A 111,367-nucleotide genomic window follows, 5' to 3' on the forward strand; every position below is an offset into this window, starting at 1 on the left:
CGCCCGCCGCGTCGGGCTCCTCGTCACCGGACGGCTCGGGAACGGCCCGTTCGTCCGGCTCTGCGTCGGAAGGGCCCCGATGATCGCCGTTCTCGCCCTGCTCGCCGGTGTGCTGCTGGGCATCGTGTTCCATCCGGCGGTGCCGCCGGAGTTGGTGCCGTACCTTCCGATCGCCGTGGTGGCGGCGCTCGACGCCGTGTTCGGCGGGGTCCGGGCCAAGCTGGACGGCATCTTCGACGACAAGCAGTTCGTCGTGTCGTTCATCTCGAACGTGCTGGTGTCGGCCCTGATCGTGTACGTGGGTGATCAACTGGGCGTGGGTGGTCAGCTGTCCACCGGTGTCGTGGTGGTGCTCGGCGTGCGCATCTTCGGTAATGTCGCGGCGATCCGACGGCACCTCTTCCGGGCATAGGAATTCGATGACTGACCGTGACGAATTCGGTGAACGCCCGGGCGTTCCGGCTGCCGGCATGCCTGTGGCGGGGCGTAAGCCCGCGGCCGGCCGGTCGCCGCAGCCGTCTGCTCCCGCCGACGCCGAGCAGCCCTCCGAGTCGTTCGCCGAGCAACCCTTCGAGTCGCTCGCCGGGTCGCCCTCCGAGTCACTCGCCGGGTCGCCCTCCGAGTCGCCTTCCGCGTCGTCGGCAGGATTCCCCTCGGGCGGGGCGGAACTCTCGGCGGATGAGCCGGACGAGCCGACGGTGCCGTTGGCCAGGCCGGGGCTGGCGCGAGACCCGAGGCCGCTCATTCCGCCCGCGGCCTCCCCGCCGAGGCCGGTGGAGGACGAGCCTACGGTGCCGTTGACGACCTCGGGTCTGCTCTCGGATGCTTCTTCGCCTGCTGTGCCTTCGCCTGCGGCGGCTCTTTCCGCCGGGCGTCCGCTTGAGTCGTCGCCGGTCTCCACCGGCGAGTCCTCGGTGTCCGCGGTGGACTCTGCGGACGCCGGGGCGAACTTTCCGGACTCCGGGGTGAGTTCTCCGGACTCCGCGATGGACCCCCGGGGCCCCGGGCTGAACTCTGCGGACTCCGGAGTGGACCCTCTGGGGTCCGAAGCGGACTCCCCGCTCTCCGCGGCCGGGTCCCCGCTCTCCGCGGTCGGCTCTCCGGCCGCCCGGGAGAGGTCTTCGGTCGAGGCTGCGGACGCCGCCGGGGCGCCACGGACGGGTGACCTGAGTGACGGCGACGGCGAGACATCCGCCACGTCACCCGATCCGTCGATTTCTGACACGCCCGAGGCCGTCGCCGACAAAGGTGATCTTGATCGCCCGGCGCGACGGCGGCCCGCGCCGGCCGGAACGCTGATCTGGGTGCTGCTGGCGCTGCTGGGGTTCACGCTTGTCGTCCAGGTGCGCAGCAACGACGCCGATCAGGGGCTGAGCACCGCCCGGCAGGAGGACCTGGTGCGCATCCTCAGCGATCTGGAGGCTCAGGACAGCCGGCTGCTGGCCGAGATCCAGGCGATGGAGCGCACGCGCGGGCAGTTGAGCTCGGGTGTCGAGGGCCGGGAGGCGGCGCTGGCCGAGGCGAGCAAGCGCAACGCTGAGCTGGGGCTGCTGGCCGGCACGGTTCCCGGGCGTGGTCCGGGGCTGGAGATCGCGCTCGTCGGGGTGAAGGCCTCGGACGTGCTGAACGCCGTGCAGGAGCTGCGCGGTGCGGGCGGCGAGGTGATGCAGCTCAACGGCGCGAACAATGCGGCGGTACGGATCGTGGCGTCCAGTTATTTCGTCGATGCCGCTGATGGGGGCATCATTGCCGACGGCAAGCGGCTGTCCGGACCGTTCCGTCTCCTGGTGATCGGTTCGCCGGAGACGATGAGCACGGCGCTGCAGATCCCGGGCGGGGTGGTGGCGTCGGTGAAGAACGACGGCGGTAGCGTGACCATGGACTCGCGTTCCCTGGTCGAAGTGACCGAGGTGCGCAAGGCAGCAGCCTTGCAATACGCGCGTCCAGTTTCGTGATCTACGGAGGAAGCGTTGATTCCTGAGGACCTGCGGTACACCGCGGAGCACGAGTGGGTCGCCGGTGACGGCAGTGGCCCTGTGCGGGTGGGCATCACCCATTTCGCGCAGGACGCTCTGGGCGACATCGTCTTCGTCGACCTGCCCGAGGAGGGCACGGTCGTGCAGGCGGGCGACTCGCTGGGTGAGATCGAGTCGACGAAGAGCGTCTCGGAGATCTACGCGCCGATCGCCGGCACGGTGGTGGCCAAGAACGCCACGTTGACGGACACGCCGGAAATCATCAACGGCGAGCCGTATGCGGCGGGTTGGCTGGTGGAGATCACGCCGGCGGATCCGGCGTCTCTCGATTCCCTGCTGGACGCGGCGGCCTACCGGGCGATCACCGAGAGCTGATCCGGTGTGCGGGAAACCGTGCCGGAAGTGAATGGAAGACAATCGGTCTCCGCGAGTCCGGTTGCTCAGCGATATTGGCGCTGACTAGGCTCGCGGAGCACACCGAGAACTGTTATCCCTTTGAAACCGATAGTCGTGCGTCGGGCCGAATCTGGCCTCGGCGGGGTCAGAGCACAGCTGGCCTCGTCGGGAGGCGGCGACCAACTGATCCGTGAGGTGGTCCGATGACGCGCCCAGACGACGAGTTCCCCCCACTCGACGTCACGTCCACGCTGAACCTTGGCGCCCTTGACGAGGTGCTCGAGGGACCCGAGACCGACGTGGTGCCGAGCCGGATGTCCGGTTCGCTGCCGCCCGGTATGGCATTGCTGGTCGTGCGTCGTGGTCCGAACGCGGGTGCCCGCTTCCTGCTCGATCACGATGTGACGACCAGTGGCCGGCACCCGGACAGTGACATCTTCCTTGACGACGTGACGGTGTCGCGCCGCCACGCCGAGTTCCACCGGGACGGCGGCATCTTCACCGTCCGGGACGTCGGCTCCCTCAACGGTACGTATGTGAACCGGGAAAGGGTCGAAGCCGCGACGCTCAGCAACGGCGACGAGGTCCAGATCGGTAAGTTCCGTCTGGTGTTCATCGCCGGCCCGCGCCCTGAGGGTGAGGGCGGCCGGGGGTGAACGCGTCGGGGGCGGCCGCGCGTGACCCGGGGCCTTCGCGCCCGCAGAGCGGGCAGGGCGGGCGTGAGGGTGCGCTGATGAGCATCGGGGAGGTGCTTGCCCATCTACGCGCCGAATTCCCCGACACCACGATTTCGAAGTTGCGGTTCCTGGAGGCGGAGGGTCTGGTCGACCCGCAACGCACCGCCTCCGGGTACCGCAAGTATTCGTGGAACGACGTGGCGCGGTTGCGTTTCGTGTTGACCGCGCAGCGTGACCAGTACCTGCCCTTGCGGGTGATCCGGGAGCAGCTGGACCGGATGGAGCAGGAGCCGGTGGTTCCGCAGCGTCCGACGCTGGTGGCGGTGGGGACGCCGCGTGCCGCCGAGTCGGCGGACACCCGGATCCCCAAGGCCGACATGCTGGAACGCACCGGTGTGGACGAGGCGCTGTTGGCCGAGCTGGAACAGATCGGTCTGGTGGTGGCGCGCCCGCCGGGGTGGTACGACGCCGATGCGGTGATCATCGTGGAGGCGGTGGTGGGCCTGACCCAGTACGGGTTGGAGGTCCGTCATCTGCGCGCGTTCCGCAACGCCGCGGATCGCGAGGTGGGGCTGTTCACACAGCTGCTGGCGCCGTTGGCGCGTCAGCAGGATCCGGCGGCGCGGGCCCGTGCCGCCGACACGGCTCGTGACCTGCAGGCGTTGTCGCAGCGTCTGCATGCGGCGCTGGTGCGCTCGGGCCTGCGCGGCGAATTGGGGCGCTGACACCGGTTCGGCCTACCCTGTGCGGGGTATCTCGCGCGGGTCGGATTCCGGTGCTGTGCGTGTACCGTGCAGGTTAGGGGCGGCCGTGTGACGACGGGCGACAAATCAACGACACGGAGGCGGCGGTGCGCGAGCTGAGCGTGGTCGGGGTCCGGGTGGAGCTGCCCAGCAACCAGCCCATCGTGTTGCTGCGGGAGGTCGACGGCGACCGGTACCTTCCGATCTGGATCGGCGCGGTGGAGGCGACCGCCATCGCGTACGAGCAGCAGGGGGTCAAGCCGGCCCGGCCGCTGACCCATGATCTTCTCCGGGACATCCTCGCGGCGCTGCAGGCGCCGCTGAAGGCGGTGGAGATCACCGAGCTGAAGGACAACGTCTTCTACGCGGATCTGCTGATCGGTGACGATCTGCGGGTCTCGGCGCGGCCGAGTGACTCGATCGCGCTGGCGTTGCGGGTGGGTGCGCCGATCCGGTGTGCCGATCAGGTGCTCACCGAGGCGGGCATCGTGATCCCGGACGAGCAGGAGGACGAGGTGGAGAAGTTCCGTGAATTCCTCGACCAGGTGCGTCCGGAGGATTTCGCGGGTTGACATCGACTTCTGTCGTCGGGCGGGCGCTAGCCCGCTCGCGGCGTGTCGTGCCGTTACCTCCATGTTTCGGTCGTGACTGAGATATACGCTCGTGACGTCCAGGTGAACCGGCACACCGCCTAGATTTCGATCATGGGCAGGGGGAGGTATTCGCGTGCACGAGCAGCCTCTTGAAGGCCCACTCGTCGGCGAGGACGGCTCGGTCGGGTACCGCGGGGTGACGGCGTGTCAGGCCGTAGGCATCAGTTACCGCCAGCTCGACTACTGGGCCCGGACCACGTTGGTGGTGCCGAGTGTCCGGGATGCGTCGGGGTCCGGCACTCAGCGTCTGTATTCCTTCCGCGACCTGGTGGTTCTCAAGGTCGTGAAGCGTCTGCTGGACGCGGGGGTGTCGTTGCAGAACATCCGCCGGGCGATCGAGACGTTGCGGTCGCGCGGGGTCGACGATCTGGCGGAGATCACTCTGATCTCGGACGGGACGACGGTGTACGAGTGCCGGTCCCCGGAGGAGGTCGTGGATCTGTTGCAGGGCGGTCAGGGCGTGTTCGGCATCGCGATCGGCGGCGCCTTCAAGGAGATCCAAGGTTCGTTGTCGCACCTGCCGGCTGAGCCGGCCGCGTCGCCGCAGCCGGTCGGGGTGGACACCCCCGCCGAGCCGGCCGCCGGCGACGAGTTGGCGGCCCGCCGGGCCCGCCGCCGCGCCGGCTGAGGACGCGCCGCATTCCGTAAGCACGTGTCGGAGCATCGGGTGACGTCCGGGTGGCCGGGGACGGCGCCGCCGGGCCGACAGGGGAACTGCCGGCCCGCCGGGCGGTCGTGGGTCAGTCGCGATCCTTGTCCAGGAACTGCAGGGCGGCGGCGGGGAACAGCGGGGACAGGAACGCGTTGTAGTGCGTCGTCCCGGGCAGGATCGCCAGGGCGTGACCGCCCTTCGGACGGCCCGAGCCGTCCCAGCCGCCGTCGCGCAGACCGCCGTCGAGGAGGCTGAAGACCTCGACGAAGTGCGACGGCGGGCACAGGTCGGCGTCGGCGGCGACGATCAGGGTCGGCGTCTGCAGGGCGCGGATCTCGTCGGTGTAGTCGTAGTCCTCGGCCATCGCCACACCGATCTTCTCGAGCAGGCGGGGGAAGTCCTCCGGCCGCGGCGCGACGCGCTGGTACAGCTCGTACATCGGCGTCTGCTTCATGAACTCCGCCGCTTCCGGTCCGACCTGGCCCTGCTGTTCGAGGATCTCCGGGTACGCGGCGCTGCGGCGGATCCCGGCCGACAGGGCGACCAGCCGGCCCACCTTCTCCGGGTGGTGGAACGCCACCTGAAGGGCGACGCCCCCGCCGAGGGAGTAGCCGACCAGGTCGGGACGGTCCAGACCGAGGTGGTCGATGAGGGCGGCGATGTCGTCGCCCATCGAGCGGATGTGCAGCGGCCGGTCGATGTCGGCGGTACGCCCCTGCGCCTGCAGGTCGGGCAGGATGACCTGGTGCCCGGCGGTGAAGGCGGGCAGGACCGGGGCGAACATCTCGCCCGATCCGAGCCCGCCGTGCAGCAGCACCAGGGGCCGGCCGGTGCCGTGGATCTCGTAGTACAGGTTGATCCCGTTGACGTCGGCGTAGGGCATGGGAGCTCCTCGGTTCTCACGGCTTGTCGTTCGGTACCGGGTATGACCGGCCGGGCGCGGGAAACTCATCGCCGCCCCGGAAAGTCTGTCGTTCCGGGAGCGGATTTTCTGTCATACGGTTGCGCTAGCTTCGTCGGCGTGGATGTGGCTGCTGGCGAGTTGGAGGCCTTCCGGCCGGAGCTGACCGGATACTGCTATCGCATGCTCGGTTCCGCGTTCGAGGCGGAGGACGCGGTGCAGGACACCATGGTGCGTGCCTGGCGGGGCCTGGACCGGTTCGAGGGGCGCTCCGCGGTGCGTTCCTGGCTCTACCGGATCGCCACGAACGTGTGCCTGGATATGCTGGCCGGCGCGCAGCGGCGGGTCCGCCCGATGGATCTGGGGCCGGCCGGTTCCGGTGCGGCCACCCATCCGGGTGAGCCGGGGCCGGAGGCGATCTGGGTGGGTCCGGTGCCGGACACCCGGGTGGCCCGTGCCGGGGGTGATCCGGCCGAGGTGGTGGCCGGCCGCGAGACGATCCGGCTGGCGTTCGTCGCCGCCCTGCAACATCTGCCACCGCGGCAGCGGGCGGTGCTGATCCTGCGGGAGGTGCTGGCGTTCTCCGCGCAGGAGACGGCCGTGCTGCTCGGTGCCACCGTCGCCGGGGTCAACAGTGCGCTGCAGCGGGCCCGGGCGACTCTGGCAGCGGCGGCTGACACCGGGGCCGGCGGTGTCAGCGGTGTCACCAGGGCCACCGGCGTGACCGGCGTCGGCGGGGCTACCGGCAGGATTGGTGTCGGCGGGTCCGTCGGGGTCACCGGCGGCGGGGCTGGCGGGGCCACCGGCGGCGGGGCCACTGGGGCCACCAGGGCCGCTGGCGTTGGCGGCGATGGCGTTGGTGGCGATGGCGGTGTCAGCGGCGTTTCCGGCGGATCCCGGGGCGGGCCCAGCCGCCGTGACCGGCTGGAAGCCGCGGCGGCCGGTGATCCGCTCGACGACGAGCAGAAACGCCTGCTCGAGCGTTATGTGACGGCGTTCGAGGCCTACGACCTGCCGGCACTGACGGCTCTGCTGCACGAGGACGCGACGCTGTCGATGCCGCCGCTGCCGTTGTGGTTGCGCGGTCCCGCCGACATCGCCACCTGGATGTCCGGCACGGGCAGCGGCTGCCGCGGTTCGCGTCTGCTGCCGGTGTGGGCCAACGGACAGCCGGCCTTCGGACAGTTCCGGCCCGGCCCGGACGGTACCGGGTACGTGCCGTGGGCGCTGATCGTGCTGGACGTGTCAGGGGACCGGATCGCCGGGGTCGCCAACTTCCTGGACACCGGCCGGTTGTTCCCCCTGTTCGGCCTGCCGCCGCGGCTCTGAACACCCGCTCAGAACTGTCGTGCGTGACTTCGGCGGCCCTTCACGGGCCGGTCTGCCCGTCGGCGACCCACGACGGGCAGAAACTGCAGTTACGAGCTCAGGACCCCGGCGACTAGCCGGGCCACGACCTCGTAGGCACGATCGGCGTCGACCGGGTCGAAGTCGGGGCCGTCCACCGGGATCGGGGTGCCACGGCGCAGCGCGGTCAGCGGCGCAGTCGGCGGGCGGGCCGGCGGGTCGGCCGGCGAAATGGTGGGTGGGCCGGCCTGCGGAACCGTGAGTGGGCCGGCCGGCGGAGCGGTAGGTGGGCTGGATGGCGGAACCGTGAGTGGGCCGGCCGGCGGAACGGTAGGCGGGCCGGATGGCGGAATGGTGAGTGGGTCGGTGAGCAGCGGCATCAGACGGTCGGCGGCGGTCGTGGTGGAGGAGGCGAACAGGCGGGCGGCCACCGCCAGCAGCGTGCGGGTGGGCTGCCGCAGGTGCCGGTGCAGGCCGCTGTCGACGAACAGCGGGTTGTACAGGACGTACCGGATGCGGCTGGTCGGGTCGCGGCGGGTGAAACCGGCGCCGAGCAGGTCGTTCATCCGGGTGCCCTGCAGGACCGCGCGCATCATCCGGTACTCGCGGGTGAGTTGCAGGTCGTCCCAGTGGATGACGCCGCCCTTGATGCCGCCGGTCCCGGTCAGGCTGAGGATCATCGGATGGTCCGCGCGGTTCAGGGCGGGGCGCAGGCCCTCGGCGAGCAGGTACCGGGCCAGCACCATGATGGCGAAGGACCGTTCGAAACCTTCGGCGGTCTCCACACGCTGCGGGCTGAACGCCCCGGCGGACAGGACCAGGGTGTCGATCCGGTCGGGGAGTCGCCGGATCAGGGCGTCGGTGGCGGCGACCGAGGTGAGATCGGCGTCGGCGCTGCCGAGGGCGATCACCCGATCACCGCGTTGTCTCAGGCGGGCGGCGAGGGCGCCGCCGATGCCGCGGGTCCCACCCGCGATGACCACTGTGCGCATACTGCGATGGTGGACAACGCGACGGTGGTGGCGAAAGAAGGCACATTGATGTCCCCGGTGATCGCGCTGCCGGTCACGCCCGCCGACCGGCAACGCTGCCCGGCGACGGACGTGCTGGCCCGGGTCGGGGAGAAGTGGACGATCCTGCTGCTGGCGATCCTGCGGGACGGGCCGCGCGGATTCAACGAACTGGACCGGCTGGTGCAGGGCATCAGTCGGCGCATGCTCACGCGTACCCTCAGAAGCCTGGAATCTGATGGTCTGATCAGCCGCCGGCAGGTCGATCAGCGGGTGGAATATGCCCTGACCGGTCTGGGTCGCTCCCTGTTGCCGCTGGTCGTGGCGGTGGGGGAGTGGGCCGTGGCGCACGCCTCCGAGATCGACCAGGCCCGCGCGGCAGCCGGTCAGCGGTGAACACAAAGCCGGTCAGCGGTGAACACAAAGCCGGTCAGCGGTGAACACAAAGCCGGTCAGCGGTGAGCCCAGAGCCGGTCAGCGGTGAACACAAAGCCGGTCAGCGGTGAACACAAAGCCGGTCAGCGGTGAGCCCAGAGCCGGTCAGCGGTGAACACAAAGCCGGTCGGCGGTGAGCCGAAGCCGGTCAGCGGTGAGCCGGAGCCGGTCAGCGGTGATTGGTGGGGCCGCAGACGAGGTGCCCGTCGCGGTCGAAGGCGTAGACCCAGGCACCTTTGGTCGTGTCGCGGTCGTCCTTCCACCTGACGAACAGTTCACCGGGCCGCCCGTGTGTGGCGGCGCTCCATGGTGCGGCCTCGTCCGGGCCGAGTTCGCGAACGCCGGACAGCCGGTGCCGCCGCACGTTGCGATCCCGCGATCGGGTCGTCCGGTATGCCCGGTTCAGATGCTCGAACTGTGGTCGATCCGCGCTCATGCACCCCACCCCCGTGCCGAGAAGTGTCCTCAGCCACCATCCAAGAGCGCCACGTCAAGTCCTCGATCCGTCAGCCGGCCAGGGCTGTTCCCAGAAGCGGCGGTAGGGGGCCAGCCACGCGTCGATCTCGGCGAGAGGGGCGGGGTTCAGTTCGTACCACCGGCGTTGGGCCTCGGGCCGGACCCGGACCAAGCCCGCCTCGCGCAGGGCCCGCAGGTGTTTGGACGTGCCGGGCTGGCTGAGGCCGAGCTCGGCGGTCAGCTCGCCGACCAGGCGCGGCCGGTCCAGGAGCAGGTCGAGGATGCGGCGGCGGGTGGGGTCGGCGAGCATGTCGAAGGTGGTGGACTGCACCCACCGCAAAATACCGGTACAGCTATATAACCGCAACGGCATTTATGCCCACCGCGGCGGGTACGTCCTCCGGGTGCACCGGCCGGCACAGGTGATAGCCCTGCCCGAGATCGCAGCCCAGCGCCCGGACCGCCTGCCGCTGGAACTCGGTCTCGATGCCCTCGACGACGGTCCGCAGCCGCAACGTGCGGGCCAGGTCCACGACCGCCCGGACCACCGCCAGGTCCTCACGGGTCGGCTCGGCGCGGCTCAGGAACGCCCGGTCGATCTTCAACTCGTCGACCGGCAGCCGCCGCAGGTACGACAACGACGAGTACCCGGTGCCGAAGTCGTCCACCGACACCCCGACCCCGAGCGCCTTGAGATCACTGAGGCAGGCGATCGCCGCCCGCGGGTCACTCATCAGCACCGACTCGGTCAGCTCCAGGATGACCGCCGAGGCGGGCAGACCGCGGCGGGCCAGGATCCGCTCCACGTCCTCGGCGAACACCGGGTCGGTCAGCTGCCGGCCGGACACGTTGACGTTGAGGGTCAGCTCGGGCATCGTGGCCCGCCAGCGGACCGCCTGCTCCCCGGCGGTGTCCAGCACCCACCGGCCGATGTCGCGGATCAGCCCGTTCTCCTCGGCCATCGGCACGAAGTCGCCCGGGGACACGTACCCGCGCTGGGAGCTCTGCCAGCGCACCAGGGCCTCCACCCCGGTGGCCTCGCCGGTGGCCAGCGCGAACAACGGCTGATACTGCAGGCGGAACTCGCCGAGTTCGACGGCCCGCTGCAGGTCGCCGTCGAGGGTGAGCCGGGCCAGCGCCTCGGTGTGCATGTGCGGCGCGTACACCACCACCTGCCCGGCCCCGGCCTGCTTCGCCCGGTCCATCGCGATGTCGGCGCTGCCGAGCAGGTCGCCGGCGGACGTCCCGGAAGAGGCCGTGGCCACCCCGATCCCGGCGCCGACGAACACGTCGTGCCCACGGACCGGGAACGGCTGCCGGATCGCGTCGACGATCCGGTACGCCACCGGCAGCGCCTCGTCCGTGGTGGCGTCCGGCAACAGCACCGCGAACTCGTCCGAGCCGAGCCGGGCCGCCGTTGCGTCCGACGGCAGGCAACCGCGGATCCGGGCGGCGACCAGGCCGAGCAGCTCGTCGCCGGCCGGATGCCCGAGACTGTCGTTGACCGCCTTGAACCGGTCCAGGTCGACGAAGAGCACACTGACCGGGCCGTCCGCGCGTAACCGCTGGTCGAGCGTCGCCAGGAACGCCGCCCGGGTGGGCAGGCCGGTCAGCGCGTCGTGGCGTTGCCGTCCGCCGCCGGTCAGGGTGCGGCTGTGCAGGGCCAGGACGAGGCTCTGCGCCATCGCCTGCAGCAGCTGCCGTTCCCGGGAAGCGAACGGTTCCGCGGCCCGCGCCACCAGCAGCGTGACCGGGCCGAACCGGGCGGACGCCAGATGCAGCTCCCGCCCGTCCAGGTGCAGCAGCGGCCGGTCACCGGCCGCGGCCAGGGCGGCGCCGAGTGCCTCGCTCCCCGCGTCGGAGGAGAAGCTGCCCGCGCCGGAGGAGAAGCCACCCGCGCCGGAGGAGAAGCTGCCTGCGCCGGCGGCGACCAGGCCGTTCCGCAGTACCGCCCCGAGCTCGCCCGCCAGTGTCTCCGCCGCCTGTTCCGCGGCGACGGTGAACGCGGCCTGCTCGCCGGCCTGCTCGCAGACCGCGGCGAAGAACGCGGTGAGCCGGCGCGCCGACCAGTCGCTCACGGAGGGGTCACCCGGAGTTCGACGGCACGTTCCCGGACACCGCCGGACTGTTCGGGTGCCCGGTGTCCGATCGGGGAGCTCATACCGCTGCGAATCGGCAGCCGGATCCAGGAGCTGAGGCGCACAGCAGATCCGGCCCACCCGGCGTTCTCCTCGTGGCGCCCTCGACACCCACGGCCTGGTCGAGCACGCCCAGACCCGGGCGGCGGGCATCCGCCGCCGCCGGCGTCTCTTCGCGGGTACGGCCACCGCACTCGCCCTGGTTGCCGCCGGTGTCACCGTTCCGCTGGCACTCGGTGAGCAGAACCGCACCGGACTACCGCCGGCCGCGACCCCGGTGTACCGCACCCCATCGCAGTTCACCCTGGAGATCGCCGCCGGCTCCGGGTTCCGGATCATGAACCGGGAGAGCCAGCGCGGCGTCGAGTCCGCCATGGTCCGCAACAGCGCGATGGTGGCCGCGGCCCGCCCGGAGAACGTGCCCGGCTACGCCGGAGCCGACGTCTTCGACCCCGGTGCCTTCGACCCGGCTGCCCTGCAGCGCGGCGAGAAGATCACCGTCGGGGGCCGCCCGGCGTTCTTCACCACCGGCCTGACCCTGCCCGACGGCATCAACGGCAACATGATCGGCGGCGCCACCACCGGCGTCGGCTGGCAGACCGACCAGAACGCGTGGGTGGTCGTCGCCGGCGACCCCGAGGACACCCGTGAGCAACTGCTCCAGGTGGCCGAGGGGGTCCGCCTGCACGCTCCCGAGCAGGCCCGTGCCCCGTTCCGGTTCACCGGCCTGCCCGCCGGCCAGGAGCTGACCTTCCTGTCCCTGACCGGCGTGCACGTCCAGATCGGGTTCGGTGAGGGCGGCGTCCCGTCGGTGGCCGGTCTCCCGCGTCAGCTGCCGCTGTCGGCTCACGTGTATCCGACGTCGAACCCGGACTGGTCCGCCATCAGCCACGACCTGGGCGAACCGACCGTGATCGGCGACTTCGCCACGTGGTACCCGCCCCGCCCCAACGGCACCTACGGCGGCACCGACACCGGCGCCGACATGATCGTCCGAACGGGCGGGTGCGTCCTGGAACTGCACACCGACAACCGCATGCAGATCACCCGGCAGGACCTGACCGCCGTGGTCGAACACACCACGATCGGCGACTGCACCGACCCGGCCGGCTGGCTGCCCCCGATCGGCTGAGTCAGCCCCGCTGACTCCACAGGACCTGGCCGGACCGGTCGCGGACGGTCACCGCGGGCGGGCCGGCCAGGTCGATCTCCACGTCCAGGTGGTCGTCGCCGTCGCGGGAACGGGTGCGGTAGACGTAGCGGGTGTTGGTCAGCTCGCGGCTCTCGGTGGTCGCGGTGGTCAGCCACGGGTGGCGCCGGCGCAATCCGATCAGCTCCTGGTGCGCCCGGTGCACGTCCTTGCCCCAGTCGGCCAGGCCGGCGGGCTGTTCGGGGAACTCCGGGCGTACCGCGTCGTCGCCGCCGATCCGGTCCTCCTTGACGCCGGTGAAGCCCTGCTCGTCGCCGGCGTACACCGACGGGATCCCGCCGACGGTCATCACCACCGCGCAGGCGGCCACCGCCCCGTCGGCCCCGGCCAGGCTGGCGATCCGGGTGACGTCGTGGTTGCCGGCGAAGGTGTTCGGCACGAAGGTTTCCAGGAAGCCGTTGTGCCGGGTCAGCGCCCAGTCCAGTTCGAACAGGTTGCGGTCCCGCAGGCTGGACCAGAGGGCCTTCCACAGCTCGTACTGGGTGACGGAGTCGACGCCGGATGCCGCCACGAACCCCGGGTAGTCGCCGTGGATGACCTCGCCGAGGAACCACGCGTCGGGGTGCTTCTCCCGAACGCGGGGCAGGACCCGGGACCAGAAGGCCGGATCGACCGAGTACGCCGCGTCCAGCCGCCACCCGTCGATCCCGCGGTCCAGCCAGTGTTCCAGGACCGCGGCGGTGTAGTCCACGGCCTGCGCGGACCGGTGGTCGAGCCGGGCCAGGCCGGGGTGCCCCTCGAAGAGCCGCGGCGTGCGGGCCGCCCAGTCGATGTCGAACAGGCCGGCGGCCGGGCTGTCCGGGCCGTCGCGCAGCGCCCGCAGCAGCTCGGGGTGGTCGCTGCCGACGTGACTGAAGACGCCGTCGAGCACGATCCGCAGCCCCCGTGCCCGGCAGGCCGCCACCAGGTCGTCGAAGTCGCCGTCGTCGCCGAGCCGCGGGTCGATCCGGAACTGGTCGAGGCTGTCGTATCCGTGGGTGGCGGCGGCGAAGACCGGTCCGAGCAGCAGCCCGGAGGCGCCCAGCTCGATGGCGTAGTCCAGCCAGGGCAGCAGACGGCGCAGCCGGGGTGCGGGGGACGGGCCGGGGTCGCGGATCGGCGCGCCGGTGAAGCCGAGCGGATAGACGTGCCACCAGATGGCGTGGTCGACCCAGGACATGGCGCCTCCTATTGAACCGGATTCACTAACATTAGTGAGGCTAGTTCAATAGGCGCTAGGATGCCACCGTGGCACGTACCGACCGGCAGCCCCGCCAGCGACTCGACCCGGACGAACGGCGGGCCGCGATCCTCACCGCGGCCGCCGTCGAGTTCGCACGCCAGGCGTACCCCCAAGTCAAGATCTCCACGATCGCGGCGCAAGCCGGCGCCTCCGACGCTCTGGTGTACCGCTACTTCGCCGGCAAGGACGACCTCTACGCGGAGGTCGTCCGCCGCGCCCTGCGGGAACTGCTCGAACGCCAGGACGCGGCCCTCGCCGCGCTGCCCGCCGGGGTGCCGGTGCGAGACCGGGTCCGCGCGATGGTGATCGTCCACCTGGACCACGTCGCCGAACAGCCGGCGTCCTGGGCGTTGCCGCTCAACCACCCGTCCGTCGTCGACGGTGTCCGTGCCGAGGCCCGCCGCGACCAGGTGGAGCACCTGCGGAGCCTGCTCGCGCCGAACGAGCAGCTGCGGCACGCGTACGCGCTGTGGGGCTGGTTCGGTCTCCTGGATGCCGCCTGCCTGCACTGGGCCGGCCGGGGCTGCCCACCGGACGACCGCTGGTCCCTGATCGACGCCGCACTGGGCGCGCTGGAAGGTGCCCTCGGCGACTGGGCGGCCTGAATTCATGTCCGATCTCGGACCGATCGCGCAGTTGATGTCCCAGTTGTGAGGAAATGATCCTGCGGCGCCCACTCGTGCCAAGCGGGCGCCGCCTCCGGATCGCTCAGAGAACGGTGCAGGCCGTCCCGTTCACGGTGAAGGCCGTCGGCGCCGGGTTGCCGCCGGTCCAGCTGCCGAGGAAACCGGCCGTCGCCGAGCCGCCGCCCGCGACCGCCCCGTTCCACGACGTGTTGGTGACGGTCACCGCCGTCCCGGACTGCGCCACCGTGCCGTTCCAGAGCTGGGTGACGGTCTGCCCGCCGGTGAACGCCCATGTCAGGGTCCAGCCGGTCCAGGCCGTGGTCCCGGTGTTCGCGACCTTCACCTCACCCTGGAACCCGCCGGTCCAGCTGCCGGTGACCCGGTAGGTGACGGCACATCCCGAGGTGCCCGGAGGTGTCTGTTCGATCTTGGACGGGTCCACCACGCCCCAGTATGCCGACTTGGCCTGGAGCACCGTGTCGAACAGCAGCGGCGCGTCCTTGCGGGTCACCGGGAACGTGTCCAGCCAGGTGTTGTCGTCGGCCAGTCCCCACAGCGTCACCGAGGTGATCTCCCCGGCGAACTCGCGGAACAGCGCGAACATGTCCCGGTACACGTACGCCTGCTGCAGCAGCCGATCGGCCGGCGGCGCCGGGAACGACTCGCCGCTGCCGGTGTAGATGCTCACGTCCATCTCGGTGATCTGCTGCTCCACGCCCAGCGGCACGAACTTCTGCAGCATCGCCCGGGTGTCGGCCACCGACGGCCAGCTCACGTTGATGTGCATCTGGTGCCCGACGCAGTCGACCGGCACACCCTCCGTGCGCAGCTGCGACACCAGGGCGAACAGGGCGTCCCGTTTGGCCGCGACGTTCGTGTTGTAGTCGTTGATGCACAGCGTCGCGGCCGGCAGCACCTCCCGGGCCACCCGGAACGCCGTCCGGATGTAGTCCAGACCGGTCACCGTGAACCAGGTGCTGCGGCGCATCCCGTCCGCCTGGCTCTCGTCGATCACCTCGTTGACCACGTCCCACACGCCGATGTCGTCGCCGTAGTGGCCGGCCACGTTGCGGATGTGGTTCTCCAGCCGGCCGAGCAGGAGTTCCTTGTCCTCGGCGGTGGCCGTCATCGGCTGGCCGTCGGCGCCGAGGAACACCCAGGCCGGTGTCTGGTTGTGCCAGACCAGGGTGTGCCCGCGGACGGCGGTGCCGTGCGCCTTCGCCCAGGCGATCAGCGGGTCGGCCTGCGTGTAGGTGAAGGTGTTCTCGCTGGGTTCGGTGGCGTCCCACTTCAGCGCGTTGCCCGGTGTGACGCTGGCGAAGTGCTTGGCGAGCAGCTGACCGTGTTCGGTCACCGTCTCGGCCCCGGTGATCGCCGCCCCGACCGGGAACTCGGTGACCACGTCCTTGACGCTGGGGATGCCGGTCTGGATCGGCAGCGCCGGCACGTAACTGGCGGTCACGTCGTCGATGAAGAACGCGCCGGTCGTCGACGCGGTCTCCACGTAGATCCGCAGGAACTCGACGTCGGTGGCCAGGGTGTAGCGCCCGGTCAGGTTCGTCCAGCCGCCGGAGGTGACCGCGGTGTTGCCGGCCACCTGGTCGTAGGCGGCGACGCCACCGGTGCGGCGTTCCACGCTGAGCCGCGCGTTGTCCGAGCCGGACGCCGTCCGTACCCACACCGAGATCGTGTAGGCGGTGCCCTTCACGAACGTGTCCAGCACGTCGAACGAGGGTCCCTGCCAGGTCGCGGTGCGCCCGCTGACCGACAGGCTGCCGGTCCCGCCGTGCGCGACGGTGGTGCTGGGCGCCAGCGTCTCGGCCGAGCGTCCCGCCCAGCCCTGGACGGTGCCGTCCTCGAAGTCACTGGTCAGGACGGTGATCGGGGTGGGGTCGGCGACCGCGCTCGCGGCCGCCGTGACGGCGGTGAGAGGAGCCGCGACCAGCAGGGTGGTCACGGCCAGCCGCGCGAGTGCGCGCATGTGCCGGCTCCTTCTTCTCCGGGGGTACGCCGGAAGCCTCTCCGGGGACACAGGAAATTCATCGACAGTCATCGTTGCATGGGAGCGCTCCCGTTACAACGGCGTGAACGGCGCGTTTCCGCGGCGCTGACGGACTGCCGGGGAAATGCGGATGCCCCGCCCGGCCGTGATCACTAGGTTGACGCGCATGCGACCACTCGACGAGAAGGAGATCCGCGACTCCTTCATCAACTGCACCAAGGGCGAGGCGACCCGGATCAGGCTCCCGGCCGGTTTCGCCACCGGCGAGACCCCCTGGGACGACCTGGACTTCCTCGGCTGGACCGACCCGGCAGCGCCACTGCGCGCGCTGCTGGTCGTGCCGGGCGCGGACGGTCCCACCGGCCTCGTGCTGCGCCGCCCGGAGAGCACGAAGACCAGTGCCCTGCGATCCAGCATGTGCCAGGTCTGCCTGACCGAGCACGCCGCGTCCGGGGTGGCGCTGTTCGTGGCGCCGCTCGCCGGCCCGTCCGGCCGCAAGGGCAACACCGTCGGTCAGTACCTCTGCGCCGACCTGGCCTGCTCGCTCTACCTGCGGGGCAAGCGCAAGCCGCGGATGCGCCTGGTCCGCCGCGAGGAGACCCTCACCCTGCCGGAACGCATCGACCGGTCCCTGCGCAACCTGTCCGCCTTCACCGACCGCGTGTCGGCCGGCTGACCATGCGGGAGGAGACCCGCCGATGACCGGCACACCGAGTGACCACACAAGACGAAGCCCCGCCCACCGCAGACGCGGAAGGCGGGGCTTCTCCGTCGGGGACGGCCGCGCCGCGGCCGGGGCGGGGCCGCCGGTCACGCGTACCGGTGAGAGAGCGTGACCGGCAGTCCCGCCCCGACCATGACGGGTCAGGGACCGGTGACCCCGGTGGCGACGCACGCCTCGCCGTCCGGGCCGGAGCCGATCTTCGTGGGCTCCTCGCCGGTGTCGTTGCCCTCGAACAGGTCGCACAGGCTGATGTCGTCGCCGACCAGGGTGACGCCGTCGATGGTCAGCTTGTCGCCGAGGTTGACGTTGATACCGGCCAGGGTGTTGCCGGGGGCGGTGGCGACGATGTTCTCGATGCTGACCGTGCGGGCCGCCTGGGTGGAGCAGTTGCCGCAGGACCGGTAGAGCTTGCCGAAGTCGGAGACCTCGAAGTTGCGGATCGTCACCGAGCCGCCGGCACCCCGGTTGTCCTGGAACACCTTGTCGGAGGCGGAGGCCGCGCTGCCGCCGTCGATGACGACCGTCGCGTCCTCGCCGCGGAACGTGGCCGCGTCCTCGCCGACGTCCTCCCAGTGCACGTTGGTCAGGGTGCAGCTGCCCGCGCAGTGCACGCCGTCGGCGGCCGGGCTGCCCAGGATCACGTTGCTCAGGGTGGCGCCGTCGGCGAGTTCGAAGAGCGCGTCCTGGCCCTCGGCCTGACCGCCGTCGCCGAGGTCACCGCCGCCGATGAAACGCTTGTTCGCGCCGTCGAACACACCGGAGACCTCGATGCTCGCGGTCACGACCTGTTCGCCGGTGGCCGGGGGTACCTCGGCCGCGGACGAGAAGTTGGTGAAGGCCACCGCCGCGCCCACACCGACCACGGCGACCGCCGCGACGATCAGTCTTCCTCTGGCGCGCTTGAATCCGGACATCACTGGGCCTTCCGGTCGAGGGGGGCTTGCTCCGTCGAGGAATGACACGGACAGAAGACCGACTCCGGTTCACCTAAAGTGGCGACCATGACGGCGACGAGGTTCCGCGAACTGCACGAGTCCGGCACGTTTCTGCTGCCCAACGCCTGGGACACGGGGTCCGCGAAAATTCTGGAAAGTCTGGGATTCGCCGCGATCGCCACGACCTCGTCCGGTTTCGCCGCCACCCTCGGCAAACGGGACCAGGCGGTGACCCGCGACGAACTGGTGGCGCACGTGGCGCTGATGACCGCCGCGGTGTCGATCCCGGTCAGCGTGGACGCCGAGCGGGGTTACGCCGAGACCCCGGAGGGCGTCGCCGAGACGGCCGGCCTGCTGGCGGAGGCGGGCGCCGCGGGGCTCTCCATCGAGGACTACGACCCGGTGGGCGCCCGGATCGACGAGCTGCCCCGGGCGGTCGAGCGGGTGGCCGCGGCCGCCGGACGGGGGCTGGTGCTGACCGCCCGCGCCGAGAACCACCTCTACGGCATCGACGATCTCGACGACACGATCGCGCGGCTGGTCGCGTTCCGCCAGGCGGGCGCGGACGTCCTCTACGCCCCGGGACTGAGCGAACCGGCCGACATCACCCGGGTCGTCGAGGCGGTCGGGGCGCCGGTGAACGTGCTGACCGTGCCGGGCGCGCCGAGCGTCCCGGAACTGGCGGCGCTGGGGGTGCGGCGGGTCTCCACCGGCGGTGCGCTGGCCTGGGCGGCCTACGGCGCGCTGCGCGACGCCGCCCGCGAACTGCAGGTCACCGGCACCACGGGCTTCCGCAAGGGCGCGCTGTCCGCGACGGAGATCAGCGCCGCCTTCGGCGATCGACCTGTGACGGGTACGCCGTGAAGCAGTCCCGTCGGCCCCGGTCGCGTCAGGCCCCGGACCGGCTGACGATGCCACCTCCACAGCGGATGGCAGGAGTCGTGCGCAACTGCCGCCGCCGGGGGCGGGGAGACCCCCGGCGGCGCGATCTCAGCCCAGCAGGGCGGTCTCGCGCATCGACCGGCGGTACGCGGCACGCTCCGGGATCCGCGGCTGCTGCACGGTGATCGTCTTCTCGACGTGGATGGCGTGCCACAGGCAGAACATGGCCACCGTCCAGACCTTGCGGGACCGGTCGGCGACGCCGGCGCGGTGCTCGGCGAGCAGGCCGCGGGCGTACCCCAGGTCGAGCAGGTGACCGGTCTGCGAGGTGGCGAGCAGGTGGTCCACCCAGTCACCGATCATGCCCTTGAGCCAGACCCGGGTCGGGGTCGGGAAGCCCAGCTTCTTGGCCTCGCGGACCGACTCGGGGACGATGCCGCGCATCGCCTCCCGCAGCGCGTGCTTGGTGGCGATGCTGCCGGAGGGCAACTTCATCTCGGTGGGCAGGCCCGCGGCGGCCGCGTAGACCTGCTGGTCGAGGAAGGGCACCCGCAGTTCGATGCTGTGCGCCATCGACATCCGGTCGGCCTTGCACAGGATGTCGCCGGGCAGCCAGGTGTGCAGGTCGACGTACTGCATCGAGGCGACGTCGTCGACGTCCGCGGTCTCGGCGTACAGGTGCGCGGTGATGTCGGTGTGCGGCTGCGCCGTGTAGCGCATCAGCCGCGACTTCTCCTCCGGGTCGAAGATCCGGGCGTTGCCGTAGTAGCGCTGCTCGATCGGGGTGGTGCCGCGCTCCAGGAACGACCGTCCCCGGACCCCCTCGGGCAGCACCTCGGCCAGCTTGTGCAGGCTGCGCTTCATGCCCGGCGGCAGCTTCTCGACACCGGCCAGCGACAGCGGCTCGCGGTAGATGGTGTACCCGCCGAACAACTCGTCCGAGCCCTCACCGGAGAGCACCACGGTGACGTGCTGCGACGCGGTGCGGGCCAGGAAGTAGAGCGGGATCAGCGACGGGTCGGCGATCGGGTCGTCGAGCAGCTGGGTGATGCGCGGCAGCGCGTCCAGCACGTCCTCGTCGCTGACCACGGTCGGGGTCAGCCGGATGCCGAGCTGGTCGGCGGTGTGCTGGGCGATGTCGATCTCGGAGTAGCCCTGGGCGGCGAACCCGGCGGTGAAGGCGTGCAGGTCCGGCTTCTCCCGGGCGGCCAGCGCGGCGATCGCCGACGAGTCGACACCACTGGACAGGAAGGTGCCGACCGGCACGTCCGCGTGCAGGTGCTTCTTGACGCTCGCGGTCAGCGCATCCCGGATGGCGGCCTGGGCCATCTCCGGCTCCAGGCGCAGCGGCCGCAGCGACGGGCGGAACCAGCGGTGCTCGCGGACGCCACCGCCGGCGGTCCAGATCAGACGGTGACCCGGGGGCAGCCGGCGGATGTGCCGGTGCAGGGTCAGCGGGTCCGGCACGAACTGGAAGGTCAGGTAGTGGGCGACGGCGTCGGTGTTCAGCGCCGCACCGGCCGGCGCGGCGAACGCGTCGAGGCACTTGCGCTCGCTGGACAGGAACAGGCCGTCGGCGGTCTCCAGCACGTACAGCGGCTTGATGCCGAACGCGTCCCGGGCGGCGTGCAGGGTCCCGGTGCGGTGGTCGAACGCGACGAACGCGAACATGCCCCGCATCCGCGGCAGGGCCGCCTCACCCCAGTAGTGGAAGGCCGCGGCCAGCACCTCGCTGTCGCCCTCGGTGGCGAACACCGCGCCGTGCTCGCGGATCAGGTCGGCCCGCAGCTCCCGGTAGTTGTAGATCTCCCCGTTGAAGACCACGGTCCAGCGATCGGCGTACCGCAGCGGCTGCACCGAGTGGTCACGGTCGATGATCGCGAGGCGCTTGAAACCGAACGCGTACCCGTCGCCGTACTCGATCTGGGTGTCGTCCGGTCCACGATGGTGGATGCTCTCCAGCGCGGCGGCGAACGCCGCCTGCGTCTCGGCGTCCGGAGGTCCGGCGACGGACCGGCTGCTGACGAACACGCTCAGGCCGCACATGTTGGCCTCCTCTGGTCCTGCGGGGGTGGGTGAAGCGGACCGAACATAGGCACCGGGTTGTGAAGAACCTGTGCGGAAGCTTGGGGGATTGCTGTGCGGCACGAATCGGGGACCGGATCTTCACGGGTTCCTGACATTTCTTGGTCGACTGGACCCGGTCGGCAAGAATGCGAAACGTGACCGCCCGCATCCTTGTCGCCGATGACGACCCCAAGCACGCCCAGCTGATCCGTCTCTACCTCGAACGCGAGGGCCACCAGGTTCTCACCGTGAGTGACGGCAGGGCGGCTCTGGAGCAGGCCCGGGCCCGCCGGCCGGACCTGCTGGTGCTGGACTGGATGATGCCGATCGTCGACGGCCTGGACGTCTGCCGGATCCTGCGCGCCGAGTCCGACGCCGCGCTCGCCCAGGTGGCGATCCTGCTGGTGACCGCCCGCTCGGCGGAGAACGACATGCTGCTCGGCCTGGACATCGGGGCCGACGACTACCTGAGCAAACCGGTCAGCCCGCGGGAGCTCACCGCCCGGGTCCGCGCCCTGCTGCGCCGGGCCCGCAGCGGCAGCACGGAGACCTCGGAGATCCTGCGGGTCGGCGAACTCGAGGTGGATCCCCCGCGGTTCGAGGTCCGGGTGAACGGCGAGCCGGTGCCGCTGACCGCCAAGGAGTTCGGCATCCTGGAACTGCTGGCCCGCGAGCCGGGACGGGTCTTCACCCGCGGCCAGATCATCGACAAGACGTTCGGCTTCGAGAACGACGTCTCGGAACGGACCGTCGACGCGCACGTGGTCAACCTGCGCCGCAAGATCGAGCGCAACCCGGCCGATCCGCGTTACGTGCAGACCGTGTACGGGAGGGGATACCGGATGGCCGAGCAGTGAGCTTCCGGCTCCGGATCTTCCTGCTGGTCCTGGTGGTGGCGACCACCGCGATCGGCGCCACCGCCTGGCTGACGCTGAGTCTGACGTCACGCGAGGTGACCCGGGTCGATCAGGCGCGCGAACGGCACGAGGCGGAGATCCTGAACGGGATCCGCGACTTCGGCACCCGCAACGGCCGCTGGAACGGCCTGGACACGGTGGTCGCCGGGCTCTCCGCCCGGACCGGCCTGCACATCCGGGTGGTCGCCGAGGACAGCGAGGTGCTCGCCGACTCGGACAACCTGGAGAAGCGCGCCGCCGGCCCGGTGCAGCTGCTGCCCCGCAGGGTCGACCCGGCGCCGGCGCTCGACGGGTGGATCTGGGAGGACGCGATCACCCGCTCGCAGGCGGCGCTGCAGCGGATCCTGGACAACCCGCGGCCCACCACGAAGCCCACATCCAAGGAGGCGCAGCGCAAGACGCAACTCGCGGCGATGCCGTCGCTGCCGAAGGACCTGTTCGCGGCCGCGCCCCGGACCGGGGAGTTCACCGACCCGGGAGCCCGCGCCCTGTTCCAGGCGGCGCAGTACAAGGCGGCCCTGGTCGCGATCCGGTGCGCGCAGGACAACGGCCTCACCGGGGACGCCGCGCTGGGGCTGGACGTTCCGCCGTACCTCAGCGACACGCAGCGCGGCGACGCCGGCCCGTGCCTGGCCCGGGCCTCCTCCAGCGTGCGCGCCGACCGGGCGTTCCTGCGCACCGCGTGGCTGCAGGTGGCCGGCTGCACGTTCGGCGCGGTCGCCTACGGCGAATGCCTGAACAGCGGCTTCAGCCAGGCCACCGCGGCCACCTCGGCGGTCCCCGTGGAGATCTACTTCGGGTCGCGGCAGGAGACCGACTTCACCGACCTGGGACGCCCGGCCGTGCTCGGCGCGATCGGCCTGGTCGCGGTCGCCTTCCTGGGCACCGCGTGGATAGCCCGCCGGGTCAGTCAGCCGCTGCGGGTGCTCACCCAGGCCTCGCTGCAACTCGCCGCGGGACGCCTGGAAGTGCGGGTGCCGGCCCGCGGCGACGGCGACGTGGCGAGGCTCTCCGCGTCGTTCAACGCGATGGCCGAAGCACTGCAACGCAGCGAGGAACGCCAGCAGCGGCTGATCGCCGACGTCGCCCACGAGTTGCGGACACCGCTGTCGAACCTGCGCGGCTACCTCGAGGGCCTGGCCGACGGGGTGATCGAGCCGAGTCCCGAGCTGTTCGCCTCCCTGCACGAGGAGACCCTGCTGCAGCGCCGGATCCTCGACGACCTGCAGGTGCTGGCCCAGGCCGAGGCCGGTGACCTGGGCTACTCGCCGGAACTGCTGGACCTGTCCGACATGGTGGCGACCACGGCCACCGCGCACGGGGCGGTCGCCGACACCGCCGGGATCCGCCTGACCGTCCATGCCCCCGAGCCGGTCGAGGTCTACGCCGACCCGGGACGGCTGCGGCAGGTGTTCAGCAACCTGCTCAGCAACGCCATCCGGTACACCGACGCGGGTGGCCAGGTGGAGATGACGGTCCACCGGGAAGGCCCGGACGCGGTGGTGACGGTCCGCGACACCGGCGTCGGCATGACCGGCGACGAACTGGCCCGGGCCTTCGACCGGTTCTGGCGTGCCGACCCGGCCCGGCAGCGGGCCACCGGCGGTTCCGGGCTGGGCCTGACCATCGCCCGCCGGATCATCGCCGACCAGGGCGGCACCCTGGACGCGGTGAGCACCCCGGGAGTGGGCACCACGTTCACCGCCCGCCTCCCGACGATCACGAAATTGCCGGAACAGGCGCGGTGAGGGTCATCGCCGACGGCGATCGTCACGTACTCTTCCGTGCGCCCCGACGATGAGGAAGTCGCGAATGCTCCGCAGCAAACTGTTCGTCCCGATCGCCGCCGTGGTGGCCGTCCTCGCCGTGGCCGGCGCACTCATCCTGGCCGGTGTCCTGCCCCCGCTCACCGCCGAGGGCCGCCAGCAGTGGCGGCTGACGAACGCCCTCGACGACCTGGCCGAGACGTCCCCGGCGTTCGCCGTCGCCGTGCTCGACAAGGCGAACGACCGGGAGTTCTCCTACCACGGCTCGGACGGGTTCGACACCGCCAGCGCGGTGAAGGTGGCCGTGCTGGCATGCGTGCTGCTGCACGCCCAGGACGACGACCGGACCCTGACCGACGAGGAACGCACCCGCGCCGACCGCATGATCAAAGCCAGCGACAACGAGGCCACCACGGCCCTCTTCGCGAGCGTCGGCGGCGCCGCCGGTCTCACCGCGTGCGACGAGCGGCTCGGCATGGAGGAGACCACCGTCGACGACGAGTGGGGCCTGACCACCACCACCGCCGACGACCAGGCCCGCCTGCTCGGCACCCTGGTGAACGACCAGAGCGAACTGACCGTCGAACGCCGGCAGTACCTCTTCGACCTGATGTCCGCGGTCAACGCCGACCAGGTCTGGGGTGTGCCGTCCGCAGCCCGCGACGGCGAACAGGCCCCGGTCAAGAACGGCTGGGACACCCGCGCCGACGACGGCGACCGCTGGGTGGTCAACACCCTGGGCCGGCTGGTCTCCGCGGACCGCACCACCAACGTCTCCGTGGTGGTGCTGTCACACGGCAACACGTCCAAGGAGGACGGCATCGCGCTCGTCGAGAAGATCGTCGCCGCGACGCGTACCCACCTGGAGTATTGAGGATCTACTGCGGGCCGACCGCCGTCACCTTCACGGCGGCGGTCCCGGCCTCGTCCGAGGCCTCCAGGTCGACGGTGGCCTCGATGCCCCAGTCGTGGTCACCCTCCGGGTCCTCGAAGACCTGACGGACCGTCCACACCGCCGGGCCCTGCTCGATGTGCAGGAACGCCGGACCGCGCGCCGCCGGGCCGGTGCCCAGCGAGTCGTACTCCTCGAAGTACTCGGTGATCGCCGCCTGCCAGCGTTCGGCGGTCCAGCCGTTCTCGGCGTCCAGCTCGGCGAGCAGATCCCAGCGGCGCAACGCGGCCAGCTCCACCCGGCGGAACATCGCGTTACGCACCAGCACCCGGAAGGCGCGGGTGTTACGGGTGACCGCGGGCGGCTTGTCGTCGATGCGGACCTCGACCTCCTCGCCGGTCGGATTCTGCAGCCGCGACCACTCGTCGAGCAGGCTGGAGTCGACCTGCCGGACCAGCTCACCGAGCCACTCGACCAGGTCGGTGAGCTCCTCGGTCCGGGCATCCTCCGGCACCGTCTGGCGCAGCGCCCGGTACGCGTCCGCGAGGTACCGCAGCACCAGTCCCTCCGACCGGGACAGGCCGTAGAACGACACGTACTCGGTGAAGGTCATCGCCCGCTCGTACATGTCGCGGACCACGGACTTCGGCTTGATCTCGTAGTCGGCGACCCACGGGTGCCCGCCCTGATACGTCTCGTACGCCGCCTCGAGCAGCTCCCGCAACGGCTGCGGCCAGGTCACGTCCTCGAGGAGCTGCATGCGTTCCTCGTATTCGATGCCCTCGGCCTTCATGGCGTTGACGGCCTCGCCCCGCGCCTTCTTACGCTGCTCGGAGACGATCTGCCGGGGATCCTCCAGCGTCGACTCGATCACCGAGACGACGTCCAGCGGGTACTCCGGAGACTCCTTGTCGAGCAGCTCCAGGCAGGCCAGCGCGAACGGCGACAGCGCCTGGTTGAGGGCGAAGTCCAGCTGCAGGTCGTCGACCAGCTTGTAGACGCCCTCGTCGGTGCGCTCGATGACACCACCGGCGATCAGGGCCCGCGCGATGGCGATGGCCCGCCGGATGTGCCGGCGCTGCGCGGGACGCTCCTCGTGGTTGTCGGTCAGCAGGTGCCGCATCGCCGCGAACGGGTCGGTGCCCCGGTTCATCACGTTCAGCAGCATCGCGTGCGACACCTGGAACGACGACGTCAACGGTTCCGGCTCGGCGTCCACCAGCCGGTCGAAGGTCGGCCGGCCCCAGCCGATGGTGCCCTCCGGCGGCTTCTTGCGGACCACCTTGCGGCGCTTCTTCGGGTCGTCACCGGCCTTCGCCAGGGCCCGCTCGTTGTCGATCACATGCTCGGGCGCCTGCACGATGACGGTGCCGATGGTGTCGTACCCGGCCCGGCCGGCCCGCCCGGCGATCTGGTGGAACTCGCGCGCCTTGAGCAGCCGGGTCTTCACCCCGTCGTACTTGGACAGGCCGGTGAACAGCACGGTGCGGATCGGCACGTTGATGCCGACGCCGAGGGTGTCCGTGCCGCAGATGACCTTCAGGAGGCCGGCCTGCGCCAGGGTCTCCACCAGCCGGCGGTACTTCGGCAGCATGCCCGCGTGGTGCACACCGATGCCGTGCCGGACCAGGCGCGAGAGCGTACGCCCGAAACCGGCCGTGAACCGGAAGTTGCCGATCGCCGCGGCGATCTTCTCCTTCTCCTCGCGCGTGCACATGTTGATGCTCATCAGCGACTGCGCGCGTTCCAGGGCGGCCGCCTGGGTGAAGTGCACGATGTAGACCGGGGACTGCCGGGTGGAGAGGAGTTCCTCGATGGTCTCGTGCAGCGGCGTCATCGCGTACTCGAAAAGGAGCGGAACCGGACGCTCGGCGTTGGCGACCACCGCGGTCTGCCGCCCGGTACGCCGGGAGAGGTCGTCGACGAACCGCGTGGTGTCGCCGAGGGTGGCCGACATCAGCAGGAACTGCGCCTGCGGCAGCTCGATCAGCGGCACCTGCCACGCCCAGCCCCGGTCCGGCTCGGCGTAGAAGTGGAACTCGTCCATGACCACCTGGCCGACGTCGGCGTCGGCGCCCTCGCGCAGCGCCAGGTTGGCCAGGATCTCCGCGGTGCAGCAGATGATCGGGGCGTCCGCGTTGACGCTGGCGTCACCGGTCAGCATGCCGACGTTCTTGGCCCCGAAGACCGCGCAGAGGGCGAAGAACTTCTCGCTGACCAGTGCCTTGATCGGCGCGGTGTAGAAGGTGGTGCGGTCGCCGGCCAGGGCGGCGAAGTGCGCGCCGACGGCGACCAGGCTCTTGCCCGAGCCGGTCGGGGTGTTGAGGATGACGTTCGCGCCGGTCGCGATCTCGATCAGCGCCTCCTCCTGATGCGGATAGAGCGTGATGCCCTGTTCCGTGACCCAGGTCTGGAAGGCGTCGAAGACGGCGTCGGGTTCAGCCGTGCCGGGAATGCGATCGGTCAGCGTCATGATCCCCCCAGTCTCGCAGCTCGCGCTTCGCCGAGCCCAGCAGGGGCACCGCTTGTGGCGTGTGAGGTTTAAGGTCTCTGGCGTGGGTGTTCCCGTGCCGGCGCCGATCTCCGACGGCGACCGCGAGAGAGTGGCCGAGCTGCTGCAGCACGCCTGCGGCGACGGCAGACTCACTCTTGAGGAGTTCAGTGTCCGCGTCGGCGACGTCTGGGCCGCCTCGACCGAGGTGGAGCTGGCGAAGGCCACCGAGGGCCTCGCCGCGACACCGGTGGTGACCTCGGCGCGCACGGTCGACTCGGTGGTCACCGTGTTCGGCGAGCGCAGACGGGTCGGCCGGTGGCGGCTGCGGTCGCAGCGCCTGAACACCTGGACGGTGTTCGGCTCGACAAAACTCGACCTGCGCAGCATGACGACCGGTGAACCGGTCGTGGAGATCGCCGGCGCGTGCGTCTTCGGCGAACTCAAGGTGTTCGTCCCGGAGGGTGTCGAGGTCGAGGTGAGCGGTGCGAGCGCGTTCAGCTCGGAACAGATCAGGCTGGCGGCGGTGCCACGGGTGCCCGGCACACCGGTGATCCGGATGCACGTGCATGCCTGGTTCTGTGCGGTCGAGGTGTTCTCCCTGCCGCCGAACGCGCCTCTGCCGGACTGACGCCTGGCCCCTGTTCACCCCGCCGCCTCCCCGACGGGATGAACCGGGATCTGTCAGGGACGTCTGGGGTCAGAGTTGCGCCTCGGCGGCCGTTGGCCGCCTCCACTCACCGGCCGTTGGCCGCCTCCACGATCTGCACTATCTGGTCCAGTGCCACCGACGGGTTGCCGTTGCTCTGCCGGGCGAGTTCCGCCACGTACTTGAGCACCTGTCGGCATCCTTCGCAGGCCTCGGCGGTGTTCTCCTCGGACGCCGGAGCCTTCTCCGCTATCCGCAGCAGGGCCGTCAGGTCGGCGATGGTGGTGCGCAGCCGGTCCGGATTGAGACCGCCGACGACGATCGGCTGCACGTTCGGGTCGTCGGGCTCGTCGGCAGCCCGCAACACCCCCATCCGGAACGCGATCGCGACCGCATGTGCCTGGTCACGCGCGCCCAGCTGTTGATAGAGGGTCTTCAGCCGGGACTTGACGGTGTTCGGAGAGATGTAGAGGCGGGCCGCCATCTCTCGTGCGGTCTCCCCGGCGGCAAGAGACTCGATCGTCTCCTGCAGGTGTGGGGCCAGAACTGGCCGGATCGCAACGGCACCAGTCTGGCTTCGATGCGTATGCACTGACATGAGTGGGAATGTAGATCTTTCCTTTTTGGACGGCTTCGCCCGCGATCAGTTCGCGACAGAGGATTGGCCCATTCCCATGCCTCAATCCTGCCAGAGTGTCGCCGCCGGTCACGCCCGGGGAGCATGACCGGCGGCGATTGTCGTTTCTGACGCGCTCAGGCTTTCCTCACACCCGCACCAGGGTGGCGATCTCTTCCCACGCCCGCATCACGGTGGCGATCTTTCCTCACGCCCGCATCACGGTGGCGATCTTTCCTCACGCCCGCATCACGGTGGCGATCTTTCCTCACGCCCGCATCACGGTGGCGATCGGGATGCCCGCCGCCCGGATGGCTGGAATGATGCCACCCAGCACGCCGGCGATCAGACCGGCGACGATCCCGGCCACGCCCGCGTCCACCGGGAACTCCACCCCCCGCAGGAGTGGCTCGGACGGCCCGAGAACCGTCACCACCGCCTTGAGGGCCGCGGCACTCACCCCGATCGCGATCGCCGACGTCAACAAGCCGGTGATCAACGTTTCGGCGAGCACGATCCCGGCCAGCAGACTCCGGGGCGTACCGACCGCCCGGCGCAGCGCGAACTCCTCGACCCGCTCACCGACCGTGGCCAGGCCGACGTTGAGGATGCCGGCCACACCGATCAGCAGCACCAGGCCGGCCATCGACAGGAACACCAGCCGCATCAGCTGGAGCTGCTCGGCCATGTCCTCCCGATTCTTGATCTCATCGACGTACGCGTCCTGGCCGATCGCCTTGAGCTTGCTGGTCAGCACCTGCTCGACCGGCGTGGTCCCGGCCAGCAGCACCTGCAGCTCACCGCTGTTCGGATCGGACAGCGAGGCGGTGCCCAGCCAGGTGCTCAGCTCGTCGAGACGCACGTACGCCGTCGGCATGTAGCCGCCGTCGTCGACCACGCCGACGAACTGCGGGGTGAGGTTGGCCGACGCCCCCTTGATCCGCATCTCGGCGGGCACCCGGTACTGCTCGAACGCCTCCGCGGCGTACTTGTTGAGAACCAGACGGGGCGCCATCATCGGCACCGTGGTGAAGTCCAGCCACTCGCCGCTGCTCTGCCGGTACGGCCGGAACTTCCGGACGTCCCCGGTCAGCGCCACCACCTGCATCTCGATGGCCTGCCCCTTGGGGCCGCCGGTGGTGATCTCGGTGCAGTTCCCCTGGTCGTCGCACTCCATCGGGACGCCCCAGTCCTCGCCGATCGGGCCGCCACCCTCGTTGACCGGCCGCACCCCGGGCTCGCCGACGATCGCCCGCATGTTGAGCATGGCCACCGCGTCCGGGCGTCCGGTCACCGCGTCGAGCACGATCCGGGTCGACCGCTCCCCGGCCGGGACGCTCAGCTGCTTGGTGCCGTCCAGGCCCATCTGCAGCTCGATGTCGCCCATCGTGGCCTTCTCGGCGATGCTCGCCCCGGCCTGCACGATCACCACGGCCAGCACACCCAGGAACAGGCTGATCATGGAGAGCAGGGTGCGGGTCTTACGGGCCCGGATGCCCTGCAACCCGATGATCAGCGCGGAGCGTCCCCGCCCGGACAGCCGGATCACGCGTTCACCCGCTCGGTCAGCACGCCCTTGTCGAGATGGGCGATCCGGCCCATCCGGCCGGCGTGCGCCAGGTCGTGGGTGACCAGGATCAGACTGCACCCGCGGGTCGTCGCCGCCAGCAGCGCGTCGATCACCAGGGTGCCGGTCTCGGTGTCCAGCGCGCCGGTCGGCTCGTCGGCCAGCAGGATCTGCGGCTCGCGGACCAGCGCCCGGGCGATCGCCACCCGCTGCTGCTCACCACCGGACATCCGGGACGGCCGGTTCTTGGCCAGGTGCGCGATCTCGACCTGCTCCAGGGCCTGCATGACCCGGGCCCGGCGTTCCCGGCGAGGCAGCCAGCCCTGCCCGTTGACCAGCGCCATCGCCACGTTCTGCGCCGCGGTCAGATGCTTGAGCAGGAAGAACCGCTGGAACACGAAGCCGTAGTGCGAACTGCGCAGTTTCGCCGCCTTGCCCTCCGGCAGCCGGCTGATGTCCCGCCCGGCCAGCGCGTAACTGCCCTGGTCGGCCCGGTCGAACAGGCCCAGCACGCTGAGCAGCGTGCTCTTGCCGGAACCGGACCGGCCCACGATGGCCAGGCTCTCCCCGGCATGCACCCGCAGGTCGACACCGTCCAGGATGGTCCGTGGCTCCTTCTGCCCCTTGAGCACCTTGGTGATGCCCTGAAGCTCGATGATCGGGCTGGTCACCCGGTGCCCTCCTGCGTCTCCGCCTCCGGGGCGGGCAGGTTCGGTCCCGGCACGGCGATGGTCTCGGTGCCGGTCAGACCCTTCTTGATCTCGACGACCTTGCCGTCGGACATGCCCAGGACGACATCCACCGTCTTACGGGTCCGCTCCTCGCCGACCACGACGTCGACCTTGCCCTTGCCCTGCGAGCCCGCGACCGCCTCGACCGGCAGCACCATCGCCTTCTCCACCGTGCCGGTGACCACGTCCAGGGTCACGTCGGTGCCGTTGATCATCTTGATCTTCTTCGGCGCCTTGCAGACCAGCTGCATGCCGGTCGCCTCCGAACCGCTGCCGGCGGCGGACTCACTCTCGGGCTCCTCCACCGGGGGAGCCGCGGAAGCGCCACCGGCCGGCTTCGTCGCGGTCGCCGTCGGCTCCGGCGCCGGGATGCTGCCGGCCGGCATGGCCGCGATCGACCCGATCGCCGTACACGAGAACGGACCCGGACCGTCCTTGATCTGCGCCTTGACCGACTCGATGGCACCGGAGATCCGGTAGGCCTGCGCACTGTCGATGGTCGCCACGATCCCGTAACCGACGTGCCGCGCCGACACCACCGGCATGCCCTCGGTCACCGTCGACTTCTCCGCCATCAGGCGCCCGGCCATGATCGACCCCTTCGGGATCGACACCCGGTGCTGCGCCCCGCCCTTCCACACCGTCGCCACCCACACCGGCTGGGTGGCCGCGGTGGTCTGCGGCGCCCGCTGCATCCACCGCAACTCGCCGTCGTGCGGCGCCCCGATGCCGAACACCGGATCGATGGTCACCTTGCCGGACAGGCTGATCTGGTTCGTCAGGTCCTGCCGGGTGGGAGTCACCGTGGTCAACACCGTGCCACGCGCCTCCAGCCCCGGCGTCTGCGCTTCCTCGGCGGTCGAAGTGCACCCGGCCAGCATCACCACCGAGGCGGCTACCGCGCCCACACCGTGCCTGCGTCTGCCCACCCGTTCCCCACTTCCGATCGTCGGATGCCGATCGGGCGGAGATCACCCTGTGATCAAACTGTGGATCGGCGCGGGAGACGGTACCGGAGACCCGCAACCACACGGCGCAGTGCTTCGGTCACCCCTTTCTGGTTGTACGGGGGAAAGCACTCCTATCTTCGACCCACACCGTCGGGCAGGAACTGGCGCAGCAACGACACCAGATCACCCGGCACAACCGGCTTGTCCAGGTATTCCACCGCCCCGGAGTCGAACGCCGACATGATGTCGTCCCGCGTCGCCTTACCACTCATCATGATCACCGGGACTCCGGCGGTGGCCGCATCCGCCTGAATCCGCGAACACAGACTCACCCCGTCCAACTCCGGCATCACCATGTCCAGGACCACCAGATCGGGGCGTACCTCCCCGAGCACCTCCAGAGCATCCCGCCCGTCCTCGGCGGTGATCGTCCGGTACCCGGCCTTACGCAGGAAGAAAGCGATCAGATCACGGGTGCCCGGGTCGTCGTCGGCGATCAGGACGGTGGGGGCGGCGGCCATCGGTCGGCTCCTGACAATCGTGCGGCGGGGGTCGTCGCCACTGATCGGCCCGCCCGCTGCGCCGTCCAGCGGAACCGAGGTTGCGGATGGGGAGCGCAAATCCGTGGCTCTGTGGCTCTGTGGCTTCGTCGTTCCGTGGCTCAGTGGCTCAGTGGCTCCGTCGTTTCGTCGTTCCGTTGCTTCGTCGTTCCGTTGCTTCGTTGCTTCGTTGCTTCGTTGCTTCGTTGCTTCGGAACCGGGGGCGCGGATGGGAGCGAAAATCCGTCGCCACTCCGGGAGGGCGCGGCTACGGTGGCGGCATGCAATACCTGTTCTTCCTCTGAGAGCGACTCCGCACCCCAGCGCCGGAGTCCGCTCACCCCTGCCCGAATCCGTCCGGGACCGTCACGGTCCGGGCCGTGAGGCGGGGCCGTTCCGCAGAGGAAGAACCCCATGCCCAGCACCACCGATCTGCCCGGCATCACCCTGCCCGCCCGTGCCGCCGACGGCCTCTCTGCCCGTGCCGATGCTGGTGGTCTGCCCGCCCGTGCCGATGCCGGTGGCCTGCCCGCCGGTGCCGCCGCCCAGCTCATCGCCGTCGGCCTGGGCGTCACCCGGGGCGGCACTCTCGTCCTGGACGGCGTGGACCTGACCGTCACACCCGGCGCCCGCTGGGGCGTGGTGGGCGAGAACGGCCGCGGCAAGACCACCCTCCTGCACCTGCTGGCCGGTCTGCTGACCCCCGACGCCGGAACCGTACGCCGCGTAGGAACCCTGGGCCTGGCCCTCCAAGAGCTGAGGTTCCCGCCCGCCGCCACGGTCGACGACGTCATCGCCGTGGAGTTGGCGGGCGCCCGTGCAGCCCTGCAGTCTCTGGAGGAAGCCGCCCAGGCGTTGGCCTCGGCCGCCGATCCCGCATCGGCTCCGGCGTCTACTGCCGTTCCTGATGCCGGTTTGTCGTCTTCCGCCGGTTTATCGTCTTCCGCAGACTTGTCGTCTTCCGCAGACTTGTCGTCTTCCGCCGGCTTGCCATCTTTCGCAGGCTTGTCGTCTTCCACGCGGGCCGTTGCTCTCGGAGCGGCCGAGGACCAATATGCCGATGCCCTGGCCGCCGCTGAAATTCTGGAGGCCTGGGACGCCGAACGTCGCGTGGACCAAGCCCTGGAACACCTCGGCGCGGTCACCGACCGGTCCCGCCCGCTGAACACGCTCTCGGTGGGCCAGCGCCATCGGGTACGCCTAGCGAGCCTGCTCGGCGCCCACCACGACTTCCTGCTGCTGGACGAGCCGACGAACCACCTGGACGCAGAGGCGCTGGACTTCCTCACCGCCCGCCTGCGGTCCCACCCCGGCGGCTTGGTGCTGGTGAGTCACGACCGGGCGCTGCTGACCGACGTGACCACCGGCATCCTCGACCTGGATCCGGCGATAGACGGCCGCCCGGCAACTCACGGCGGCGGCTACCAGGCTTTCCGGGTGGCACGGGAGGCCGCCCTCCGGAGGTGGGAACAGGAGTACGCCACCCAGCAGACAGTCCGCTCCCGCCTGGAACGTGACCTGTCCGAAGCCCAGAGCCGCCTGGTGTCCGGGTGGCGCCCGGACAAGGGCGTCGACAAACATCGGCGGGCGACCCGCGCCCCCGGCTCAGTCCGCGCCGTCCACCGCCGCCAGGAAGACCTGAACCGGCACGCCGTGACAGCCCCCGAGCCACCCGCCCGCTTCACGATGCCCGACCTGCCATCGGCGCCGCCCGGCCTGACCCTGGTGCAGGCCTCGGAGGTTGTGATCGCTGGCCGCCTGCATGACCCGGTGACCCTCACCGTCGAGCCGGGTGCCCGTCTTCTGATAACCGGGGCGAACGGCGCCGGCAAGTCGACGCTGCTAGCCGCGCTGGCCGGCCTCATCGAACCCACCACCGGCCGGGTGACGCACGCTCCCGGCATCCGGGTGGCCCACCTGCCTCAGGAGACCCGACCATCCCAGGAAGCCCCAGACCCCGCCCATCGCGACGCCGCCGAGGCGAGGCCTGCCCGTCCGTTGCCAAGTGGGCTTCAGATGCCGGACGGTCAACACGTGCCGGACGGTCAACACATGCCGGGCAGGCGAAACGTAGCGGGCAGTCAACACGTCCCGACCGCACCGGGTGGTCGACACGTGCTCGGTGGCCAACGTGTGCCGAGCGGTCAACATGTGCCTGGTGGCCAACACGAGCGCGACGGTCAATATGAGCCCGATGGTCAGCGCGAGCCCGAAGGTCAGCACGAGCCCGAAGGTCAGCACGAGCCCGAAGGTCAGCACGAGCCCGAAGGTCAGCACGAGCCCGAGGGTCAGCACGAGCCTGATGGTCAACATGTGTCGAGCGGGCACCGGGTGGTGACTGGGGAGCAGTTGTCGACCGGGCAGCGGAGGCGGCTGGCACTCGCCGAGGTTCTCGCTACCGAGCCGCACGTGATCCTGCTCGACGAGCCGACCAACCACCTGTCGATCACGATGGTCGACGGATTGACGCGGGCGCTGCGGGAGACATCGGCGGCGGTGGTCATCGCCACCCACGACCGCCAGGTGCGCCGAGACTTGGCCGACTGGCCGGTGCTGGAACTCTCCAGCCCGCCCGAAACTTGAGTTGACCACATGTTGATTCCTGTCAAGATGAGCCGGATTCGGCACTCATGTTGACGAGATGAACATGTTGACTGGACCGCGCGCGGAGCCTGCACACCGTTGAAACTGCGAAACCACACAAGGCGGTAGTGCGGACGACGGGACCTCGTCTGTACTGCACAAGGCGCTTGCCTGTGCTGAACAAGGCGGTGGTGCGGACGACGGGACCTCGTCCGCACCACCTGTTCAGGGGGACTTACTTCTTGTGGGTGGAGGCCTTCTCGCCGGCGCCCGCCTCTTCGGCGGCACCGTTCTCGTCGGCGTTCTCGTCCTCGGCGCCGGCCGCGTCCTCGGCGCCCTGGTCGGCGCCTTCCTCGGCGGCACCGTTGTCGGCACCCTCCTCGGCGTCGCCCAGACCGGCGACGGCCTTCGCGTCGGCGAGGGTCAGGCAGGCCTGCAGGAACTCGGCCTGAGCGGCGGTGACGGCCTCGGCGGCGGCAGCGGCGTCGTCGGCGCCGGCCTCGTCCTCAGCAGCGCCTTCCTCGGCGCCGGCCTCGTCGGCACCCTCTTCGGCAGCGCCCTCTTCGGCGGCGCCTTCCTCGGCGGCACCTTCCTCGGCGGCGCCCTCTTCAGCGGCGCCCTCCTCGGCGGCCTCCTCCTTCTCCTTCTTCTTGCCCTTCAGGATCTTGGCGTACTTCTTGGCCTTCGCCTTGGCGTCCTGCTCGGCGGCGCCGGGGTGCTCGGCTGCCTCCTCCGCTTCCTCGGCGGCGTCCTCTCCGGCTGCCGCCGCCACGTCTGCGGCGAACGTGTCACAGGCCAGTTCCAGGGCGGCCGCGGACTCCACAGCCACCTCGGCCGGGTCCTGCGCGCCGGCCTCTTCGACCGGGGCGAGCTCTTCGCCGTCACAGACCACAGCACCGGCGTTGATCTGCAGCGCTTCGCACTGCGAGACGTCGAACTGCTGACCGTCGACGTTGATCAGGTCGACTGCCTTGGCCTCCGTGCTTGCGGAAGCCAGCTGGACGCCCGTCAGGCCCGCTGCGGCAAGAACTCCGGCCACCACTACCGCGCCCAGAGTCTTGCGCCGGTTGCTGAGGTTGGCGGGGTTCCGTCGGTACGTGCGCGACCTCATGATCACTCCTCGTCGTTGGACGTCGATGTCACCGGTTGCGGGCCAGTACGGGAGCAGGCGTGCGAAGGGTTCAAACCGAATCCGCGCCGAGACCCGCCGTGAGCCTCTTTTTGACCGAGAAAAGCCAGGTCAGAGGGGTGTGAGGAGAATTCCGAAAAAGTACCCCGATGGGGGTACGGCCACAGTCGGCGAACCGCCGGCGATTACGAATCGTGACGGCGGGCGGGTGGCAGCGGCTCGGGCCTCAGCGGACGGGGTGGTGGCGGATCGGGCGTCGACGGACCGGGTGGTGACGATCAGGCGGCGACGGACGAGGCGGCGACGGACTCGACATGTTTCGTCATCAGGGTCCGCGTGGTGACTTCAGCCGCCCATCCCGCCCGTAATCACCACACCGCCATGGGTGTGGTGACTTGGGGCGTCCAGCGCGCCCGTATTCACCACACCGCCATGGGTGTGGTGACTTGGGGCGTCCAGCGCGCCCGTATTCACCACACCGCCACGGGTGTGATGACTTCAGGCGTCCAGCGCGCCCGAAATCACCACGCGGACGGGCTTCGTGCCCTGACCGCAAAACGTGTCTAGGCGGCGACGGACCAGGCGGAGACGGACCAGGCGGCGACGGGCCAGGCGGCGACGGTGGGCTGGATCGGCACCGCGCGGCCGGACCGAACGGGCTCGTATCGACCGGCATGCGCGGAGAATGCCGACGGTGAACGGTGATTCGGTCGTTCAAGCGGACCGGACGGGGCCAGAATGAGGATCAGGTCCGGACCGATCATTCCGCCTCGGAGGCAGGCGTCGGCAGAGCGACTTGTCGATTAATGACGAAATTTCCGGCATTTCGGCGAGAGAGCGAGCCTGCGATGGACCAAGGGGGCGGAGAACGGGAACTGATGGTCCAGTTGACCATCACTCATCGCGCCGGGAACTGGAGACAGAGGGGAGATATGAAGGAATCGCAGCCTCGAATGAGCCGGCCGCGAAATTCGCCCGATGAGAGGGCCGAAATCGACGGTGATGGCGTTCGGGGGCGAGAAAATCATTGACGCACCACCGATCGGAGAACGCGATAGTTAATCGTCGGCGGCAAATCGTCCCGGAACGGGACCATACTGTGCCTCATGCCGGATTCGGGGCGCTTTTGCGCGTACCCCCGAAAGGGCGGGATGAACCGCCCGGCGCCGCCCAGAGACTGTAGAGGTGTGACTGATCGAGCGCGGCGCGATGCGCTGCTGGTGGTGCGGGCTCAACTCGGTGACCGGCGGGCGCTGGCCGAGCTGGTCAGCCACTGGCATGACCCGATATGGCGATATATCCGGCGAATGCTGGACCGTCCCGGTGCCGCCGACGACGTGGCGCAGGAGGCGTGGGCGGCGGCGCTGCGAGCGCTTCCCCGGTTGCGGGACCCTGACCGTTTCGCGCCGTGGCTGATGACGATCGCCCGCCGGGCCGTTCTTGATCAGCTTCGGGAGCGCTATCGGCCGGAGCCGGGCGGCGAGGCTACCGTGCACCACTCCGACGAGGCGGACGAGGCTCTCGACCGGGCGATCGTCGCCGACGGGCTGGCCGGTCTGCCGCCCGTCGAACGGGAGGTCCTGATCCTCTACTACCTGCACGACCTGTCCGCGGAGGACTGCGCCCAGATTCTCGGCGTACCCCGGGGGACCGTGAAATCGCGGCTGTTCCGGGCCCGCCGCATGCTGCGCGCCCACCTGATCGAAAGGGGTCTGACCCATGAGTGACCGTCCGGGCTTCACCCCCGATCGGCTGCTGCGCGGCACCTCGCTGCCGAACCGTCTGGCGCACGTCCTGGCCGGTCTCGGCGGCCTCGCCATGGCCTCGATGATCACCCTGCTGTGGGCGACCGAACCGGCTCCGCTGCCGGCCCGTACCCGCCTGGCCTTCGCCGCCATGATCGCTATCGGTCTGGCCTGGGTCGTCGTCGGGTCCTGGGCGCTGCGGCGGCGTCCGCTGTTCGCCGTCGACCGGGTGATCGCCGGCTGGCTGGCGACGATCTGCTGCGCCGCCCTGACCGCGGGGAGTGTCCTGCTGGGCGTGTCCCGGCACAGCCTGCCCGCCGTCCTCGCCGCGGTCCTGGGCCTGGTGATGACGGCGGCCGCGCTCACCCTGCTGGTCCGCGCCCGCTCTCGTCGTGATCAGTTGCGACGCGATCTGCGCCGGCGGTCCGCAGAACACCCCGGGTGAGCCAGGTGGCGACGAGCGCGACCAGGCACAACACTGCCAGGCTGACGAACCCGGCCCGGAACGATCCGGTGGCGTCCTTGACCGCCCCGAGCGCGTAGACGAACGCGAAGCTCCCCAGGTTGGCGCAGAAGTTGCCGAACCCGCTGATCAGGCCGGCGCTGCGGGTCCCCAGCACGTCGATGGGCAGGGCGAACAGTGGACCGAAATAGATCTGCACGAAGATCGAGATGAGGGCGACCACGGCCAGCACCGCCGGCATCCCCGGCGCCCAGGTGAGCATCGCGAGTCCGGCGGCCAGGGCGGTGAGCGCCGTCCCGATGATCAGCAACGGTCGGCCGAGCCGGTCCGAGAGGTATCCGCCGAGGAAGTTCGCGGGGGCGGTCACCGCCGCGCCGAGGGCGGTGACCATGCCGGCCGTCGCGAGGGTCTGCCCCCGGTCGACCACCAGGTACGTCGGCAGCCAGAACGTGAACCCCTGCACCACGGCGAGCCGGGCGAACTGGATCAGGCCGGTCAGCCACATGACCGGGTGACGGAGCAGCCCCGGCAGTTCGGTGATCCGCTGCTGTCCCGGGCTGCGGGGGTCGGCGCCGGAGGTCCGCCGGTACAGCGCCAGGGCCAGCAGTCCGGCCGCCGCGAACGCGACGAACAGGAACCGCCAGCCGAGCGGCTCGACCAGGAACGGGCCGACCGAGCTGAGCAGCACGTTCGACGAGAAGCCGCCGACCACGTAGAGCCCCATCGCGGTGGCACGCCGGTCGGTCGGGAACTGGTGGGTCATCAGCAGCATGCCGGGGGCGAAGATCAGGGCGCGGAACACGCCGGCGACCGCCTGGTTGACCAGGAGCAGGGTGAACGAGTCGAGCACGGTGAACTGGGCGGCGAGCAGGTTGGTGCCGAGCAGCCCGATCAGGAAGATCCGGCGCGGGGTGAACCGGTCGGCCAGGTAGCCGGACGGGATCTGCATGAGCGCATACGCCAGGTTGCCGCTCGCGGCGAGCATCCCGGCCTGGGCGAAGGTCAGCCCGAGGTCGGCGCGGATCAGCGGCAGGAACAGCGCGATGCCGCCGAGCAGGAGGCCCTGGGTGCTCTGGCAGATCACGAGCAGGGCGATGACGAATCGGCGGTTCACTCTTCGGGACCTTACGGTCCCATCGATGGGGTGCTAGAGTAACCCCATTGGGGTTACATGTGGAGGTGAACCGTGGTGCCGAAGATCAACGTCTATCTGCCCGACGAACTCGCCGAGGCCGTCAAGGAGACGGGTGTGCCCGTCTCGGCGATCTGCCAGCGCGCTCTGGAACAAGCGGTCCGCCGGGTCGTCGCCGTTCGGGAGACCGCGCTCGGCGACCTCACCCCGGACGACCTGGCCGAGCGCTTCCCCAACCTGACACCCCGCACCCGCGCGGTGCTGGCGGCCGCGATCGACGCCGGCGCGGGTGGTCCGGTGAACACGGGGCACCTTCTCACCGCGATGATCAACGGCGGGGACAACCTGGGCGTCCGGGTGCTGCACGCGATCGACATCGACCCGGCCGCGGTGCTCGCCGACCTCGGGCGCCGCACCGACACCGAGACCGGCCAGTCCGCGCGGTTCAGTGTCCCGGCGAGCGGCGCGCTGGAACTCGCCGTCACCGAGGCGACCGCCTTCGGGCACAACTACGTCGGGTGCGAGCACCTGCTGCTCGGCCTGGTCACCGAGCCGGACGGGGTCGCCGGTCAGGTGCTGCGCGGCCGGGGCGCCGAGCCGCGGCTGACCCGGCGGGCCACCACGGCGGCGCTCTCCGGCTACGTGCACCTGCGAGCCCAGGGCGGCGGCGAACCGGCCGGCATGCAGGCCTTCACCGAGGCGTTGCAGCAGCAACTCCGGCCGATCATCGAGCGCATCGAGCGCCTCGAACAGCGGTGACCGTCCTGCGCCGGCTGGCCGTGCCGGCAGTGGTGGCGGTTCTGGTCTTCCTGCCGTTACTGCTGGGGTGAGAGGGTGAGCCATGCGAATCCGGGGCTTCGGCCTGCCCGACGGGGAATCGATCGACCTCTACGCCGACGGTGACCGCTGGACCAGCGACCCGGTTCCGGGCGCCGACGTGGTCGCCGAGGGGTGGATCCTCCCCGGCCTGGTCGACGCACACACCCACCCGGGGGCGGCGGCGCCCGGCGCTCCGCTCGACGACGAGATCCTCCGCGACGACCTGCGCGCCCATCTCCGCTCCGGTGTCGCGGTGATCCGGTCGCCCGGGCTGGCCGGCGATCCGCCGGACTGGTTCGGGCACAGCGACGACAGCCCACGGGCCAGCCACGCCGGCCCGTGGATCGCCCAGCACGACCAGTTCTTCGACGGCTGGGGGCGCAGGCCCGGACTCGACGACCTGCCCGCGGTCGCCGCCGAGCAGGCGTCCCGGACCGGCTGGGCGAAAGTGGTCGCCGACTGGAAGTTCGGTGATCCGGTCATCCCGCTCGAGGTGCTACGGGAGGCGGTGACCCGGGTGCACGCGGCCGGCGGCCGTCTCGCCGTGCACTCCCAGCATCCGGAGGGCGGCCGGGTCGCCGTCGAGGCCGGCGTCGACTCCCTCGAACACGGCATGGGCCTCGACCCCGAGCTGCTGTCCCGGATGGCCGTGCAGGGCACCGCGCTGACCCCCACCCTGTCGGTGATCAGCCGTTCGCTGGCCGAGGGCGGGCGCGCCGACTGGTACGTCGCGGGCGCGAGCGCCCACCCGGCGCTGACCGCGGCCGCCGTCGAGGCCGGCGTGACCGTGCTGGCCGGCACCGACTCCCGGCCACACGGCCGGATCGGCGACGAGATCCGCGCGATGGTCACCGCCGGGGTGCCCGTGCACGACGCGCTCGGCGCCGCCTCCTGGACGGCCCGCACCTACCTGGGGCTCGGCGGCCTCAACGACGGGGCGCCGGCCGATGCGGTGGTCTACGGCGCCGACCCGCGCCACGATCTGAGCGTGCTCGACGAGCCGCTGGCCGTGATCGTGCGGGGTCGCCTGATTCATCTCGGTCAGAGATGAAAACCCGTCAGTGGGTACGCCCGAAGCTGGCCGCCATGATCTCCGCTGCCTCACGGGTCACCGCCGCCGACTCCAGCACCGCCTGCCCGGTGAGGACGACGACCTGATCATCGTGGTGGGGGATCACCCAGTGCCCCTGCCACCACTGCCGATCCTCGTGCCGGTACCCGAGCTCGACCACGCTGATTCCGTGCTCGTGATCGCGGCGCTGCAGCACCGTCTGCCCGGGGGCGACGAGCGCCTGCGGATCCGCCAGCCTGTCCCGCTCCACCGGACCCTGCGGGAAGATCATCGAGTCGGCCGGCCCCCGCAGGTAGAACGGTGTCCCGTCATCCGTCTCGGCCGGCGACTCCAGCGTGAAACTGGCCGGCCACCGGAGCCGGAACACCGAGGTCTCCACCATCCAGAACGGGGTCTGCGGGCCGTCCGCCACGTCGACCACGTCACCGCCGTCCACGTTCCCGCCGGGTTCGATCACCACCTGCCGGGGGCCGCCGGGCGTGAACCGGGTGACCCGCACGGCGTTGGACGCGTCCGGGACGCGCTCGAACGCGAACGGCCAGTGCGGGATCAGCGCCAGCCCGTACCCGCCCAGCCGCGCGAGCACATGTCCACCGGGCATTCCGCGCGTCCTCTCACCGTGTCCTCATGATCGCTCCGGGCGTACCCGGACGGGTCCGGTTCCGGTCTTTGAGACCCTCTCCGGCCTTGATGATCAGCTGCGGGCGCCGCGGTCGAGGTAGCTCTCGGTGCGGTTGCGTCAGCCGCGACCGGTGCCGGCACGGTCGCTGAGGACGGCTCGGGCCACCTCGTCGGGAGCCACGCCGGCCTCGGCGATCACCAGGCCGTCGGCGGACCAGATCGCGGAGCGGCCCGACGTGCGGTCGAACCCGCCACCGGTTCCTCCGGCGAACGCCGCCGTGGCGACCCACACGCCGTGGTCGGCGGCCACCCGGCGGGCACGGTCACCGTGCACCTCCGACTCGTGATCGGCGTGCACCACACCGGCGACGTAGCCGTCGATACCGAGCGCGGCGGTCAGCGCCGCGTGCTCCGGGATGCCGGTGTCGCGGCAGACCGCCAGGCCCAGCCGCCAGCCGTCGACCTCGATCACGCCGGGCACGCCAGGCGCGAACCGTTCGGCCTCCGTGCCATGCAGAAACACTTTGGTGTACGCGACGCGAGCCCCACCACCGTCCACGGCCAGCACCCCGATCCCCGGTCCGCCGGCGGGCACCTCGCCCGAAGCTCGGCTGTGCTGGTCGTGCTGGTCGTGCTGGTCGTGCTGGTCGTGCTGGTCGTGCCGGCTTTGTTGGGTCTGCCGGGTTTGTGATCCGGTGGCGGGCGCGTCCCGAGGTCCGTTGCCGGGGCCGGGGACCGGCGCGCCGACCAGGGCCAGGGAACCGGTGTCCGCGCAGGCCTCGATGATCGGTTGCAGCCGGGGATCGTCCGGCGCGATCAGCTCGGCGTCGAGTTCGTAACCGGTCAGCGACATCTCCGGAAAGACCACCACCCGGGCCCGCGCGGCCCGGACCGCCTCGGCGTGCGCGACCGCGTTCCCGGCCACGTCGTGGGCCACACAGCGCGGCTGCGCCACCGCGATGCTCAGATCTTCCCGCACTCGTCCTCCTAGCCAAGACAGCCGCCTTACGATATCCGCCGCCCCCGGTCCGCCCCGGTCCGCCCGCGTGCTGCCGGGCCCGCGCCGGGGCTGCGCTCTGCGTCGGGGTTGCGCTCTGTATCGGGGTTGTGTCCTGCGTCGGGGTTGCGCTCTGCGTCGTCGGGGTTGTGCTCTGCGTCGGGGCTGTGTTCTGCATCGTGTCCGCGCTGGGACCCTTCGGTCATGCAGACGGGCGTGCGGCCCTCCCCTGAGACGGTTGTGTCGTTCTCGGTCAGGCGGTGAGGGCTACCGTCGCGCCGAGGCCCAGCAGGGTCACGCCGGTGGCGGCGCGCAGCAGGCGCTGGGCGGCGGGGCTGGTCGCGCGGGCCCGTCCCCGGTCCAGCACGACGACGTAGAGGCAGAACCACGTTCCCGAGACAGCTGCCCAGATCGCGCCCAGGGCGATCGAGGAGAGCACGACCGGGCCGTCGGCGGTCACGAACTGGGGGATCAGCGACACCGCCACCACCCCGGCCTTCGGGTTGCCGAGGCTCGCCGCGACCCCCACCACGAAGCTGCGCCATCCCTGCCGGCTCGCGGTGGCCTCCGCGGCGACGTTGCGGTGGCCCGGCCGAGCCGTGGGTGCCTCTGCTCCGAGGTTGTGGCGTGCGTGCGGGCTTGCCGGGGCGGGGAGCGGGTCGTTCAGCGTTGCGGTGCCGGGCGCCGGGTCGTTCAGGGTCGCGGTGCCGGGCGCCGGGTCGTTCAGGGTCGCGGTGCCGGGCGCCGGGTCGTCCAGTGTCGCGGGGGAGGGGAGCGGATCGTTCAGCGTCAGCAGGGACTGGATGCCGAGCAGGATCAGCACGGCGGCGCCGGCCAGCCTGATCGCCAGGTAGGCGTGCGGGTTGGCGAGAAGCAGCGCGGAGACGCCGGCTGCGGCGGCCACCGCCCAGATCAGGATGCCGGTGCTGGCGCCGGCTACCGCGAGCAGTCCGGCGCGGCGGCCGCCGAGGACGGTCTGCCGGGTGACGGCGAGGTTGTTGGCGCCGGGCAGGACGGCGAGCAGCGTGATGGTGGCGACGAACGCCGCCAGGTGGGTGGGCATGTGCCGAGCGTGCTGCCTGCCCGGGTATTCAGGGAAGTCACCGATCTTGCGATGAGACTTAAGATTTGTTGATGGCGGACGACCCGGGGCAGTTGCGACTGTTGGCGCTGATCCGGCGGCACGGTTCGCTCGCGGGGGCGGCCGATGAGCTCGGTGTGACCGGGGCGGCGGTGTCCGGTCAGGTGGCGCGCGCCGAACGGGACTGGGGGACGGCGCTGGTGGTTCGCGGCCCGCGGGGTGCGCGACTGACCGAACCCGGTCAGGTGCTCGCCGACGCGGGCGAGGTGATCGTGGCGCAGACCCGTCGCGCCCGGGAACGGGTGACGGCGATGCTCGGCCCGCTGTCGCGGCGTCTGCGGATCGGTGCCTTCCCGACGGCGGCCCAGCATCTGCTGCCGCCCGCGTTGACGGCGCTGCGGCATCTGCGGCCGGACGCCGAGCTGACGATCACCGAGATCGTCTCCGAGCAGGGTCCGGAACTCGTGGACGCCGGAACCCTGGACGTGGCGGTCGTCTCCGGTTACGCGGGACGGCCGGTGGTGGCGCCGGGGGTACGGGTCACGCCGGTGCTGGTGGATCCGATGGTCCTCTGTCTGCCGGACGACCACCGGCTGGCCGGGCGTCGCCACCGCATCAGCCTCGGCGATCTGGCGGGTGACCCGTGGATCGTGATCGTCGCCGGTCACGCGGCGCGGCAACAGCTGGACCGGGCCGCGGCGGAGGCGGGGTTCCGGCCGGCGGTCCAGTTCGAGACCGAGAACTACAACGTCGCGCAGGCGCTGGTGGCCACCGGCATCGGCGTGACCATGCTGTCCCGTCTGACCGTCGCGTCGACGCCGGGCGTGGTGCACCGCGACCTGGCGAGCCCCCGCCTGGACCGTCAGGTCTACGCCCTCTCGTCGACCGGTGTCCCGTCCGCTGATGTCCCGCTGGCCGATCACTTCGTCGCTCTACTGACCCAGGTGGGGGCCGACCTGACCGAAAACTGGATCGCCACGCCGCTGCGATGACGACGGCGGTGGCGACGACGGCGGTGGCGACGACGGCGGTGGCGACGACGACGGCGGTGGCGATGACGACGGCGGAGGCGGTGGCGGTGGCGGAGGCCGGCCCACCACGGACTTCAGCAGGACTGCCGGGGGCGGGTCAGAGCACCGGGCTGGGCTGACGGGCGGCCGGGGGCAGCAGCGCCGGATCGCCCTCCGGCCACGCCGCGGGTTCCGGGCCGAGCGCCGTGAGCTGCTCGATCTGCAGGCGGCACCACGGGGAGAACGCCGAGTCCGGCGCGTTCGCCTCGCGGCGGAAGTCGTCCCAGGCCAGCCACCGGAAGTCGTCCACCTCGTCGGGGTGCGGGGCCGGGTCACCCACCGCGACGGCGGAGAAGACCGGGCACATCTCGTTCTCCACGACACCGTCGAGTTCGGCCCGGTAGCGGAAGGCCGGCAGGACCAGACGGAGTTCGTCGAGTTCGAGGCCGAGCTCGAAACCGGCCCGTCGCCGGACCGCGTCGGTCAGCGGCTCGCCCTGGGCCGGATGCCCGCAGACACTGTTGGTCCAGATGCCCGGCCAGGTCTTCTTGGAAAGGGCGCGCCGACTTGCGAGAAAGCGTCCGGAACGGTCGAAGACATAGCACGAGAATGCGAGGTGCAGGGGCGTTGAATCGGTGTGAACCGTGCTCTTGTCCTGCAGGCCCGTGGCCGTTCCTGAATCGTCGAGAAGAATGACATGTTCCACGGTTCGTCCCATTTTCGGACTCGTAGGAAAAGGGGGCCACTCTGCCCTGCGGTAACGCTGACCTCCACGCACATTAACCCAGACCGGCGCCGTTCCGCCAGACGTGGATCATCTGCTTCCAGGCGGCTACGGTCACTGTGCACTGTCCGAAGTTGAGCCGGTGTGGACATCCCGTCCTCATCGGTGGAGCAGGGTGGAGACACGTTGAGTATCCGTCCAAGTTGATCATGTACTGTCCGTGCAATGCGAGAACGACTCGTGACTTGCCGTGAGCCCATCTCGATAACTCTGCGCGCTTCAAGAGTATGTCAAATCAGGGCATAAGGCAGGTAAACCTACTACTAGCAGCCACAATCTGGCGGCTAAAGCGTCCACTGTGATCGATGTCTCACTCGACAACCCGTCATGATCAACTCACTATGAGTCATGTCGCAACGAGGCGAGTGTTTACGATCATCGATGGTTGCGGGGGCAGAGCTGGACGGCCGGGCGATCCCCGGCCGCCGGGGAAGCAGGGGTCGTCATGCAGGATCCGTCTGTCTTGGATCATCTGGGCGGTCAGCTCAGCCGTCTCTGTGAGGTCGTCGGAACGGACGACACAACGCCGGTCGAACTGCTTGCGGGAGTGCTCGGCAAGCACGGTTCGAGACCGTTGTCACAACCACCGGCCTGGGCGTCGGACGTCGCCGACGACCATTCTCCGGTCGAGTTCTCGATAGCCTGGAACGAGTCGGAGCCGCCCGCTCTGCGCATTCTCGCGGAGGCGCTCGGACCGGTCCCGTCGGTGTCGGCGAACATGGCCGCCACCTACGATTTTCTGCGCGCCAACGGCGTTTCCACCAGTCGCCTGGACGCGGTCCGGGACCTGTTCGACGTGGCCGCCCCGGAGGGCGACTTCGCGATCTGGCTCTCCCTGGTGTTCCGCAACGGGCGGCGCCCCGAGTTCAAGGTCTACTTCAATCCCGAGGTGCTCGGACGGGGGGAGTCCGGAGCGCTGGCGGGGGAGGCGTTCGAGCGACTGGGCCTCGGTACGGCGTACCAGAAGATGGTTGATCGCGCGGTCCGGCCGGGGGAGCTCGGTGGCCTGGACCGGCTCAGCTTCTTCGCCCTCGACCTGCACGACGCCCCGCATGCGCGGGTGAAGCTCTACGTCTCGCATCACGATGCCACCGCCGCGGACGTCGCGCGTGCCGCCGGCGTCGTGGACGGTGTGGACCCGGCCGAGGTGGCCGACTTCTGCCGGCTGGCAGGCGGGGAAAAACCTAAGAAAATCAAAAAAGGCGATAAAGGCGAGAAAAAGGGAAAGAAGCGCGGCAAGACCTACACCGGCCGCCCCCTGATCAGCAGCTTCACCCTGACCGGCGCCTCCGACGAACCCGCAGGCTACAGCGTCTACGTCCCGATCCGCAGCTACGTCGGCGACGACCGCGAAGCCCGCCGCCGCGTCGTCCCGCTGCTCGACCGGTACCGCTTCGACCCGGACTTCCTGGACCGGGGGATCGCCGCCGTGACCCGCCGGCCACTGGACTCAGGCGTCGGCCTGCTCGCCCACGTCTCGCTGCGGCTCGGCCCGCCGCGGCCGGGAATGACCGTCTACCTGTCGTCGGAGGCCTACCGGGTCGATCCGCCCCGTCCGTTACCGATCAGCGTCATCTGAAAGCAGAGGAATCCCCCCATGAGCAGAATCCCGCCGCCCTACCGGATCAAGGTGGTCGAGCCGGTCCCGTTCCTCTCCGCGCCGGAGAGGCGGGCGGCCCTGGACGCCGCCGGCTACAACCCGTTCAACCTGCGGGCCGACCAGATCACCGTGGACTTCCTCAGTGACTCGGGCACCGGCGCCACCTCGACCGCGCAGGAGGCCGCCGCCGCCCTGGGCGACGAGTCGTACGCGGGCGCGCGCTCGTGGTTCCGGTTCCGCGACGAGGCCGCCGAGCTGACCGGGTACGACCATCTGCTGCCGGTGCATCAGGGCCGGGCCGCCGAGCGGATCCTCTTCACCAACCTGCTCAAGCCCGGCCAGATCTGTGTCAGCAACACCCACTTCGACACCACGCACGCGAACGTGGAGATCGTCGGCGCCGAGGCGGTGGACCTGCCCTGCCCGGAGGCCGCCGACCTGGACAGCCACGAGCCGTTCAAGGGCAACATCGACCTGGCCGCCCTGGAGGCGCTGCTCGCCGGCCCGGACGGCGAGCGGGTCGGCCTGGTGCTGCTGACGATCACCAACAACGGGCTGGGCGCGCAGCCGGTCTCGATGGCGAACCTGACCGCCGCACGGGACCTCGCGCACCGGTTCGGCAAGCCGTTCTTCCTGGACGCCGCCCGGTTCGCCGAGAACGCGTGGCTGGTCAAGCAGCGGGAGCCCGGCTACGCCGACCGTACCCCGAAGGAGATCGCCACCGCGGCGTTCCAGCTGGCCGACGGCTGCCTGATCAGTCTGAAGAAGGACGGGCTGACCGCGATCGGCGGACTGATCGGTCTGAAGGACCCCGAGCTGTTCGGCCGCTGCGAGGCGCTGCTGATCGCGACCGAGGGCTTCTCCACGTACGGTGGCCTCGCCGGTCATGACCTCGAGCGGCTGGCGGTCGGCCTGCGCGAGGTGGTGGACCCGTCCTACCTGGCGGCGCGGGCCGAGCAGACCGCCCGGTTCGCCCGGATGGTCAACGACGCCGGGGTGGCGACGATCCAGCCGGCCGGCATCCACGCGCTGTACCTGAACGCCGGCCGCCTGCTGCCGCACCTGACCCCGGCCGAGTTCCCCGGCCACTCGCTGGGCTGCCAGATGTTCCTGGACGGCGGGATCCGCTCGGCCGAGCTGGGTTCGCTCTATCTCGGCACCCTCGACGAGGAGCACCGGCTGGTGAGCCCGGCGCCGTTCGAGCTGGTCCGGCTGGCGATCCCGCGCCGGGTCTACACCGAGGAGCATTTCGCGTACGTGGCCGAGGTGCTCGGGGACATCGCCAAGGACCCCGAGCGGATCCGCGGTTACCGCATCGTCTCGGCGCCGCCGCTCCTGCGTCATTTCAAGGTGCGGCTGGCGCCTCGGTAGAAGCCGTTGTGACGAAAACGGTCAGGCCGGCACGCGCAGGCGGTTCATCGCGTGCCGGACCAGCGCGATCAGCGCCAGTTTGCTGGACTCCCGGTCCCGCGCGTCACACCAGACGAGCGGGACCTGCGGGTCCAGCTCCAGCGCACCGCGGATCTCCTCCTCGGTGTACGCGCACTGCCCGTTGAACTGGTTGACCGCCGTCACGAACGGGATGCCCCGCCGCTCGAAGTAGTCGACCGCCGCGAAGCTGGTGTCCAGCCGTCGCGTGTCCACCAGCACGATCGCCCCGACCGCGCCCTGCGCGAGTTCGTCCCACATGAACCAGAAACGGTCCTGTCCGGGCGTACCGAAGAGGTAGAGGACCACGTCCGGGCTGATGGTGATGCGCCCGAAGTCCAGCGCCACCGTGGTGTGGGTCTTGTCCTCCACGTGCGTGGTGTCGTCCACGCCGAGGCTCGCTTCGGTGAGCAGCTCCTCCGTGGTCAGCGGCGCGATCTCGCTGACCGAGCTCACCAGGGTCGTCTTGCCGGTGCCGAAGCCCCCGGCGACGACTATCTTGACCGATGTCCGATCCACCGTCTCCTCGTTCCTACAACCGTTCCAGGCCCGCGAGCAGCGCATCGAGGACGGACATGTCGATGACCTTCTGCTGCGCCGGGGATCCGATGCCGAGATAGCCCTGCTCCAGCAGCACGTCGACCATCACCTTGACGATGGTGAGCGGGATGCGCAGGTAGGCGCCGATCTCCGCGATGGAGATCCAGTTGCCGCACTGGTTCAGGATCTGCACGTACTCGGGCTCCAGGCGGTTGGCGTCCACCTGGAGCGCGATGACCTGGGTGGCGAGGTCGAGTTTGGAGTCCCGGGGGCTGGTGCGGCCGTTGACCAGGATGTAAAGCGGCACGAACCGGCCGGCCTCCGACTCGTCGTCGCCGTCCCAGCGATCAGGCATGGCCGCTGCCGTCAGGCGCCGTCCGGGCCTCGGTCCCCAGGTAATCGCCGATGCGGGTGACGAGCCGGCTCACCTCGTACGCCACCATGCCCATGTCCACGTCCTGGTCGCAGAGGACCGCCAGGCGCGCGTTCTGCCCGGCGGCCGCGATGAACAGGGTGTGCTCCTGGAACTCGATCACCACCTGCTGCACCGGCCCGCTGGCGAACCGGCGGCCGGTGCCCGCGGCGACGCTGTACATCGAGGAGGCGCCGGCGGCGAGGATCTCCGCGAGGTCCTGCGCCATCGACGAGGACTTCTGGACGATCAGGCCGTCGGTGGAGAGCACGACGACGGAGACGACGTTCGGGACGTCGACGAGGTCGTCCAGCATCCAGGGCAGATCGGGTTGGGGGGTCGAGAGGGTCACGCGTTCCTGCCTTGCTCAGCGTCGGGTTCTGTTTCGTCGCGGTCGGCCGTCTGACCGTCGGCCCAGCCACGTTGGTAGCGCGAGAACCGGTTGCGGATCTCCTCCGGGGACCGTTTGGCGGCCGGAGGCGCGGCCGTCTCGGGAGCGGGGGGAGCGTCCTCGAGCAGTTCTGGCGCGAGGTGCTGCTGCGGTTTGCGGTGCGGCAGCGGCGGCTTGGTGCCGCTTTCGGACCCTGCCGGGGCCGGCTTCTTGGTCACGCTGGGTGCCGCCGGCGCCGGCGTGGGTGCGTCTTTCGGGGGTACGGACGTGACGGCGCTCTTGCCGTTCGATGCGATCACGGGCCCGCCTGCGTCGTCGATCTTCGGGAAGGCCCGGGTCTCGGCCTCGAGGATGCCCACCGTGGTGCGCCCGATGGAGGGGGCGGGGGCGACGGGGATCGGGGTCGCGACCGGCACGGCGGCACCGATGTCGACCGACTCCGGGGTGCCGCCGTTGCCGTCGCCGTCGGTCCGGTCCGAGACGGCCCGGTCGGTGGCGGTCCGGTCGGTGACGAGCAGACGGTCCGGCAGCAGCACGATCGCGAGCAGGCCGCCGTACGCCGAGCGCCGCAGGCTGACCTGCACGCCCTCCCGTTTGGCCAGCTCGGCGACCACGTAGAGGCCGACCTGCGAGCCGTCCTTGAGTTCGGTGACGTCCGGGGTGGGCGCGGTGGCGAGCAGCGTGTTGGCCCGGTCGACGGCGTCCGCGTTCATGCCGACGCCGGCGTCCTCGATCTCGATGGCCACGCCGTGCTTGACCTTGTTGGAGGTGACCCACACGGTGGTGCCGGGCGGCGAGAACGCGAGGGCGTTGTCGAGCAGCTCGGCCATCAGGTGGATGACCTCGGCGACCGCGTACCCGACCAGTTCCACGTCGGCCGCGCCGCGCAGGTTGATCCGCTGGTAGTTGTGCGCCTCGGCGAACGAGGCCAGCAGCACGCGGCGCAGCGGCACCGGCTTGTTGAACCGGCGGCCGATCTGCCCACCGGCGAGGATGACCAGGTTCTCCAGGAAGCGCCGGGTCTGGTTGAGCTGGTGGTGGATGTCGAAGAGGTGGACGAGCATCTTCTCGTCACCCATCTGCGACTGCAGGTCCTCGATCACCTTCAGGCCGCGCTGCAGCGGGCGCTGCGGGCGCCGGGCGACGCCCATCAGCATCGCGGTGCCGGCCGCGCGGGCCTTGGCCTCGTCGACGGCGGCCGCGGTGGCGGCCAGCAGCGACCGGTTGATCACCTCGGCGACCTGGCCGATCTCGTCGCCGCCGTAGTCCTTGCGGGCGAACTCGGCCTCCAGGCTCACCGGCTCGCGGCGGCGCAGCCGGTCCATGACGGCCGGCAGGCGCTGGTCGATCAGTTCGCCGGCGTCCTCGCCCAGTTTGGCCAGGCGGGTGGAGAGTGCCCGGTCGACCAGGACGCTGGACTGGCGGACCGCCCAGAGGATGGCGATGCCGGCGACGGTCAGCGCGATGAGACTGCCGAAGAGCGCGGTGAGCAGCTGGTTGTTGCCGGTCTTCAGGGTCTGGGCGGACACCTGGTCGGCCTCGTCGATGGTGATGTCGACGAACTTCTGCGAGACGGTGCTGGTCAGGGTGGCCCAGTCGTCGCGGTCGGCGGTGATGGTGGGCGGGATCCGCTTGCCCCACGGGCCGGCGGTGATGATCGTGTTCTCGGCGGCGATCAGCTCCTGCCAGACCGGGCCGCCCCGCAGCGCCTCGAGGTCGGCGAGGACCGCCGGTTCGAGTTGCTCGTCGATGTTGTCGAGCTGGTAGTGGTACGCCCCGACCAGGCTGACGAACTCCAGGTACTGCGGGCGGCCGAACTTGCCGGAGGCGAACGCGGCGTCCATCGCCGAACCGGCCCGCGACATCAGGTCGGAGACCTTGAAGATCTCGGTCGAGGTGATGCCGCCCTGGGTGGCCTCGGAACCCGGCACGATGCGCGCCTGGGTGTCGAACAGCACGGTCGCCGAGTCCAGCAGGCCGTTGTAGAAGTCGTACGTCTTCGCGCCGGTGGTCGACTCGGAGTCGATCGCGCTGCGGATGTCGGGCAGCTGGTCGAGGTAGCCGACCAGTTGCTCCCACGGCTCGCGGACCGAGGCCGGGGCGGAGCCGAGCGAGTCGTCGGCGACCTCGCGCAGTTCGGCGAGCTCCTTGTCGGTCTCCCGGCGCTGGTCGAGCAGCGAGCTCATGTCGCGCGACGGGCGGGCCAGGTGCGAGATGCTCAGCCGGCGTTCCTGCTGGATCGAGGAGAGCGCGGAGACCGCGGGGATGGACACCTCGCGGACCGAGTTGGCCACGGTCCGGTTGTAGATGCCGTCGTAGATCAGGTATCCGGAGGCGGCGAACCAGATCACCATGGCCACGACACTGGGAACCAGGACGAGGCGCACGACGCGGCGCTTGATCGACTGTTGCTTCCGGGTGCGCCGCAGGGTTGCGGTGGATGACGCGTCCGTGGTGGTATCGGGGCGTTCGCTCGCGCGGCCGGCCGGTATCGGAGCCAACATTCGTCCCATCGGGGCTGAGGATCAGTAAGGCGGCGGGGGTCGGTCAGGGCAGCAGGGGTCACGCGGTTGTCCGACCGCGACCCGAGGTGCGTGCCAAACCCTAGCGCCGCGCCTTGATCCGCACCAGCGAGGGTGGGTCCTCGTTGATCGATGGGTGAACCGTCCTCACTGGTCAGCGGCATATCGGGCATATGGAAATTCCTCATGTGTCCTGCGGCATGCGACTTTTCATGATCCACAAAGGATCGACCCGTGCCGCCACTGAGGACAGGCGCCGGAAGTTTCGGTCACCGCGGTGCCGATTGACGGGGATCGACGGCCGACTATATGTTGCGGGGGCACTCGCGTAACCTCCCCGAAACTTTCGGAGGCGTCCCCATGCGAAGGCTGCCCGCGTCCGCCACTGCCCACCCCCGGTCATGAGACGCCGCACGGTTCTCGCGTCGTCCGGAGCGGCTGCCTCCGCCGTGCTGATCGGTCGGGGTCTGTCCGGGAGCTCCCGCTGGGTCCACACCTGGACCGCGATGCCGCAACTCACCGAACCCGACAACCTGCCGCCCGCGCCCTTCACCGGCCCCGGCTCGGTGCTGGCCGACACCACCCTGCGGCAGACGCTGCGGATCACCGCCGGCGGCCGCCGGCTGCGGGTCCGGCTCTCCAACACCTTCGGCGGCGCCGACCTGCCGATCACCGCGGCCGCGGTGGCCCGCCCCGCTGGCGGGGCGATCGGTGTCGCCGGCATCCGGCCGGGCACCTCGTGCCCACTGCTGTTCGGCGGGAACCCGGCCGTGACGATCCCGCCCGGCGCGCAGATCGTCTCCGACCCGGTGGACGTCGCGGTGGCGGCCGGCGCCGCCCTGACCGTCAGCGTCTACCTGGCCGACGGACAGCAGGGCCTCGCCCTGACCTCGCATCCCGGGTCACGCACCACGTCCTGGCTGATCGCCGGGGACCACCACACCGCGGTCAACCCGGTCGGCGCGACAGCGGTCGACCACTGGTACCTGATCAGCGGCGTGGAGGTGCAGGCCGGCGCACCCGGCCTGGCGCTGCTCGGCGACTCGCTGACCGACGGCCGCGGGTCCACCACCAACGGCCACGACCGGTGGCCGGACCAGCTGTTCGACCGGCTGCGCGACACCGGGATCGCGGTGCTCAACCAGGCCGCCGGCGGCAACCGGGTGCTGCGCGACGGCCTCGGGCCCTCGGCGCTGGCCCGCCTGGACCGCGACGTCCTCGCGGTCAGCGGCGTCCGCTGGATGCTGGTCTTCACCGGCGTCAACGACATCGGCACGGCACCCGCCGACGAGCCGTCCCAACGGCAGGTGGTGCCGGACCTGCTCGGCGCGTACCGGCAGATGGTCGTCCGCGGGCACGCGAGTGACATCGCGGTCTACGGCGCGACGCTCACCCCGTTCGGCGGCAACATCTACGACGACCCCGGCCGCCTGCGGGAACGGTCCCGGCAGGCGGTCAACACGGCGATCCGGGGCGGGATCTTCGACGCCGCGGTCGACTTCGACGCGGCGGTGCGCGACCCGGGCACACCGGACCGGCTCGCGGCGCGGTTCGACGCCGGCGATCACCTTCATCTCAACCCCGCGGGGTACGCGACGCTGGCCGCCACCGTGCCCCGCCGGTTGCTGCAGGTCTAGCCACGTTTCGTCATCAGTGTCCGCGTGGTGACTTCAACCGCCGGGTGTGGTGATTTGGGGCGTCGAGCGCGCCCGTATTCGTCACGCCGTGATGGGTGTGGTGATTTGGGGCGTCGAGCGCGCCCGTATTCGTCACGCCGTGATGGGTGTGGTGATTTGGGGCGTCGAGCGCGCCCGTATTCGTCACGCCGTCATGGGTGTGGTGATTTGGGGCGTCCAGCGCGCCCGAAATCACCACGCGGATGGGTTTCTCGCCCTGACCACGACACGGGTCTAGGCCGCGACAGGCGTGCTGTCCCCGGTGGTGATCCGGGGGACCAGCCGGATCAGGACCACCATGGCGATCAGCTCCACCAGGGTCTGGGTGACCACCGCCAGCGCCGCGATGCGCAGCTCCGGCGGCAGGGCCAGCGCCAGCGGCAGCACGACGAGCGAGTTGCGGGTCGCGGCCGAGAACATCACCGCCCGGGTGGCGGGGACGTCCAGCCGGGCCACCCGCGCGGCCACCCGGCCGGCCAGGACCGCGGCACCGGTGAACACCGCGTACAACGGCACCACCCGCAGCAGGACGGTGGCCTCGGCGCCGACCGCGGCGATCTGCGAGCCGACCACCACGGCCAGGGTGAGCATCATCAGCGGCACCATCGCGGCGGCCATCGCCTGCTCGACCCGCCGCGCCCGCCGGGCCTGCACGATCGCGGCGGCGGCCAGCGGCAGCACGATCAGGACCAGGAACGCCTCGGTGAACGGTCCCGGCTCGACCGCGGCCAGCGCGTCCTGTCCGGCGAACAGAACCAGGTAGACCGGCAGCAGCAGGGTCTGCACCGCCATCAGCAGCGGCGTCGCGGCGAGCAGCCGGGCCCGGGCGCCGCCGGCCAGGCCGGTGAACACGATCACGTAGTCGATGCACGGGGTCAGCAGGACCAGCAGCACCCCCAGCATCAGAGCGCGGTCGTCGGCGACGAACCGGGACAGCCCGGCCGCGAGCAGCGGGACGGCCAGGAAGTTCACGCCCAGTACCGTGCCGAGGAACCGCACGTCGCGCACCGACCGGCCGATCTCGGCCAGCGGCACCCCCAGGAACGTGGCGAACAGCAGCAACGCCAGCACCGGGGTGACCGCGTGGCCGAGAGCCGGGGCGGCCTGCGGGACGACGAGACCGGCGACCGCGCCGGCGGCGATGGCGACCAGATAGAGGGGGATCTGTCGCCGTTCCACACCTACTCCTCGATGGCGTCGTTGGCGGCCGACTGTGCCCGCCGCAGACCCTCCTCGACGCCCAACTGCCCCAGGAAGACCTGCTCCAGTACGCTACCCGCCGCGGTTGTGCCGGCCCCGGCCCGAGGACCCACCGGAGCGGGGAACGTGGTGCCCCGGGCCGCGTCCAGGAACGGCCGCAGATCGACACCCTGCTTCTTCCAGTACGCGGTGAACGCCGGCTCGGCCGCGGTGACGCCGGGGAACGCGTACCCGCCCTCGGCGATCGGCCGGACGCCTTCCGCGGAGCCCAGCCACCGCAGCACCTGGCCGGTGGCGTCCCGGTTGCGGGTTGCGGCCGACGCCGCCGCGGCGACACCGTGCACCACGCTGACCCGCCCGGCCGGCCCGGCGAGCATCGGCGCGATCCCCCACGGGAACGACGCGCCCTCGTGGATGGCCCGCAGGTGGTAGGGGCCGGACTGGAACAGCGCGAGCCGGCCCTGGGTGAACAGTTGCAGCGTCTTGTCGCCGTTGGTGGTGGTGTCCGCGGCGGGCGGCGCGACGTGCTCCTCGCCGATCAGGTCGACCAGGTACCGGACCGCCTCGACGGTCTTCGGCCGGTCGGCGAAGACGAACGCGTCACCGTCCTGCCAGGCGCCGCCGTTGGAACCGACGAAGTCCCAGAGCACGCCCTGGTTGTCCAGTGAGGCGTTGAAGCCGTACACGTTGCCGGTGGTCAGCGCGCGGGCCGCGGGCAGGAAGGTGTCTCCGGTGCCGGCCGGGTTCCAGGTCAGGTCCGCCGGGTCGACGCCGGCCTTCGCGACCAGGTCCTTGTTGTAGTACAGGGCGATCGTGTCCCACAGTTGCGGGACGCCCCACAGCTTTCCGCCGCGGGTGTACAGGTCGACGACCGAGGGCGTCCAGCCGGCCCGCTGCGGATCCTCGATCGGGAGCAGCGCCCCGTTGTCGGCGTACAGGCCGAAGTTGCTGGTGTTGGTCCAGAGGACGTCCGGGGCGGTTCCCGAACCGATGTCGGTGGCGAGTTTCGTCCAGTAGTCCGCCCACGGCACCACCTCGACGGTCACCGTGATCCCCGGATTCTGCTTCGTGAACGCGGCGAACGACTCCTCGTAGGCCCGGGCGACCTGCTCGTCCCAGAGCCGGAAGGTGACCGTGCCGGTGTCCTTCTCCGGCGTGACCGAACAACCGCCGAGCAGGACCAGCACGGCGAACAGACGCAGCAGGACGCGCATGTCATCTCATCCCGGTGATCGTGATGGACCGGACGATGTGCTTCTGGAACACGAGGAAGAGCACGAGCAGCGGCAGGGTGGCGAGCGTGGTGGCGGCCGTCACCAGCGTCCAGTTCCCGGCGAACTGGCTCTGCAGCGCCGCCACCGCCACGGTCAGCACCCGCCAGCGTTCACCGCTGGTCACCACGAGCGGCCACAGGAAGTCGTTCCAGTGCGTCACCGCCGTGATGATCACCAGGGTGGCGAGGACCGGCCGGCTCAGCGGCAGCACCACGTGCCACAGCACCCGCGGATGACCGGCGCCGTCGAGGCGCGCGGCGTCGACGAGATCACCCGGGATGCCGCGGAAGAACTGACGGAGCAGGAAGACGGCGTACGGGCTGCCGAACAGTGCCGGGAGGACCAGCCCGGCGAACGTGTCACGGAGGCCGAGTTCGCTGACGATGACGAACCGCGGCACGACCGTCGCCACCACCGGCACCATCAGCGTGGCGAGGTAGAGCCGGAACACCGCGTCGCGCCCGGGGAACTCCAGCCGGGCGAAGGCGTACGCGGCGAGCACCGAGCAGGTCAGCTGGCCGACGACCACCAGGATCACCACCTGCACCGTGATGACCAGCGGCGGGATCAGCGAGTGACCGCCGACGACGAGTTCCGCGTACGCCGCCGTGCTCACCGGCGACGGCGGCGCGAGTGGCGACTCCGCGGCGAACTGGGCCGGAGTCTTCAGCGAGGTCTGCACGCTGAGCAGGTACGGGGCGAGTGTCAGCACCGCGCCGGCGACGAGCGTCAGATAGGTGATCGTGGTGCGCACCGTCAGGCCACCTCATAGGTCGTACGCCGCCGGAAGTACCGCTGCTGTGCCACCGTCACCGTGATCAACAGCAGGAACAGCAGGACCGACATGGCCGCGGCCCGGCCCATCCGGAAACTCGTGAACGCCTCCCGGTAGATCAGCGAGGCGATCACGTCGGTCCGCCCGCCGGGCCCGCCCCGCGTCATCGCATAGACCGTGTCGAACGTCTGGAACGCCGCGATCAGCCCGGTGGTGAGCACGAAGAACGTCGTCGGGCGCAGCAGCGGCAGCGTGACCAGCCGCAGCGTCTGCCAGCTGCCGGCGCCGTCGATCCGGGCGGCCTCCCGGTACTGCCCCGGGATCCCGGCCAGCCCGGCCAGGAAGAACAGCGCCACATAGCCGACGTTGGTCCAGACCGTCACCGCGGCGACGGCGGGCAGTGCCAGGCCGGGGCTGGTCAGCCACTCCACCCGTTGCCCGAGCAGCGCGTCGAGAGCGCCGTCGGACGGGTCGAGGATCCACCGCCACACCACGCCGAGGGCCAGCGGCGCGCTGATCCACGGCACCACGAAGATCGCCCGGAACACCACGCTGCCGGGCAGCCGCCGGTCCAGCAACAGGGCGGTGCACAGCCCGAGACCGGTCTGCGCCGGGACCACGATCACCACGAACAGGGCGGTGACCGCGAGCGACCGGATCAACGCCGGATCGGTGAGCACCACCCGGTAGTTGGCCGTGCCCACCCACCGTGCCGGGCTGACGAGATCCCATCGGTAGAGGCTCATCACGGCGACCACGACGACGGGCGCGACGAGGAAACCGACGACGCCGACGAGGCTGGGCGCGAGGAACGCGTACCCGACCCAGGGCCGTTTCTCTGCATCACCCATAGGCCTACGAGGCTAAGTGATCGCGACCTCCGCGTCGGTGAACCGCGCGCGTAGGACGGGTTCATGCGGCGCTGATCACCCGGCCGGGTCGCGTGCCCACGACCCGGCCGTCCGCCATGGCACAGTGAAATGATGAGACCCGAGGAGGAAATGGTCGCGCTGGCGCTCGACGTCGCCGAGGACGGGATGCGGGCCGGTGAACTGCCCATCGGGGCGGTGGTCGTGATGGGCGACGAGATCATCGGGCGGGCCTACACCCAGGAACGCACCCTGGGCCGGCGGCTCGTGCACGCCGAACTCCTCGCCATGGAACAGGCCGACCGGCGACTCGGCTGGACCCGCCGCGACGGGCCGGTCACCCTGGCGGTCACCCTCGAACCGTGCCTGATGTGTCTCGGCGCGGCGATGGCCTTCGGGGTGCGGCGGGTGTACTACGGCCTCGAAGCCCCGGACGACGGCGCCGCGGGCGTGCCGGCGGTGTGGCGGCCCGCGAGTCAGGACATGTCCTTCTCCCACCTGCCGACGGTGACCGGCGGCTACCTGCGCAAGGAATGCCGCGACCAGTTCGCCCGATATGCGGCGGCGGCGCCGGACGGCTCGTTCCAGCGGTACGCCGAGCGGATGGCGGCCCTGCCCGACTACCGCATCGACTGAACCGTCGACACGCCGGCCTCAGCTCTCCGCCGGCCTCGTCGGCGGCCACGTCAGGGAATCATCCGGGATGTCCGTCCGGTGCAGCGCCCGCGGATCGCTCAACGGCAACTCCCGGGCCACCAGTCGCGCCACCTCGATCGCGCCGTGCGCGTGGAAGTGCGTGTTGTCGGAGACCCCGTCCGGATAGTTCGGCGACACCCCGGCCGCGAGCCACAGGAAATACTCCTTCGTCGCCTCCGGCCCCAGCTTCGTCCACAATGCGAACGACAACGCGGTCAGATCGATCAGTGGCGTGCCGGTCTCGGCGGCCAGGGCCCGCATCGAATCCGGGTACTCCCCGTGCGACGGATAAGGCGTGCCGTCCGCGGTGAACCGCCGCCGCTCCACCGGCGTGACCAGGATCGGCGTGGCCCGCCTGGCCCGAGCCCCGTCGATGAACAGGCTGAGGTACTCCGGGAAGGTGCCCCACGGTGAGGTGTACCGCGCCGGATCCTCGATCTTCTCGTCGTTGTGACCGAACGAGATCAGCAGCACGTCGTGCGGCCGCAGCGCCGTCAGGATCCGGTCCAGCCGCCCGAGATCCACGAAACTCTTCGAGCTCGCCCCGGACAGCGCCTCGTTCGTCACGCCGATCCCACGCCGCAGGAACACCGGCAGGGCCTGCCCCCAGCCCGCGCGGGGGTGGTCGGCGGTGGCATAGGTGGCGGCTGTGGAATCCCCCGCCACGAACACCGTCGGCCGCCGCTGGGGATGCGCCTGGGCTGGTCCGGTCAGTGCTCCGGTGCCCGCGATCGCACCACCGAGAACGGTTTGCAGCAGCACTCTACGGTTCAGGTCCATGCGCCCATGTAATCAACGATCGTCTATGCATGGCAAGGGTTGAGGCAAGCGCTTTCCCGCTGCAGAACCGCATTATGTGTACGCTGTGGAGTCTGCCCGGATCCGCGGCGCCCGACGGGCTGTGCCGTTCGTGGGAGCAGTCACCTCCCGCGGCTCCGTTCCTCAGCCCCAGGTTCCAGTCTCAGGTCTCGCTCCCTGGTTCCCGGTCCGCGGCTGCCCGGCTGCATCCCCGGTGATCCGGTGCGCCGGATCCAGACACGTTCCGCGGTCAGGGTGCGAAACCCGTCCGCGTGGTGACTTCAGGCGCACTGGGCGGCTGAAGTCATCACGCTCGTGCTGGGGTGTGGTGACTTCGGGTGCCCTGGGCGGCTGAAGTCACCACGCGGACCCCGATGACGAAACGTGTCTCGTGTTCCCGGGCGTGATCACTGTTGGTGCCGCTGTTCCGCTCGCGGACCCGGCCGCGGCGCGAACGTCCCGAACGGGGATGCCCGCGCCGCGCCACGGCTCACTCGTCCCGTTCCTCCAGGACGCGATGTCGTTGATCAGCTGGTGGTGACGGTCAATTCGACACGGCGGTTGACGGCCCGGTGAGCAGCGGTGTCGTTGGGGACCTTCGGGTGGGCCTCGCCGTACCCGACGACCGTGAGCCGCTCCCGATCCACCCCGAGTTTGCGCAGGCCGGCCGCCACCGACTCGGCACGCTTCTCACTGAGCGCCTTGTTCATGGCCGCGGCCCCCCGGGAATCGGTATGCCCCCCGATCCGAATCCGCGCGTCCGGATTGGCCTCAAGCAGGTCAGCGAGTTCCCGAAGCCCGTCCCGAGACTCGGGCGTCAACGCCGAACTGTTGGTGCGGAAAGCCGGCGCGGGCACACTGTCGAACTGCGTCTGCAGGTCAGCCACCGTCATGGCGTCGACAACCGTCACCCCGGACTTCGCGGCGGCCTCAGCGAGCGCCGCGTGCGCCGCTGCCGTAGGAGCCACCCCCGCCAGCAACACGACGTTGTTCTCCAGGCGTACCGAAAGCCCGTCGCCGCCATCGGGCAGAGCCCGCAGAATGGCAGGCAGCCGGTCAAGCGCAGATCCGCCGCTGAGGTCCTTCGCCACGGCGACCCGATCGTCGACAGCCCGCGCTCCGAGCGCTGCCGTCACTGCGGCCGTCATTGCCGCCCGATCCGCCGAGGACGGCACGACACCCGTCATGACGGCCCGCCCACCGCGGACCTCGACCACCAGAGACGAAGTGGGCCCTGGCGCAGGCAGTTCCCCAGCAGATTCCCCGCCATCCACGTCTTCACCAGCGCCATCGTCCGTACTGTTCCCGGCATCCGTGTTGTTGTCCGTGTTGTTGTCAATGTTCGCGTCGCCGTTTGCACCGTCGTTCGTGCCGTCGTCTGTGCCGTCGTCTGTGCCGCTGTCGGTGTCGGCGTCGGTGTTGTCCTGGCCGGTTCCGACGCGGATATCGACGGTCCGGACTCCGGTCACGTCCTCGACGATCTCCCGCGCCCGCTCGGCGTCCGCAGCGGTTCTCGCGACGACCAACCCATCCCGTCCCGTGAACGAAACTGTGCTGCCGCTCTGCCCCGCGGCGGCCAGGGCGGCACTTGCTCGGCTGGTCAGGTCATCCTCGATGCGGTGCCGGTTGGGCACCAGCTGAAGTCCGAGGATCAACGCCAACCCGATCACGATGGCCACCAGCGAACCCCGGCGCCGCTTCCCCCGAACCGCCACCCCAGGCCCAGCCGTAGCAGCCTTGCCGGAGTTCTTCGAGGTCAGCCCACCGCCCGGGGTGCCTTCGTAGCCCTTTCCACCAACAAACCGCGTGCTGCTCGTGCCGTTCGTGCTGCTCGTGCCGTTCGTGCCGTTCGTGCCGTTCGTGCCGTTCGTGCTGCTCGTGCTGCTCGTGCCGCTCGTGCCGCTCGTGTTGACTGCGCCAGTCATGTTGACGCTATCGGTCATGTTGACGGCATCGATCGTGTTGACAGAATCAGTCGTGTTGACGCTGTCGCTCACGGAGCTGCCAGCACCCTTTGCGACCTTCGTTGAGTCGACAGGAGCTGACTGATCAACCTCGGGTGCAGCGTTCGCCGAAGAGTCGTGGCTTCCGGAGGCGATGATCGAGCGGGTCGTGATGCGTCGGCGATTGCGTGCACCGACGATGTGGCCTGCGCCGCGAATCAGGCCGGTCATCGGACAGTCTCGGTTCCGCGAACAGTGTTGACGCCGTGAGCAACAGCGTCGGCACCAACCGCCGGTGATCCGCTAACGGTCGGTGATCCGCCAACGGCCGGTGATCCGCTACTCGCGTCGGATTCGCCTGCGGCCTCGGAGGCGTGAGGGTCCTCGCCACCGCGAATGGTCTCGCCACCGCGAATGGTCTCGCCACCGCGAATGGTCTCGGTTCTGCGAACGTCCTCGGTCCCATGAACAGGCTCGGCTTTGTGAGTGGTATCCGCGCTGCGGCCGGCTTCAGGGTTGCGGGAGATCCGAGGGTTGCGAGAGATCCGAGGGTTGCGAGAGGTTTCGGGGTTACGGGACTGGCCGGGGGTGGGGGACGGCTTGAGGGCGTGGAGGGCCTCGGTGTCGCGGCCGGCGATCAGGCGGGCTGTCAGTTCGGCGAACGCGTCCTCGTCGCCGTCAGCCAGCAGCTGGGCCTGGCGGCTCCACGTGACCAGGCTCGGGGCGAAAGAGAGACCGGCGGCTTTGATGGCGGCGCGCTTCGTGTCGTCGTCGGTGTCGGCGAGCTTGCTGAACGTGCGGATGCCCGCCACGCGCAGGGCTGCGGCCATCACCGGGCCGATACCTTCGATGCGTTCGAGTTCGTCGTCGTGAACGTGTGGTTCCGGAGCGGGGTCAATGGTTGGCGCCGAAGGTTCCGCGGACTTTTCGGAAATGGGTTCGGAAGGTGCTTTCGCAGGTCGCGTGGAAAGTCTTCCAGCCAATAGTCCGAGAAGAAATGCGAGAACGATGAAGACGATAGACTGGCCGATGAACCAGACCATTGTTACCTCCGGGTGCGGACGCGCTGAAGCGCCGTGAACAGGGTGTATCGCACTTCACGCCCGCATGCAAAGGCGTTCCTGGGTAGGGTGCGATGACGGATTCCCGCGTCCGGGCCCGCTACTGCCCAATGAGGATATACGGTTGATCAACCATTCTCAAAATGCGCACTAATGCGCCGTGAGTGAGTGTTCGGCTACGGATTGGGCGCCGCTTCCGGATGCCGGGAAGGGCTGGAAATAACGCGGCTCACCATTTCCGAATGCACTCGACGGCCACGCCCGCACTGAGCCGCCGCGACTTCAGCGCGTGGCACTCCCGTCCCCGCGCGACCAGTCCAGGGCGGCGACGGTGCTGGCGGCAGCGACGGCAGCGACGGCAGTGCCTGTGGTGTCGGCGGTGGCCACGACCGTGACGACGACGGCGGTGGTGGTGGTGACGACGGCGGTGGTGGTGGTGGTGGTGGTGACGACGGCGTTGGCGGCGGTGGTGCCGGCCACCGTCACGCTGCCGTAGTAGTCCGACCTGTGTCGCTGTCCAACCTGCCCGCCGTCACGCCAGTTGCTGGTGCAGGCAGCCGTAGGTGACGGCTGAGGCGGCCCTGCCGTCGATGACGGTTGAGTTTCGTCTCCTGGGCAGCCGTGGTGGACGGCTCGGTTGGTTCGGCCGTTGGTGGTGGCTCGTTCGGGGGTTCGATTCGACCGTGGTTGACGGCTGGTGACTCCAAGCCGTCGTCGGTGGTTGAGTTTCGCTCGCTGGGCTGCCGTAGCCGACGGCTCGGTCGAGCTGGCCGTTGGTGGTGGCTCGTCGGCGGGTTGTGGCCGACCGTGGTGGACGGCTCGGTCGAGCTGGCCGTGGGTGGTGGTTTGCCGGCGGGTTGTGGCCGACCGTGGTGGACGGCTCGGTCGAGCTGGCCGTGGGTGGTGGCTCGTCGGCGGGTTGTGGCCGAGCGTGGTGGACGGCTTGGTCGGGCCGGCCGTCAGGCATGGCTCGTCCGTGGTTCCCGGGCGGCGACCGTGGTCGACGGCTGGTGGCTCTGTGCGCCTGTTCGAGTGCTGTGGGCGTACCCCGGAAGGAGGATGACCGGTCAGTTGGGGGTGACCAGGCCCTGCAGTCCGACGATGATGGCGATGACGCCGAAGATGCCGAGGGCCAGCCAGCGGCCGGTGGCGTCGGTGCCCGGTTCCGGGGCGATCGGGGTGCGGCCGGTGAGGCGTTCCCAGGCCAGGCAGATGCCGACCGCGATGCCGACGATCTCGAAGTGGAAGACGTTCGGGCCGGAGAACGCGTGCACGATCAGGAAGTAGCCGCCGGCGACCAGGGCGATGACGCCGATGATCCAGCGCCACGGTGCCATCTTCGCGGCGAATCTGCCCAGGTCGTAGCCGACCACCGGCGCGCGGCCGAGCAGTGGGATGGCGAGCAGGAGTCCGCCGAGGATGTTCACCAGGTCCAGCAGCAGGGACATGATCATGGCTGCGGTCCTTCCGGTCGGGGCGACGGGCTTGCTGATCATGAATGGTAGCGCTCCCAAATTGCCTCTGCCGGAAGCGGGGCTGGTTACGTTAACATCGCAATTCATGAATGTTACGAAGGCGTTCACGGCCGTCCTCGTGCTCGCCGCGGCGGTGCTGCTGCCCGCAGCGCCTGCCCAGGCCGCCCCGGTCACCGTCACCAACGGCATCCAGTTCACCGACACCAGCGGCGCCGGCCTGCACGCCCACGGGGGTGGCGTGCTCAAGGTCGGCGACTACTACTACTGGTTCGGCGAGAACCGCAACACCGACAACACGTTCAAAGCGGTCTCCGTCTACCGGTCCACCGACCTGAAGAACTGGGAGTTCCGCAACAACGTGCTCACCCCGTCCGCCGCCACCGAGCTGCAGGGCGCCAACATCGAGCGCCCGAAGGTCATCTACAACGCGTCGACCGGCCGGTTCGTGATGTGGATGCACAAGGAGAACGGCACCGACTACGGCGAGGCGCGCGCCGCGGTGGCGTCGTCGGCGACCGTCGACGGCACCTACACCTACCACGGGAGTTTCCGGCCGTTCGGCAGTTACATGTCGCGCGACATCACGCTCTACAACGACGGCGGAACCGCGTACATGATCTCGGCGGCCGACGAGAACTACGACCTGCACATCTACCGGCTCACCGCGGACTATCTGAACGTCGACACGCTCGTCGGCAATTTCTGGAACGACGCGCACCGCGAGGCCCCGGCGATGTTCAAACGCGGCAGCACGTATTTCCTGCTCACCTCCGGCGCCACCGGGTGGAGCCCGAACCAGGCCAAGTACGCGACCGCCTCGAGCATCAGCGGCCCGTGGACCAGCTGGACGAATGTGGGCGACGGCAGCACCTTCCGGTCACAGCCGACCTACGTGCTGCCCATTCAGGGGACGAGCACGACGAGTTACCTCTACATGGGTGACCGCTGGGCCGGGGCGTGGAGCGGGCCGGTCAACGACTCGCAGTACGTCTGGCTGCCGATCACGTTCCCGAGCAGCACGAGCATGAGTCTGGCGTGGTATCCGACCTTGACGATCGACGCGGCCGCGGGCACCGTCACCGGCAATCCGCCGTCCTATTTTCAGGTCACCAACCGTAACAGCGGCAAGGTCATGGACGTGATCAGCTCCTCCACCGCGGACAGCGCCGAGATCAAGCAGTGGACCTGGAACGGCGGCGTCAACCAGCGCTGGGAATTCCGCGAGGCGGGCGGCGGATACGTCAACGTCGTCAACCAGAACAGCGGGAAATGCCTCGACGTGGCCTCGTCCTCCACCGCCGACGGGGCGAACGTCATCCAGTACACCTGCGGCGCCGGAACCAACCAGCAATGGCAGTGGCAGGCCTACGGCAGCTATTTCCGGCTGGTCGCCCGGCACAGCGGGAAATGCCTCGACGTCGTCTCCTCCGGAACCACCGACGGCACCGACATCCAGCAGTACACCTGCGGCAGCGGCAACAACCAGCAGTGGTCCCGCACGGCGCTCTAGCTTTCTCTCTCCTTTTCTCGTACGCGTGACCGGAGGCACCGGGGCTACCTTCGCGGCCCCGGTGCCTCCCCAGGTCGTAGCGCGGGCGCCGGGGCATGCCCGGGTGGTTGCTCCCGTCCGGTGAGTGGGGGCGCTTCCGGGTAAAAGTGTCGTACCCGCGGTCTAGTGTTCGGGCACCGGTTCGTTGTGGAGCCGGTTCGGGCGCCGGTTCCATGCCGGGGCCGGTCCGGGCACCGTGAGAGAGGAATCCCGCTGTGGCGAAGGTTGTCTCCACCCTGTTCATCTCGGCCGACGGTGTCGCCGAGATCGACCCTGCCTGGCACTTCGTCTACTTCGACGAGAACATGGGCCGGGCCGTCACCGAGGACTACGAGACCGCCGACGTGCTGCTGATCGGCCGCGAGACCTACGGCAGCTTCGCCGGGGCCTGGCCGGAGCGGGAGGCCGCCGGTGGTGAGGACGCGTCGTTCGCCAAGCAGCTCGGCGACATCCGCAAGATCGTGGTCACCCGGCAGTCGCCGGAGTTCACGTGGCGCAACTCCGAGGCGATCACCGGTGAGCTGACCGAGGCGGTCACCGCGCTCAAGGCCGACCCGGCGATCAAGGGCATCCTGGTGCCCGGCTCGATCTCGGTGGTGCAGCAGCTGCTCGCCGCCGGCCTGGTCGACGAGCTGCGCCTGCTGGTGCACCCGGTGGCGGCTCGCAAGGGGCGCAAGCTGTTCGACGAGGGCGACCGGGCCTACCACCTGACGGTGACGGCCACCGAGGTCTTCCCGACCGGCGTGATCCGGGTGATCTATGTGCCGGGCGAGGCGCCGGCCGCGGTCGGCTACGACGAGGTCCGCGACGCCGGCGACGTCCCGAAGGGCGACTGACCGCTCCCGCCGCTGGGCGGGCGTCAGCCGGCTGGGCGTGTCCGTCGGCGGTGCTGGGCGTGTCCGTCAGCCGGCTGGGCGTGTCCGTCGGCGGTGCTGGGCGTGTCCGTCGGCGGTGCTGGGCGTGTCCGTCGGCAGTGCCGGCGGTCGTGTTCCGGGGGTGCGCCGGTGCCTGGCCTGCGGAGACGGTCGGGGCGGGTCCTACGATGGCGGTCGTGATGCTGGTCTTCTCGGCGCTGTACTGGGCGTTCATCGTGGTCACCTGCCCCTTCTTCTTCGTGGGCGCGGTGCTGGTCTGGCTGGTGACGCTGCCGTTCGACCGGCGGAGAGTGGCGCTCCACCTGTATTCGTCGGCGTGGGCGTCGTTCTATGTCCGCGTCAACCCGTTGTGGCGGCTGCGCATCAGCGGGCGGGAGCACCTGCCGTGGCAGGGGGCGGCGGTCCTGGTCGCCAATCACGCCTCGCTCATCGACATCCTCGTGCTGTTCGGGTTGTTCCGGCCGTACAAGTGGGTGTCCAAGCAAGAGATCTTCAAGGTTCCTGTGCTCGGCTGGAACATGCGGCTCAACGATTACGTGCCGTTGGTGCGCGGATCGGGGGAGTCGGTGCGGCGGATGATGGCGCACTGTGACCGGCTGTTGAAGGCCGGATCCCCGGTGATGATCTTTCCGGAGGGCCGTCGGACCGCTGACGGTTCGCTGCAGTCGTTCAAGAACGGGGCGTTCGAACTCGCGGTCCGCAACGGCGTTCCGGTCATTCCGATCGCCGTGCACGGGACCCGGCGCGCCCTGCCGAAACACGGTCTGGTGCTGCGTGAGCAGGTCGACGCCCGGGTGGAGGTGTTGCCCCCGCTGGTTCCCGGCGACTATGCCGGTGACGTGACCGCGCTGCGGGAAGCGGCCCGGGACGTGATCGCTGCGGCGCTCGCCGCGCGCTGAACAACGCGGCGCAAACAGGTCACATCGGACGGTTTTGTCATCGCCGTTGTGTATTAACCTGACGGTCATGTCGACCTGCTGACCGATATCTATCATCGCTCTCCGCGTTCATCGAAAGGCCTCCCAGCTCGCATGTGCATGGAGTGAGCAAAAGCGGCGAGACGGTAACGATGGATCTAGATTTGGCGGTTAGTGGTCAGAAGTAAATAATCTTGGGCGCCGGACCCCCACCCGATGGTGCTCCCGCGGGATGCCGGTCGATGCCCGGCGGACCGCTCAGTGTGGCCACCCAACTCGGGCTCATCCCTGAGAGGACCTCTAACGCATGCGCAAGTCGCTGATATCTCTGGCCGCAATCGGTCTGCTGGCCACGGCCACCATGACGGCCTGTGACAGCGGTTCGGACCCGAGCGACAACGGCGGATCGACCACCACCGGCAGCAGTGGTGGCGGGACGGGCGGTACCAACGGCATCGGCGTGGTGCTTCCCGACACGACCACGGACCGGTGGGCCACCGCCGACGCCAAGTACCTCAAGTCCGCGTTCGACGCCAAGAAGATCCCCAGCCGGATCGTCAACGCCGAGGGCGACCGTGAGCAGTTCAAGCGGCTGGCCGGTGAGCTCCTGGACAGCGGTGTGAAGGTTCTGATCATCGCCAACCTGGACTCGGCCAGCGGCAAGGCGGTCATCGACGACGCCAAGGCGCACAACGTCCCGGTGATCGACTACGACCGTCTGACGCTCAACGGTGGAGCCGACTACTACGTCAGCTTCGACAACGAGCTCGTCGGCAAGCTGCAGGCCCAGCACCTGAAGACGTGCCTGGGCAAGAAGAACGTGGAGAACCCGCTCGTCGCGGAGCTCAACGGTTCGCCGACGGACAACAACGCCACCCTGTTCAAGACCGGCTACGACTCGGTCCTCCAGCCCCTGTACGACAGCGCCACGTTCACCAAGGGGCCGGACCAGTGGGTGCCGGACTGGAAAGAGGACGAGGCACGGGAGATCTTCTCCCAGATGCTCGGGCAGTACCCGAACATCGACGGTGTCCTCTCCGCCAACGACGGCATCGCGAACGCCATCATCGAGGTGCTGAAGGCCAAGAAGCTCAACGGCAAGGTCCCGGTCACCGGGCAGGACGCGAGCCTCGACGCCCTCCAGCACATCCTGATGGGCGACCAGTGCATGACGGTGTTCAAGGAGACGAAGCTGGAGGCCGACGCGGCCGCCGAGCTGGCGATCGGCCTGTACAACGATGTCAAGCCGCAGATCGCCGGCAAGCTGAAGGACCCGGAGTCGGGTGCGTACGTCCCGTTCCGTCAGGTGGAGCCGAAGGCGATCACCATCGACAACATCGGCGACGTCGTCGCCAGCGGTGCGGTCGATGTCGCCGAGCTGTGCGACGGCAGCTACGCCGGCAAGTGCCGTAAGGCCAAGCTGATCGACTGATTCTCCGGTAGTGCAGCGGACGGGCCGGCGTCCGGGGATCAGCCCACTGATCCCCGGACGCCGGCCCGGCGGCGTTCCGGCGCGGCGGGGTGGGCGCGACGAATGCGGATCTTGGGTGGGATAGTGGGGGCATGAAGCTTGCGGAGGCGCTGGCGCTGCGTGCGGACGCGACACGACGGGCGGAACAGCTGCGGTCGCGGGTGACCGCGAACGCGCGGTATCAGGAGGGCGAGCCGCCCGCCGAGGACGCGGCCGCGCTGCTCGCCGAGGCTGACGCGGTGCTCGCCGAGTTGGAGACGCTGATCCGGCGGATCAACCGGACCAACGCCGCCACCCGCCTCGAGGACGGCACCACGCTGACCGACGCGCTGGCCCGCCGGGACGTCCTGCGGATGCGGCACGCGACGGTGAGCTCCGCCGCGGACGCCGCAGCGGGGGACGGGCACCGGGCGTACCGGCAGCTGAGGTCCGAGCTCAAGATGATCGCGGCGTTGCCGGTGGCCGAACTGCGGGTCCGCGCCGACGACCTGGCCCGGCAGATCCGCGAGGTGGACACCCTCGTCCAGCGGAGCAACTGGGAGGTCGACCTGCTGGACTGACGAGGCGGAGTAGCGGGTAGTCGCCGTGGGGGCGCGCACCGACCCGAGAGCCGGCGGGCATTTCCGGCTCATGCTGGCGCGCCGGGGGCGGGCGCAGGGGTTCGACTCCCCGTCTGACAACGCATGCCCAGCACACCGCACAGGTGACGGCGCACAGTGCACATCTCACCACCTGGTGTGGACCCACGACGGCGAGGGCGGGCAAGGGGTGTACTCCGCCTCGTTCGTGACATCGACGTGACCAGGTGAACTTTCCGGGGGAGGGGTCGACCCGGGGGTGCATCGTCCCTAACGTTGGCGCGATGACGGCCAGTACGGTCGACGTCAGTGTCGACCCCGACGGCACCCTCGTGATCCACCCGTACGGCACGCTGGACGCGGAGGACGCGCTCGGCCTGAGCCGCACCCTGGTGCGGGCGATCCGGCACACCCGCCCGGCGCGCCTGGTCCTCGACCTTGCCGACGTGCGACGGCTGGACCCGATCAACCTGGGTGCGCTGGCCGCGGCGTGCCGGCTCGGCGACGACCACCAGGTGACCGTCCTGATCGACCATCCGCCGCGTGCCCTGGCCGATCGGCTGACCGCGGCCGGCGTGCCCCGGGAGCGACTCCTGCACGTCGGGTGCCGGGGCCCGGAGCGGATCGGCGATCATTCGACGATGACGACGATCCGGGAACGGTGCGGGGGCGACCTGGACGACTGCGTGGCGGCCCTGCGCGCGGTGCACGAGGCGGACGGGTATCCACTGAACTGGCCCGCCGACCCGCGCGGCTGGCTCACCCCACCGGGGCTGCTGACCGCCTGGGTGGCCGTTGGGGCGGGCGCGACGATCGGCGGGCACGTCGCGGTCGAACGGCGGGACAGCGGTGACATCGAGGTGTGCCGCCTGTTCGTCGTTCCCGCGGCTCGTCGTGGATCGGTCGGGCGGTCGCTGCTGGACCGGGTCCGGGAGTGGGCCGCGGCGCAGGGGCACCCGCTGACCCTCGTCGTCACTGATCAGAAGCGGTCGGCGGCGGTGGCGTTCTATGAGGCGACCGGCTGGCGGTACGAGGGGACCACCGACGCGGACTGGACCGGCCCGCTCGGCGAGCCGGTCCGGTTGCGCCACTACCGGGGCTGAGCGGCGTGGTGCGTACCCCCACAATCAGAGGGGGGTGACGGTGGGCCCGGCCAGGGCCGCCGGGCTGGAGGCCGCAGCGAGCCCGAGGATCTGACCGTTTTTGATCTCCATGGCGACGGCCACGCGCAGTTCGCCGCCGATGAAGACCGCGAAGCCCCAGGCGCCGTCGACGAGGGCCGGCACCGCGGCCTGCGCCTTTCCGGCGAAGTAGCGCGCGACCACCTCGGCACCGCGTTTCTCGCCCTGCGCGTCCAGCCGGGCGGCCTCGCCGGTGGCGCGCAGCACCACGTCCGGGTCGAGAAGCTCCAGCAGAGCACCGAGATCGCCGCCGCGGGAGGCGGACAGGAAGGCGTCGACGACCGCGCGGCCTCGCGGTTCGGTGGCGGCCGGCGCGGCCGCCCGGACCCGGCGCCGGGCGCGGCTGGCGAGCTGGCGGGAGGTCTGCGGGGTACGCCCGACCACCACCGCGATCTCGTCGAAGGACACCGCGAAGAGGTCGTGGAGCACGAAGGCGAGCCGTTCCGCCGGGGCGAGGGTGCCGAGAACGATCAGTAGCGCGGCCTCGACCTCATCGGCAAGGACCGACTCGACCGCGGACGGTGGATCGTTGATCTCGGACAGCGGCTGTTCGCGGCGGGTCGCGCGGGACCGCAGCATGTCCAGGCAGATCCGGCCGCAGACGGTGGTCAGCCAGGCGGGCAGGTTGTCGACCTCGCCGGCCCCGGCCCGGTCCAGGCGCAGCCAGGTCTCCTGCACCGCGTCGTCGGCCTCGGTCGCCGAGCCCAGCGTGCGGTACGCCAGGGCCCGCAGCCGGGGCCGGTTCTCCTCGAACCGGTCGGCCAGCCCGTCGCGCGTCGTGTCGCTCATCGCATCCTCCCGTGTGACCGCGGTCACTTCGGTCACATCCGTGCGGAACCGTTCGTCACCTGTTCGACGAGCACCACCGGACGGATGTGACAGGAGACGACCATGGAAGAACGACTCGGCTTCGACCGGCTTCCCGCGGATCTGACCAAGGCGATCGGCCTGCTCTACAAGTCGGCGCACTCGGCGGGCGTGCCGACGGCCGTCCTCGAGCTGGTGCACCTGCGGGCCAGTCAGATCAACGGGTGCAGCGCCTGCGTGGACTCCGGCGCACGGTCGATGCGCAACAACGGCGAGAGCGACGAACGCCTGTTCGCGGTGGCGGCGTGGCGGGAGACGCCGTACTTCACCGACGCGGAACGGGCCGCGCTGGCGCTCGCCGAGGCGGCCACCCGGCTGGCGGACCGGTCCGACCCGGTCCCGGACGACGTCTGGGCCGCGGCCGCGAAGCACTTCGGCGAGAAGGAGCTGGGGGCGATCGTGCTGTGGATCGCCACCACCAACTTCTTCAACCGGATCAACGCGACCACCCGGCAGATGGCCCCGAAGAACTGGGGCTGATCCGCTCGACGATCGCGAGGAAACGCGCGGCGGCCGGCCCCAGCGGCCGGTCGGCGCGCCAGGCCAGGCCGACCATCCGTTCCGCGCCCGCCGTGGTCAACGGGATGCCGATCGTGCCGGAGGCGCCGGCGAACGGCTCCGGCACGATCGCCACCCCGAGACCGGCGCCGACCAGGCCCTCGATGGTGGCCAGGTCACCGATCTCGAAGGCGATCCGCGGTGTCACCGCGGCGGCGGCGAACAGGTCGTCGACCAGGGCGCGGAACCCGAAACCGGCCGGGATGGTGACGAAGTCCTCGCCGTCCAGGTCGGCCAGCCCGGCCCGGCGGCGGGCGGCCAGGCGGTGGCCGGGCGGCACGATCAGGACCAGGCTCTGCCGTTGCAGGCCGAGCCAGTCGTACGGGCCGTCCGGCCGGGGGGAGGTCAGCGCGAGTTCGGCGACCCCGGCCGCGACGTCGCGCAGGATCTCGTGAGCCGGTTCCTGGCGCAGTTCGATCCGCATCCGCGGGGCGTGCTGCCGGACGTCGTGCAGCAGCCGCGGCACCAGCGAGGTGGCCATCGAGTCGAGGAAGGCGAGCCGGACCGTCCCGGACTCCGGATCGAGCATCCCGGCCAGGTCACGCCGCAGCCGGTCGTAGCGTCCGGTGATCTCGCGGGCCGCCTCCAGCGCGACGTCGCCGAGCGGATTGGGGTGTACGCCCCGGGCGTCGCGTTCGAACAGGCGCGCGCCGAGTTCGGCCTCGACCCGGGCCAGCAGCCGGGACAGGGTGGGCTGGCTGACACCGAGGGCGGCGGACGCGTCGGTGACGTGGCGGTGCTCACCCAGGGCGAGCAGGCCACGGAGATCGTCGAGCAGCACGACCCGCATCATACGTCCGGCGTATCGGATTCATGAGAGACATGCATTGGACGCATGATCGGAACCGGGCGGACAGTGTGCCGGTGAGCACCTACCGCGCCGGTGAGCCCGGCTACCGCCGGGTGTCCGTGGCGCTGTTCGCCGCCGGCGTCGCCACGTTCGCCCTGCTCTACAGCACCCAGGCGCTGCTGCCGGAGTTGTCCGCGGCGTTCGGCGTCACGCCCGCACAGAGCGCGTGGTCGCTGTCGCTGGCCACCATCGGACTCGGGGTGGCACTGCTGATCACCGGGCCGTTGTCGGAACGCTTCGGGCGTACCCGTCTGATCCATCTGTCCCTGGGGTTGTCGTCCCTGGTCGGCCTGGCCTGCGCGGTGGCGCCCGGCTGGCACATGCTGCTCGGGCTCCGGCTGCTGCAGGGGATCACGCTCGCCGGGCTGCCGGCCGTGGCCACCGCCTATCTGCGCGAGGAACTGCACGAGTCGACGCACGCGCGGGCGGCCGGGCTCTACATCGGCGGGACGGCGCTCGGCGGGATGACCGGGCGGCTGCTGACCGGGACGGTCGCCGAGGCCTTCCACTGGCGGTGGGCGCTCGCCGCAGTTGCCGGCGTCGGGCTGCTCTGCGCGATCGCCGTAGCCCTGCTGCTCCCGGCCTCGCGGCACTTCGTGCCCCGGCCCGGCCACGCGGTCAGCCGCCGGGCACTGACCGACCCGGCCCTGCTGCGCCTGTACGCGATCGGCGCCTGCGCGATGGGCGCGTTCGTCGCCGTCTACAACGCGATGGCGTTCCGGCTGACCAGTGAACCGTTCCTGCTCGGGGCGGGCGCTGCCGGCGCGGTGTTCCTGGTCTACCCGATGGGGTCGATCAGCTCGGCACTCTCCGGACGGCTCGCCGACCGGTACGGGCGCCGCGCCGTGATGCCGGTCGGCGCGGCGGTCTTCGCGGCCGGGCTGTTGCTCACCGTGCCGGACAACCTGCCGCTGACGGTGGTGGGCCTGGCCGTGATGACCGCCGGCTTCTTCTGCGTGCACGGGGTGGCCAGCGGCTGGGTGCCGGTCCGCGCCCACGCGGGTGGGGTGCCGGCGGCGCAGGCGGCCTCGCTCTACCTGTTCGCGTACTACGCCGGCTCGTCGGTCTTCGGCAGTCTCGCCGGAACCGCCTGGACCCTCGGGGCGTGGCCCGCGGTGGTGGCGATGAGCGCGGTGTTCGTCGCGATCAGTGGCCTGTTGGCGACCGGTCTGCGCCGGATCCCCGTGCTGGCGGCGGTGCCCGATCCGCAGCCGGCCACCCGGTGAGCAGCGGGGCGTCTCCCGTTTGCGTGCCGACGTTCGCCCGGTGGACGTCGGCACTGACGGTTGCCGATACTGTCTCGGCCCATGATCAAGCTTTTGTCGGGGTTGTTCCGGCTGTGGTCGGCCCTCGTCCGGCTCGCTTTCGGTGCGGTGTTCGTCCTGGTCGGTGCCTTCGTGTTCTGGCAGTTCGGGTGGCCGTCGGCGGTCGCGTTCACCCAGCCCGAGGCGGTCGTCACCGTCCTCGGCGACTGCTACGACTCCAGCACCATCGAGGGGGAGATGACCTGCGCCGCCACCTGGACCCTGGACGGCGCCGAGGTGACCGGCACGATCACCGGGACCGGGTTGTCCGACGGCACCAGGATCGCCGGGCGGGTGGACGGCGACGAGGCGCGGGTCGACCCGGCCCCGATGGATCTGCTGTTCGCCGTCGTGCCCCTGCTGTTCGTCTTCTTCGGGCTCAAGGTGATGTTCACCCGGGGCGGCCGGGTCCGGTCCGGAGACGGCGACGACTCCGACTCCGACTCGGACGGCGGCGACGGCGGCGGTGACGGTGGTGGCGGCGACTAGCTTCAGCTCACCGCGACGGTCAGCACCGCCGGATCTCCGTCGGCCCAGATGCCGCGGATCCGGCGGTTGGTGATCTTCCAGCCGTCGGCGGTGCGGCGCAGCGTGTCGTCGTAGTTGCCGCCCATCAGGAAGTGGCCGCCGGCGCGGACGTGCTGGGCGATGAAGGTCGCGTGAGTGGTCGCCGTGTCGCCGTCCACGGTCACCTCGACGTTGCCGACCAGGTGCTGGGTGGCGTCGAGCGTTCCGAGGAAGCCCCGCGCCGAAGCGAGGATGGCGTCGCGGTCCTCGGCGACGGCGTTGGTGTAGTCGCCGCGAGCGTCGGGGGCGTAGCAGTCGGCGAGCAGGTCCCAGTCCCGGCTGTCCATCGCCCGGGCTGCCCGGTAGAGCACCGCGGTGACGTCGGCCTGGTCCGTATTGATCATCATGGCGGCGAGCCTAAAACGGTATCGGCCAGTTCCGCAACTATCCAGTACCGGAACTATCTAGTACTGTTGCCGGGTGACTGTGGGGCGCAAACGCGATGAGACACGGGACGCGGACATCCTGCGTGCTGTCCTCGACGTGCTGGTGGAGACGAGCTACGCCGAGTTGACCATCGAGATGGTGGCGGCCCGGGCCGGTGCCGGGCGAGGGACCATCTACCGGCGATGGGCCGGCAAAGACGAGCTCATCCTCGCCGCCATCGCCTGCACCGACCGCACCGACCTGGAGACCGGCCGGCTCCCCGACACCGGCGCCCTTCGCGGTGACCTGCTGGCCATGCTCGACCCGGACTGGCTCGGCAGCGGTGACCGCCGGATGCGGATCCTCGCCAGTGTGACCGCGATGATGAGCCGCAACCCGGATGTCTCCGCCGCTGTCAGCGCGGCGATCGTCGAACCGTCGGTGGACGCCTACCGGCACCTCATCCAGCGGGCCGTCGACCGCGGCGAGGCGGATCCCGCCGCGGACGTGGCCGCGATGGCCCAGGTGATCCCGGCGATGGCCGGCCATCGGGCGCTGGTCCTGCGGCAGCCGGTGGACCTGGCGTTCTTCACCACGATCATCGACGGGGTGGTGCTGCCGGCGCTCGCCAGGCGGAGCTGACCAGGGTTCACCGGCAGTCGCTCAACCGTGGGCGACGGCTGGGTCAGGGAGGCCGTGGGCGACGGCTCAGCGGGGACGGCCTGGTGGGGACGGGCGGGACGTCCTTTTCGCGTACCCGGAAAGGGGTTAAAGAGCTTTTCCGGGGTTGAGGATGTCGCCGGGATCGAAGAGGGCCTTGATCTGCCGCTGCAGGGCGTGCTGCGGGCCGCCGAGCTCCTTGCCCAGCCACGCCTGCTTCAGGACCCCGATGCCGTGCTCGGCGGTGACCGTGCCGCCCAGGTCCAGCGCCAGCCCGAAGATCTCGTCGGCCGCCCGCTGCGCGGCCTCGGGGACCGGCGCGTCGTGGCGGCCGGCGACGATGATCGGGTGGATGTTGCCGTCGCCCGCGTGGGCCAGGGTGCAGATCGGCACGTCGTGGCGGGCGGCGATGTCCTCGATGGCGCGGACCGCGTCGGCCATCCGGGACCGCGGCACGGCGATGTCCTCGATCAGCGGCCGGCCGAGTTTCTCGATCGCGGGCAGCGCCTGACGACGGGTCTCCAGCAGGGCGGTCGGGTCGGTGGTGCTGCGGATCGAGGTCGACCCGGGGGTCAGGGCGGCGAGCGCGCGGTCGGTCGAGGCGGTGCCGTCGTCGAGCTGGACGATCAGCAGGGCGTCACCGTCGATCGGATGCCCGTGGGCGGCCAGCGCCCGCAGCGTGGCCCGGTCGAGCAGTTCGGCGAGGACCGGCTGGACCCGGGCCTCGGCGAGGGCGACCGAGGCGGCCACGGCGGTGGCGAAGTCGGGGTAGGCGGCGGCGATCGTGGCGCTCGGCGGCGGCAGCGGGCGCAGGCGCAGGGTGGCCCCGACCACCACGCCGAGGGTGCCCTCGGAGCCGACGAACAGTCCGGTCAGGTCGTACCCGGCGACGCCTTTCAGGGTGGCCCGTCCGGTGCTGATCAGGGTGCCGTCGGCGAGGACCACGTCCAGTCCGAGGACCGAGTCGCGGGTCATGCCGTACTTGGCGCAGCGCAGACCGCCCGCGTTGGTGGCGATGTTGCCGCCGATCGTGGACAGTTCCAGGCTGGCCGGGTCGGGCGCGTAGCGCAGCCCGTGTCCGGCGGCGGCCCGGTCCAGGTCGGCGGTGATCACGCCGGGTTCGACGACGGCCACCCCGTCGGCGGGGCGGATGTCGACGATCCGGTTCATCCCGGACAGGTCCAGCACGATCGTGCCGGACCCCGCGGTGGTCGCCCCGGTCAGGGCGGTTCCGGCGCCGCGGGGCACCACGGGGGTACGCGACGCCGACGCCCCCTGCAGCACCCGTTGCACCTGCTCGACGCTGGTGGGCAGGACCACCGCCGACGGGCTGCCCTCGGGTTCCCAGCCGGACCGGTCCAGTCGCCGGGTCGCGAGGAAGGCCGGGTCGGTGCGGTAGTCGACGTCGAGTCCGGCCAGCCAGTCGACGGTCACGGCTGAGCGCCCGTGGCCACCGGGCGGGACGGGTCGTTGGACCACGCCGACCAGGATCCCGGGTAGAGCGCGGCGTCGATGCCCGCGACGGCGAGCGCGGCGATCTGGTGTGCCGCGGTCACCCCCGATCCGCAGTAGACGCCGACCGCCCCCTGCACCCCGTCGAACCGGTCGCCCAGTTCCTCCGCGGTCTTGAACAGTGGCACCCCGGCCCGCAGGTTCTCCCCGGTGGGCAGGTTCACCGCGCCGGGGATGTGCCCGGCCCGCGGGTCGACCGGCTCGACCTCGCCGCGGTAGCGTTCGCCCGCCCGGGCGTCGAGCAGAGTGCCACCGTTGCCGGGCAGGGCCGCGGCCTCGTCGGCGGTCAGGGTCGGCAGGTGACCCGCGACCAGCACCACGTCGCCCGCGGGCCGGTCCGCGGCGATGCCGGTCTCCTCGGTGTGCCGCGCGGCCCGCCAGGCGGCGAGACCGCCGTCCAGGATCCGCACGTCCGGAACCCCGGCCCAGCGCAGCAGCCACCAGGCGCGGGACGCGGCGAGCCCACCGCTGTTGTCGTAGACCACCACGCCGCCCTCGCGGGTGATGCCCCAGCGGTGGGCGGCCTCCTGCAGCCGGGGGAGGGGCGGCAGCGGGTGCCGCCCCGCGGCGGGGTCGTCGGTGTGGGCGGCGAGTTCGGTGTCCAGGTCCACGTAGACCGCGCCGGGAATGTGTCCCTCCCGGTAGTGCAGTTCGCCGTCCGGGTCGCCGAGTGCCCAGCGGACGTCGAGCAGCACCGGCGCCCGTCCGCCGGCGATCCTCTGCTGCAGCGAGGCGACGTCGATGAGGACCGGCGGCCGGGCCGGGGCGAGGCCGGGCAGGGTCTGTGCCAGGTCGGCGTCGTCCAGCGACGCGGCCGGGGTGCCCTCGGCGACGGCCCGGTGCACCCGGGCCTGGATCGCCGCGGTGCGCGGGGTGTCCACCCCGTGCAGGCGGCCGAGCAGCACGATCTCGCCGTCCAGGTAGTCCGACTCGGGCGTGGTGGCGCGGGTCAGGCTCTGCCGGGTGGAGTTGCCCGACCGCACCTGGCCGGGTACTTCGACGACCCGGAAGCCGGCGCGTTCCAGGGGCGCCGGGGTGATGCCGGCGGCCGCGTACACCGCGTCGGCCTCGGCCCGCAGCGCCTTGAGGGCCGCGTCGCGCAGCGCGCTCGGCCGGTAGAGCGCGTCCAGGGTGTTGAACAGGTTGCCGCGCAGCTTGCTCGCCTTGTAGTCGCTGATGTTCTCGACCACGGTCACCGTGAAGCCGCCCTGCCGCAGGCCGGAGGCGACCGTGGCGAGGCCGTCGGTTGCGGGGCCGTCCGGGTAGTGGCCGAGCCACAGCACGGCCGGTACCGGCTCGGCGTGGTTGACCACGACGCCGGGCGTCACGTAACTGGCCGGGACCCAGACCACGGCGCCCACCACCCGGGCGAACGAGCGCAGCGCGATCCGTTCGGTGGCGAGCCCGTTCTGCAGGGTGACCAGCGGAATCGCGGTTGCGGCCGGGCCGTCGGCGCCCGCTACCGGCTGCCACGCCCAATCGCGGATCGCGGCTTCGGCGTCCGGGGTCTTGACGGCCAGCAGCAGCACGTCGTCGGTGGTGAGGGTGACCTCGGCCGGTCCGGCGGCCACCGGCACGGCGACGGTGTGCTCACCGTCCGGCCGGGCGTAGGTGAGGCCGCGGTCGCGGATCGCGGTGAGCTGCGCGCCGCGGGCGATCAGCAGCGTGTCCACGCCGGCGCGGTGCAGTTCGGCGGCGATGGTCGCGCCGACCGCGCCGCCGCCGATGATCACGTAACGGGTCATGGCGAGACCTGCCTCTGGAGTTCCTGAGCGATCACCGGGAGGTCGGCGCCGAGCCGCAGCCGCTCCAGGAACAGCACGACGGTGGCGGCGACCGTGCGGTGGGTGACGTCGTTGAGTATGTCGTGGCGTCCGCCGGCGACGGTCACCACCGTACCCGGGTACTCCGCCCACGCACCGGCGAGTGGGCTGACCGGGTCGGCGTCGCCGTGCAGGCCGAGCGTGGGGATCGTCACTTCACCGATCTCGCCGATGAATTCAGTAGGAATTGGGGCCGCGGAGAGCGCTCCGGGGGTCAGCGCGCCGCCGGACAGCACGCCGCGGTGGGTGGGGCACCCGGTCCGGGCCTCGAGCTCGTCCTCCGGAGTCACCTCCGGGAAGGACCCGGTGGGGACTCCGGCCAGGATCACCGCGTCCAGGCCGTCCGTTGCCGACCCCGCGAGGGTACGCGCGAAAAGCGCCCCCGCATCCGCCCCGACCAGCACTCTCGGTCTCGGCAGCGTCTCGTCGCCGAGCAGTTTCGCGACCGCCGCGAAGCTGGCCGCCGGATCGGCCGCGACGTCCGGCAGAACCCGTACCCGGTAGCCGTCCGCCGCGATCCGCCGGCCGAACCGCCGGTAGGCGCCGGTGCTCTCGCCGCGCCCGGCGGCCACCACCACGGTGCCGCGGGGCGCGATGCCCTCGGGTTCGTCGTACGCGTTCGTCATGCCGGTCAGCATCGCGTGATCACCGCGCGGCTGTCCAACACCTAATTCCGATCGGAACTGAATGCAAAGACTTATCAATTCGCTGCTAGCGTCCGCGACATGGGACAGGTGCTCGACATTCTCGCGTTGCGCAGTCTCGTCGCGGTGGCCGACTGCGGCGGTTTCCACCGGGCCGCCGCGACCCTGCGGATCAGCCAGTCCGCGGTGAGCCAGCACGTCCGCCGGCTGGAGAAGGCGATCGGCCGGCCGGTGGTGGAACGGCAGGGCCGGGGTGCCGCGTTCACCCCGGACGGCCAGGCGCTGCTGACCGAGTCCCGGCGGATCCTCGCCGCGCACGACGACGCCCTGCGCCGGCTGGTCGGCCCGGAGCGTCCCACCGTGACGATCGGCACCACCGAGCACGCCGCCGACCTGATCCTGCCGGCGGTGACCGCGGCGCTGCCCGGCCATCAGGTGCGGTTCCGCATCGACCGGACCCGGCGTCTGGACGCGGCGGTGGACCGGGGCGTGCTCGACGTCGCGGTGCACCTGGCCGAGGCGTCGTCGGCCGAGGGCATCCCGGTCGGGACCCTGCCGCTGAGCTGGTACGCCGCCCCGGACTGGCGGCCTCCGGCGGGCCGTTCGTGGCCGCTGGTGGCGATCGAGGAACCGTGCGTGCTGCGCCGCCGGGCCCTGTCCGCGCTGGCCGGACGCGGTCTGGACGCCTACGTGGTGTGCGACAGCGGCTACGTGGCCGGGGTGGTGGACGCGGTGCGCAGCGGTCTCGGGGTGGCCCTGCTGGCCCGGGTGTCGAGCACCCCGGAGGGTCTGGCCGAGCGCTCCGATCTGCCGCCGGTGCCGCCCGCCGCGATGAGCCTGCGGGCCCGCTCCGGTGCCGATCCGGCGTTGGCCGCGGCGGTCGTCGCGGGGTTGCGCTCGGTGCTGGACCGATAAGCGTCCGTGATCGCCATGATCGCGGATCGTCGTTGGACAGCATGGCGCAATCCCTATTAGCTTGGTGGGAGTTCCGGGGATTGTGCCGTAGAGAGGACCCCGCATGAGCACCTTCGACGAGACCATCCCGCCCACCGCGTCACCCGAGGTGGAGTTCATCAGCCTCGCGCACCTCAACCCGTCGACCGAGCTCGCGCCGATCCCGACCCGCGGCATCGACCTGCCCTACTTCCGGCGCTACGTGGCCGCCCTCGAGGACGGCGGCTACGACTACACCCTGCTGCCCTACGGGTCGTCGAGCGCCGACTCGTTCGTCGTGGCCAGTGCGGTCGGCCAGCTCACCGAGCGCATCAAACCGATCGTGGCGCTGCGCCCGAACACCACCCCGCCGACCGTCGCCGCCCAGAAACTGGCCACCCTGGACCAGCTGACCGAGGGCCGCGCGGTCGTCCACCTGATCTCCGGCGGCAGCGACGCCGAACAGGCCCGGCAGGGCGACTACCTGCCCAAGGACCGCCGGTACGCCCGTACCAGCGAATACGTCGACCTGCTGCGCCGCTCGTGGACCGAGCCGGCGGCGTTCGGCCACGACGGCGAGTTCTACAAGTTCGACGACTTCGGGCCGGGCTTCGCACCGTACGAGAGCCCGATCCCCATCTCGATCGGCGGCCAGTCCGACGAGGCGTTCGCGGTCGGCGGCGCGAAGGCCGACATCTTCAGCTTCTGGGGCGAGCCCCTCGACGACCTGAGCAGCGAGATCGACCGGGTGCACGCCATCGCCCGCGCCGCCGGCCGGACCACGCTGCCCCGGATCTGGGTGACGTTCCGCCCGATCATCGCGAAGACCGACGCGGAGGCGTGGCAGAAGGCGCACGTCTACGTCGACAGGATCGCGACGTCGTTCGGCAAACAGCCGTACCGCAAGGGCGTACCGCAGAACGTCGGCTCGCAGCGGGCCCTCACCTTCGCCGACCGGGCCGAACGCTACGACCGCGCGCTGTGGACCCGGACCGCCGCCGTCACCAACGCCGCCGGCGCCTCCACCGCCCTGGTCGGCTCACCGGAGACGGTGGCCGCCGCGATCCTGGACTACGTGGACCGGGGCGCGTCGCTGGTCTCCATCCGCGGGTACGACACCCTGGCCGACGCGGTCGACTACGGCGAGCACATCCTGCCGCTGGTCCGCCAGGAGATCGCGCACCGCCGGGCCACCGGCCGGCGCGGCACCCTGCAGGCCGAACACCTGGGCAACTACGCATGAGCCGGTTCCCCGTCCCGGACCTGTCGGCCGGCGCGCTCGCCAAGGTCACCGCGGAGATCGCCGCCACGGCCGGTGACTACGACCGGACCGGCGACCTCCCGATCGCGGGCCTCGCGGTCGCGCACCGCGCCGGTCTGCTGACCGCCACGGTCGGCGCCCGGTACGGCGGACCGGCGGCCGGACCCCGCGACACCGCCCGGATCCTGACCGCGCTCGGCGAGGGTGACGCCTCGGTCGGGCTGCTCGCGGCGAACCTGCTGAACACACACGCCGCCCAGGACACCCGCCCGTCCTGGCCCGCGTTCTCCTACGAGGACCTGCTGCGCCGGTCGCAGGACGGCCCGGCCCTGGCCAACGCGGTCCGCGCCGAACCCGAGCTGGGGGCCCCGGCCCGGGGCGGCCTGCCGAGGACCACCGTCGTCCGGGAGCCCGAAGGCTGGATCCTGAACGGGCACAAGGCGTACGCCACCGGCGGCGCCGGCCTGGCGTACCACGTGGTGTGGGTGCTCGCCGACGACGGCCGGGTCGGTCACGTGGTCGTCCCCGGCGACCTGCCCGGCATCACCTGGCAGCAGACCTGGGACCACCTGGGCCTGCGCGCCTCCAACACGCACGACGTCGTCTACGCCGACGTCCGGTTGCCACCGGAGGCCTTCACCGAGATCCCGCGCGGCGCGGACGGCGTCTACCGGGATCCCGCGGTCGCCACCGGGCCGGGCGGCTTCGGCCACCCGGCGCTCTACATCGGGGTGGCCCGGGCCGCCCGCGCGGCGTTCGTGGACTACGCCCGGACCCGGGTGCCGGCCGCCCTGAGGAAGCCGATCGCCGAGACCGAGCGGATCCAGGCGGTGGCCGGCGAGATCGACCTGCAGATCGTGCAGGCCGAGACGCTGCTGCACGGCGCGCTGCTGCGGCTGGAGGCCGGCGACACCACGCTGCTGCCGGAACTCTCCCTGATCAAGGTGGCCATCGCCCGCGCGGTGATCGCCGCGACCCAGACCGCGGTGGCCGCCCTCGGCAACCCCGGCCTGACCAGGTCCAACCCCCTGGAGCGTCACCTGCGCGACGCGCTGTGCATCCGCGTGCACCCGCCGCAGGAGGACGCCGCACTTCTTGCCGGCGGACGCCGGATCCTCTCCACCTCCTGAAGGAAAAGATCATGAAGCGCTTCAGACCAGCGATCGCGGCACTGGCGGGGCTCCTGGCCCTGTCCGCCTGCGCGGGCGGCACCGGCGACGACGCAGGCTCCGGCACCCCGCAGGACGGCGGCACGCTGAAGCTCTCGTTCTGGCCGGACAACGCCAACTTCTCCTGCATCGACCCGTTCCAGGTCTACTGGATCGAACACCGGTCGATCATCCGTAACTTCGCCGACTCGCTGACCGACCAGGACCCGCAGACCGGCAGGATCGTGCCGTGGCTCGCCGACAAGTGGGAGATCAGCCCGGACGGCCTGGCCTACACCTTCACCCTCAAGGACGGCGTCACCTTCGCCAACGGGGTGAAGCTCGACGCGCAGGCGGTCGCCGACAACGCCGAGGGCTGGATCGAGACGGTCGAGGCCACCAACGGCGCGGCGTACGGCGCCTCGTACATCCAGGGGCTGACCGGCGCCGAGGTGGTCGACCCGCGGACCGTGAAACTGACCCTGAGCAAGCCGAACTCGTCGTTCCTGCAGGCCACCTCGACGACCAACCTGGCGATCATCGACCCGGCCGCGTTCGCGCGGACGCCCGCGGACCGGTGCCTCGGCACGGGCGTGGTCGGCTCCGGACTGTTCCAGCTGGACCACTACACGCCCAAAGTGGAGACCGTCCTGACCAAGCGGGCCGGCTACACCTGGGGGTCGGAACTCGCCGCCAACCGCGGCGAGGCCCGGCTGGACCGGGTCGAGTTCAGCTACGTCGCCGAGGACAGCGTCCGCACCGGCAACCTGGTCAGCGGCGCCATCGACATCGCCTGGCCGCGTAACCCGTTCACCCCGCAGGACGAAACGCTGATCACCCGCTCCGGCGCGACCGTCGAGAAGCGCTCCCTGCCCGGCGTGGCCAGCACCCTGTTCAGCAACACCACCGCCGGGCGCCCGCTCGCCGACCCGCAGATCCGTAAGGCCCTCTCGAAGGCGATCGACACCCGCACGTACGCGACCACGATCTTCGGCGCGGACTATCCCGAGGTGCAGGGGCCGTTCAACGCGACCACCCCGTACTTCAAGTCGGAGGCCGCCAAGGTCGCCCACGACCTGGCCGGCGCCCGGCAGATCCTGGACGCGGCCGGCTGGACCGTCGGACCGGACGGCTACCGGGTCAAGGACGGCAAACAGCTGGTGATCGACTACCCGCTGCCGTCCACCGCCACCGGCCCCGGCCCCGAACTGCTGCAGGCCCAGGTCAAGGAGGCCGGCATCAAACTGGAACTGCGCACCCTCACCACCGCGCAGTCGGCGACCTACCTGGCCGAGGGCTCGTACGACCTGACCGGCACCTACTTCACCCGGGCGGACCCGGGCGCCCTGCAGTTCATCATCAACCCCGACGTGGCCAACTCGAAGGCACTCGCCTCCCGGATCGGCTCGGCCGACGAGATCAACCAGGTCAAGGCGCTGTTCGCCGAGGCCATCGAGACCACCGACGCGGCGCAGACGCAGGCGGCGTACGCCGAACTGCAGGACTACCTGATCGACCAGGCCCTGACCATCCCGCTGTTCGAACGGGTGCAGAAGGCCGGCGTCGCGAGGAACGTCCACGGGTTCGCCTTCACCTCGGAGTCGTTCCTCAAGCTCAACGACGTGTGGAAGTCCTGAACCGATGACCCGGTACGTCGTGGGGCGCGTCCTGCAGGCCGCCGTGGTCCTCTGGGCCGCGTACACGCTCACCTTCGCCATCCTCTACCTGCTGCCCAGCGACCCGATGCAGCTGCAACTGGCCGCCGCGGGCGTCCAGGAGGACAGCCTGACCCCGGAGCAACTGGCCGGGATGAAGGCCGCGTTCGGGCTGGACCGGTCGGTCGGCGCGCAGTACTGGCACCACCTGACCGGTGTGCTCCACGGCGACTTCGGGATCTCGCTGACCACCCGGCAGCCGGTGACCGACCTGATCGGCGCCCGGATCGGCCCGACCCTGCAGCTCAGCGCGGCCGCCGCGGTGACCGCGCTGCTGTTCGGGTCGGTGCTGGCCTACCTGGCCACGTTCGTCCGGCTCGGCCCGCTGCGGGTGCTGCTCACCCGGCTGCCCGCGGTGGGCGCGTCGTTCCCGCAGTTCTTCATCGCGCTGTTCCTGATCCAGTTCTTCTCGTTCCAGCTCGGCTGGTTCCCGGCCACCGGCACCGAGGGGATCGCGGCGCTGGTGATGCCGGTGCTGACCATCGCGGTGCTGGCATCGTCGGTGCTGGCCCAGGTGCTGATCAAGAGCTTCGACGAGACGCTGCGCCAGCCGTACATCGTCACCGCCCGCGCCAAGGGCCTGTCCCGCTCGGCCGTCCACCTCAAGCACGCCCTGCGCAACGCCGCGCTGCCCGCGATGACCCTGCTCGGCGTGATCATCGGGACGGCGGTGACCAGTTCGATCGTCACCGAGACGGTGTTCACCCGGGAAGGCGTGGGACGGCTCGCCCAGGAGGCGGTGCTCTCCCAGGACGTGCCGGTGGTGCTCGCCGTGGTGACCCTCGCCGCGACCGTGTTCGTCCTGGTCAACCTGATCGTCGACCTGCTCTACCCGCTGCTCGACCCGCGGATCACGGCGGGGGAGGGGACGTTGCTGTGACAGCTCAGGTCGTCGAACCGGTGGTGGTGGACGCGCCCACCGAGACGCGTGAGATCTCCGGGTTGCGGGCCACCACCGCCCAGCTGATCCGCCGGCCACTGTTCCTGATCGCGGCCGCCTGGGTGGCGTTCGTGCTGATCTCGGCGTTCCGGCCGGGCTGGTTCACCGGCTACGACCCGTACGCCACCGACCCCGCCTCGGCGATGCTGCCGCCCGGCGCGGACCACCTGTTCGGCACCGACATCTACGGCCGGGACCTGTGGTCGCGGGTCCTGCACGGCTCGGCGCTGACCATCCGGGCCACCCTGATCGCGCTCGGCATCGCCGGGGTCGCCGGCCTCGGGCTGGGCATCGTCTCCGGGTTCTTCGCCGGGCTCACCGACTCGATCCTGATGCGGTTCGTCGACGTGCTGCTGGCCATCCCCGGCCTGCTGCTCGCGCTGTCGATCGTCACCGCCCTCGGGTACGGCACGCTCCCGGTCGCGGTGGCCGTCGGTGTCGGCATCGTCCCCGGTTTCGCCCGGACCACCCGTGCCGAGGTGCTGCGGGTCAAGACCCTGCCCTATGTGGAGGCGGCGCGGGCCGGCGGCGCGTCCTGGGCCCGGGTGCTGCTGCGGCACATCCTGCCGAACGCGTGGGGGCCGGTCGCTGTGCTCGCCGTCCTGGACGCCGGCGTGGCGATCATCGCCATCGCGTCGCTGAGCTTCCTCGGGTTCGGCGCGGCCCCGCCGGCCGCCGAGTGGGGCACGCTGATCGCCGACGGCCGCAACTACCTGATCACCTCCTGGTGGCTCAGCCTGCTGCCCGGGGTGTTCGTGGCGCTGCTGGTGCTCAGCCTGAATCACCTCTCCAAGACCTTCCAGGAGCTGTCCCGATGACGCTGGTGTCGATCACCGGACTGGACGTGGGCTATCTGCGGCGCCGGCAGGTGCACCCGGCCGTGACCGGACTTGATCTGAACGTGGCGCCCGGCGAGGTGGTCGCGATCGTCGGCGAGTCCGGCTCCGGCAAGACCACCACCGCGAACGCGCTGATCGGTCTGCTGCCGGCCGGCGGGCGGATCACCGCCGGCTCGGCGATCATCGACGGGGTCGAGACCGCGGGCGCCGGCGAACGGACCCTCCGTAGGCTGCGCGGGTCGGTGGTCGGCCTGATCCCGCAGGATCCGATGGTGGGCCTCAACCCCACGCAGCGGGTGGGCCATCAGGTCGCCGAGGCGGTCACCCTGCGCGGTGTCTCCCGGCCTGCGGCGTACGCGGAAGCGATCACGTTCCTGGAGCAGGCCGGTGTGCCGGACCCCGAGTTGCGGGCCCGGCAGTACCCGCACGAACTGTCCGGTGGTCTCCGGCAGCGCGCCCTGATCGCCATCGCCCTGGCCGGACGCCCGAAACTGATCATTGCGGACGAGCCGACCAGCGCGCTTGACGTGACTGTGCAGAAGCGGATCCTCGACCACCTCGGCGGCCTCGTCCGCGACCGGGGCATCGCGCTGCTGATCATCACGCACGACCTGGCGGTGGCGGCGGACCGCGCGGACCGGGTGGTCGTCATGCGGCACGGCCGCAAGGTGGAGGAGGGCGACCCGCGGGCGATCCTGCGGGACCCGGCTCAGGCGTACACCCGGACGTTGATCGCGGCGGCGCCGCGTCTCGCCCACGGCGGCCGGGTGGTGCCGCGCTTCGACGTCCGTGACCAGCCGCAGCCCGCGCCGATCCTCACCCTGACCGGCGTCGGCAAGACGTTCGGCACGTTCCGGGCCCTCGACGACGTCAGCGTGACCGTGCCGCGCGGGCGCACCCACGCGCTGGTCGGCGAGTCCGGCTGCGGCAAGACGACCACGCTGCGCATCGCGCTCGGGCTGGAGTCGGCGACCAGCGGCTCGGTGGTGCTCGACGGCACCGAGACGGCCGGCCTGAGCTGGCGCGCGTTCCGGCCACTGCGCCGCAAGGCCCAGCTGGTGCACCAGGACCCGTTCGCCACCCTCGACCCGAAGTTCACCGTCGGCCAGTCGATCACCGAGCCGCTGCAGTCGTTCCGGGTCGGCACCCGGCGCTCCCGGCAGGCCCGGGCCCGGGAACTGCTCGACCAGGTGGCGCTGCCCGTCTCCTACCTGGACCGGCTGCCCAGTGAACTCTCCGGCGGCCAGCGGCAACGGGTCGCCATCGCCCGCGCGCTCGCCCTGGAACCTGACCTGATCATGCTGGACGAGCCGGTCTCCGCCCTCGACGTGCTGGTCCAGGAACAGATCCTGGGGCTGCTCGCCGACCTGCAACGCGACCTCGGCCTCTCGTACCTGTTCGTGTCGCACGACCTGGCGGTGGTCGCCTCCCTCGCGCACACGGTCAGCGTGATGAACGGCGGGCGGGTGGTCGAGGACGGCCCGGTCGCGACCGTGTTCACCAACCCGGCCAGCGAATACACCCGGGAACTGATCGACGCCATCCCCGGCCGGCGTGCCGATGCCCTCTGACCGCCGCGATCCTTCCGCGGGTACGCACGAGAGTCTGCTCGTGGTGGACGGCCACCGGCGTCTCGTGACCGCCGTGGCGGGACTCTCCTATCGGGAGGACGCCGGAGTCACCTCTGACGCGAAACGGTGAGGGCATGCGCGTACCCCGGGGAAAAGCGACGGCAGAGAGCGGCCTCCCGCAGATCTCGCACCGCAGGGTCCGCCCGGCCGTTTTGACGGTGTACGCGGTCAGCGCCGTCACCAGCAGCACCATCGCCAGCAGCAGACGCTCGGCGAGCCCCGCGTACGGCGGCAGGCCGGTGCCGCCCAGGAACGCGGGGGCGTTCACCGCCCCGAACACGGCGCACGCGGCCATCGTGGTGAACGCCGCCGCCCGCAGCGCCCGGCTGCCCGCCGACTGCGCGACCAGCAGCGCGATGACCGGGGGCAGGACGGCCACCACCGCGGCGCTGCCCCGGTGAACGACCGCGTCGACGGTCACCGGGGCGCCCGGCAGGTTCGTCGGGAAGACGGCCACCCCGACCAGGCCGGCACCCCAGCACGTCAGCAGCCCGGTGAGCCGCGGATCGCGGGGCAGGGACCGCCGGGCGCCGACCGCGATCCAGGCGGCGGACACCGCCAGCGCGCACGCGGAGAACGCCAGCAGCACCGCGCCGGCCGGGGAACCCACCACGTCGCTGAGCATCTGATCCATCGGGTCGACATCCCCGGTGACCAGCATGCCGGCGCCGGCCGCCGCGGACAGGACCAGCCCGGCCAGGGCGTTGCGGTACCAGCGGGCGACGTCGCGGGCGACGACGGTCACCGGACGGTCACGCCGGCGCGCAGGGCGTACAGCTGCTGGAACGCGGCGACGGTCCGGGCCTCGTCGTGCTGCTCGGCGACCTGGCGGGCCCGCTTGCCGAGGGCCTGCGCGCGGGCCTCGTCGGCGAGGACGGTCCGCAGCCGGGCGGCGAGCGCGGCGTGGTCACCGGGCGGGAAGAGGTAGCCGGTCTCGTCGTCGACGACCAGGTGCGGCAGGGCGGCCGCGTCGGCGCCGACCACCGGACGGCCGCTGGCCATCGCCTCCAGGACGACCAGGCTCTGCAGCTCGGCGGTGCCGGCGTTGACGAACACGGTGGTCGCGGCGTACGCGGTGGGCAGCTCGTCGTCCGGCACGAAACCCGTGAAGGTCGTATTTCTCGTGATATCCAGTTTCTCTGCCAGCTCTTCCAGGTGGTGGCGTTCGGCGCCCGCCCCCACCAGCACCAGGTGGGCGTCCACCGCCACCTCGGCGAACGCCCGCAGCACCACGTCCAGGTTCTTCTCCGCGTCCAGCCGCCCGACGTAGGTGACCGTCGGCTTCGCCGGGATGCCGTGCCGCAGCCGGAACTCGCCGGCCGGCGTGGCCGTCCGGAACCCGTCGGCCGCCATGGCCGTCCGGAACCGGCGCAGATCGATGCCGCAGGAGATCGGCAGCACCGGGCCGGGCACCCCGGCCAGGGTCGCCAGGGCGGCGGCGTACGGCGTCGGCGCGGTCACCACGTCGGCCTTGGCGAACACCCGGGCGGCGTCACGCCAGGCCCACTCGTGCACCAGCCGCCGCCCGGCGTCCCCGACCGGCAGGTAGTGGGTGAGGTTCTCCGGCATGAAATGGTTCGTCGCGACCACCGGCACACCCCGCTCACACGCCGCGTCCACCAGCGCCCGGCAGACCGGGAAATGGCTCTGCACGTGGACCACGTCCGGCCGGACCTCGTCGAGGATCCGCCCGGCGGCCCGGCGCAACGCCACCGGCAGGCAGAACCGGAAACCCTGATGGCCGGGTACGGGCAGCGACCTGATCCGGTGCTCGGTGATCCCGTCCGCGGTGACCCGCGTGGTGCTGCGGACACCGTCGGCCGGGCAGACCACGTGGACGTCGGCGCCGTCCTCGCGGTTCAGCGCGCCGGCGAGCCGCTGCGCGAAGTAGGAAGCGCCGTTGACGTGCGGGGCGTAGGTGTCGGCGCCGATGAGGATGCGCATGCGTGTCGCCTCTCGTGTCGTTTCTCGCGAAGTCGGATCGTCAGCAGGACCAGCGCGACCGGGACCGCCACCACGGCGGTGACCAGCAGGAACCCGCCGGGCCGGGCGAGCAGGCCGGTCAGGTGCGCGCCGGCCGCGGCACCCAGGCCGACCAGCACCGAGGCCCGCACGGCGGCGGCCGCGGTCACCAGGGCGGCGAACCGTCCGAACCGGACCCCGGCCAGTCCGGCGGCGACGAACGCGGGCAGCGCCACCACGTCGACGAGCTTCGCGGTGATCACCATCCGGGGCAGGGAACGGGCGACCGCGGCCGTGAACCGGTCCCGCCGCGCGTCCGTCATGCCGAGCCGCGCCAGCAGCGGCCGGACCCGCGGATGCCGGCCCCAGCGACCCAGCAGCCACAGCAGGCTGTCCCCGAGCACCTCGGCCGCCACCACGATCAGCCACGCCGGCCAGAACCGGAGCAGACCGGCCCCCACCAGCGAACCGGCGGTCACCGTGGCGACCGGGCCCTCGAGGAGGACCAGAGGGCCGAGCATCGCGTACGCCTGCGTCGGATCCATACCGAGAAGAATCGATCTCGGACACCGCGCGGGTCGTCACCCCGCGGTAGGGGGTCGGGTGCCTCCGGCGGAGGACTCTCCCGTAGGGGTTCCACCGGTACCGTCCTAGCGGTGGGGACGAATGGCGCACGGCCGGTCCGGATGCAGTGGTGGCTGCTGCTCGGACTGAGCGCCGGCCTGCTGCTGGTGGCGACGGCGACGATCACGACATCGGTGTACGAGGTGCCGGTGCTGCTCGCCTACATGGCGGCGAGCGCCCAGTGCGCGGCCCTGCCCCTGGTGCTGCTGCGCCCGCACCCGGCGACGGTGCTGCAGTTCGCCGGGGTGGCGATGTTCTCCTGGTCGGACACCGACACCGACGGCATCTGGCCGCTGCCGGTGCCGGTCCTGGTGGTGCTGGTCCTGCACATCGGGCTCATCGGGGCGCGCTGCCCGTGGAAGGAGGCGGTGGCGACCTGGTGGGCGAGCGCGTTCTTCTGCATCGTGCTGGTGGTCGCCGACCCGCTGGGCCGGGGCCTGGACCACGCCGAAGCGTCGCTGATCATCTACGCGACGAACTCGGTGCTGGTGCTCTTCGGCGCCATCCTGTGGAGCCAGCGGGCCGCCGTGCACCGCGAACTGGTGTCGGCCCGCCGCGACGTGCTGCTGGAACAGACGCAACGGGCGCTGGTCGAGGAACGCGGCCGGATCGCCCGGGAACTGCACGACGTGGTCGCCCACAGCATGTCGGTCATCCACATGCAGGCGACGTCGGCGGCGTACCGCCTGCCCGGCCTCGACCCCGAAGCGCGGGCCGAGTTCTCCCGCATCGCGGCGGACACCCGTACCACCCTGCGCGAGATGCGCCGGCTGCTGGCGGTGCTGCGCGAGGAGACCGCCGGACCGGAACTGCACCCGGTGCCCGACCTGGGTGGGCTGGGCGAACTGGCCGCGTCCGCCCGACGCGGCGGCATCCCGGTCGACGTGGAGGTGACCGGTGACCTCCCGTCGTCGGCGCTGCCCGACACGGTCGGCCTGGCGGCGTACCGCATCGTCCAGGAATCGCTGAGCAACGTGGTCCGGCACGCCCCGGGCGCGGCGACACGGGTCAAGGTGGCGGCGTCCGGGACCGAACTGCTGGTCGAGGTCGTCAACGGCCGCCCCACCGGGCCGGCCCGCCCGATCGAGGAACCCCAGCACCCCGGCCACGGGCTGATCGGCATGCGCGAACGGGCCCGGCTGGCCGGCGGCACCATGTGGACCGGCCCGCACTCGCACGGCGGGTACCGGGTGGTGGCCCGGTTCCCGCTGCCCGCCGACTCACCGGCGCAACGACTCCCGGATGTTGACCAGTAACACGATCAGCGCGGCGGCGAAGAACGCGAACGTCACCACGTACCGGCCGTCGACCCAGAGCAGCACCAGCACACCGACCACCGCGGCCGCCGCCACCAGGCGCAGCAGCACGGCCAGGAACTTGCCGCGGACCAGGCCCTCCACCACCAGCAGTGCGAGCAGCAGGATGCCGGCGGTGGCCTTCGCGCCGATGCCCTCGAACGGAGACAGCGCCGAACCGGCCGCCCACAGGATCAGCGGCGTGCTCGCCACCGCCCACCAGGACAACGTCCGGGCGCGGACCCCGACCGCCGGCTCCATCGGCACCCGGCGGTGCAGCAGGTGCGCGTGCGGATGCTCGGACAGCGGCAGGTCGGTGACGGTCCGGGCCTGTTCGTCGGCGAGACGGGTCCGTTCCCGGCGCAGGTTCAGCAGCTTGCGCTCGTCGTCGAAGAGCGCCCGCACCTCCGGCGAGCCGGCCGGCAGCCCGGCCGCGCCGACCGCCAGGTCATCGTGCAGCACCCCGATCTCGGCGTCCAGGTCGGCGAGCCGCTTCTCGTTGCGCTGCCGGCGGATCTCCACCAGTTCGCGTTCGGCGTCCGGGTTCGGGGCGACCTTGGCCAGCCCGGCCCAGCCGACCGGGTCGGCCCACGACGGGCGCACTGATCCGTCCCGGTCGTAGCGGGGGCCGGCCGGGCCGCGTTCGCCACCCAGGCGGTCCCGGGTGTCGCGTCCCCACAGGCCGCGGAAACCCCGCACCCACGGGGTGTCGTCGCCGATCACCACCGGCTCCCAGGACTGCTCGTGGCCGGGGCCGATCGCCGGGCCGTCACCGCGGGCGTAGTCGATGTACGGGATGCCGACCTGCGGCTTGTGCTCCGCCGACCAGGGCGCCAGCAGCCGCGCCGACCAGCGCAGCGCGTTCACCACACCGCGCAGCTTCGGCGGCCGTACGGTGATCAGGTAGTCGCCCGGCACGTAGGCGCCGGAGTGCGACCCGGCGCCGACGAACACCACCGGATGCCGCCCGCCGTCCAGGGTCAGGTCCGGGTCGTCCCAGCGCCGCCGCAGGTCGTCGCCGGTCTCGTCGTGCGCCGAATACACCACCCAGCGGGCCGGCGGCACCCCGTCCGGGCCGGTCACACCGGTGCCGTCCAGGTAGATCGTCACCTGCTCCCAGTCGGCCTCGTGCTCGTTGACACCGCCGAACGCCGACCGCCAGTTGTTGAAGCTGTAGAAGAACCAGTACTGGCAGACGATCCACGGGCCGTCACGGACCACCCGGCCGTAGTAGACCGGTTGCTCCGGCCGCAGATGGTCACGTTGCAGCAGGAACGAGCGGGCCGCGCTGCCGCCCGGCAGGCTCCCGCGGAACAACAACGACGCCCGGTTGACGGTGTCCACCAGGCGGGCGATGAGACCGACCGCGGCCAGCCGGCTCGCCCGGCGCAGATGCGGCGGACGCTCCCGCAACGGGATGTGCGCCAGTTTCGTGTCGGTGCCGATCCCGGACAGCGAATGACGCAGACCCTCGTCGGCGGCGGCCACCTCGGCCAGGGTGTCCAGGGTCAGCCCGCCGGCCGGGACCTCCTCCACCGGGCTCTCGCCCGGCTCGATCCGCCACAGGCTGGCCCGGCTGACGTATCTGTCGACCGACACCGGGAAGAAATACTCACCCTCGGTGAACCGGGCCACCGGTTCGTAGGCGCGCAACAGGCGCAGGTCGTCCACTACCGGGTCTTCCCTTCCGGAACAGCATGTCGCCCGCCGAGGCTATCGGCCCCGCGCTCGCGGCCGTCCGGTACCCACCCGGATACGATCTCCGCGGCTTCGCTCGGTGGTTACTGCTTGGAGGACTGATGACGGACCCGGCCCGTGGGCTGCGCTGGTACGCACCGCTCGCCGTGCTGTTCTTCGGCGTGCTGCCGGCGGTGATGGTGAGCCTGCTGGTGCTGCGCGGCAACACCCCGTCGCAGGTCGGCTACCTGCTGATCGTCGGCATCCCGCTGGTGGTGGTGGCGGTGCTCCAGACGATCCGCGGTGTCCTCGAGAAGGACCCGGTCGAGGCGTCGCGCCGGCTGAACCTGGGCATGGCCCTGGTCGCCGGCGCGGACGTCCTGCTGCTCGGCGGGAACGCGCTGATCCGGATGTCGGTCAGCTGAGCCTGCCGTACTGCTCCCTGGTGATGGCGTGCACCGCCACCGGCTGGTTCACCTCCGGTACGACCGTGTCGCGCTCGTGGGTCATGCCGAGTTTCGTCATCACCCGGGCCGACCGGTCGTTGTCGATGTGCCGGATGCTGACGATCCGGTCCAGGCCGGGCTGTTCGAACCCGAAACGCAGCGCGGCGGCGGCCGCCTCGGTGGCGTACCCCTGACCCCACGCGTGCCGTCCCAGCCGCCAGCCGATCTCCATGGCCGGCATGATCTCGGGCAGGAACGTCGGCACGGCCAGACCGGCCCAGCCCAGCAGCTCGCCGTCGCGCTCGATGGCGAAGATGCCGTAACCGTTCTCCGCCCAGCCCGCCTGAAAGCGGCGCAGGCCGGCCTCGGTCTGCTGCCGGTCACGGACCTGCCCGTCCATGATGTACCGCATCACCTCGGGGTCGGCGTTGATCGCGGCGAGCGCGTCCAGGTCGTCGTCGCGCCAGCCGCGCAGGATCAGCCGTTCCGTCGTCAAAGTGATCATCGATGCATTGTCACAGCGACGGTCGTCAGCCCCGGTTGTCGGGGTGCTCCCGCACACCGGCGAACGGTGCCGTCCGCACACCCGAGTTGCCGGAGCCCCGGCGGCGCCGGGCCGCCACGACCACCGCGAGCGCCACCACCGCCGTGCCCAGCCCGGCCAACAATCCGATCATGATGCCACCCCCCGATGTCCGTCGTGAGGTCCGCGAAGGTATCACAGATGGTCGAGATTTCCCTGCTCATGGTCGGGATCGCGGACCCAGGCGGTGGCCGCCGTCCGGTACGGCCCGATCCGCGTGGTGTGGAACCCGTGCGCCGCGAGAGCCCGCACACAGTGCTCCAGCGCCGCCGGGTCGCCGGTGGCCACCGGATGGTCCCCGGTCCGCGACGCGTGCAGCACGTGCAGCAGGGCGTGCGCCAGGTGGATGCCGGGCAGCGCCTGCCGCAGCGCGGTGACCGCCGAATCCAGCGAATGCGCCGGATCCCAGCCCAGGTAGACGGCCGTGCCGGCGACACCCGGGCCGAGCCGGAACGGCGGCGGCGCCTCCGCCTCCCGCAGACTCGGCCACACGTCGTCGACGAACTTCGGCAGATCCACCAGGGCCCGGAAGTCCTCGCCGTGCGGGCGGGGCGCGTTGTTCGGATCCTCCCCGGAGACGAACGGCGACGAACACGCCTCACACCGCCACAACAGGCGGGTCACCTGCCGGGCCAGCTCACCGCGCCGCTCGGCGGCGTGCACCACGTTGGCGAACGGCCCCTCGGCGTGCCGCGACCGGATCGTCCGCTTGACCCGGCGGGCCGCCTCGAAGGCGTCCGGGCCGCGCAGGTGCAGCACCTCGGACGGCTCGTGGGTCAGATAACGGTCCAGCAGCGCCAGGGTCAGCGCGTTGCCGGCATCGGAGTACTCCGACCAGAGGAACCGGATGTCGCCGGCGTTCAGGGTCAGATGGTGACGGCAGGTGATGACGAGTTTCTGCGCGGCGATCGCCCGCTCCACCTCACCGACCAGTCCCAGCTCCAGGCAGTCGGGCTTGAGCAGCACGACCGCACGCTCGGAGGGCTTGGTGCTTCCGGGCAGGAGACGGCTCAGAACGTTGTTGATGCCCGGACTCCTCGCAGTGGTGGCTGGCCACCCCGATCCTAGACGCGGCGCACACCTCCCCGCCCCGGCGTGGCGAATTCAGAGCCGGTGGCGGGTGGCCCAGGCGGCCGCCTCGGTCCGGTTACGAGCACCGATCTTGGCGAAGGCGTTGTTGACGTGTGTCTTGACGGTGGCCTCGGTGACGAACAGGGCGGCGGCGACCTCCGCGTTGGTGCGCCCGCGGGCGATCAGCCCGAGCACCTCGGCCTCCCGCGGGGTGAGACGGCCGGGCGGCGCCGCCGGGCGGGCCATCGCATCGGCCAGCCGCGCCGCGACCAGCGGATCGAACACGGCATGACCGGTCGCGGCGGCGCGCACGGCCGTCTCGATGGCGGCCCGGCCGGCGTCCTTGGTGAGGTAGCCGCGGGCACCGGCCGCCAGGGCACCCGCTATCGAATCGTCGTCGGCATACGTCGTCAGCACCACCACCGCCACGGCAGGGAAGAGATCCCGTATCCGGGAGGTGGCCGCCGTCCCGTCCAGGACCGGCATCCGCAGGTCCATCAGGACCACGTCGGGCTGCTCCGCGGCGATCATCTCCAGGGCCTCGGCGCCGTCCGCCGCCGCCCCGGCCACGGCCAGGCCGGGAATGAGCCCGAGCAGGGCGGTCAGCCCCTCCCGGACGAGGAGCTGGTCGTCGACGACCAGGACCCGCAGCGGCGCCGGGCCGGTCACGCCGGAACCTCCGCCACCACGGTCCACCCATCACCGGCCGGGCCCGCCTCCAAGGTGCCGCCGACCAGGGCCAGCCGCTCACGGGCACCGCTCAGGCCGTACCCGAAACGAAGCGGAACCGGATCACGCAGCGGATTGCCCACCGTGAGCCGGGCCTTCGGCCCGCGAAGATCGAGGACGACGGTCACCGGAGCGCCGGGCGCATGCCGCCCGGCATTGGTCAGGGCCTCCCTCGCGGTACGCAACAACGACACCTCCGCCCCGGACGAGAGCCGGCGCGGCGCACCCTCGACACGCAGGGTGACCGCGGCGGCGTGGTCCGTCCGGTGCGCCTCGACCAGATCGGCGAGGGCCCGCGCCAGTGGCGGCACGTCGTCCCGCAGCGCGGCCACCGCCGACCGGGCTTCCACCAGGCCGTCCCCGGCAAGAATACGGGCCCGGCGGATCCGGGCCGCCGCCCCGGCCACGTCGTTCCGCTCGGTCAGCTCGGCCTCGGCCACCTCCAACTGGACGCCGAGCGCACCGAGCGAATGCGCCAGCACATCGTGCAACTCCCGGGCGATCCGGGCCCGCTCGTCGAGGGCCGCGGCCCTCGCCTGTGCCTCCCGCGACCGCAACGCCTCGTCGGCGCGCATCCGATGCTCCCGCCGGTGCAGATTGAACAGCACCAGGACGACGATCAGCGCCGCCTGCCCGGCGATCTCGCCGGCACCACGGCCGGCGAGGCCCAGACCGGCCAGCAACACGGCCAGGACGGTCACCGCCAAGGCGACGACCGGCCACCACGGGGTACGCGGCAACAGCACGAAGGTGAACAGGGTCGTGTAGAGGAACAGCAGCGCCGCGGTCTCGTCCGGCACGGCGGCCACCGTGGCGCTGACGAGGGCCGCGGCGGCCAGCCCGGCCCGGGCGGCCCGCGGCCATCGCCGGTCGGCCACCAGGAACAGCACCCAGCCGGCCAGGGCCGCCCCGAGCACCGGGCGGACACCGGCCGGGGCCAGGACGGCCAGCGCCCACACCAGCAGGCCACTGACCACGACCCGGACGAGCCGGCCGGTCTCCGGGTCGTCGCGCCACACCATCTCCGCCAGCCGCCGGACCGGCCTCAACCGCGGTCCCGCACCAGGGTCAGAATCAGGTCGAGCACGAACAGACGATAGGCGACGAAGACCAGCCCGGCCACGACCAGAATCCCGGCGACGGCGGCGAACGCCCGCCCCCGGCCCTTCCCGTCGCGTTCCTCCAGAGCCCGGCTGACAACGGCACCGATGACACGAGTGATGTCCATGCCAGGCACGCTAGGGACCGCCCCCGGGGGAACGGCTCCCTCGAAGGGTGGAGATCCGGGTGGAGACACCCACCAGTCCCGTCGGCGGCCCGGCCGGCCGCGATCGGGACCGCGCCGCGCACCACCAACCCTGGTGGACCCCCACCACGCGGGGACCCGGTGTACGCCCGCCCGAGCGGCCGTAGAAGGCTGTAGCGACACCGACCACAGGGAAAGACGCGGTGATCATGGCCGAGGGACAGAGGCCGGCGTCGGTACGCCACTACTGCCGGGGGAATCCGCGGTCCGGGATCAGGCCGCATGTGCTGGTCCGCCATCGCGGCGGGCTCCTGCTGATGGAGGCACGCCGCCACCCGGTCGGCCCGCCCCGGCGCGGGATGGTCCACCGGTCGATGCTGACCGTCCTCATCCTGATCACCGGGGTCAGCGCCGTGCTCGCCGGCCTCGACATGATCGAGCCGGCGCCGGACGGGCCCTGCCCGGCCCGGACGTCGCAGGCCCTCACCGACAGCCACGGGACGCTGCGGATCCGCACCGAGAACGCGCACGGCACCACCCTGGTCCACCTGTGTGCGGAGAGCGGCGAGGGCGCGGTCACCGGCTGGTCGGCCCGGGCCCGCGTGGGTGGCGTCGACCGCGACGTCGAGGTGGAACCCGTCGGCGACGGGCTGGCGCTGACCGCGGTGGCGACGCCCGAGCGGGCCGGGACGACCCGGCTGACGGTGTCGGTGCGGCTGGCGTCCGGTGCCACCTCGGTGTTCACGACCGAGGTGGCGCCCTCCTGACCCGATCCCACTCCAGCAGCCGGGTCAGGTGCGGGTCTTCGGCCGTGGTGGCCTCGGCGTGCCCCAGGACGACCTCACCGCCGGTGCCGTCCACCGTGATCACGGTGCCCTCCGGCAGGACCCGCTCGCCGACCCGGATGCGGCCCGCGGCCTCGTCGACGGTCACCGCGCCCGCACCGACGACCGCGGGACGGCCCATCGACCGGGCCACCACGGCGGCGTGGCAGGCCGGGCCGCCGAGGACGGTGAGCACACCCGCGGCGGCGGCCAGGCCGTGCATGTCCAGCGGGGACGTGTGCGGGCGTACCAGGATCACCGGCCCGTCGGCGGCCATCACGGCGGCCCGGTCCGCGGTCACCGCGATCCGGCCGCTCGCCACGCCGGGACTCGCCCCCTGCCCCCGGGTGAGCACGGCGGTGCCGGTCAGGCGGGGGACCCGGGCGGCGCGTACGGCAGCCGGGGTGATCCGGTCCAGGGCGGTGTCCCGGTCGATGAGCTGCTCCTCGGCCAGGTCCACGGCGACACGGACCGCGGCCCGGCCGGTGTAGCCGCCGGGACGCACCTGCAGCAGCCACAGCCGGCCGGACTCGACGGTGAACTCCACCTGGCAGGCGTCCCGGTAGTGCCGCTCCAGGCGGTCCAGGGCTGCGGCCAGCGCCTCCGCCGCGCCCGGGATCCGCTCGGCGAGCGCGGCCAGCGGCAGCGTGCCGGCCCGGCCGGAGACCACGGCGTCGCCGGACCGGCCGAACACCACCTCCCCGAACGGCTGCGGGGCACCGGAGCGGGGATCCCGGCTGAACGCGACCCCGGCGGCACTGTGCCGGTCGCGATGACCGCTGACCATGGCCTGGACGATCACGGCGGTGCCCCCGTCGTGGGGAATGCCGTGGATCTCCCGGTAGGTGGTGGCCCGCGGGGAGTGCCACGACCCGAACACGGTCCGGACCGCGTCCACCAGCACGGATGTGCGGTCAACGTCGAGGACGGTGGTCATCATGCCGGGCATCGACACGGCAGCCCCGGACCGCACCGACACCAGCAGCGGCCGCTCCGCGTCACCGAGGACCCGCCCGGTGGCCGACTCCAGCCCCCGCAGCGCCTCGCCGAAACCCGCCGGAAGCCGGCCGTCGCGCAGAGACTCACGGCAGGCGTCGGTTCCGAGAACGAATCCCGGGGGTACGGGCAGCGCAAGGCGCATCATGACCGCCAGCCCGTGCGCCTTGGCCCCGATGACCGCCGGCGGCTCCCGGAGATCCGGTGACAGCGGGCGCACCGGAGTCACCGCGGAATCCCCAGCGTGCACAGCAGATCCTCGTGCCACTGGAACCACACACTGTGATACGAGGTCATGCTGTCGGTCAGATGCTCCACCTCGCCGCCCTGGGCACGGGCGAGCGCGTCGCCGAGGCGTACCCGGTAAGTGGCGAAACGCGGCAGCGCCGCACTCAGGTCGCGGCAGACCGCGGCCGCCCGTCGGTCCAGATCGGCGAACCTGCCGATCACCCGCGCGTCATAGCCGGCATCACCGGCTGCGCCCGGACGCAGATGCCACGCCGAGCACAGATCGAGAAGCTCCGGGTTGAGCACCAGGAAACGCTGGTAGCCCGCGGTCAGCGCCGCCCGCGCCCCGGCCGCCTCCACCTCGGCGTGGACCCGGCGGGCGTCCTCCCGCTTCCCGGCGCCGGTCAACCCCCAACCGCCGAAACCACCCGGGGTACGCGTGACGAGCCCCGCCACCGCCAGATCGATGAGCTGTGACTCCACCTCGGCCTCAGGAGCCCCGCAGGCGCCGGCGATCCGCGGCGACTCGGCGAACCCCATGCACCGCAGCGCGTGCAGCACCGGCACGCTCATCAGCGGCTCCCGGTGCGCAGCTGGGCGGTGGCCGCGGCGTGAGCGGCGCCCCGGCCCTCCGCCCGGGCGACGACCGCGCCGTCCCGGATCAGGATCGCCGCCTCGGTCTGGTCCGAGACGGACGCCCGGTCCACACCGGCCGCGGTGCTGAGCTCCCGGTCGTCGTCGAGCACCACCCGGACCGAGGGGAGACGCACCGGCTCGAACACCCGGGCCAGGCAGGCACCCATGTCGGCGAGGCGCAACCGGACGAGCGCGCCGACATCCGGGTCGGTGACGGTCACCGCGATGGTGAGCGCGTCGTGGGGGCGCGCCGACCGGACCGCCTCCACCACCGAACCCAGCCGCGCCGAGCCCAGGACGACGACCACACCGTCCCCGCCGAACCCGGCCGGCTGCCCGGTCACCACGTCGACCAGCGGGCCGGGTGGCGACCACGGGTCGTCACAGGCCAGGGCCGGTGCGACGAAGCCCAGGTAGGGCGGATCCCACTCCTCGACCAGGTCGGCGGTGGCCAGCCGGCCGCACGCGTTCGCCACCTCGAACGGGTCACCGAACCCGGGCGCGACGGCGGCCAGATCACCGGCGCCGTGCAGCAGGGTGAGGATCAGCTCGGCCAGCCGCAGACGGTGGCCGGCGCCGGGACCGCGGGTCTCCAGCGCCTGGGCGAGCAGCACACTCTCGACCCGGAGCAGCCCGCCGAGGGTGGTCCGGCCGGCGTCGTCGTCGAACAGCCCGGCCGGTGACCATGACCGCAGACGCCCGGCGGCGGTGCTGTCACCGGCGAGCGGGAGCCGCTCGAGCCAGACGGCGGCGAACGCCTTCGCGGCCGGTTCGACGGTCTCCGGTGTGGTCCGGGGGACCGGGGTGCCGGCGGCGGCACGATGCACGGAGTCGAGCAGGACGGCGAGGTAGAGGGCGCGTTTCCCGGGGAAGTTCGAGTAGACGGCGCCGCGGGTCAGCTCCGCCCGGTCGGCGATCCGGTCCACCGTGGTGTCGGCGTAGCCGCGCTCGGTGAACTCGGTGGCGGCAGCGGTCAGGATGGCGGCGCGGGTGCGCGCCTGTAGCCGGGCCCGTGTCAGACGAGCCATCGTGTCTCCAGCACGGTGCGACGATACGCCGACCATCCCGATGATCGCATCATCCAGATGACGAGAACATCTGGATTCTCCGATCATGCAGAACGGGCCGCGCCCGCCGTGACGGGCACGGCGGGCGCGGAAAGCAGAGGAGGGGCGTTTACGGGCGACGGCCCCGAACGCCGGCGACCAGGGCCACACCCACAGCGGCGAGACCGATCTGCAGGAAGATCTCGATCCAGTCGATGCCGGGGGTCTCGGCGACGCCCAGGGCAGCGGCCAGGAACGTACCGATCAGGGCGGCGACCACACCGATCAGCAGGGTCAGCCAGATCGGGATGTTCTGCTTACCGGGCACGACGAGGCGGCCGAGCGCGCCCACGATCAGACCGATGATGACGGCAGCGAAGAAGCCGGTGATCTCCATGTCAGCTCCTTGGTGACTAGGGGGTGACAGAGGGATTCCCGAAGATCACCGTCCGCCAAACGTGACGAGGGCCATGCCGATGATCTTCAGCGGGCCGGGAAACGGGCGGAAGACAGCGGGCCGCCGGAATCCGGCGGCCCGCTGTGGTGAACGGATCACCTGGTGGCGGTGCGGCCCGCCTTACGAGCCGCCTCGATCACCGGGTCGGTCTCGTCGTCGAACTGGCCGATCACCTGCTCGAGCAGGTCCTCGAGGGTGACCAGGCCGATCACACGGTCGTCGTCCGCGACCAGGGCCAGGTGCCCCCGCCGCTGCCGCATCGCCGCGATCGCGTCCAGCACGCTCGTCTCCGACGACAGCGGCAACGGCGCCGTCATCAGGCTCTGCGCCGTCTCCGACCGGCCCTGACTGGTCGCCTTCGCCGCGTCCCGCAGGTGCACCACCCCGGCGATCGTCTGGTCCGGACCGGTCACCGCCAGGCGGGACCGGCCCGTCGCGGTGCTCCGCAGCTCGATCGCGCGGGCGTCGGCGTCGGCCGGCACCGTCACGATGTCCGCGGTCGGGACCATCACCTCACGGACCGTCGTCGACTGGACCTTCAGCATCGCGGTGAGCAGTTCGTGCTCGGCGTCCGCGATCGTGCCGTGTTCCTTCGACGTCTCCAGGAGCATCCGGAGCTGTTCGGCGTTGTGCACCTGGGCCAGCTCGTCCTGCGGGGTCACCTTGACCAGCCGCAGGCAGGCGTTGGCCAGGCCGTTGAGCGCCGCCAGCAGCGGCCGCAGCACCGTGGTGAATCCGACGAACGGGATCGCCAGCAGCTGCGCGGAGGTCTCCGGGTGGGAGATGGCCCACGACTTCGGGGCCATCTCGCCGACCACCACGTGCAGGAAGCCGACCAGGACGACCGCGATGACGAACGCCACCACGTACGCCGCCTGGTCCGGCAGGCCCAGCGCGGTGAACACCGGCTCCAGCAGGTGCGCCACCGTCGGCTTGGCCAGCGCGCCCAGGATCAGCGTGCACAGGGTGATGCCGAGTTGCGCACCGGCCAGCATCATCGACAGCTGCCGGGTGCCGGCGAGTGCCGCGCGGGCGCCCCGGGATCCTTCGGCGGCCGCGTTCTCCAGGCGATGCCGTTTCGCGGCGACCAGGGCGAACTCGGCGGCCACGAAGAACCCGTTGACGGCCAGCAGCAGCACGGAGATCAGTAGTGACCAGGTGGTGCTCATGCCGGAACCTGCCCGTCGGACTCGCTGTGCTCGTGGACCACGGTGAGCGCGATCCGGTCGGGGACGTGGCGGTGCACGGCGACCACGGTCAGCCGGGCGACGCCCTGCGGCAGCGGGCTGCCGTCCTCGTCGATCTGCGGCGGGAGCTCCACCTCGATCTCCTCGTGCGCGGCGGGCAGGTGACCCAGCCGGGCGAGGATGAGACCGGAGACCGTGTCGTACATGTCGTCGTCGGGAAGCCGGATGCCGGTCGCCTCGGCGATCTCGTCGACGCGGGCCCGGCCGGGGACCAGCCAGGTGCCGTCGCCGGCCTTCTCGATGACCGGTTCGGGCAGGTCGTCCTCGTCGCGGATCTCGCCGACGAGCTCCTCGGCCACGTCCTCGAGCGTGATGATGCCGGCGAAGCCGCCGTACTCGTCGACGACGATCGCGGTCTGCCGGTGCTGCGCCTTGAGCAGGTTGAGCACCTCGGGCAGCCGCGCCGACTCGGGGATCACCACCGGCGTGGTGGCCAGGCCGCGGACCGGGGTGCCGGCGCGCTCCTCGGCGGCGATCGCGGCCACGTCGGCGATCGAGATCATGCCGATCACGTCGTCGACGTCGTCACCGATCACCGGGAACCGGGAATGCCCGGTGTCCAGCAGCTCGACGACCCGCGACGCCGGCTCGTCGGCGCCGATGGTGGTCACGTCGACCCGCGGGCGCATCGACTCGGCCGCGGTGCGGGTCCGGAAGTCGAGGCCGTGGTCGAGCAGCCGGGCGGAGTGCTCGTCGAGAGCACCGTGGCTGCTCGCGTCGGCGATGATCCGGTCGAGGTCTTCGGAGGTGGCGCCCTGGGGCAGCTCCTCCACCGGCTCGATGCCGAGGGCGCGCAGCAGCCGGGTGGCGGTGGCGTCGAAGACCCGGATCAGCGGACCGACCACGGTCAGGTAGATCAGGGTGGACCGGGACAGGGCCTTGGCCAGGGTCTCGGGTTTGGCGATCGCCAGGTTCTTCGGCGCCAGCTCGCCCAGCACCATCTGGACGACGGTGGCGAACAGCAGCGCGAAGACGGTGGAGATCGAGGTGGTCACGGCCTCGGAGAGACCGGTCATGCCGAGCAGCTCCGCCGTCCCCTCGCCGAGGAAGGGCTCCGAGACGTAACCGGCCAGCAGGGCGGTCACCGTGATGCCGACCTGTGACCCGGAGAGGACGAAGGACAGTTTCTGTGTGACCGTGAGTGCGCGCTGGGCGGCGACGTCACCGTTGTCCGCCATCACCCGCAGACGTTCCCGGTCGACCGCCACGTAGGCGAACTCTTGGGCCACGAAATAGCCGGTTGCCGCCGTGAGGAGGACAATCGTGAGAATACCGATCGCGATCAACACAGGGCGGCACCGCTCTCGCAGCGGTGGACAAAGCGCCGGGTCACTCCCGGCCGGGTACTACAACCCGCATCCGTACCATCAGACACGCACCGCAAACTAGCACGCGCGACTGTATGGTCGCTGGGAGACGACCAGCTGGGGGCCACATGCACGAACTGCTGCGCATCGGCGAGCTCGCCGCTCACGCGGGCGTCAGTACCCGGACCGTCGACTATTACACCCAGCTCGGCCTGCTGCGGACCGAACAACGGACCGGCGGCGGTTTCCGCCTCTACGACCCGGCGGCGGTCGACACCATCACCACGATCAAACAGCTGGAGACGCACGGTCTGAGCCTGCAGGACATCGCCGGTGCCCTGAACGGGCCCTCGGCGGTCCCGGCCGATCTGCCGGCCAGCCTCGATCACCTGGTCGCCGGGGTGGCGGCGCTGCAGGCCCAGGCGGTGAACACGCCGCAGGCGCAGGCACTGCTGACCTTGATCAGCGCCCGCGCCCACGCCCTCATCGACCTCGCCCTGACGATCGTCGACTCCCCGATCGTCTAGATCATCGGGGCGGTTCCGGGGACCTGTCCCGGCCGCCCCCGCCGGGCCCGCTCGGCGCGCAGGGCGACGTCGATCACGCCCCAGACGGTGCCGATCACGGTCGCCGCGAGGGTGCCGAACGTCAGCCAGCGGTCCGGGTCGACGTCGCCCCAGTGCAGCCCGGCCAGAAACTGCGGGTTGAAGAACCGGTCGGTGGTGACCAGCCACACCAGCGGGGCCGCGAACAGCACCCCGATCGCGGCGTTCACCGCGGTCACCGTGTGGTTCCAGGCCTGACCGCGGAACAGCCAGATCCCGTATCCGACCTCCAGGATCATGACCCCGATGAAGTACGGCCACCAGAACGTCCAGTTCGCCGGGTCCAGCACCGGGACATCGGTGAAGGTGAACTGCTGAAGCACCAGGCCGACGATCACCAGCACCGGCCAGAGCAGGGTGCCGACCAACTCCACGGCGGTGATCCGGCCGGGCTCGTACTTCGGCAGGTCGGCCGGGGTCCACGGGCGTCTGCCGAGGACCGGGCCGGCCGCCGAACCGGTGCGTTCCAGCAGCCAGATGACACCGGTGGTCCAGAACACCATGTGGGCGGCCACGGTCAGCGCGGACCCGATCGCCGAACCGAGCACCGACCCGAAGGTCGCACCATCCTCCAGCACGCCCACCACCACGATCACGGTGACGACGATCGGCAGGACGGTCAGCAGCAGGGTCCTGGTCAGGCGCGTCCAGGTGGGATAGAACTCCGGCCCGATCAGATACTGCGGGCGTTCCGCGTACCCATCGGCGAGTCGATCGGGATCGCCCAGCTCGAGCAACGTCTGTTCGGTGGCGGCGTCCGACGCGTCGCCGGCCCCGACCCGCGCCTCGACCGCGTCGTCGATGGAGGCGCGCAGCTCGCGCTCGATGTCGGTGCGCTGCTGCTCAGGGACCCGGCGCAGCACGGTGTAGACGTAGCGGTCGATGAGGGTGGTCACTGGTCGCTCCCTGTGGTCGTGCCGGTGGGGGTGTCGAGGCCGGCGACCGCATGATCCAGTCGCGACCACTCGTCGCGCAGCGCGCCGGCGATGGCGTCGCCCTGCTCGGTGGTGCGGTAGAACTTGCGCGGCCGGGCCTCGTCGGTGTTCCACGAACTGGTCAGCAGCCCTTGTGTCTCCAGCCGCCGCAGCAGGGGGTAGAGGGTGTTCGCCTCCACCTCGAAACCGGCCGCGCTCAGCGTTTCGAGCAGCGAGTATCCGTATCCCGGGGTGCGCAGGACGGTGAGACTCGCGACGACGACCGTGCCGCGGCGCAGCTCCTGCAGGTGACTGGAGAGCGTCGCATCCATTGTCATGCCAGAAACGATAGTGTGCGTGACACAGTATTGCAAGCGGCACTTCATTGCGCGCTGCTCATCGTGAGTGGGGTGTGGTGGGATGACCAGGTGGAACTCACCGTCACGGAAGCGCCCGAGCGCGAGAGATTCGAGGCACGCGACAGCGCGGGCGAGGTCGTCGGCGTGCTCACCTACCAGCTGACCGGCCCGATCGTCGTCTTCACGCACACGTCGCCGTCCCCCGGAGCCGACGCCGCCGCGGTCACCGCTGCCCTGGCCCGCGCCGCCATGGAGGACGCCAAGGCGAAAGGCCGCACGGTCGTGCCGATGTGCCCGCTGTTCAGCGCCTGGCTCGACAAGAACCCGGCGTTTGAAAAACTGGTCGCCCGCTCCACCCGCCGCGTGCGCTGAGCGTCCCTCTCACGCCCTTTCTGGGGTACGCATAAAGCGCCGTCCCGTGGCCCTCCGCCAGTTCGGTCCTTCCGTCCCCGGGCTCGGCCCAGCCTGGCGAGGTGACCCCGGATCCGCCGCCCGAGAACCCCGGTGACCAGGCCTCGTCGTGGCCCGCGGCCGGGGCGTTCATGGTCACGCTCGCCCTGGGGATGGCCGCCAACGGAATCTCCGCCGACGCGCCCTGACCGCCGTGCTCTCGCTGCCCGGTGACCGTTGCGCTCCTGTCGTCCGGTGACTGCTGTGTTCTCCGACGCTCGCGGTGGTCGTGGTGTTCCTGCGATCCGGTGGACGTCGGTTTTTGTTGCTCAGTGCCGTAGTCCCGTGGCGGGGGTGGTGATGCCATGGGACATGCCGTGCATCCGGTCGGCCAGGAAGCCGCCGGTGGGTTCGGGTGTACTCGCCGCAGGCTACCGTTCCAGCGAACGGGCCGCCGCGGTGAGGATCTCGTCGTCGGTTGCGCCCAGCAGGCGGGCCTCCTGGGTGAACCGTGCGGCTAGGTCCTCGAGTCGGCGGCCCCGGTCCGATGGGGGAACCGCGGGCGCGCGGGCCACCGTGGTGCCGCCGCCCCGGCGGGACACGACCAGACCGGCGGCCTCGAGTTCCCGGTAGGTGCGTGCCACCGTCCCCACGGCCAGCCCCAGGTCGGCGGCGAGTTGGCGCAGCGGCGGCAACCGGTCGCCCTCGGCCAGCACACCACTCTGGATCAGGGTGGCGATCTGGCGGCGCAGCTGCTCGTACGGCGGTGTGGGATCGCTGGTCACCACGGCCAGCGCGGGCGCGGGGCTCATGCGGCCGGTCCCCCGACGGGAGCCGTGGCGGGCCGGTCCGCGGCGGGCAGGAATACTGCGGCGGCGCACCAGCCGAGCAAGGCCAGTGAGGCCAGGGCCAGGAGGGACAGCGCCGGTGCGGCCACCGTGGACCAGCCGGGTGACAGGCACGGGATGCCGGCGAGTGCTCCGGCGGCGGTAACGCTGACCCCGGTCAGGGGGAGGGCGATCAGGATGCCGGCGGTGGCGACGATCGCGCGGCCGGCCCGGTGCCGGATCCGGTCGTCGAGGTCGCGCAGCCCGGGGGCGACGCCCGCCCGGGGGCGCAGCGTGACCTTGCGGAGGGCGACGGCGGCGCCGGCCAGGCCGAGGACGACGAGGATCGCCAGGGGAGCGGTGTAGTGCGACCCGGGCCACGGTCCGCGGCTCACCCACGAGTCCGGTGTGCACTGCAGGGTCAGGGTGCGGCCGGCGCGCCCGAGGTCGTCGGGGCTGCCGGCGGCGGTGACCGCGGCGACGAGCAGGACCAGGACGGCGCCGGCGACGGTGACGACGGTGGTGAGCGCCCGTGGCAGGTAGTCGCGGATCCGGCGGACCTCCAGCGTCGCGGTTCGCGTCTCGCCGGCCGGCGGCAGGATGCTGAACTCGCCGGCCAGCACCCCGGCCAGCACGAAACAGGCGAACACCGGCGCCGCCAGCAGCAACCCGCGACCCAGGCCGTCCATGGCGACGGTCGCCCCGGCCGCGGCGGCACCGGCGAGGAACCCGGCCCAGCGCCAGGCGGCGGTGACCCGCCGGACCTGTCCCAGCACCGCGGCGCTGCCCGTGCCGAGGTCACCGGTCCCGGGGCTGCCTGCCCCGGCGGTGATCGGGGAGCGGCGGCGCGAACGGCCCACGAACGTCACGACCAGGGCGGCTGCGGCGCCGAGGGCGGCCACGAGCAACGCGCTCAGCAGTATCAGGCCGGACATGGGGTGCCTCCGTTTGTATCAGCGATGCGATACAAGGACTATGCGACCGCCCCGGAACTTGTGTCAAATGAGTGATACAACTTGTGCCGTCGTGTCACCGGATGGGCAGTTCGGCGGCGTCGTACCCGTAGAGCCAGGCCTGCTCCTGCAAGCGGCGCTCGGCGGCCAGGGTGTCGTCGCGTTCCCGCCGTCCGGCGCCGTCGTCCACGTGGAAGGTGGTGGCGTTGCCACGGGACAGCCCGTGCACCCGGTCGACCCGTTCGCGCCGCAGCTGCTCGTACCGCTGAAGGGCTTCGGGAATGGAAAGATCCGTTTCGGTCAGGCAGCGAGCCAGGATGATGGCGTCCTCGATCGCCTGGTTGGCGCCCTGTGCGACGAACGGCAGCATCGGATGAGCGGCGTCGCCGACCAGCGTGACGTGCCGGCCGCTCCAGTGCGGGACCGGGTCGCGGTCGTGCAGCGCCCACCGGCTGACCGTGTCGACGCCGTCGATCAGCCGGCGGACCTGCGGATGCCAGCCGTCGTAGGCAGCGGCCAGATCGCCGGGGGAGCCGGCGGCCGTCCACGACTCGGTCCGCCACGTCGCGGCGGGCACGGTCGCCCCGAAGCTGACCAGCCGCCCGTCGGCCACCGGATAGCTCACCGCGTGCTGGTCCGGCCCCAGCCAGAGCACCACCTTCGGATCCACCAGCAGTTCGGGCACCCGGCCGGCGGGCACCAGCGCCCGGTGGATCGTCTGCCCCGAGAACCGCGGCCGGTCGGTGGCGAGGCCCTCCCGGACCGCCGAGTGGATGCCGTCGGCCCCGGCCACCAGCGTCGCCGTGTCCGTGGTGCCGTCCTCGAAATGAAGTGTCGCTCCGTGATCATTCTCGGTCACGGAGACGCATCGGGACGCCGGGCGCACGGTGCCCGGCGGGAGCAGGCCGAGCAGCGCCTCGTGCAGGTCGGCCCGGTGCACGGTCAGATAGGGGGCGCCGAACTGCCGTTCGCACGCGGTGCCCAGCTCGGTGCGGGCGATCACCGCGTCGTCGTCCCACCGGCGCATCTCGATCGCCGACGGCCGGACGGCCGTGTCGCGCAGGCGGTCGCGGAGTCCGAGCCGGTGCAGCAGGCGGGTGGCGTTCGGCGCCAGCTGGATCCCGGCACCGACCGTCCCGAACGTGCGGGTCTGCTCCCACACCCGGACCGGCACTCCGGCCTGACGCAGTGCTGCGGCCAGGGTCAGCCCGGCCAGTCCCGCACCGACGATCGCCACGTCGTCCATCGATCACCTCAATGAAGATCGTCAGTAGTAGAGGATCGCCTTGTCCCAGTCCTCGTCCGGCCCGAACAGCGTCCGCGGCTTGAGGATGTCCTGGTTGACGGTGAGCGTGGCGTGCGGCACGAGCGTCCCCGGCACCAGAGCCCGCACCACCGCATCGACCTCCAGCACCGACCGGATCGCCGCGGTCAGCGCCCCCACCGCCTCGGCCCGGTGCGCCTCGTCCACCTCGATCTCGACGACCAGTTCACCGTGCGCCGCGCGCGCCCGCCAGAACAGCACCCCGAGCCGGTCCGGCAGCGTGAAGACCAGGGTCTCCAGGTCGTTCTGGGTGATCCGGGCGCGGCCCACCGGATGCCCGGCGCCGGCCCGGCCCAGCACCCGGATCGTCGGCAGGTGCCAGCCGCAGCCGCAATCGCGGTAGGTGAGTTCGACCGCGTCCTCCAGGTTGTACCGCAGCAGCGGCATCGCCTCCCGGTACAGCGGGGTGACCACCAGCTGCCCGCTGCCCTCGGCGACGACGGTGCCGTCCGGCCGGTGGATCTCCGGGATCGCCCGGTCGGACCAGAAGTGCAGGTGACCGGCGGGGCATTCGCCGGCCAGGCTGCCGGTCTCGGTCGACCCGTACTCCTCGATCACCGGGACGCCCCAGATCCGGCTGATCCGGGCGCGCCGGGCCGCCGTGACCGGTTCGCCACCGACGTAGAGCGCGCGCAGCGCCGGGAAGTCGCTCCCCGGGGCGAGGCCGGCCAGGCGGGCGGCGGCCGCCCAGATCAGCGCCTCGGCCGGCATCGACCAGGTCAGGGTGACGTCCAGATCGTGCAGCACCCGGATCACCCGGGAGTAGGGCATCGCCAGCGAACGGTTGTCGCCGGGCACCACGGTCGCACCGTGCATCCGGGCGGCCCGGTGTGCCAGATGCCCGGTGATCATCAGGGCGTAGGGGGTGCGGACCAGGAACATGTCGTCCGGCCCGATCGGGATCCACTTGCGGGCGAACCGCTCGGCCAGGTCGATCCAGTCGTCGTCGGTGTAGTAGGAGGCGGTCGGTTGTCCGGCCGTGCCACTGGATTCGTGATAGGTCGCGAGCCGGGATCTTTCAACACCGAGAAGCCCGAAGGGGTACGCCTGCCGTAAGTCCCGTTTCGTCGTGATCGGCAGCGCGTCCAGCGGCGGCGGACCGCCGGACAGTGGATCCCGGTAGAACGGCGACCGCGCGGCGGCCTCCAGTGTCCGGGGCAGCCGGG

Annotated in this window: 115 protein-coding genes and 1 pseudogene (2 of these 116 cut by a window edge); 53 read left to right on the plus strand and 63 right to left on the minus strand. The window is 71.0% G+C overall.

What is annotated here, in order from left to right; translation table 11 throughout:
- The 8 genes from QSK32_RS03425 to QSK32_RS03460 form a co-directional block, all read left to right on the plus strand.
- Positions 1-83, plus strand: the end of a protein-coding gene (locus QSK32_RS03425) for a DUF881 domain-containing protein (RefSeq protein WP_083449550.1). Its footprint begins 787 nt before the window's first position; the window shows 83 of its 870 coding nt (coding positions 788-870); its start codon lies beyond the left edge, outside the window; the stop codon is at positions 81-83.
- Entirely contained in the window at positions 80-412 is a 333-nt protein-coding gene (locus tag QSK32_RS03430) for a small basic family protein (RefSeq protein WP_014445295.1), read from the plus strand. Before QSK32_RS03425 ends, QSK32_RS03430 begins: the two co-directional genes overlap by 4 nt.
- 892 nt (positions 413-1,304) lie before the next feature.
- Positions 1,305-1,955 (plus strand): DUF881 domain-containing protein, encoded by a 651-nt coding sequence (locus QSK32_RS03435; protein ID WP_045746862.1) that lies wholly within the window; start codon positions 1,305-1,307, stop codon positions 1,953-1,955.
- A gap of 15 nt (positions 1,956-1,970) precedes the next feature.
- Positions 1,971-2,351 carry a glycine cleavage system protein GcvH gene (gcvH, locus tag QSK32_RS03440; protein ID WP_045746830.1) on the plus strand — a complete coding sequence of 127 codons (381 nt, stop codon included), beginning with the start codon at positions 1,971-1,973 and terminating at the stop codon, positions 2,349-2,351.
- A gap of 224 nt (positions 2,352-2,575) precedes the next feature.
- Positions 2,576-3,028 carry an oxoglutarate dehydrogenase inhibitor Odhl gene (gene odhI, locus QSK32_RS03445; protein ID WP_045746829.1) on the plus strand — a complete coding sequence of 151 codons (453 nt, stop codon included), beginning with the start codon at positions 2,576-2,578 and terminating at the stop codon, positions 3,026-3,028.
- A 77-nt stretch (positions 3,029-3,105) separates the two neighbouring features.
- Entirely contained in the window at positions 3,106-3,774 is a 669-nt protein-coding gene (gene ftsR, locus QSK32_RS03450) for a transcriptional regulator FtsR (protein WP_045746828.1), read from the plus strand.
- A gap of 125 nt (positions 3,775-3,899) precedes the next feature.
- Positions 3,900-4,364, plus strand: coding sequence for a bifunctional nuclease family protein (locus tag QSK32_RS03455; RefSeq protein ID WP_045746827.1), 465 nt, complete (start codon positions 3,900-3,902; stop codon positions 4,362-4,364).
- A 154-nt stretch (positions 4,365-4,518) separates the two neighbouring features.
- Entirely contained in the window at positions 4,519-5,073 is a 555-nt protein-coding gene (locus QSK32_RS03460; RefSeq protein WP_045746826.1) for a MerR family transcriptional regulator, read from the plus strand.
- Between the two features lie 112 nt (positions 5,074-5,185).
- Here the strand turns inward: QSK32_RS03460 and QSK32_RS03465 are convergent, their stop codons facing one another.
- The gene (locus QSK32_RS03465; protein ID WP_285471167.1) at positions 5,186-5,980 is read right to left on the minus strand and encodes an alpha/beta fold hydrolase; all 795 of its coding nucleotides are present in this window, start codon (positions 5,978-5,980) and stop codon (positions 5,186-5,188) included.
- A 138-nt stretch (positions 5,981-6,118) separates the two neighbouring features.
- Here QSK32_RS03465 and QSK32_RS03470 point away from each other — a divergent pair, with 138 nt between their 5' ends.
- Positions 6,119-7,327 (plus strand): sigma-70 family RNA polymerase sigma factor, encoded by a 1,209-nt coding sequence (locus QSK32_RS03470; protein WP_285471168.1) that lies wholly within the window; start codon positions 6,119-6,121, stop codon positions 7,325-7,327.
- An 89-nt stretch (positions 7,328-7,416) separates the two neighbouring features.
- Here the strand turns inward: QSK32_RS03470 and QSK32_RS03475 are convergent, their stop codons facing one another.
- Complete coding sequence (locus tag QSK32_RS03475; RefSeq protein ID WP_285471169.1) at positions 7,417-8,337, minus strand: Rossmann-fold NAD(P)-binding domain-containing protein; 921 nt, start codon at positions 8,335-8,337, stop codon at positions 7,417-7,419.
- A 9-nt stretch (positions 8,338-8,346) separates the two neighbouring features.
- Between QSK32_RS03475 and QSK32_RS03480 the strand changes: the two genes are divergently transcribed.
- A complete protein-coding gene (locus tag QSK32_RS03480) occupies positions 8,347-8,751 on the plus strand; it encodes a winged helix-turn-helix transcriptional regulator (protein ID WP_245674379.1) in 405 nt (134 codons plus the stop codon).
- Between the two features lie 208 nt (positions 8,752-8,959).
- Here the strand turns inward: QSK32_RS03480 and QSK32_RS03485 are convergent, their stop codons facing one another.
- The 3 genes from QSK32_RS03485 to QSK32_RS03495 are packed head-to-tail and all read right to left on the minus strand — an operon-like array spanning position 8,960 to position 11,324.
- The gene (locus QSK32_RS03485; protein WP_157411633.1) at positions 8,960-9,226 is read right to left on the minus strand and encodes a hypothetical protein; all 267 of its coding nucleotides are present in this window, start codon (positions 9,224-9,226) and stop codon (positions 8,960-8,962) included.
- 54 nt (positions 9,227-9,280) lie between these two features.
- The gene (locus QSK32_RS03490; protein WP_245674380.1) at positions 9,281-9,577 is read right to left on the minus strand and encodes an ArsR/SmtB family transcription factor; all 297 of its coding nucleotides are present in this window, start codon (positions 9,575-9,577) and stop codon (positions 9,281-9,283) included.
- Between the two features lie 22 nt (positions 9,578-9,599).
- Entirely contained in the window at positions 9,600-11,324 is a 1,725-nt protein-coding gene (locus QSK32_RS03495) for a putative bifunctional diguanylate cyclase/phosphodiesterase (RefSeq protein ID WP_285471170.1), read from the minus strand.
- Between the two features lie 337 nt (positions 11,325-11,661).
- Between QSK32_RS03495 and QSK32_RS03500 the strand changes: the two genes are divergently transcribed.
- Positions 11,662-12,516, plus strand: a complete 855-nt coding sequence (locus tag QSK32_RS03500) for a hypothetical protein (RefSeq protein WP_285471171.1) — start codon at positions 11,662-11,664, stop codon at positions 12,514-12,516.
- 1 nt (position 12,517) lies between these two features.
- Here QSK32_RS03500 and QSK32_RS03505 read toward each other — a convergent pair whose 3' ends face one another.
- A complete protein-coding gene (locus QSK32_RS03505) occupies positions 12,518-13,753 on the minus strand; it encodes an alpha-amylase family protein (protein WP_285471172.1) in 1,236 nt (411 codons plus the stop codon).
- A 68-nt stretch (positions 13,754-13,821) separates the two neighbouring features.
- On the opposite strand from QSK32_RS03505, the gene QSK32_RS03510 reads away from it, so the two are divergent.
- The gene (locus tag QSK32_RS03510) at positions 13,822-14,421 is read left to right on the plus strand and encodes a TetR/AcrR family transcriptional regulator (RefSeq protein ID WP_045748373.1); all 600 of its coding nucleotides are present in this window, start codon (positions 13,822-13,824) and stop codon (positions 14,419-14,421) included.
- A gap of 103 nt (positions 14,422-14,524) precedes the next feature.
- On the opposite strand, the gene QSK32_RS03515 is transcribed toward QSK32_RS03510, so the two are convergent.
- Complete coding sequence (locus QSK32_RS03515) at positions 14,525-16,423, minus strand: endo-1,4-beta-xylanase (RefSeq protein ID WP_285471173.1); 1,899 nt, start codon at positions 16,421-16,423, stop codon at positions 14,525-14,527.
- Between the two features lie 187 nt (positions 16,424-16,610).
- Here QSK32_RS03515 and QSK32_RS03520 point away from each other — a divergent pair, with 187 nt between their 5' ends.
- Positions 16,611-17,120 carry an FBP domain-containing protein gene (locus QSK32_RS03520; protein ID WP_045747141.1) on the plus strand — a complete coding sequence of 170 codons (510 nt, stop codon included), beginning with the start codon at positions 16,611-16,613 and terminating at the stop codon, positions 17,118-17,120.
- A gap of 188 nt (positions 17,121-17,308) precedes the next feature.
- Here QSK32_RS03520 and QSK32_RS03525 read toward each other — a convergent pair whose 3' ends face one another.
- Positions 17,309-18,082 carry a pectate lyase gene (locus QSK32_RS03525; RefSeq protein ID WP_045747140.1) on the minus strand — a complete coding sequence of 258 codons (774 nt, stop codon included), beginning with the start codon at positions 18,080-18,082 and terminating at the stop codon, positions 17,309-17,311.
- A gap of 87 nt (positions 18,083-18,169) precedes the next feature.
- Here QSK32_RS03525 and QSK32_RS03530 point away from each other — a divergent pair, with 87 nt between their 5' ends.
- On the plus strand, positions 18,170-18,967 hold the full coding sequence (locus QSK32_RS03530) for an isocitrate lyase/PEP mutase family protein (protein ID WP_045747149.1): 798 nt from the start codon (positions 18,170-18,172) through the stop codon (positions 18,965-18,967).
- Positions 18,968-19,093: 126 nt separating this feature from the next.
- On the opposite strand, the gene asnB is transcribed toward QSK32_RS03530, so the two are convergent.
- Positions 19,094-21,031: an asparagine synthase (glutamine-hydrolyzing) gene (asnB, locus tag QSK32_RS03535; RefSeq protein ID WP_045747139.1), complete on the minus strand. Its 1,938-nt coding sequence runs from the start codon at positions 21,029-21,031 to the stop codon at positions 19,094-19,096.
- A gap of 167 nt (positions 21,032-21,198) precedes the next feature.
- Here asnB and QSK32_RS03540 point away from each other — a divergent pair, with 167 nt between their 5' ends.
- The 3 genes from QSK32_RS03540 to QSK32_RS03550 all read left to right on the plus strand — a co-directional run bounded on the left by QSK32_RS03540 (position 21,199) and on the right by QSK32_RS03550 (position 24,609).
- Positions 21,199-21,909 (plus strand): response regulator transcription factor, encoded by a 711-nt coding sequence (locus QSK32_RS03540; RefSeq protein ID WP_211275583.1) that lies wholly within the window; start codon positions 21,199-21,201, stop codon positions 21,907-21,909.
- Positions 21,906-23,717, plus strand: a complete 1,812-nt coding sequence (locus QSK32_RS03545) for a sensor histidine kinase (protein ID WP_285471174.1) — start codon at positions 21,906-21,908, stop codon at positions 23,715-23,717. The genes QSK32_RS03540 and QSK32_RS03545 overlap by 4 nt, the downstream gene beginning before the upstream one ends.
- 64 nt (positions 23,718-23,781) lie before the next feature.
- Positions 23,782-24,609, plus strand: coding sequence for a serine hydrolase (locus QSK32_RS03550; protein WP_045747136.1), 828 nt, complete (start codon positions 23,782-23,784; stop codon positions 24,607-24,609).
- Between the two features lie 4 nt (positions 24,610-24,613).
- Here QSK32_RS03550 and QSK32_RS03555 read toward each other — a convergent pair whose 3' ends face one another.
- On the minus strand, positions 24,614-27,100 hold the full coding sequence (locus QSK32_RS03555) for a DEAD/DEAH box helicase (protein ID WP_045747135.1): 2,487 nt from the start codon (positions 27,098-27,100) through the stop codon (positions 24,614-24,616).
- A gap of 82 nt (positions 27,101-27,182) precedes the next feature.
- Here QSK32_RS03555 and QSK32_RS03560 point away from each other — a divergent pair, with 82 nt between their 5' ends.
- Complete coding sequence (locus QSK32_RS03560) at positions 27,183-27,749, plus strand: DUF1707 SHOCT-like domain-containing protein (RefSeq protein WP_285471175.1); 567 nt, start codon at positions 27,183-27,185, stop codon at positions 27,747-27,749.
- Positions 27,750-27,855: 106 nt separating this feature from the next.
- Here QSK32_RS03560 and QSK32_RS03565 read toward each other — a convergent pair whose 3' ends face one another.
- From QSK32_RS03565 to QSK32_RS03585, 5 genes are all read right to left on the minus strand, one after another.
- The gene (locus tag QSK32_RS03565) at positions 27,856-28,365 is read right to left on the minus strand and encodes a response regulator transcription factor (protein ID WP_045747133.1); all 510 of its coding nucleotides are present in this window, start codon (positions 28,363-28,365) and stop codon (positions 27,856-27,858) included.
- A gap of 286 nt (positions 28,366-28,651) precedes the next feature.
- Positions 28,652-29,932, minus strand: a complete 1,281-nt coding sequence (locus QSK32_RS03570; RefSeq protein WP_285471176.1) for an ABC transporter permease — start codon at positions 29,930-29,932, stop codon at positions 28,652-28,654.
- A complete protein-coding gene (locus tag QSK32_RS03575; RefSeq protein WP_045747131.1) occupies positions 29,929-30,621 on the minus strand; it encodes an ABC transporter ATP-binding protein in 693 nt (230 codons plus the stop codon). The genes QSK32_RS03570 and QSK32_RS03575 overlap by 4 nt, the downstream gene beginning before the upstream one ends.
- Positions 30,618-31,610 (minus strand): efflux RND transporter periplasmic adaptor subunit, encoded by a 993-nt coding sequence (locus QSK32_RS03580; RefSeq protein WP_245674281.1) that lies wholly within the window; start codon positions 31,608-31,610, stop codon positions 30,618-30,620. Before QSK32_RS03580 ends, QSK32_RS03575 begins: the two co-directional genes overlap by 4 nt.
- 152 nt (positions 31,611-31,762) lie before the next feature.
- The gene (locus QSK32_RS03585) at positions 31,763-32,152 is read right to left on the minus strand and encodes a response regulator (protein ID WP_045747130.1); all 390 of its coding nucleotides are present in this window, start codon (positions 32,150-32,152) and stop codon (positions 31,763-31,765) included.
- A 432-nt stretch (positions 32,153-32,584) separates the two neighbouring features.
- On the opposite strand from QSK32_RS03585, the gene QSK32_RS03590 reads away from it, so the two are divergent.
- Positions 32,585-34,753, plus strand: coding sequence for an ATP-binding cassette domain-containing protein (locus QSK32_RS03590; protein ID WP_285471177.1), 2,169 nt, complete (start codon positions 32,585-32,587; stop codon positions 34,751-34,753).
- Between the two features lie 235 nt (positions 34,754-34,988).
- Here QSK32_RS03590 and QSK32_RS03595 read toward each other — a convergent pair whose 3' ends face one another.
- A complete protein-coding gene (locus QSK32_RS03595; protein ID WP_285471178.1) occupies positions 34,989-35,864 on the minus strand; it encodes a hypothetical protein in 876 nt (291 codons plus the stop codon).
- Between the two features lie 1,205 nt (positions 35,865-37,069).
- On the opposite strand from QSK32_RS03595, the gene QSK32_RS03600 reads away from it, so the two are divergent.
- Both QSK32_RS03600 and QSK32_RS03605 read left to right on the plus strand, forming a co-directional pair.
- On the plus strand, positions 37,070-37,609 hold the full coding sequence (locus QSK32_RS03600) for an RNA polymerase sigma factor (RefSeq protein ID WP_245674280.1): 540 nt from the start codon (positions 37,070-37,072) through the stop codon (positions 37,607-37,609).
- On the plus strand, positions 37,602-38,072 hold the full coding sequence (locus QSK32_RS03605; protein ID WP_045747127.1) for a hypothetical protein: 471 nt from the start codon (positions 37,602-37,604) through the stop codon (positions 38,070-38,072). Before QSK32_RS03600 ends, QSK32_RS03605 begins: the two co-directional genes overlap by 8 nt.
- On the opposite strand, the gene QSK32_RS03610 is transcribed toward QSK32_RS03605, so the two are convergent.
- The gene (locus tag QSK32_RS03610; protein WP_045747126.1) at positions 37,990-39,204 is read right to left on the minus strand and encodes an MFS transporter; all 1,215 of its coding nucleotides are present in this window, start codon (positions 39,202-39,204) and stop codon (positions 37,990-37,992) included. The genes QSK32_RS03605 and QSK32_RS03610 overlap by 83 nt on opposite strands.
- 75 nt (positions 39,205-39,279) lie before the next feature.
- On the opposite strand from QSK32_RS03610, the gene QSK32_RS03615 reads away from it, so the two are divergent.
- Both QSK32_RS03615 and QSK32_RS03620 read left to right on the plus strand, forming a co-directional pair.
- Positions 39,280-39,981, plus strand: a complete 702-nt coding sequence (locus tag QSK32_RS03615) for a Clp protease N-terminal domain-containing protein (protein ID WP_045747145.1) — start codon at positions 39,280-39,282, stop codon at positions 39,979-39,981.
- A gap of 82 nt (positions 39,982-40,063) precedes the next feature.
- Entirely contained in the window at positions 40,064-41,092 is a 1,029-nt protein-coding gene (locus tag QSK32_RS03620; RefSeq protein WP_052721116.1) for an amidohydrolase family protein, read from the plus strand.
- Positions 41,093-41,099: 7 nt separating this feature from the next.
- On the opposite strand, the gene QSK32_RS03625 is transcribed toward QSK32_RS03620, so the two are convergent.
- The 3 genes from QSK32_RS03625 to QSK32_RS03635 form a co-directional block, all read right to left on the minus strand.
- The gene (locus QSK32_RS03625; protein ID WP_045747125.1) at positions 41,100-41,714 is read right to left on the minus strand and encodes a hypothetical protein; all 615 of its coding nucleotides are present in this window, start codon (positions 41,712-41,714) and stop codon (positions 41,100-41,102) included.
- 138 nt (positions 41,715-41,852) lie between these two features.
- Positions 41,853-42,713 carry a nitrilase-related carbon-nitrogen hydrolase gene (locus QSK32_RS03630; protein ID WP_285471179.1) on the minus strand — a complete coding sequence of 287 codons (861 nt, stop codon included), beginning with the start codon at positions 42,711-42,713 and terminating at the stop codon, positions 41,853-41,855.
- 271 nt (positions 42,714-42,984) lie between these two features.
- Positions 42,985-43,794, minus strand: a complete 810-nt coding sequence (locus tag QSK32_RS03635) for a LysE family translocator (protein WP_285471180.1) — start codon at positions 43,792-43,794, stop codon at positions 42,985-42,987.
- 71 nt (positions 43,795-43,865) lie between these two features.
- Between QSK32_RS03635 and QSK32_RS03640 the strand changes: the two genes are divergently transcribed.
- Together QSK32_RS03640 and QSK32_RS03645 are read left to right on the plus strand one after the other, a co-directional pair.
- Positions 43,866-44,804: a LysR family transcriptional regulator gene (locus tag QSK32_RS03640; RefSeq protein ID WP_045747122.1), complete on the plus strand. Its 939-nt coding sequence runs from the start codon at positions 43,866-43,868 to the stop codon at positions 44,802-44,804.
- A complete protein-coding gene (locus tag QSK32_RS03645; protein ID WP_285471181.1) occupies positions 44,801-44,962 on the plus strand; it encodes a hypothetical protein in 162 nt (53 codons plus the stop codon). The genes QSK32_RS03640 and QSK32_RS03645 overlap by 4 nt, the downstream gene beginning before the upstream one ends.
- Here the strand turns inward: QSK32_RS03645 and idi are convergent.
- Positions 44,941-45,528 carry an isopentenyl-diphosphate Delta-isomerase gene (gene idi, locus QSK32_RS03650; RefSeq protein WP_285471182.1) on the minus strand — a complete coding sequence of 196 codons (588 nt, stop codon included), beginning with the start codon at positions 45,526-45,528 and terminating at the stop codon, positions 44,941-44,943. The genes QSK32_RS03645 and idi overlap by 22 nt on opposite strands.
- 523 nt (positions 45,529-46,051) lie before the next feature.
- Here idi and QSK32_RS03655 point away from each other — a divergent pair.
- Both QSK32_RS03655 and QSK32_RS03660 read left to right on the plus strand, forming a co-directional pair.
- Positions 46,052-47,185 carry a tryptophan dimethylallyltransferase family protein gene (locus QSK32_RS03655; RefSeq protein WP_045747120.1) on the plus strand — a complete coding sequence of 378 codons (1,134 nt, stop codon included), beginning with the start codon at positions 46,052-46,054 and terminating at the stop codon, positions 47,183-47,185.
- A gap of 18 nt (positions 47,186-47,203) precedes the next feature.
- Positions 47,204-48,577 (plus strand): tryptophanase, encoded by a 1,374-nt coding sequence (locus QSK32_RS03660; RefSeq protein ID WP_045747119.1) that lies wholly within the window; start codon positions 47,204-47,206, stop codon positions 48,575-48,577.
- Between the two features lie 21 nt (positions 48,578-48,598).
- Here QSK32_RS03660 and QSK32_RS03665 read toward each other — a convergent pair whose 3' ends face one another.
- From QSK32_RS03665 to QSK32_RS03680, 4 genes are read right to left on the minus strand one after another with little or no spacing between them, the layout of a single operon-like run.
- A complete protein-coding gene (locus QSK32_RS03665; RefSeq protein WP_045747118.1) occupies positions 48,599-49,198 on the minus strand; it encodes a GTP-binding protein in 600 nt (199 codons plus the stop codon).
- Complete coding sequence (locus QSK32_RS03670; RefSeq protein ID WP_045747117.1) at positions 49,167-49,529, minus strand: DUF742 domain-containing protein; 363 nt, start codon at positions 49,527-49,529, stop codon at positions 49,167-49,169. Before QSK32_RS03670 ends, QSK32_RS03665 begins: the two co-directional genes overlap by 32 nt.
- Positions 49,522-49,938 carry a roadblock/LC7 domain-containing protein gene (locus QSK32_RS03675; RefSeq protein WP_245674279.1) on the minus strand — a complete coding sequence of 139 codons (417 nt, stop codon included), beginning with the start codon at positions 49,936-49,938 and terminating at the stop codon, positions 49,522-49,524. Before QSK32_RS03675 ends, QSK32_RS03670 begins: the two co-directional genes overlap by 8 nt.
- Complete coding sequence (locus tag QSK32_RS03680; protein ID WP_285471184.1) at positions 49,935-52,331, minus strand: sensor histidine kinase; 2,397 nt, start codon at positions 52,329-52,331, stop codon at positions 49,935-49,937. The genes QSK32_RS03675 and QSK32_RS03680 overlap by 4 nt, the downstream gene beginning before the upstream one ends.
- A gap of 617 nt (positions 52,332-52,948) precedes the next feature.
- Between QSK32_RS03680 and QSK32_RS03685 the strand changes: the two genes are divergently transcribed.
- The gene (locus QSK32_RS03685; RefSeq protein ID WP_285471185.1) at positions 52,949-54,136 is read left to right on the plus strand and encodes an SGNH/GDSL hydrolase family protein; all 1,188 of its coding nucleotides are present in this window, start codon (positions 52,949-52,951) and stop codon (positions 54,134-54,136) included.
- Positions 54,137-54,182: 46 nt separating this feature from the next.
- Positions 54,183-54,413, plus strand: a complete 231-nt coding sequence (locus QSK32_RS03690) for a hypothetical protein (protein ID WP_285471186.1) — start codon at positions 54,183-54,185, stop codon at positions 54,411-54,413.
- Here QSK32_RS03690 and QSK32_RS03695 read toward each other — a convergent pair.
- From QSK32_RS03695 to QSK32_RS03710, 4 genes are read right to left on the minus strand one after another with little or no spacing between them, the layout of a single operon-like run.
- On the minus strand, positions 54,410-55,354 hold the full coding sequence (locus QSK32_RS03695) for an arsenic resistance protein (RefSeq protein WP_285471187.1): 945 nt from the start codon (positions 55,352-55,354) through the stop codon (positions 54,410-54,412). The two genes, QSK32_RS03690 and QSK32_RS03695, sit on opposite strands and share 4 nt — an antisense overlap.
- A gap of 2 nt (positions 55,355-55,356) precedes the next feature.
- Positions 55,357-56,589 carry an ABC transporter substrate-binding protein gene (locus QSK32_RS03700; RefSeq protein ID WP_285471188.1) on the minus strand — a complete coding sequence of 411 codons (1,233 nt, stop codon included), beginning with the start codon at positions 56,587-56,589 and terminating at the stop codon, positions 55,357-55,359.
- 1 nt (position 56,590) lies between these two features.
- Entirely contained in the window at positions 56,591-57,403 is an 813-nt protein-coding gene (locus tag QSK32_RS03705; RefSeq protein WP_285471189.1) for a carbohydrate ABC transporter permease, read from the minus strand.
- Between the two features lie 2 nt (positions 57,404-57,405).
- Positions 57,406-58,275: a carbohydrate ABC transporter permease gene (locus tag QSK32_RS03710; protein ID WP_045743662.1), complete on the minus strand. Its 870-nt coding sequence runs from the start codon at positions 58,273-58,275 to the stop codon at positions 57,406-57,408.
- Positions 58,276-58,407: 132 nt separating this feature from the next.
- On the opposite strand from QSK32_RS03710, the gene QSK32_RS03715 reads away from it, so the two are divergent.
- On the plus strand, positions 58,408-58,929 hold the full coding sequence (locus QSK32_RS03715; protein ID WP_245674030.1) for a nucleoside deaminase: 522 nt from the start codon (positions 58,408-58,410) through the stop codon (positions 58,927-58,929).
- A gap of 18 nt (positions 58,930-58,947) precedes the next feature.
- Here QSK32_RS03715 and QSK32_RS03720 read toward each other — a convergent pair whose 3' ends face one another.
- The 5 genes from QSK32_RS03720 to QSK32_RS03740 all read right to left on the minus strand — a co-directional run bounded on the left by QSK32_RS03720 (position 58,948) and on the right by QSK32_RS03740 (position 64,287).
- Complete coding sequence (locus tag QSK32_RS03720) at positions 58,948-59,769, minus strand: rhamnogalacturonan acetylesterase (protein ID WP_045743663.1); 822 nt, start codon at positions 59,767-59,769, stop codon at positions 58,948-58,950.
- 545 nt (positions 59,770-60,314) lie between these two features.
- Positions 60,315-61,961, minus strand: coding sequence for an OmpA family protein (locus QSK32_RS03725; protein ID WP_285471190.1), 1,647 nt, complete (start codon positions 61,959-61,961; stop codon positions 60,315-60,317).
- Positions 61,958-62,773 carry a helix-hairpin-helix domain-containing protein gene (locus tag QSK32_RS03730; RefSeq protein ID WP_285471191.1) on the minus strand — a complete coding sequence of 272 codons (816 nt, stop codon included), beginning with the start codon at positions 62,771-62,773 and terminating at the stop codon, positions 61,958-61,960. Before QSK32_RS03730 ends, QSK32_RS03725 begins: the two co-directional genes overlap by 4 nt.
- Positions 62,774-63,073: 300 nt before the next feature.
- A complete protein-coding gene (locus QSK32_RS03735) occupies positions 63,074-63,277 on the minus strand; it encodes a hypothetical protein (protein WP_285471192.1) in 204 nt (67 codons plus the stop codon).
- Positions 63,278-63,858: 581 nt separating this feature from the next.
- Positions 63,859-64,287 (minus strand): hypothetical protein, encoded by a 429-nt coding sequence (locus tag QSK32_RS03740; protein ID WP_285471193.1) that lies wholly within the window; start codon positions 64,285-64,287, stop codon positions 63,859-63,861.
- A 64-nt stretch (positions 64,288-64,351) separates the two neighbouring features.
- Here QSK32_RS03740 and QSK32_RS03745 point away from each other — a divergent pair, with 64 nt between their 5' ends.
- The 6 genes from QSK32_RS03745 to QSK32_RS03770 all read left to right on the plus strand — a co-directional run bounded on the left by QSK32_RS03745 (position 64,352) and on the right by QSK32_RS03770 (position 70,759).
- The gene (locus QSK32_RS03745) at positions 64,352-65,776 is read left to right on the plus strand and encodes an RICIN domain-containing protein (protein ID WP_045743665.1); all 1,425 of its coding nucleotides are present in this window, start codon (positions 64,352-64,354) and stop codon (positions 65,774-65,776) included.
- Between the two features lie 254 nt (positions 65,777-66,030).
- On the plus strand, positions 66,031-66,651 hold the full coding sequence (locus QSK32_RS03750) for a dihydrofolate reductase family protein (protein WP_285471194.1): 621 nt from the start codon (positions 66,031-66,033) through the stop codon (positions 66,649-66,651).
- Between the two features lie 218 nt (positions 66,652-66,869).
- On the plus strand, positions 66,870-67,589 hold the full coding sequence (locus tag QSK32_RS03755; RefSeq protein WP_245674037.1) for a lysophospholipid acyltransferase family protein: 720 nt from the start codon (positions 66,870-66,872) through the stop codon (positions 67,587-67,589).
- Between the two features lie 325 nt (positions 67,590-67,914).
- Complete coding sequence (locus QSK32_RS03760; RefSeq protein ID WP_045743667.1) at positions 67,915-69,039, plus strand: sugar ABC transporter substrate-binding protein; 1,125 nt, start codon at positions 67,915-67,917, stop codon at positions 69,037-69,039.
- A 131-nt stretch (positions 69,040-69,170) separates the two neighbouring features.
- Complete coding sequence (locus QSK32_RS03765; RefSeq protein ID WP_285471195.1) at positions 69,171-69,638, plus strand: DIP1984 family protein; 468 nt, start codon at positions 69,171-69,173, stop codon at positions 69,636-69,638.
- Positions 69,639-69,940: 302 nt separating this feature from the next.
- Entirely contained in the window at positions 69,941-70,759 is an 819-nt protein-coding gene (locus tag QSK32_RS03770) for a GNAT family N-acetyltransferase (RefSeq protein WP_245674032.1), read from the plus strand.
- A 24-nt stretch (positions 70,760-70,783) separates the two neighbouring features.
- Here QSK32_RS03770 and QSK32_RS03775 read toward each other — a convergent pair whose 3' ends face one another.
- The gene (locus QSK32_RS03775; RefSeq protein ID WP_285471196.1) at positions 70,784-71,626 is read right to left on the minus strand and encodes a sigma-70 family RNA polymerase sigma factor; all 843 of its coding nucleotides are present in this window, start codon (positions 71,624-71,626) and stop codon (positions 70,784-70,786) included.
- A gap of 102 nt (positions 71,627-71,728) precedes the next feature.
- Between QSK32_RS03775 and QSK32_RS03780 the strand changes: the two genes are divergently transcribed.
- Positions 71,729-72,184, plus strand: coding sequence for a carboxymuconolactone decarboxylase family protein (locus QSK32_RS03780; RefSeq protein ID WP_045743669.1), 456 nt, complete (start codon positions 71,729-71,731; stop codon positions 72,182-72,184).
- On the opposite strand, the gene QSK32_RS03785 is transcribed toward QSK32_RS03780, so the two are convergent.
- Positions 72,141-73,043, minus strand: a complete 903-nt coding sequence (locus QSK32_RS03785; RefSeq protein WP_285471197.1) for a LysR family transcriptional regulator — start codon at positions 73,041-73,043, stop codon at positions 72,141-72,143. The genes QSK32_RS03780 and QSK32_RS03785 overlap by 44 nt on opposite strands.
- Positions 73,044-73,126: 83 nt before the next feature.
- Here QSK32_RS03785 and QSK32_RS03790 point away from each other — a divergent pair, with 83 nt between their 5' ends.
- Positions 73,127-74,338: an MFS transporter gene (locus tag QSK32_RS03790; RefSeq protein ID WP_052720602.1), complete on the plus strand. Its 1,212-nt coding sequence runs from the start codon at positions 73,127-73,129 to the stop codon at positions 74,336-74,338.
- Positions 74,339-74,419: 81 nt separating this feature from the next.
- Complete coding sequence (locus QSK32_RS03795) at positions 74,420-74,905, plus strand: hypothetical protein (protein WP_285471198.1); 486 nt, start codon at positions 74,420-74,422, stop codon at positions 74,903-74,905.
- 2 nt (positions 74,906-74,907) lie between these two features.
- Here the strand turns inward: QSK32_RS03795 and QSK32_RS03800 are convergent, their stop codons facing one another.
- Positions 74,908-75,330 (minus strand): nuclear transport factor 2 family protein, encoded by a 423-nt coding sequence (locus QSK32_RS03800; protein WP_045743672.1) that lies wholly within the window; start codon positions 75,328-75,330, stop codon positions 74,908-74,910.
- A gap of 73 nt (positions 75,331-75,403) precedes the next feature.
- On the opposite strand from QSK32_RS03800, the gene QSK32_RS03805 reads away from it, so the two are divergent.
- Positions 75,404-75,991, plus strand: a complete 588-nt coding sequence (locus QSK32_RS03805) for a TetR/AcrR family transcriptional regulator (protein ID WP_285471199.1) — start codon at positions 75,404-75,406, stop codon at positions 75,989-75,991.
- Between the two features lie 126 nt (positions 75,992-76,117).
- Here QSK32_RS03805 and QSK32_RS03810 read toward each other — a convergent pair whose 3' ends face one another.
- The 4 genes and pseudogenes from QSK32_RS03810 to QSK32_RS03820 all read right to left on the minus strand — a co-directional run bounded on the left by QSK32_RS03810 (position 76,118) and on the right by QSK32_RS03820 (position 79,970).
- On the minus strand, positions 76,118-77,443 hold the full coding sequence (locus QSK32_RS03810; protein WP_285471200.1) for an FAD-binding oxidoreductase: 1,326 nt from the start codon (positions 77,441-77,443) through the stop codon (positions 76,118-76,120).
- Positions 77,440-78,300, minus strand: coding sequence for a sulfurtransferase (locus QSK32_RS45695; RefSeq protein ID WP_425394658.1), 861 nt, complete (start codon positions 78,298-78,300; stop codon positions 77,440-77,442). The genes QSK32_RS03810 and QSK32_RS45695 overlap by 4 nt, the downstream gene beginning before the upstream one ends.
- A gap of 72 nt (positions 78,301-78,372) precedes the next feature.
- Positions 78,373-79,266 (minus strand): annotated as a pseudogene (locus QSK32_RS45700) (ketopantoate reductase family protein); the annotation flags it as partial.
- Positions 79,263-79,970 (minus strand): alpha/beta hydrolase, encoded by a 708-nt coding sequence (locus QSK32_RS03820; RefSeq protein ID WP_285471202.1) that lies wholly within the window; start codon positions 79,968-79,970, stop codon positions 79,263-79,265. The pseudogene QSK32_RS45700 and the gene QSK32_RS03820, both read right to left, overlap by 4 nt.
- 99 nt (positions 79,971-80,069) lie before the next feature.
- Between QSK32_RS03820 and QSK32_RS03825 the strand changes: the two genes are divergently transcribed.
- The 7 genes from QSK32_RS03825 (at position 80,070) to QSK32_RS03855 (ending at position 88,395) form a co-directional block, all read left to right on the plus strand.
- Entirely contained in the window at positions 80,070-80,903 is an 834-nt protein-coding gene (locus QSK32_RS03825) for a LysR family transcriptional regulator (protein WP_285471203.1), read from the plus strand.
- A gap of 103 nt (positions 80,904-81,006) precedes the next feature.
- Positions 81,007-82,164, plus strand: a complete 1,158-nt coding sequence (locus tag QSK32_RS03830) for an LLM class flavin-dependent oxidoreductase (RefSeq protein WP_045743677.1) — start codon at positions 81,007-81,009, stop codon at positions 82,162-82,164.
- On the plus strand, positions 82,161-83,312 hold the full coding sequence (locus QSK32_RS03835; RefSeq protein ID WP_285471204.1) for an acyl-CoA dehydrogenase family protein: 1,152 nt from the start codon (positions 82,161-82,163) through the stop codon (positions 83,310-83,312). The genes QSK32_RS03830 and QSK32_RS03835 overlap by 4 nt, the downstream gene beginning before the upstream one ends.
- An 11-nt stretch (positions 83,313-83,323) precedes the next feature.
- On the plus strand, positions 83,324-84,967 hold the full coding sequence (locus QSK32_RS03840) for an ABC transporter substrate-binding protein (protein WP_285471205.1): 1,644 nt from the start codon (positions 83,324-83,326) through the stop codon (positions 84,965-84,967).
- Positions 84,968-84,971: 4 nt separating this feature from the next.
- Positions 84,972-85,925 (plus strand): ABC transporter permease, encoded by a 954-nt coding sequence (locus tag QSK32_RS03845; protein WP_045743680.1) that lies wholly within the window; start codon positions 84,972-84,974, stop codon positions 85,923-85,925.
- The gene (locus QSK32_RS03850) at positions 85,922-86,803 is read left to right on the plus strand and encodes an ABC transporter permease (protein ID WP_285471206.1); all 882 of its coding nucleotides are present in this window, start codon (positions 85,922-85,924) and stop codon (positions 86,801-86,803) included. Before QSK32_RS03845 ends, QSK32_RS03850 begins: the two co-directional genes overlap by 4 nt.
- Positions 86,800-88,395 (plus strand): dipeptide ABC transporter ATP-binding protein, encoded by a 1,596-nt coding sequence (locus QSK32_RS03855; RefSeq protein ID WP_285471207.1) that lies wholly within the window; start codon positions 86,800-86,802, stop codon positions 88,393-88,395. The genes QSK32_RS03850 and QSK32_RS03855 overlap by 4 nt, the downstream gene beginning before the upstream one ends.
- Here the strand turns inward: QSK32_RS03855 and QSK32_RS03860 are convergent.
- Genes QSK32_RS03860 through QSK32_RS03870 form a run of 3 tightly spaced genes read right to left on the minus strand, consistent with a single transcriptional unit; the run spans position 88,322 to position 90,962 of the window.
- On the minus strand, positions 88,322-89,200 hold the full coding sequence (locus tag QSK32_RS03860; protein WP_285471208.1) for a DUF998 domain-containing protein: 879 nt from the start codon (positions 89,198-89,200) through the stop codon (positions 88,322-88,324). The two genes, QSK32_RS03855 and QSK32_RS03860, sit on opposite strands and share 74 nt — an antisense overlap.
- Entirely contained in the window at positions 89,197-90,399 is a 1,203-nt protein-coding gene (locus QSK32_RS03865; RefSeq protein ID WP_285471209.1) for a glycosyltransferase, read from the minus strand. Before QSK32_RS03865 ends, QSK32_RS03860 begins: the two co-directional genes overlap by 4 nt.
- Entirely contained in the window at positions 90,315-90,962 is a 648-nt protein-coding gene (locus QSK32_RS03870; protein ID WP_045743684.1) for a DedA family protein, read from the minus strand. The genes QSK32_RS03865 and QSK32_RS03870 overlap by 85 nt, the downstream gene beginning before the upstream one ends.
- 111 nt (positions 90,963-91,073) lie before the next feature.
- Between QSK32_RS03870 and QSK32_RS03875 the strand changes: the two genes are divergently transcribed.
- Complete coding sequence (locus QSK32_RS03875) at positions 91,074-92,297, plus strand: sensor histidine kinase (protein ID WP_285471210.1); 1,224 nt, start codon at positions 91,074-91,076, stop codon at positions 92,295-92,297.
- On the opposite strand, the gene QSK32_RS03880 is transcribed toward QSK32_RS03875, so the two are convergent.
- Positions 92,262-94,007 carry a hypothetical protein gene (locus QSK32_RS03880; protein WP_045743686.1) on the minus strand — a complete coding sequence of 582 codons (1,746 nt, stop codon included), beginning with the start codon at positions 94,005-94,007 and terminating at the stop codon, positions 92,262-92,264. The two genes, QSK32_RS03875 and QSK32_RS03880, sit on opposite strands and share 36 nt — an antisense overlap.
- Before the next feature lie 128 nt (positions 94,008-94,135).
- Here QSK32_RS03880 and QSK32_RS03885 point away from each other — a divergent pair, with 128 nt between their 5' ends.
- Entirely contained in the window at positions 94,136-94,438 is a 303-nt protein-coding gene (locus QSK32_RS03885; RefSeq protein ID WP_045743687.1) for a hypothetical protein, read from the plus strand.
- On the opposite strand, the gene QSK32_RS03890 is transcribed toward QSK32_RS03885, so the two are convergent.
- The 6 genes from QSK32_RS03890 to QSK32_RS03915 form a co-directional block, all read right to left on the minus strand.
- Positions 94,431-94,964, minus strand: a complete 534-nt coding sequence (locus tag QSK32_RS03890) for a GNAT family N-acetyltransferase (RefSeq protein WP_083449148.1) — start codon at positions 94,962-94,964, stop codon at positions 94,431-94,433. The genes QSK32_RS03885 and QSK32_RS03890 overlap by 8 nt on opposite strands.
- A gap of 25 nt (positions 94,965-94,989) precedes the next feature.
- Positions 94,990-95,136, minus strand: a complete 147-nt coding sequence (locus tag QSK32_RS03895; protein WP_285471211.1) for a hypothetical protein — start codon at positions 95,134-95,136, stop codon at positions 94,990-94,992.
- Between the two features lie 41 nt (positions 95,137-95,177).
- Positions 95,178-96,008: a nucleoside-diphosphate kinase gene (locus QSK32_RS03900; RefSeq protein WP_045743688.1), complete on the minus strand. Its 831-nt coding sequence runs from the start codon at positions 96,006-96,008 to the stop codon at positions 95,178-95,180.
- Positions 96,009-96,146: 138 nt separating this feature from the next.
- On the minus strand, positions 96,147-96,782 hold the full coding sequence (locus QSK32_RS03905; protein WP_045743755.1) for a response regulator transcription factor: 636 nt from the start codon (positions 96,780-96,782) through the stop codon (positions 96,147-96,149).
- Positions 96,779-97,891 (minus strand): sensor histidine kinase, encoded by a 1,113-nt coding sequence (locus QSK32_RS03910; RefSeq protein ID WP_285471212.1) that lies wholly within the window; start codon positions 97,889-97,891, stop codon positions 96,779-96,781. The genes QSK32_RS03905 and QSK32_RS03910 overlap by 4 nt, the downstream gene beginning before the upstream one ends.
- Entirely contained in the window at positions 97,888-98,070 is a 183-nt protein-coding gene (locus tag QSK32_RS03915) for a hypothetical protein (protein WP_045743689.1), read from the minus strand. The genes QSK32_RS03910 and QSK32_RS03915 overlap by 4 nt, the downstream gene beginning before the upstream one ends.
- Positions 98,071-98,291: 221 nt before the next feature.
- Between QSK32_RS03915 and QSK32_RS03920 the strand changes: the two genes are divergently transcribed.
- Positions 98,292-98,855 carry a hypothetical protein gene (locus tag QSK32_RS03920; RefSeq protein ID WP_285471213.1) on the plus strand — a complete coding sequence of 188 codons (564 nt, stop codon included), beginning with the start codon at positions 98,292-98,294 and terminating at the stop codon, positions 98,853-98,855.
- Here the strand turns inward: QSK32_RS03920 and QSK32_RS03925 are convergent.
- The 6 genes from QSK32_RS03925 to QSK32_RS03950 all read right to left on the minus strand — a co-directional run bounded on the left by QSK32_RS03925 (position 98,830) and on the right by QSK32_RS03950 (position 104,811).
- Complete coding sequence (locus QSK32_RS03925; RefSeq protein WP_285471214.1) at positions 98,830-100,137, minus strand: PEP/pyruvate-binding domain-containing protein; 1,308 nt, start codon at positions 100,135-100,137, stop codon at positions 98,830-98,832. The genes QSK32_RS03920 and QSK32_RS03925 overlap by 26 nt on opposite strands.
- The gene (locus tag QSK32_RS03930) at positions 100,134-100,709 is read right to left on the minus strand and encodes a transcriptional regulator (RefSeq protein ID WP_285471215.1); all 576 of its coding nucleotides are present in this window, start codon (positions 100,707-100,709) and stop codon (positions 100,134-100,136) included. The genes QSK32_RS03925 and QSK32_RS03930 overlap by 4 nt, the downstream gene beginning before the upstream one ends.
- A complete protein-coding gene (locus QSK32_RS03935) occupies positions 100,709-101,800 on the minus strand; it encodes a TetR/AcrR family transcriptional regulator (RefSeq protein WP_285471216.1) in 1,092 nt (363 codons plus the stop codon). The genes QSK32_RS03930 and QSK32_RS03935 overlap by 1 nt, the downstream gene beginning before the upstream one ends.
- A 148-nt stretch (positions 101,801-101,948) precedes the next feature.
- Complete coding sequence (locus QSK32_RS03940) at positions 101,949-102,215, minus strand: GlsB/YeaQ/YmgE family stress response membrane protein (protein ID WP_045743694.1); 267 nt, start codon at positions 102,213-102,215, stop codon at positions 101,949-101,951.
- Positions 102,216-102,370: 155 nt separating this feature from the next.
- Positions 102,371-103,444 (minus strand): hemolysin family protein, encoded by a 1,074-nt coding sequence (locus tag QSK32_RS03945; protein WP_045743695.1) that lies wholly within the window; start codon positions 103,442-103,444, stop codon positions 102,371-102,373.
- Complete coding sequence (locus tag QSK32_RS03950; RefSeq protein ID WP_045743696.1) at positions 103,441-104,811, minus strand: hemolysin family protein; 1,371 nt, start codon at positions 104,809-104,811, stop codon at positions 103,441-103,443. The genes QSK32_RS03945 and QSK32_RS03950 overlap by 4 nt, the downstream gene beginning before the upstream one ends.
- Before the next feature lie 146 nt (positions 104,812-104,957).
- Here QSK32_RS03950 and QSK32_RS03955 point away from each other — a divergent pair, with 146 nt between their 5' ends.
- On the plus strand, positions 104,958-105,356 hold the full coding sequence (locus QSK32_RS03955) for a helix-turn-helix domain-containing protein (protein WP_045743697.1): 399 nt from the start codon (positions 104,958-104,960) through the stop codon (positions 105,354-105,356).
- On the opposite strand, the gene QSK32_RS03960 is transcribed toward QSK32_RS03955, so the two are convergent.
- The gene (locus QSK32_RS03960; protein ID WP_285471217.1) at positions 105,353-106,330 is read right to left on the minus strand and encodes a permease prefix domain 1-containing protein; all 978 of its coding nucleotides are present in this window, start codon (positions 106,328-106,330) and stop codon (positions 105,353-105,355) included. The genes QSK32_RS03955 and QSK32_RS03960 overlap by 4 nt on opposite strands.
- The gene (locus QSK32_RS03965) at positions 106,327-106,686 is read right to left on the minus strand and encodes a PadR family transcriptional regulator (protein ID WP_045743699.1); all 360 of its coding nucleotides are present in this window, start codon (positions 106,684-106,686) and stop codon (positions 106,327-106,329) included. Before QSK32_RS03965 ends, QSK32_RS03960 begins: the two co-directional genes overlap by 4 nt.
- 90 nt (positions 106,687-106,776) lie before the next feature.
- On the opposite strand from QSK32_RS03965, the gene QSK32_RS03970 reads away from it, so the two are divergent.
- Positions 106,777-107,079 carry an N-acetyltransferase gene (locus QSK32_RS03970; RefSeq protein WP_045743700.1) on the plus strand — a complete coding sequence of 101 codons (303 nt, stop codon included), beginning with the start codon at positions 106,777-106,779 and terminating at the stop codon, positions 107,077-107,079.
- A gap of 101 nt (positions 107,080-107,180) precedes the next feature.
- Entirely contained in the window at positions 107,181-107,306 is a 126-nt protein-coding gene (locus tag QSK32_RS03975) for a hypothetical protein (protein WP_285471218.1), read from the plus strand.
- Between the two features lie 222 nt (positions 107,307-107,528).
- On the opposite strand, the gene QSK32_RS03980 is transcribed toward QSK32_RS03975, so the two are convergent.
- From QSK32_RS03980 to QSK32_RS03995, 4 genes are all read right to left on the minus strand, one after another.
- Positions 107,529-107,909, minus strand: a complete 381-nt coding sequence (locus QSK32_RS03980) for a GntR family transcriptional regulator (RefSeq protein WP_045743701.1) — start codon at positions 107,907-107,909, stop codon at positions 107,529-107,531.
- Positions 107,906-108,859 carry a hypothetical protein gene (locus QSK32_RS03985; RefSeq protein WP_285471219.1) on the minus strand — a complete coding sequence of 318 codons (954 nt, stop codon included), beginning with the start codon at positions 108,857-108,859 and terminating at the stop codon, positions 107,906-107,908. Before QSK32_RS03985 ends, QSK32_RS03980 begins: the two co-directional genes overlap by 4 nt.
- Before the next feature lie 94 nt (positions 108,860-108,953).
- Entirely contained in the window at positions 108,954-110,123 is a 1,170-nt protein-coding gene (locus tag QSK32_RS03990) for an FAD-dependent monooxygenase (RefSeq protein ID WP_285471220.1), read from the minus strand.
- A 21-nt stretch (positions 110,124-110,144) separates the two neighbouring features.
- On the minus strand, positions 110,145-111,367 hold the 3' portion of the coding sequence (locus tag QSK32_RS03995; protein ID WP_285471221.1) for a phenylacetate--CoA ligase family protein. Its footprint extends 76 nt past the window's final position; 1,223 of the gene's 1,299 nt are visible here — the last part of the coding sequence; its start codon lies off the right edge, out of view — the gene reads right to left on this strand; the stop codon is at positions 110,145-110,147.

The organism is Actinoplanes sp. NBRC 101535 (assembly GCF_030269225.1).
Taxonomy (GTDB): Bacteria; Actinomycetota; Actinomycetes; order Mycobacteriales; family Micromonosporaceae; genus Actinoplanes; species Actinoplanes rectilineatus.

Coding starts and splice junctions, on each gene's coding strand:
- QSK32_RS03795 (WP_285471198.1), top strand. CDS start 74,420: ATGATCAAGCTTTTGTCGGGGTTGTTCCGGCTGTGGTCGGCCCTCGTC.
- QSK32_RS03590 (WP_285471177.1), top strand. CDS start 32,585: ATGCCCAGCACCACCGATCTGCCCGGCATCACCCTGCCCGCCCGTGCC.
- QSK32_RS03620 (WP_052721116.1), top strand. CDS start 40,064: ATGCGAATCCGGGGCTTCGGCCTGCCCGACGGGGAATCGATCGACCTC.
- QSK32_RS03525 (WP_045747140.1), bottom strand. CDS start 18,082: ATGTCCGGATTCAAGCGCGCCAGAGGAAGACTGATCGTCGCGGCGGTC.
- QSK32_RS03800 (WP_045743672.1), bottom strand. CDS start 75,330: ATGATGATCAATACGGACCAGGCCGACGTCACCGCGGTGCTCTACCGG.
- QSK32_RS03520 (WP_045747141.1), top strand. CDS start 16,611: ATGCGACCACTCGACGAGAAGGAGATCCGCGACTCCTTCATCAACTGC.
- QSK32_RS03945 (WP_045743695.1), bottom strand. CDS start 103,444: ATGAGCACCACCTGGTCACTACTGATCTCCGTGCTGCTGCTGGCCGTC.
- QSK32_RS03475 (WP_285471169.1), bottom strand. CDS start 8,337: ATGCGCACAGTGGTCATCGCGGGTGGGACCCGCGGCATCGGCGGCGCC.
- QSK32_RS03870 (WP_045743684.1), bottom strand. CDS start 90,962: ATGGATCCGACGCAGGCGTACGCGATGCTCGGCCCTCTGGTCCTCCTC.
- QSK32_RS03930 (WP_285471215.1), bottom strand. CDS start 100,709: ATGAGCGTGCCGGTGCTGCACGCGCTGCGGTGCATGGGGTTCGCCGAG.
- QSK32_RS03980 (WP_045743701.1), bottom strand. CDS start 107,909: ATGAGCCCCGCGCCCGCGCTGGCCGTGGTGACCAGCGATCCCACACCG.
- QSK32_RS03775 (WP_285471196.1), bottom strand. CDS start 71,626: ATGAGCGACACGACGCGCGACGGGCTGGCCGACCGGTTCGAGGAGAAC.
- QSK32_RS03855 (WP_285471207.1), top strand. CDS start 86,800: ATGACGCTGGTGTCGATCACCGGACTGGACGTGGGCTATCTGCGGCGC.
- QSK32_RS03700 (WP_285471188.1), bottom strand. CDS start 56,589: ATGCGCGTCCTGCTGCGTCTGTTCGCCGTGCTGGTCCTGCTCGGCGGT.
- QSK32_RS03985 (WP_285471219.1), bottom strand. CDS start 108,859: ATGTCCGGCCTGATACTGCTGAGCGCGTTGCTCGTGGCCGCCCTCGGC.
- QSK32_RS03890 (WP_083449148.1), bottom strand. CDS start 94,964: ATGATCACTTTGACGACGGAACGGCTGATCCTGCGCGGCTGGCGCGAC.
- QSK32_RS03840 (WP_285471205.1), top strand. CDS start 83,324: ATGAAGCGCTTCAGACCAGCGATCGCGGCACTGGCGGGGCTCCTGGCC.
- QSK32_RS03760 (WP_045743667.1), top strand. CDS start 67,915: ATGCGCAAGTCGCTGATATCTCTGGCCGCAATCGGTCTGCTGGCCACG.
- ftsR (WP_045746828.1), top strand. CDS start 3,106: ATGAGCATCGGGGAGGTGCTTGCCCATCTACGCGCCGAATTCCCCGAC.
- QSK32_RS03645 (WP_285471181.1), top strand. CDS start 44,801: ATGACGACGGCGGTGGCGACGACGGCGGTGGCGACGACGGCGGTGGCG.
- QSK32_RS03865 (WP_285471209.1), bottom strand. CDS start 90,399: ATGCGCATCCTCATCGGCGCCGACACCTACGCCCCGCACGTCAACGGC.
- QSK32_RS03665 (WP_045747118.1), bottom strand. CDS start 49,198: ATGCGCTGCTCGCGGGCCTGGAACGGTTGTAGGAACGAGGAGACGGTG.
- QSK32_RS03465 (WP_285471167.1), bottom strand. CDS start 5,980: ATGCCCTACGCCGACGTCAACGGGATCAACCTGTACTACGAGATCCAC.
- QSK32_RS03565 (WP_045747133.1), bottom strand. CDS start 28,365: ATGTCAGTGCATACGCATCGAAGCCAGACTGGTGCCGTTGCGATCCGG.
- QSK32_RS03895 (WP_285471211.1), bottom strand. CDS start 95,136: ATGATCGGATTGTTGGCCGGGCTGGGCACGGCGGTGGTGGCGCTCGCG.
- QSK32_RS03845 (WP_045743680.1), top strand. CDS start 84,972: ATGACCCGGTACGTCGTGGGGCGCGTCCTGCAGGCCGCCGTGGTCCTC.
- QSK32_RS03640 (WP_045747122.1), top strand. CDS start 43,866: ATGGCGGACGACCCGGGGCAGTTGCGACTGTTGGCGCTGATCCGGCGG.
- QSK32_RS03605 (WP_045747127.1), top strand. CDS start 37,602: ATGAGTGACCGTCCGGGCTTCACCCCCGATCGGCTGCTGCGCGGCACC.
- QSK32_RS03430 (WP_014445295.1), top strand. CDS start 80: ATGATCGCCGTTCTCGCCCTGCTCGCCGGTGTGCTGCTGGGCATCGTG.
- QSK32_RS03585 (WP_045747130.1), bottom strand. CDS start 32,152: ATGGCCGCCGCCCCCACCGTCCTGATCGCCGACGACGACCCGGGCACC.
- QSK32_RS03825 (WP_285471203.1), top strand. CDS start 80,070: ATGGGACAGGTGCTCGACATTCTCGCGTTGCGCAGTCTCGTCGCGGTG.
- QSK32_RS03550 (WP_045747136.1), top strand. CDS start 23,782: ATGCTCCGCAGCAAACTGTTCGTCCCGATCGCCGCCGTGGTGGCCGTC.
- QSK32_RS03635 (WP_285471180.1), bottom strand. CDS start 43,794: ATGCCCACCCACCTGGCGGCGTTCGTCGCCACCATCACGCTGCTCGCC.
- QSK32_RS03935 (WP_285471216.1), bottom strand. CDS start 101,800: ATGGCTCGTCTGACACGGGCCCGGCTACAGGCGCGCACCCGCGCCGCC.
- QSK32_RS03660 (WP_045747119.1), top strand. CDS start 47,204: ATGAGCAGAATCCCGCCGCCCTACCGGATCAAGGTGGTCGAGCCGGTC.
- QSK32_RS03595 (WP_285471178.1), bottom strand. CDS start 35,864: ATGAGGTCGCGCACGTACCGACGGAACCCCGCCAACCTCAGCAACCGG.
- QSK32_RS03720 (WP_045743663.1), bottom strand. CDS start 59,769: ATGGACCTGAACCGTAGAGTGCTGCTGCAAACCGTTCTCGGTGGTGCG.
- QSK32_RS03505 (WP_285471172.1), bottom strand. CDS start 13,753: ATGTCCTGGGTCGACCACGCCATCTGGTGGCACGTCTATCCGCTCGGC.
- QSK32_RS03990 (WP_285471220.1), bottom strand. CDS start 110,123: ATGGACGACGTGGCGATCGTCGGTGCGGGACTGGCCGGGCTGACCCTG.
- QSK32_RS03515 (WP_285471173.1), bottom strand. CDS start 16,423: ATGCGCGCACTCGCGCGGCTGGCCGTGACCACCCTGCTGGTCGCGGCT.
- QSK32_RS03710 (WP_045743662.1), bottom strand. CDS start 58,275: ATGGGTGATGCAGAGAAACGGCCCTGGGTCGGGTACGCGTTCCTCGCG.
- QSK32_RS03770 (WP_245674032.1), top strand. CDS start 69,941: ATGACGGCCAGTACGGTCGACGTCAGTGTCGACCCCGACGGCACCCTC.
- QSK32_RS03820 (WP_285471202.1), bottom strand. CDS start 79,970: ATGACGAACGCGTACGACGAACCCGAGGGCATCGCGCCCCGCGGCACC.
- QSK32_RS03955 (WP_045743697.1), top strand. CDS start 104,958: ATGCACGAACTGCTGCGCATCGGCGAGCTCGCCGCTCACGCGGGCGTC.
- QSK32_RS03940 (WP_045743694.1), bottom strand. CDS start 102,215: ATGGAGATCACCGGCTTCTTCGCTGCCGTCATCATCGGTCTGATCGTG.
- QSK32_RS03780 (WP_045743669.1), top strand. CDS start 71,729: ATGGAAGAACGACTCGGCTTCGACCGGCTTCCCGCGGATCTGACCAAG.
- QSK32_RS03655 (WP_045747120.1), top strand. CDS start 46,052: ATGCAGGATCCGTCTGTCTTGGATCATCTGGGCGGTCAGCTCAGCCGT.
- odhI (WP_045746829.1), top strand. CDS start 2,576: ATGACGCGCCCAGACGACGAGTTCCCCCCACTCGACGTCACGTCCACG.
- QSK32_RS03625 (WP_045747125.1), bottom strand. CDS start 41,714: ATGCCCGGTGGACATGTGCTCGCGCGGCTGGGCGGGTACGGGCTGGCG.
- QSK32_RS03670 (WP_045747117.1), bottom strand. CDS start 49,529: ATGCCTGATCGCTGGGACGGCGACGACGAGTCGGAGGCCGGCCGGTTC.
- QSK32_RS03715 (WP_245674030.1), top strand. CDS start 58,408: ATGAGACCCGAGGAGGAAATGGTCGCGCTGGCGCTCGACGTCGCCGAG.
- QSK32_RS03755 (WP_245674037.1), top strand. CDS start 66,870: ATGCTGGTCTTCTCGGCGCTGTACTGGGCGTTCATCGTGGTCACCTGC.
- QSK32_RS03745 (WP_045743665.1), top strand. CDS start 64,352: ATGAATGTTACGAAGGCGTTCACGGCCGTCCTCGTGCTCGCCGCGGCG.
- QSK32_RS03965 (WP_045743699.1), bottom strand. CDS start 106,686: ATGACAATGGATGCGACGCTCTCCAGTCACCTGCAGGAGCTGCGCCGC.
- asnB (WP_045747139.1), bottom strand. CDS start 21,031: ATGTGCGGCCTGAGCGTGTTCGTCAGCAGCCGGTCCGTCGCCGGACCT.
- QSK32_RS03885 (WP_045743687.1), top strand. CDS start 94,136: ATGACGGACCCGGCCCGTGGGCTGCGCTGGTACGCACCGCTCGCCGTG.
- QSK32_RS03830 (WP_045743677.1), top strand. CDS start 81,007: ATGAGCACCTTCGACGAGACCATCCCGCCCACCGCGTCACCCGAGGTG.
- QSK32_RS03835 (WP_285471204.1), top strand. CDS start 82,161: ATGAGCCGGTTCCCCGTCCCGGACCTGTCGGCCGGCGCGCTCGCCAAG.
- QSK32_RS03555 (WP_045747135.1), bottom strand. CDS start 27,100: ATGACGCTGACCGATCGCATTCCCGGCACGGCTGAACCCGACGCCGTC.
- QSK32_RS03915 (WP_045743689.1), bottom strand. CDS start 98,070: ATGGACATCACTCGTGTCATCGGTGCCGTTGTCAGCCGGGCTCTGGAG.
- QSK32_RS03540 (WP_211275583.1), top strand. CDS start 21,199: ATGCGAAACGTGACCGCCCGCATCCTTGTCGCCGATGACGACCCCAAG.
- QSK32_RS03740 (WP_285471193.1), bottom strand. CDS start 64,287: ATGATCAGCAAGCCCGTCGCCCCGACCGGAAGGACCGCAGCCATGATC.
- QSK32_RS03725 (WP_285471190.1), bottom strand. CDS start 61,961: ATGACCGGCCTGATTCGCGGCGCAGGCCACATCGTCGGTGCACGCAAT.
- QSK32_RS03530 (WP_045747149.1), top strand. CDS start 18,170: ATGACGGCGACGAGGTTCCGCGAACTGCACGAGTCCGGCACGTTTCTG.
- QSK32_RS03485 (WP_157411633.1), bottom strand. CDS start 9,226: ATGAGCGCGGATCGACCACAGTTCGAGCATCTGAACCGGGCATACCGG.
- QSK32_RS03730 (WP_285471191.1), bottom strand. CDS start 62,773: ATGGTCTGGTTCATCGGCCAGTCTATCGTCTTCATCGTTCTCGCATTT.
- QSK32_RS03680 (WP_285471184.1), bottom strand. CDS start 52,331: ATGGTGATCTGGTTCGCCGCCTCCGGATACCTGATCTACGACGGCATC.
- QSK32_RS03765 (WP_285471195.1), top strand. CDS start 69,171: ATGAAGCTTGCGGAGGCGCTGGCGCTGCGTGCGGACGCGACACGACGG.